The following is a 113,855-nucleotide window of genomic DNA, read 5'->3' on the forward strand; positions in this document are numbered from 1 at the left end:
GTTTTCACGCGGGCGTTCGCAAGGAGGGGCAGCGGAGCGCCGCGAGGCGCGGGGTATCGGGCCGCTTCCATTGAGCCAGGATGCGGCGCGGAAGGATTGAGCCACCTTCCGCACGCCCCGTGGCGCTCCGCTCATCGGCGTTCTCTCAGACTCCGGGCCGCGCTTCTACGGCTCTCCGGTTCCGGTCCTGCTCGCCTCGACGCCAGTTCGGCACGGAGCGCGCCGCGCTCCGCTTTGTCTCGTGCATCGGATGGTCCCGAAAAGCGGTTTCCGCTTGTCGGTCCGATGCCGGCCTTGTCGCGCCTCGGATGACAGGACCTTCCCCGTCGCGCCTCCCAGCGATGCTCCTCGCGCAGGGGCCGTAGTACCCCCAGGGCGGTGCCCCGAAGCCTCCCGGGACCGGCTTGTAAGACCGGCCGCAGGCGCCGACCTCACCCCGCCACTGGCATACCTCCGGATGGCCGCCCCTCGGGGATGAGGTGGCCCGAGCATAGGCATGGGCCGGGCGGGCGGGGATAAGTTTTCTCGACAGCGACCGTCAGGCGCGGGGAACCCCTCTCCCGRATGGGAGAGGGGCAGGGGTGAGGGACCGCCGTTGATCGCGGAAGCGAGTCCGTTCAACATCTGCCAATGTCCAGCGAACGGCGCCAATTCGCCCGGCAGCTTCGACAGTCCTCCACCCGGCAGGAAGACGCCCTATGGTCTTTACTGCGCAATCGGCAGCTCGATGGGCTGAAGTTCCGCCGTCAGGTTCCCCTGCTCGGCTATACGGTCGATTTCATCTGCATTGATCGAAAACTGATCGTCGAAATCGACGGGTGCCAGCACAGCTGGGAGCGCGATTATGATGCGGCAAGGACCGCGGAAATCGAGCGGCACGGGTTCAAGCTTGTGCGCTTCAGCAATGCCGAGGTCATGGATAGCCGAGACGATGTCCTCGCCACCATCCGCACAGCAGCAGGCGGATAGGCCGAGCCTTCATCGGCAGCGGCAGTCCCTCATCCCTGCCCTTCTCCCACACGGGAGAAGGGTTTCACGCGAGCCTTCACCCGCGCTCACGCCCCCTTGGCGACGGCCTGCTTCAGCCGCGCGACCGCCTCCGCCGCGCCGGACCTGACCGTGGCGTCCAGCGTCGGCGCCTCGCGCTCGATCATCTCGATCAGCGACTCGGGCGTGATCTCGGCCCGCGCCGCGGTGAGCTTCAGCACGGCATTGGCGATGATGTTGGGCCAGTACGCCGCCCCGCCCTTGGCCAGCCCCTTGGCCTTGCGGCCCTCGAATTCCTGGGCGAGCTGTTCGGGGGTTTTCTTGGCCATGGTCTCGTAACCTGTTTCGGGAGGAGCCGCTGCCTATCACGAAATGCCGGCCACTGCCTGCCCCCTTGGCCGCGCCCACCCGGCCGCACTGCCCTGCCCGCACAGCTGGGCCGCGACAATCGCATTTGCATGCGGCCGCGACGCAAGGCAGGAGCGCCGCTCAAGGCAGGCCTGTGATGCGGCTGCCCATTCAGGACCCGACCATGCCCCGCCTCGCCTTGCTCGCCACCTTCGCCGGCCTCCTCCTCGCCACCCCGACGGCCGCCCAGATCACCGACCGGGAGCTGAGCTGCGCCGACTGGCTGAAGTCCGGCGCGCACAAGAAGAGCGAGCACTCCGCCACTGTGGCGGAGAAGATCAGGGCTTTCTGCGCCGCCAATCCGAAGATGAAGGCTATCGACGCCGAGATGACGATGACGGGCGATTGAGGGGGCGCCCTCGCGCTTTCCTTCGTCATGGTCGCCCTTGTGGCGACCATCCACGTCTTCGCTGGTCGCGGGCCGTGTTCAAGACGTGGATGCTCGGGACAAGCCCGAGCATGACGGGATAGCGCGCCAAGGCGCCGCCCGCGCTGGGGCGCGGCGGGTTTGAACGAGGGGCAGCGGAGCGCCGCGAGGCGCGAGAATGATCCGCATCCGTTGAGCCAGGATGCGGCGCGGATGGATTGAGCCACCCTCCGCACGCCCCGTGGCGCTCCGCTCATCGGCGATTTTAAGACTCCGGGCCGCGCTTATAAGGTTAGGGGCTCTTCGGGTCCGACGCCTCGCGCCAACGGCATACCTCCGGATGGCTGCCCCTCGGGGACGAGGTGGGCCGAGGATAGGCGCAGCGTGTGAGGCGGGGATAAGTTTGCTTTGTGCCGCTGCTTTCTCATACATCAGCGCTGCTGCGCCGGAAGGCTGCCCCTAGCGGCTAGCAAAGCTCCCCGGTCAGCGCGTCACCCTAATAGCCATCCTAGGGGAAGCATGAGGCCGAGCCCCGCTTCAAAGATGCCGTAAGCTGCTTCGAAGCGACCCGTGCCATGCGCGCGTCACCGTAAAACATCTTGCGTGGCATCTCACGATCAGCTGAGGCTGGGCATTCGCCACAGCTCGGTCGTGCAGGGACATGTCTTACGTTTCATCGAATCTAACCGGAGACGATCTTCTGGTCCGTTCTCTGCTTGAACACGACCCATTGCCGGAGTCAGCCGTGATAACTCTCATGCAGCTTGCGCGAGCGGTGGACGCCGACTACGCAAGAGTGGCAGAATCTCTGGTTCTTGGGTCAGCAGAATTCCTCCGAGGGGAACATGCTTCGGCTTTAGCGCGCGCCGATATCAATGAAGAATACGCGAAGCGAGAGATTTCTGCGCAGAAGCTTTTCTTTAAACGTCTTGCTGCTCTCCTCCCTGGGCTGCTCCGCTACTTCAGATTTGATCAGCCTTCAGAAGTCCTCAAAGCTCTTGCGCGGATCGATGATTGCCATCGAGATTTCTCGATAATCAAGAAGAGTCAGCGTCGGGACAAAGTTCGTCGGCTCGCCATTCAAGAAATATCAGCCGCCCAGCGAGCACTCAGTAACGCCGCGATTGCTTTATCAAGGGTCGATTCTATCGCGAGCATAGAGGACGAGCAATTGCGATCAGCTCATCTTGGCGATCAAAACTCGCGAAGCATCTATGGGACCTCAGATTTGGTCCACGAAATGGAGATCTGCTCAGCTGCCATCGAAATTTGCGCCTTGCGAGCGGAACAAGAGGACGACTACCTGACCTTTTCGGGCTCCGGCACCAGCGCTCACGTGGTAGAGGCGGCATTTTCGTTGTCTGTTTGGTACAACGGCCCTCCACTAGTCACGACGCCGGGATCAGATTTCTCTGCTGTGTGTAGCATCATCTATGAGATCGCCAGCGGGTGCGCGGATGAGAGCCTAGCCGGAGCGATCAACCGCTTTGCAAGAAGCGAAGATAAGCAGCGGTTCCTAGCCGAAGAGGAGCAAACTCGCATTGAGAATGAAGACACGTCGGTGCCCGACAATTTCCGCGCCGTTACCTCCGACATTGCCCGTGCTCGCGAGGATATCGAACTGTACGGCCAGCTTGCTGCGATGCCGAGCCTTTCGCTAACGGCTGGAATGCTGGCCAACAGCATGGTCCGCGATGCCGAGGCTCGGATCGATGCTGCTCGCAGGAAGTACGGTCCGAACCTCCTCTGGGCTCATCAAATACCTCACGAGCATTGGGAGCGCGTAGAGACTGCTCATCAAACGCTGAAGCAAAAAGCCATCCTTCTAGGAGAACTCCGCAGGGCAGTCTTAGAAATTGATCGACCATAAGTCCGCGCTTGCAGCGAGTTCATGTCAACTATTGCCGCCTTTCGTGAGCTACGCCTGCCTCATCGTCGCAGTGTAGCTCAGTGGATAGAGCCCTCGCTTTCGACACGCCGTTGGCGTGGGCGAGGAGGTCGCAGGTTCGATTCCTGCCGCTGCGTCGATCGCTCTTATGTGGCTTTGGTTCGCTTCATCGATAGCTGCCCTCTTCGGGAAAGTTTTAGCCCAGGCCGGCGGGGTTTCGGGGAAGCGCGCGCCCCCATCTCTTGACTCCCGCCCCCCAGCGGCTCTACCCCCATCGACGGGACACGCCCCCCCAACGGGGCGCGCCCATCTGTAAGGATGGAGACATCGATGGCGAATACCGCACCGACCACGCGCCCGCGCGTGCCTAACTTCTCGTCCGGCCCCTGCGCCAAGCGCCCCGGCTGGACCCTCAAGGGCCTCTCCGACGCCCCGCTCGGCCGCTCGCACCGCGCCAAGATCGGCAAGGACAAGCTGAAGGCCGCGATCGACCTCACCCGCGAGGTGCTGCAGGTCCCCTCCGATTACCGCATCGGCATCGTGCCGGCCTCCGACACCGGCGCCGTCGAGATGGCGCTGTGGAGCCTGCTCGGCGCCCGCGGCGTCGACATGGTTAGCTGGGAAAGCTTCGGCGCCGGCTGGGTCACCGATGTCGTCAAGCAGCTCAAGCTTCCCGACGTCCGCACCTTCGACGCCCCCTATGGCGAACTGCCGAACCTCAGGAAGGTCGACACCAAGAACCGCGACGTCGTCTTCACCTGGAACGGCACCACGTCGGGCGTGCGCGTCGTCGATGCCAGCTGGATCGCGGATGACCGCGAGGGGCTGACCATCTGCGACGCCACCTCCGCCGCCTTCGCCCAGCGCCTCGACTGGCCCAAGCTCGATGTCGTCACCTTCTCCTGGCAGAAGGTGCTCGGCGGCGAGGCCGCGCATGGCATGATCGTGCTCTCGCCCCGCGCGGTCGAGCGGCTCCTGACCTACAAGCCGGCCTGGCCGCTGCCGAAGATCTTCCGCATGACCTCGGGCGGCAAGCTGATCGAGGGCATCTTCCAGGGTGAGACGATCAACACCCCCTCCATGCTCGCGGTCGAGGATTACATCGATGCGCTGAACTGGGCGAAGAAGGTCGGCGGATTGGACGGGCTGGTGAAGCGCGCCGACGGCAACGCCCGCGTCATCGCCAAGTTCGTGCGCGAGAACGACTGGATCGACTTCCTGGCCGTGAAGCCGAAGACGCGCTCCAACACCTCGGTGTGCCTGAAGTTCACCGACCCGGCCGTCACCGCGCTGGCGCCGGATGCTCAGGCGGCCTTCGCCAAGCAGGTCGTCTCGATCATCGAGAAGGCCGGCGCCGGCTACGACCTCGGCCATTACCGCGACGCCCCTCCCGGCCTGCGCATCTGGTGCGGCGCGACCGTGCAGTCGCGCGACGTCAAGGCGCTGCTGCCCTGGATCGAGTATGCCTTCGCCGAGGCCAAGGCGGGCCTGGGCAAGAAGGCGGCCTGACCGGGCCGTCATGGTCGGGCTTGACCCGACCATCTCTCTCAAGAAGAGGCGCTGCCCTGCGCCTCCGCGTCCCGAGATGGCCGGGTCAAGCCCGGCCATGACGCTCTTTCCCCCTTCAAGCGCCGAACGCTCCCCGTGCAGCGCGGCGCCAGCCGGAGCCTCCCATGCCCGCACCCAAAGTCCTGATTTCCGACGCCCTCTCCCCCGCCGCCGTGCAGATCTTCAAGGATCGCGGCATCGACGTGACCTTCGATCCCGCCCTCGGCAAGGACAAGGACAAGCTTGCCGCGATCATCGGCGAGTATGACGGCCTCGCCATCCGCTCGGCCACCAAGGTCACCGCCAAGCTGCTCGAGCAGGCCAAGAACCTGAAGGTCATCGGCCGCGCCGGCATCGGCGTCGACAATGTCGAGATCCCCGCCGCCACCTCGCGCGGCGTGATCGTGATGAACACGCCCTTCGGCAACTCGATCACCACCGCCGAGCACGCCATCGCCATGATGTTCGCGCTCGCCCGCCAGATCCCCTCGGCGGATGTCTCCACGCAAGGCGGCAAGTGGGAGAAGAACCGCTTCATGGGCGTCGAGATCACGGCCAAGACGCTGGGCCTGATCGGCGCCGGCAATATCGGCTCGATCGTCGCCGAGCGCGCCATCGGCCTGAAGATGCGCGTCATCGCCTATGACCCCTATCTCTCGCCGGAGCGCGCCGTGGCGCTGGGCGTCGAGAAGGTCGAGCTCGACGAGCTGCTGAAGCGCGCCGACTTCATCACGCTGCACGTCCCGATGACCGAGAAGACCAGGAACATCCTCTCGGCCGAGGCGCTGGCGAAGACGAAGAAGGGCGTGCGCATCATCAACTGCGCCCGCGGCGGCCTCGTCGACGAGCAGGCGCTGGCTGATCTCATCAAGTCCGGCCATGTCGCGGGTGCGGCCTTCGACGTCTTCTCGCAGGAGCCGGCCGAGACGAACCCGCTCTTCGGGCTGGAGAACGTCGTCTGCACGCCGCATCTCGGCGCCTCGACCAACGAGGCGCAGGAGAACGTCGCCCTGCAGGTCGCCGAGCAGATGAGCGACTATCTGCTCAAGGGCGCGATCACCAACGCGGTCAACTTCCCGTCGATCTCGGCCGAGGAAGCTCCCCGCATCAAGCCCTTCGTCGATCTGGCGGAGAAGCTCGGCTCCTTCCTCGGCCAGCTCACCGAGGCCGCCGTCAAGGGCATCCGCATCGAGTATGAGGGCGCGGTCGCGAGCCTCAACCTCAAGGCGATCTCGGCCGCCGCGATCACCGGCGTGCTCAGGCCCTTCCTGCCCGAGATCAACATGGTCAACGCCGCGCTGATCGCCAAGGAGAAGGGCATCGTTGTTGAGGAACTGACCCGCGACGTCGCCGGCAATCTCGAAAGCGTCATCCGCATCGTCGTCGAGGCCGAGGACATGCCGCGCCACGCCTCCGGCACGGTCTTCCATGACGGCAAGCCGCGCATCGTCGAGATCCGCGACATCGCCGTTGATGCCGAGTTCGCGCCGCACATGCTCTATGTCCGCAACGCCGACAAGCCGGGCTTCATCGGCCAGTTCGGCTCGCTGCTCGGCGGCGCCGGCGTCAACGTCGCGACCTTCTCGCTCGGCCGCGACAAGCCGGGCGGCGACGCGATCTGCTACGTCTCGGTCGACGAGCCGATCTCGGACGAGCTGCTCGCCAAGATCCACGAGATCCCGATGGTCAAGCGCGCGCGTCGGCTCAGGTTCTGATCGTGCTCAACCCCTTGCGCGCCATCGTCGCCTCCCGCCAGGAGGCGGCGCTGGCGCCGATCCGCTTCGAGGTTCGCCGCGACGAGGCGGCGGGCCTCTGGTACGCCATGGATACCGGCGAGCTCGGCATCGTCACCGAAGCGGACACGCTCGATGCCCTGCGCGAGCGCTTGAAGCAGCTCCTGCCGGAATGCTTCGGCATCGAGGACTGCCCGGTGGAGCTCGCGCTCTGCGCCGATGAGGCTCCCGTTCAGCCCGTCGACACCGCGATTTCGGCGCTCTCCAGCACATAGCGCGCGAACAGGAAATCCCGGATCGCGACGATCTGCTCGCCGCGCCATTCCAGCGTCACGAAATAGAGCGGCGGTCCCTCGCCGTCCTCAGCGTCGAGCATCAGCACGGCGGGTTTCCCGTCCACGATCCCGGGCGCGCAGCGCCAGTGCGTGGCGGTGTCGTAGCGCCCGAAATAGGGCGCCACCTCGTCGCGGCCGCGCAACTGCAGGCGGTTGACGAGATCCAGACGGACATCCTCGGCCAGCATCGCACGGACGGCGTCGAAATCATGCGCATTGAACCGCGCGACATAGGCCTCCAGCCGCCTGCGCTCGGCCGGTGCGAGCTGCGGCGCCCGCATGTCTCCCGGCTCTTGCGCGATCTCCGCGAGCCGTTGTCGCCCGCGTTGCAGCAGGCCTTTGACCGCGGGCGGGCTCAGCTCCAGAAGCTGCGCGATCTCGTCCACCGAGAAATCGAGCACGTCGCGTAGCGTGACGGCGCTGCGCTGCGCGACCGGCAGGCGCGCGAGCGTCTGCAGGCTGGCCCGGGTCGCGAGCGGATCGACACTGGCCAGCTGCGGCGCAACCATGTCTTCCTCATCCTCGCGCTCCAGCTTCGCGCGGCGGGCGCGGCGCCGGAGCGCATTGAGCGCGGCGTTATGCGCGATGCGGAACAGCCAGCCGTCCGGGTTGTCGACGGGGGCAACGTCGCTCCAGGCTTCGGCAGCCTTGAGGAGCGCGTCCTGCACGGCGTCCTCTCCTTCGACCGCCGAGCCCATCATCCGGGCGCAATAGCGGTGAAGGCGCGGCCGCAGCCGCGCGATCGCCTCGCTCAACACGCCCGGCGCGGCACTGCCCGCCACTCTCTCAGCCATGGGAGAATCCGACGTCGCATAGCATCGTCTCGACGGTGGCGAGGGAGCCGATCCGCGCGAGATACGCCTTGAAGTACTCGGTTTCCCGGAATGCCGCGATATCGTCGGCACTGCGCCAGCGCGAATAGTTCACCACCCGCCGGCCATCGCGGCCAACCAGAACGGAGGATGAGAGCGACCCCGGCTGCTTGCTGAAGAAGTCTTCCGTGCCTTCGCGCAAGATCTCCGCCAGCCGCGGCTGGTCGGCGGCCTGCACGGTGAAGACGTTCACGAGCGCGATGCTGCCGCCCGCTGCGGACATCTTGGTTTCCATGGCCGTTCCTTTGGTCCGGGCGCGAGAGGTACAGACGGGATGAGGTTGCCAGCGAAGCCCAGCGCCAACACCGCCCGGCGCGAGACGTCTGTCTTCGCCATATCGCAAACCTCCATGTGCCGGATGCGATGTCCGGGCCATCGAACGCGCCGGCATGGCATCCATCTTCAAAGACGACTGCCGCACGCGATCGGAACCGCGGCGGCATGTTTTTTTTCGAAACCCGCCGCTGGGGCGGATGGATTCGGCCAACCTGCCGCCGCAACGCCGCCGCAATGTCCCTCCCCTCTGATGGCCTCGCCATCAAGGGACCGCCCATGCCTGCCCGCCTCCGCCTCGCCGCCGCTGCCCTCGCCTGCCTCGCCGCCTTCCCCGCCCTCGCCGATTGGGACAGGGCCAGACTCGACAAGGAGATCGTCGCGATCGAAGGGCAGGCGCAGGGCCGGCTCGGCGTCGCGCTGCTCGACCTCAAGGACCGCAAGCAATGGTCCTATCGCGGCTCCGAGACCTTCCCGATGCAGAGCGTGTTCAAGCTGCCGCTCGCAGTCGCGGTGCTGCAGCAGGTCGAGGCCGGCAAGTTCAGGCTCGACCAGCCGATCACCGTTACACGCCAGGATTTCTCGCTGTTCCGCAGCCCGCTCGCCAAGGCCTTCAAGGGCGAGCGCAACGACTATCCGCTGAGCGAGCTCGTTCGCCTCGCCGCCGGCGAGAGCGACAACACCGCGGCCGACCTGCTGATGCGCGACATCGGCGGGCCGCAGGTGGTGACGAAGATGCTGCGCGACGGCGGCATCGCCGGCCTGTCGATCGACCGCTACGAGCGCCAGTTCCAGCCCGAGATCTACGGTCTGCGCGGCTTTGCCTGGGGGGAGACCGTCGACGAGAAGCGCTTCCGCGCCGAGCTCAAGGCGCTCAGGCCGGAAGTCCGCATCGCCGCGCTCTCGAATGCGCTGAAGGACAAGCGCGACGCCGCGACGCCCGAGGCGAGCGCGCTCTTCCTGGAGGGCTTCGCCAAGGGCACCTGGCTGCGCGACCCCGCCCATACCGCCTTCATCGAGAAGATCGCTGCCGAAATGAAGATCGGTGCCGAGAGGATCAAGGCGGGTCTGCCGGCGGGCTCGCGCCTCGCCCACCGCACCGGCCTCGGCCTGACCACGGACGGCATCAACCACGCCAGCAACGATATCGGCATCGCCACGCTGCCGGACGGGCGGCGCTTCGTCATCGTCGTCTATCTCGCCGGCTCGCGGGCCGATGCGAAGGAACGCGACGCAGCCCACGCCGCAGTCGCGCGGCTCGCCGTCTCGGCGCTGCGCTGAGAAGCCGTAAAAGGCGAGCCCTCATCCTGAGGAGCCGCGATGCGACGTCTCGAAGGATGCTCCAGACGGTTCCCGAGCCTCCTGAAACATCCTTCGAGACGCCATTCCCAACCGAATGGCTCCTCAGGATGAGGGCTCAGCGAGTTGTCCGCATCCTTCGCGAGGTGGCTCTTCTACCGCCCCAGCCGCTCCGCGATGAAAATGCCGCCGAGCACGAGGGCAAGCGCCAGGGCGTGATAGAGGCCGAAGGGCTCGCCGATGATCAGCACCGCGAGAATCGGCGCGAAAACCGGCACGAGATTGACGAAGACGCCGGCCCGGCCGGGCCCGATGATCTCGATGGCGCGCATGAAGAGGAGCTGCGACAGGATCGAGGGGCCGATCACGGTGAAGGCCAGGATCGCCCAGCCCTTCGCCGTCGGGATATAGAACTTGCCCAGCGCAATCTCGCCGGCGAGCAGCGGCAAGGAGAAAAGGCAGGCGACGCAAGCCACCGCCGTGAAGAAGACGAGGCCCGGAATCGCTGGCCGGTTGCGGATCGCCACGGTGTAGCTGGCGTAGAGCGCGCAGGCGAGGATCATCAGCAGGTCGCCTGCGGCGAAGCGAAAGCCCATCAGGACCTGAATGTCGCCGCGGCTTGCCGTGACGACGACGCCCAGCAGCGTCACCGCCACGCCGAGCGCCTGCATGCTGCCGATCGGCGTGCGATAGGCCAGGAGGGCGCCGATCAGCACGAAGACCGGGATCGAGCCCTGCAGAATGCCGATATTGATCGCCGAGGTCGAATAGGCAGCAAGATACATCAGCGTGTTGAAGGCGGTGAAGCCGAGCACGCCGAGCATCGCGACGTAGCGCCAGCGCGCGCGCAGCACCGGCCAGTGTTTCCTGAGCTGCTCGCGCAGCAGGAAGGGCATGATCAGGCAGACCGCGATCCAGCGGAACGACGTCAATGCCATCGGCGAGATGTTGCCGACGGCAAGCCGGCTCGCCACGGCATTGCCGCCCCACATCAGCGTCGTCAGGATCAGCAGCAGGTAGGCATTGGCCCAGGCGCGTTGCAGCCAAGTCGGGGAAGGGTGCACGATTCCGCCCTGTCACGAGAAAGGGCTCATGCAATAACCTTGCAGGAGACCCCTCTCATATGAGATCGGGCGCAAGCCTGCCCGTCGCCCTGCGCATTCCTGCGGAAGTTCCCCGATGATCCAGACCAGCTCCCGCCCGCTCCGCCTGCTCTTCGTCGACGGCAACACACATGAGCATCGCGAAGGGCTGCGCACGGCTTATGGCATGGCCTATGGCGAGGCCTACGCCGCCGAGATCGCCGCGATTGCACCCGGCATCGTCTCCGACATCTGCCTGCCGGCCGACGAGGGCGCCAACCTGCCGGACGCCGCCGGGCTCGAATCCTATGACGGCGTTTTCCTCACCGGCTCGGCCCTGCACATCTACAAGGCCGACCCGGCGGTGATGCGGCAGGTCGAGCTGATGCGGGCAATCTATGCCAGCGGCACGCCCTGCTTCGGCTCCTGCTGGGGCATCCAGATCGGCTCGGTTGCAGCGGGCGGCACCGTCACCGCCAATCCGAAGGGGCGCGAGGTCGGCTTCGCCCGCCGGATCACGCCGACCGAGGCGGGCCGGAACCACAAGCTGCTCGACAGCAGGCCGTCCTCCTTCGACGCCCCGGCGATCCATCTCGACACCATCGCCCTGCCCGCGCATGGCACGACCATCCTCGCCTCCAACGCCTACAGCCAGGTGCAGGCGGCCGAGATCAAGCACAATGGCGGCACCTTCTGGGGCGTGCAGTACCATCCGGAATTCCCGCTGAAGCAGGTCGCTTCGATCCTCGGGCGCATGGTGCCGCTGCTGATCGAGGAGGGCTTCCGCAAGGACGAGGCCTCGACGGAAGCCTGGCTCGACGACCTCCGCACGCTCGACGCGGAGCCTGTCGGCCGGCAGGATCTCGCCTGGGCGCATGGGCTCGACCGCGAGGTGCTCGACGCCGAGCGCCGCGTCACCGAACTCCGCAACTTCGTCGAGCACCGCATCAAGCCCCACGCCAGCACGCGCAGCCGCGCCTGAACGTTCGGCGCCAACATCCCGCGAGCCCTCATCCTGAGGAACCATGCCGGCAGGTATGGCGTCTCGACGGATGTTCCAGGAGGCTCCTGAGACATCCGGGCCATCCTTCGAGACGCTGCTGACGCGGCTCCTCAGGAGGAGGGCTCAGAATTCGCGCCCCCCTCTTCGGCAGCCCGGCGCGTCGGCAGTCAGCAACCTTGCCATCGCGAATAGCGCTGGCTAGGTAAGTGGCCGTGAGGCCACGACCTCCCCCAACCTGGGCAATGTGCTGGGACGACCCGGCAACTCATGGGGGACCGCTATGGCGTGGCTCTACCTGTTTTCTGCCGGCCTTCTCGAAGTCGTCTGGGCTTTCACCATGAAGCAGTCGGACGGGTTTTCCCGTCCGGGACCGACGGCGATCACCATCCTCACCATGGTCGGCAGCTTCGCCCTGCTCTCGCTGGCGATGCGCACCCTGCCGCTCGGCACGGCCTATACGATCTGGACCGGCATCGGCGCCGTCGGCGCCTTCATCGTCGGCGTCGCCGTGCTCGGCGAGGCGCTGACGCCGATGCGCATCGCCGCGGCCATGCTGATCGTCTCCGGCCTCGTCATGATGAAGCTGTCGGCGCACTGACCGCCGCACTTGCCAAAGCGCAACCGGCTTTTTAAGCAGGCCGGGCCTCGGGACGACCCGCGGCCTTCGCACACAGAGGGGACGGCCCCACGACGCGGAATGCTCCGCGCCGTCGCGCAACCCCGTGCAGCGGAGGCCCTCCCTTGGCCAATCCCAGCGACCAGTTCATCGTCAAGACCCTCATTCCGCTGCGCGTCGGCGAGCTCGATATCGGCTTCACCAATGCCGCGCTGATGATGACGCTCGCCACCGCGGCGATCGGCGGCGGGCTGATCTGGGCGACGCGCTCGCGCGCCCTCATCCCCGGCCGCGCCCAGTCGCTGGCCGAGATGCTCTACGAATTCGTCGCCAGGACCCTGACCGACGCGACCGGGCGCGAGGGCCTGCGCTTCCTGCCGCTGATCTTCTCGCTCTTCATGTTCGTGCTGGTGCTCAACCTGTTCGGCATGGTCCCCGGCGCCTTCACCGTCACCAGCCATATCGTCGTCACCTTCGCGCTGGCGATGCTGGTGATGGCGACGGTCATCGGCTACGGCGTGCTGCGCCACGGCTTCGGTTTCCTGCGGCTGTTCGTGCCGTCGGACGTGCCGAAATGGCTCCTCCCCTTCATCACGCTGATCGAGATCGTCTCCTTCCTGTCGCGGCCGATCTCGCTGAGCCTGCGCCTTTTCGCCAACCTGCTCGGCGGCCATATCGCGCTGAAGGTCTTCGGCAGCTTCGTCGCGGCGCTGCTCGCGGCCGGTTTCGGCTATTCGCTGCTGGCGCCGCTGCCGCTTCTCATGACCGTCGCGCTCACCGCCTTCGAGTTCATGGTCGCGGTGCTGCAGGCCTATGTCTTCACAGTGCTCGCCTGCATCTATCTCAACGACGCGCTGCACCCCGGCCACTAGCACCGGGCCAGACCGGGCCGGCCGCGCCGATCTTTCAGCTTCTCTCGACGGCAAGCGCCGCCGCGTCGAGGGCTGCGGCGATCGTTTCGGCCGCGCTTTCATCGAGCGACCCGCGCCGCAGCCTCAGCCGCAGGGCGACCTTCAGATTCTCCGTGGCGCGCGTGACGCGCTCGGGAATGCCGTCCCCGGGAGTTGCCGCGCCGGCCGCGCTCACGCGGGCCAGCAGGTTGTCGAGCGCCGCCTGGTTGGCGACGAGGAACGAAGCCCCTTCCGCGGTGACGAGGAAGTTCTTCCGGCTTCCGCTCTCATCCGCGACGCGGGCATAGCCCATGTCTTCGAGCCATTGCAGCGTCGGATAGATCACGCCGGGGCTCGGCGTGTAGCTGCCGCCCGTGCGCTCCTCGATCCCGCGCATCAGATCATATCCATGGCGGGGCTGCTCGGAGAGCATCGCGAGAATGAGCAGGCGAAGCTCGCCATAGTCGAACATCCTGCCGCCGTGCCGCCCCCGGCGTCCCCGGCGTTCATGTTCATGTCCACGTTCATGGTGGTGATGGTGGCCCCGACGGTGCTCGCGCCTATCGCGGAGGGGGTCAGGATGACGGTCGTGACCGTCTCTGTCTGTGTGCTTCATGCCGACGCAAACTATATCTCGATATATCTTAAATCAAGATATATCGAGATTACATTTTGGTAATCTGCGGCGGGAGACTGTCGCCTGCGGGCGGTCTTCAGGCGTTCGCCGCCCGGCCGACGCTCATGCGAATGCAGGACGCTCATTCTGCTCTCGCCTCCTATCCGCATTCCGGCCAAATTCGGCCTTGGGCGCGCCGGATTCGGCAGCGTTCATCGCGGTCGCGTGACTGTGATTCTGGGGGATGATGACGTGAAGAACTATATTGCCGCTGCCCTGATCCTCGCTCCGGGCCTCGCCAGCGCCGCCGAGACCGAGCTTGCCAGCCGGATCGACCGGGTCACGGTCTATCCCGACGGCGCCGTGGTGACGCGGCTCGGCAAGGCGGAGCTGCTGCAGGGCGCTTCTCAGCTCGTATTGCGCGGCCTGCCGGCGACGATCGACCCCGCCTCCATCCGCGTCGAAGGCAAGGGCAGCAGCGCCTTCTCGGTCGGCGCCGTCGATGTCCGCACCACGCCGGGCGATGCCAGGCCGGTGCTCGATACGGTGCTGGAGGGCAAGCTCAAGGCTTTGCGCGACGACAAGGACAGGTTCGAGAGCCAGATCGCCGCGATCGAGGCCAAGCGCGCCACCGTCGAGCGCTTCGCCCAGACCGGACCGGACAAGCTCGGCCCGGATGGCAAGGCTCTGCCCGTCGCCGATTGGCCGGCCGTGTTCGAGGCGATCGGCACCGCACTGGTCAAGGTCCAGGACGAGCTGCGCGGCGTGCGTGGCCGTCTCTCCGATGTCGAGGCCGAGATCGCCACGCTCGAGCGCGCCCGCCCGCAGGCTGGCCGCCCCGGCGCGCCGAAGCGCGATGTTGCCATCGCGGTCGAGGCGCCGCAGCCGGTCGCAGCCGAATTCACCGTGAGCTATCGCGTCACCGGTGCGAACTGGACGCCGAGCTATGAGGCACGGCTGACCACCGCGGCCGAGAAACCGGAGATCGCGCTGACGCGCCGCGCCGAGATCCGCCAGCGCAGCGGCGAGGCCTGGGACGATGTCGCGCTGACACTCTCGACCACGCGCTCGGCCGGCGGCACCCGCGCGCCCGATCTCGCCCCCGTGCAGGTCGCCTTCTTCGAGCCGCCCGCCATCTATGAAAGCCGCTCGCGCGCTCCCGCCGGAATGGCCGCCGCGCGCGCCAAGGCCGAGGCCGAGGCGCTGGCCGCACAGTCGCAGCGTGCGATTTCTCCGGCCCCCGCGCCTGCACGGCCGGCCGAGGTCGAGGTCGCGACGATCGAAGCCGGCGCCTATCAGGCGAATTTCCAGGTCCCCGGCCGCGCCTCGATTCCGCAGGACGGCTCGCCGAAGACCGTGGTCCTCACCCAGCGCAAGGCGGAGGCGACGCTTGCCGCCCGCACCGTGCCCGAGCTGGAGCAGAAGGCCTATCTGGAAGCCGGCTTCGTCCATGAGGAGGAAGCCCCGCTCCTGCCCGGCCGCGTCGCCCTGCATCGCGACGGCACCTATGTCGGCATGGGCCAGTTCGGGCTCGTGGCGCCGGGCGACAAGCTCGAGCTCGGCTTCGGCGCCGACGACCGGATCAAGGTCAGCTACGCCCCGGTGAAGCGCCGCGAGAACGAGCCCGGCTGGCTCGGCCAGAGCCGCACCGACCAGCGCGAGTTCCGCACCGTCGTGAAGAGCCTGCATGCCCGGCCGGTTAAGGTGACGGTGCTGGGGCGCATCCCCTTCTCGGAGAGCACCGCCATCGCGGTCGAGACCATTGCCGGCCAGACCACGCCGCCAACCGAGAAGCAGGTCGGCGACCGCCGCGGCGTCTCGTCCTGGAGCTTCGATCTCGCCCCCGGCGCCGAAAAGGAGCTCAAGCTCGCCTATCGCCTCAGATGGCCCGGTGACCGCGAGCTCTCCTATGACGAGCAGCCGCTGCCCGGTCGGTGAAGCCAGGAAGCGCGAGCCTTCGCGTCATTCTCGGGCGAAGCGAAGCGCAGACACGAGAATCTCCGTCAGAAGGAGGCTCTGGTGCCTCCCCGTCAGGAGATGCTCGGGTCAAGCCCGAGCATGACCGCGCCCCGCCCTGACGGCATCCTGTCTCAGACCGCCATCTCCACTTCCCGCCCGCGGCCGAGTTCGGCCATCCAGCTCCGGTACTTCGGCTGGATCTTGAGCTGGTGGGCATAATGCCGGCGGAGCGCCTCGGTCAGTCGCCCGTCGCGGCCGAGCTGCTCGTCGGCGAAACCGACCATCACCGAGTTCGGCCAGGCCTGCGGACGGATTTCGCGCAGCCTTTCGAACAGCGCATCCTCGCCCTCGGCCGGATCGGCCTGCGCCATCAGGGTCAGCATCGCCGCAGTCGAGCGCGAGACCCCCATATGGCAATGCACCAGCAGATGGCCCTTCACGCGCCCCGCGGCGGTTTCGCGCAGGCCCTCGCCGAAGCGCAGGACCTCGCCGACATGCTCCGGCGCCGGCATGATCTGGCCGGGGCGCGGATCGATGATGTCATGGAAGCGCAGCGTCACGCGATGGTGCTCGCCATAGGCGCCGAATGCCTCGATCTCGGCACGGTCGGGATCGAGCACCGAGAGCACATGCGTCACCTCGCGGGCGCTGTTGCCTGGCAGCTCCTCGATGCCGCAGATCGTCAGGGTCGAGATGGTCAGGGTCTTCATGGCACGCCTCCGCGATAGGACGGGCGCCATGCTCGGGCGCGGCCCGAACATCTCCTTCAAGAGATTCCCGGGTCTGCGCTCCGCTTCGCCCGAGAATGACGCCCTATCTGTCTTCGTTCACTCGGCCGCGATCGCCCGCAGGCCCTGGCCGAGCTCCTGGTCGACGAGGCCGACCCAGTAGCGCACGCCGTCCGGAATGATCGCATCGTTGAAGTCGTAGAGCGGCGTATGCAGGCCGACGAAGGAGCCGTCGGGATTGACACCGTTGCCGATGCGCATGAAGGCGCCCGGCCGCACCAGCATCATCTCGGCGAAGTCCTCGCCGCCGGTGCCCGGCCGCAGCTGGCCGTTGACATGCTCGGCCCCGACCGCGGCGCTCGCCGCCGCAACCGCGACCCGGACCTGCTCGGCCTCGTTGACCAGCGGGCTCGTGCCGCGATGGTAATGGGCTTCGGCCCTGCAGCCCCAGGCCTGCGCCGTCGCCGCCGCGAGTTCGGCGATGCGCCGCTCGACGGTGTCGCGCACCTCCTGCGAATAGGTCCGCGCCGTGCCGCCGATGACGAGTTCGGAAGGGATGACGTTCGAGGCGTTGACGTCACCGCCATGGATATAGCCGACGCTGATCACGGCCGTGTCGAGGGGCGCGACGTTTCGGCCGACGATGCCCTGCAGCCCGAGCACGAAATGCGCCTGCGCATAGGTGATGTCGGTGGAGCGATGCGGCTGCGAACCGCCATGGCCGCCGAGACCATGGAAGGTGACCTTCCATGAATCCGCCGCCGCGAGGAACGGGCCGACGGTGGTGCCGAAGCTGGAGGCCGGCATCCCCGGCGTGTTGTGCAGCCCGTAGATCGCATCGCAGGGGAAGCGATCGAACAGCCCATCCGCCAGCATGGCGTTGGCGCCACCGCGGCCTTCCTCGGCCGGCTGGAAGATCAGGTTGACGGTGCCGGCGAAATCCCGGTTCTCGGCGAGGTACTGCGCGGCCGCGAGCAGCATCGTGGTGTGACCGTCATGGCCGCAGGCATGCATCCGGCCGTGATTGCGCGAGGAATAGGGAAGGTTGGTGGTCTCCTCCAGCGCCAGGCAGTCCATGTCGGCGCGCAGGCCGATGGCCCGTTCGCCCGGCTGGGTGCCACGAATGACGCCGACGACACCGGTCTTGCCGACCGCCTCCGTGACCTCGACGCCCCATTCGCGCAGCTTGTCGGCGACGAGCTTGGCGGTGCGCACCTCTTCCAGGCCGAGTTCGGGATGGGCGTGAATGTCGCGGCGGATCGCGGTGAAGGCAGCGTGATGCTGGTCGAGCCAGGCGTCGAGCTTCGTCATGGTCGGTGAAATCCCCTCTCCTGCGGGCTGTGACGCCCGACCCAGCTATTACGCCCGATTGCGGCAGCATGACCGTGCAAATGCTACAGATCGACCATGCCGCAGCAGACTGGCCTGCGAATGAAACCGGCTCCGCAACCTCAATCCTTCTTCGCGGGTGCAGACTTCTCTCGTGATTCCCTGATCCGTCCCCCGGCGTGCTCGACAGCCTGCTCGGTCCGCGCGTCGATCATCGGCTGATCGGGATCATACGGGCAATCGCGGCCCGTCTGCAGGCAATCCGTCTGGATCAGCGGCTGCCGACGCTCGACCCTGTTGATCATCTGGCAGCGCCGGAAATTGTCTTCGAAATCAGTGTCGGCCAGCGTCCCGTCGACCATGATCGTGCCTGCCCTGACGACGGCCTTCGCGGTCCCTGCCCCGGTTTCGACGATCATGGATCGCAGCGCGATCCCGGCAAGCTGACAAGCATTGAGCCTGAGCGCGATGGTCTGGCCAAGAGGACCGGCGGCATCGCGCAGGAAGCGGTCTCTCAAGGCTGCGATATGGAGACCGTCCTCAGCGCGAATTCTGGCCGCCATTGCCTTCACCACGCCGGGCTTCGAACGGGTCACCGCCTCGGCGAACTCGACCTGCATCCGCATCGTCAGCACGTGATCGCCCATGCGCGCCAGGAAAGCCGGGTCGGGAATCTCCTCCGAACGCCCTGGCGAAACTCCAAGCACCGCGGCGAGGGCGAGTGGCAGGGACCAGGCCTTTGCCGGGCGGCCTCTGTCTTGGATCTGAACAGCCATCGCGGCCTTGTCGCAGAACGGTATTCCCGCAGCAAGGCCGGGTGGATCGGCACCGGTCCTACCCATTTCGCCCCGGCGGGCCTCATCGGGCACATGCCGAAAAACTTGACCTGCGCGCCCTATTGGCCCATGAGGGCTTGCAAGGACCTGCCCCGAAACCCCGGCCTTGCGCCGGGGTTTTGCATTTGCGCGGGCCGCTTGCACAGGCAACGCGGTACAACAGCAGGGACACATCGCTCATGGCGAATGTTGTGGTGGTCGGCGCCCAGTGGGGCGACGAGGGCAAGGGCAAGATCGTCGACTGGCTCTCGAGCCAAGCCGATGTCGTGGTCAGGTTCCAGGGCGGCCATAATGCCGGCCATACCCTCGTCATCGACGGGGTCACCTACAAGCTCTCGCTGCTGCCCTCCGGCATCGTCCGTCCGGGCAAGCTCTCGGTCATCGGCAACGGCGTCGTCGTCGATCCCTGGCACCTCGTCGAGGAGATCGGCCGGCTGCGCGCCCAGGGCGTCGCGATCTCGCCGGACAACCTTCGCATCGCCGACAACGCCACGCTGATCCTGCCGCTGCACCGCGAGCTCGACCATTTCCGCGAGACCTCGAATGCCGGCATGAAGATCGGCACGACCAAGCGCGGCATCGGCCCGGCCTATGAGGACAAGGTCGGCCGCCGCGCCATCCGCGTCATCGACCTCAAGGACCCTGCCCTGCTCGAAGCCAAGATCGAGCGGCTGCTGGCCCATCACAACGCGCTGCGCCGCGGGCTGGGCATCGGCGAGGTCGACGCCAAGGAGCTGCTGACCCAGCTCAAGGCGATCGCCACCGAGGTGCTGCCCTATGCCGACACGGTCTGGGCACTGCTCGATGCGCAGCGCCGCGCCGGCAAGCGCATCCTGTTCGAAGGCGCTCAGGGCGCGCTGCTCGACGTCGACCACGGCACCTATCCCTTCGTCACCTCCTCGAACATCGTCGCCGGCCAGGCCGCAACCGGCTCGGGTCTCGGCCCCTCCGCCGTCGGCTATGTGCTCGGCATCGCCAAGGCCTATACGACCCGCGTCGGCGAAGGCCCCTTCCCGACCGAGCTCTTCGACGAGATCGGCGAGCTGATCGGCCAGAAGGGCAAGGAGTTCGGCGTCGTCACCGGCCGCAAGCGCCGCTGCGGCTGGTTCGACGCCTGCCTGGTGCGCCAGACGGTCAAGACCTCCGGCATCGACGGCATCGCCCTGACCAAGCTCGACATTCTCGACGGCTTCAAGGAGATCAAGGTCTGCGTCGGCTACAAGCTCGACGGGCAGATCCTCGAACACCTGCCGGCCGGCCAGGCCGACCAGGCCCGCGTCGAACCGATCTACGAGACCATCGAAGGCTGGGACGGCTCGACCGCCAACGCCCGCTCCTGGGCCGATCTTCCGGCGCAGGCGATCAAATATGTCCGCCGCATCGAGGAGCTGATCGGCGCCACCGTCGCCGTGCTTTCGACCAGCCCGGAGCGCGACGACACGATCCTCGTCCACAATCCGTTCGAAGGGTGACCTTGCCCTTCGAGGGTTGACGCGGCCCGTCATCAGCGACAAGTGAGGCCAATGGCCGATTTCTACCCGATCCTGGCGCGTGCCGTCGCCGGGCTGCCCGACAACTCTGCCGAGACGCGCCGCTCCATCTACGACCGGGCGCGGACGGCCCTCGTCGCACAGCTGCGTGGTCTCGACCCGCCGCTGAGCGAGGCCGAGATCATGCGCGAGCGCCTGGCGCTCGACGAGGCGGTCGCGCGGATCGAGGCGGATTACGAGGTGGCACCGGCCGAGCAGCCGGTCACCGAAGGTCCGGTGATTCGCCCCATCGAGGCTCCCCCCCAGCCGCCGCGCCCGCCCGAGCCCAAGAAGCAGCCGGCATTCGCGCCGCTTCCCGCGGCCACTGGCGAGGACGAAGGCGAGCCGCTGCCCGAGCCGGCCGAGCCGCAGGTCGCCCGCCCACGCGTTCAGCCGCCGCGCGAATCGCGGGTGAAGCCCGGCCATATCCGCTCCGCTGTCGTCGGCGGCGTCGTCGCGATCGCGGTCGCAGCGATCGCGGCCACCGCGATCTATGTCCACAAGCTGAAGCCGCAGGACGCGGCCCGCCCGAACGGCGAGGCAGCGTCCCAGCAGGCACAACCGGCGCAGCCCGAGGGCAACGGCAAGATCGCCGACCGCGTCGGCGAGCCCGGCGCTCCGGCCCAGGGCCGGACCGGCGGCAATACCGCGAGCAATTCGCCGGGCGTCCCGGTGCCGCAGCCGGGCGGCGAGATCGCCGTCGCCCAGCGCGCCATCCTCTACACCGAGTCTCCCGAGAACCCGCAGCAGCCGCGCGCCGTCACCGGCCGCGTCTTCTGGCGCCTCGACAGCGAGAGCGCCGGCCAGGGCCGCCCGGTCGAGACGATCGTGCGCGCGACCGTCGAGATTCCCGATGCCGGGCTCAATCTTGACTTCACCATCCGCCGCAACACGGATTCCGCCTTCCCCGCCTCGCACATCATCGGGCTGCGCTTCACCGCGAGCGGCGACCCCGCGACGCAGGCGATCAAGGAAATCGGCGTGCCGCAGTTCAAGACCGAGGAAGGCGAGCGCGGCGCGCCGCTCTCGGCCATCAACTCGGCACTGGGCGACAACCTCTTCGTCGCCGCGCTGTCGAACGTGCCCGTCGAGGTCGAGCGCAACATCGACCTGATCCTGAACCGCAGCTGGATCGATATCCCCGTGCTGTTCACCTCCGGCCGGCGCGGCATCATCACCTTCGAGAAGGGCGTCTCCGGCAGCCAGACCCTCGCCGACGCCTTCGGCCGCTGGCGGTAGGCGAAGCACGAACCGCCGTCGGTCTCAGGGCAAGCCGGAGATCTGTCTCTGGGATCGGTGACTAGGACGCTTCCGTCATGGTCGGGCTTGTCCCGACCACGCATGCCTTCCTGAATCGAGCGCGGTGTTAGAGACGTGGATGCTCGCCATAAGGGCAAGCATCCCGGCGCTTTCTTCAGATTGCTGGGAGACGTTCAACTCTTCCGCTGCGCCGCGAATTGCGCGGCCGCGCGGAGCACATCCGCCTCCGGGCCAAAACCCGCCAGCGCGGCCACTGCCGCCTCGCTCAGCCGGTCGCGCTCGCGCTTGGCGCCGTCGAGGCCGAGCGCGCCGATCAGCGTCGCCTTGCCCTTGTCCTCGTCCTTCGCCGTCGCCTTGCCCATCTGGCCGGCGTCGGATTCGACATCGAGGATGTCGTCGGCGACCTGAAAAGTCGCGCCGAGCGCCCGGCCATATCGACCGAGCGCGGCGAGCGCCTCGGCATCGGCGCCGCCCAGCCGCGCACCGATCTCGACGCTTGCCGCCAGCAAGGCGCCGGTCTTCATCGCCTGGAGCTGGCGGATTGCCGCCTCCGAAAGCGAGCCACGCTGCGCCTCGAAACGCCCCTCGGCTGCGAGGTCGAGCATCTGGCCGCCGACCATGCCGCCGAGCCCGGAGGCACGCGCCAGCGTGCTCACCAGCGCGGCTCGCACGGCGCCGTCGGGATGGGTCGCCGCGTCGGCGAGAACCTCGAAGGCCAGCGTCAGCAGCGCGTCCCCTGCGAGGATCGCGGTCGCTTCGTCGAAGGCCTTGTGCACAGTCGGGCGGCCGCGGCGCAGATCGTCGTCGTCCATCGCCGGCAGGTCGTCATGGACCAGCGAATAGCAGTGCAGCAGCTCGACGGCCGCGCCCGCCCGCAATCCGTGCTCCGGCGCGGCGCCAAGGAGCCGTGCCGTCTCGACCGTCAGGAACGGCCGCAGCCGCTTGCCGCCGCCGAGCGCGCCGTGACGCATCGCCGCAACGAGGCGCTGCGGCCGGGCGATCTCGCCTTGGGCCGGCTCGGACGCGAGCAGCGCCGCGAGCAGCGTCTCGATGGCCTCGGCATTCTGCGCGAGGCGCCGGTCGAGATCGCCATGGCTGGCCGGAGTGGTGACGGAACTCATGCGCGGATCTCGCGTTCGCTGCCGGGACGGGGGCCTTGCCGGACGATGGCGGCATCGTCAAGCTGCGCCGCCATGACGCAGGACATCACGGATCGGCCAATCGACCGACGAGGAGGGCGAAGCAACGTGCTGGGCAGGTTCATCGGCCTCTGTGTCAGGCTCGCCTGCTGGCTGCTTCTCATCCTCGCCGTGACAATCCTGCTTTACCGGGTCGTGCCCGTGCCTTCGACGCTGATGCTCGCCCGCTGGCTGACGCTGCGCCCTGTCGAGCGTGAATGGGTGCCGCTGGCGCAGATCTCGCCCAATCTGATCCGCGCCGTCATCGCCGCTGAGGACCAGCGCTTCTGCAGCCATCGCGGCGTCGACTGGATTGAGCTCAACGCGGTGCTGGAGGACGAGGACGGCCCCAGCCGCGGCGCCTCGACGCTGACCATGCAGACCGCCAAGAACGTCTTCCTCTGGCCCGGCCGCTCCTATATCCGCAAGGGGCTGGAGATTCCGCTGGCGCTGGCGATCGACTTCGCCTGGGGCAAGCAGCGCGTGATCGAGGTCTATCTCAACGTCGCCGAGTGGGGCCACGGCCTGTTCGGCGCCGAGGCCGCCGCTCAGCACTATTTCGGCAAGTCCGCCGCGCGACTCAGTCCAGCCGAAGCTGCGCGGCTTGCGGCAGCGCTGCCGAATCCTTTGCTGCGCGATCCGGGGCGGCCGAACCGTGGACTGCAATCTGCCGCCGCGCGCACCCAGCGCCGGCTCGGGCAGCTCGGATCGCTCGGAGATTGCGCGCTTCCCGACTGATCTCGCCGTCATTCCGAAGAAATCCGGATTCCGCTCTAGCCATCGCCGCCACGACGGTGTATGGGCAACGCCTCACGAGATTGATCCGTCGCCGTGGCGGAGGCGTGGCCTTATGGCCTGCGTTCGAACGGCGGCACGATGGAGAGTACAATGGCCGTTCCGAAGAGAAAGACGTCGCCGTCGAAGCGTGGCATGCGCCGGTCGGCCGACGCGCTGAAGCAGCCCACCTATATCGAGGACAAGAACTCGGGCGAGCTGCGCCGTCCGCACCATGTCGACCTGAAGAGCGGCATGTATCGCGGCCGTCAGGTCCTCAAGGTCAAGACCGAAGCCTGAGCGGGATGCGGCAGCGATGCCGCTCCAGCGACGATAAATGTGAACCGGCCGCGAGGCCGGTTTTTCTTTGCGCGCTTTCCGTCAGGCCCGGGGGCGCGAGCGAGGCCGCGGCAGCCGGCCCCTCGGCAGAAGTTGCGCCGCCGCCCGGTAGCACCCCGCAGCCGATTGCGGCGTCGTGATCCCCTTCCGCGCGAAAGGGCCGATCTCGGCCCGGGCCGCCGCCGCCTGCAGCAGCAGCAGCGCAGATGCCTCGACGGGAGCGGCATCCCGCCCCGGCCAAACTCCTGCCTCCACCATGTCTCACTCCGGCACAAACTCGATGTGACGGCGTGCAGGCTGCAATCCGGTGGCCAGCCTTAACGGCGCGTTAATCAAAATTGCCGCATCGTTTCGAGGCACTTCCCACCATCCGGACGGGCGACGAAGCACCAGAACGGCGCTGCGTGGCCATCCCTCTGAGGCCGAGCGATGCCCACCCCTTCGATCTTCAGCTTCCAGAACGGCGGCCCGGTCGACCCCCGCAGCATCCTCTCCTCGATCGGCGAAGTGGTTTACGGCTGGGATGTCCAGAGCGACATGCTCACCTGGGGCCCGAATGTCGGCGAGGTGCTGGGCCCGCTCCCGGCACAGACCCTGGCGCGCGGCCTCGCCTTCGCCGGGCTCGTCGAACCCGGCAGCGGTCCGAGCCGCTACGATGCGATCTTCGGCTCGAGCGAGCGCGACCAGGGCGACGGCGTGATCTATCGGACCCGCTATGCCGTCGACCTCGCCGGCCGCAAGATGTGGGCCGAGGACACCGGCCGCTGGTTCGCCGGGACCGACGGCCGCCCGGCGMGCGCGCACGGCATCCTCAGGCTCGAGCGCGCCGCACGGGCAGACGAGCTTGAACGCCTCGGCAACGAACTCTGCGACCGCCCCGCCCTGCTGGAGCGCATCGACGCGGCGCTCAAGGAGCATCCGCCGGCCGAACGCCCCGTCGTGATCCTGGTGGCGGCGATCGACGAGCTCGCGCGCCTCAATGACGATTTCGGCCATGAGGCGACCGACGAGATCATCAGCACCGTGCATGAGCGGCTGCGCTCGGTCACGCGCCGTCGGGACCATCTCGTCCGCTATGCCGGCAACAGCTTCGCCATCCTGCTCGTGGGCTGCCCGCAGGACCAGATCGAATCGGCCGCGCGGCGCTTCATCAAGATCGTTGCCCAATCGGCGATCGAGACCGCGCGCGGCATTGCGCTCGTGCGTCTGCGCGTCGGCGCCGCCAGCGCGCCGGAGCTGGGAACCCATGCTGGCTCGCTGCTGACCGCAGCCGAGGGCGCTCTGGCCGCGGCCCGCGCCGGCGCCATCGACACCGCCGTCACCGCCAAGCCGCGCCCCCGCCGCGAAGCCGCATCCGATCAGGTCGGTTTCGACGTGCAGGCCATCGCGGCCTTGAACGAGAGGCGCGTGCAGCTCGCCCTGCAGCCTGTGGTCAGGGCCGGCTCGCGCGAGCCGGCCTTCCACGAGGCGCTGCTGCGGGTCGGTCAGGGCGAGACCGGGCTCTACTTCTCCTCGGCCGAGCTGATCCCCATGCTGGAGCGGCGCGGCCTCGTGCGGCTCTTCGACCATCGCGTGCTCGAGCTCGCCATGGAAATGCTGCGCGACGACCCCGCTCTCGTGCTGTCGGTCAACGTCTCTCCCCGCTCGCTGACCGATCCGGAATGGTTCGATGCCTTCGTGGCCCGCACGGCCGCCGCCAGCAGCGAGACCTCACGCCTGATCGTCGAGGTCACAGAAACCGCGACGATCGAGAACCCCATGCGGGTCGCGAAGCTGCTCGGGGGCATAAAGGCGCAAGGCGCGCGTATCGCGATCGACGATTTCGGCGCCGGCCACACCTCGCTGCGCCATCTGCGCGCCTTCCCGATCGACATCCTGAAGATCGACGGGGCCTTCACCCAGAATCTGCGCCGTTCGACCGACGACCGCTTCTATGTCCGCACGCTCATCGATCTCGCCGGCCATCTCGGCGTCGAGACGGTGGCGGAGTGGGTCGACGACGAGATGCAGGCCGCCATGCTGCGCGACTGGGGCGTCACCTATCTGCAGGGACATCTCGTCGGCCGCGCCGAGCTGCATGTGCCGGTTCAGCAGGCGCGCCGGAAGATCGCGGCGGGCTAAGGCGGCCGCCGGTTCGAGCACGCCTCCGGCGCGTCGCCGCTCGATGACCGCTTGCGACCCGATCTGCGCCGTCGGAATGTCCGCTTCTGCTAACTGAAGCGGCGCGGCTGCCTGGGCGCCTGTGGACACTTGGACGTTCGCCCTTGCAGCCGCCACGTCGGGGGCGGCGCCGGTCACCTGATCCACGGACAATTCCAGAAGAAACGCATTCAGCCGAGCCGCGTTTCAGATGCAGGAGCCTGCGCCAGCAGGTGTGTCGTTGCCGCTTTTCACAAAGCCGACCGCCGGGGATTCGTAACCGGTGGGGTTCGAGAAAAGCCGGTCGCGATTGTCGCGAAATGGCAAGACGGGCAGTCGCCTACGCTGGCAATGGTCGCAGAAGTTCGCCCACTGGTCGGAGACCGATCGCCGGGTGAAGAGACGGCTTTCTCGATCGCTCCGCCTCTCGGATTTTTGCTCAGGCTGTCGGGGCACGCGCCTTCGGGGGGGGGGGGCGCTGTGGGCGGGAAATTCTAAGGGGCAGCAGTGCGCTATCTCGTTGTTGGATTGGTTTCGGCATCATTGCACCTGCTTGCCCGGGCCTCCGGTCATCCGCTGCCCGCCGCGCCGCCGGCTCCCGCCCTCGCGTCCGAACCGAGCGCCTCGGTCGCCGGCGATGTCTGAGTGCAGCGAAGACCGAGAAAGCAGGCCCAGTCCCGGGTTACGCCGCCGAGGCCGCAGCTTCATCCGGGCAGAAACGGGCGCCCCTCCGGTGCATAGCGTCCAAAGCATTCTCCTTGCTGAACAACCGTTGAGCGCGGACAGACCAATGTCGTCCACTTCTACCCGAGACTGAGATCATGGCTGCCGATTCAAGGACTGACGAGCTCGAGGTTGCAACCGCGATGCTCCACCGTTTCTCCATGCTGATCGAGAACGGCCTGACGGCAAGACTGTCAGGCTGGTTCTCTTCTGGTGGCGCATGGCACGATTTCATCCAAGGACTCAAAGCCGCTGGTTATAGTCCCGCATTGCTGGCTCTCGGCATTACAGCGATTTGCCTGGTTGCCACTGTTGCAACGGCAGCGCTTGCCAACTCGATCATCAGTAGATTCAAGGCCAGGCCGCTTCTGTCTGCGGCCGCCTGGTTCGCGGCCGCCCTGCTGGTGATACTCACGTCCTGGGTCCTGCTGCTGAGTCTCATCAGCGATCCAGTGCTCCGCCGCGCCTTGCTGAACTGCGTCGTGATCTCGGCCCTGGCGACGATGATATGCTTGCCGTTGACCACTGGTCGCAGGTCGATCTTCTGGCGCTGGCGGCGCGATCTTGCGGTCGCGATCGGCATCGCGGCTGGCGGCTTGGTGGTCTTGGCCTGTCTGCGCATATGGAATGCGGCCGATCCGCTACGCGACCTCTTCGCGACCTTCGCCGTGTCTTTGCCGTTCACCGTTCTGGTCGCAGCGGCGTATCTTCGTCATCGCCGACTGGTGACGAGGGCCCTGTCCTTCGGCGGCAAGGCAGGATCCCTCCGCCGGAAGCTGGCCGCAATCTGGCCCTGGCTCGTGGTGGCGGTTGTCATACTCGCCTTCGTCTTCATCCAACTGGACTTGACGATCGGACGGCCGACGCGGGGCGGACTGCTGCTGCTTTCGCTTCTGCTCGTTCTCGCCGGGCCTCATCTCGACGTGGCCATCGAAAGACGAAGCTGGCAGGCGGTTCGATCGCAGGGAGGCGAACTGACAGGCGCGCTGTGGCGCACTTTCCGCATTGTGGTCGCCTCGTCGATTCTCGCGGTACTGGCGATCCTCTGGCTCCTGCCCATTCTGGATGTCGTCGGCATTTCGCGGGGCACTGTCTTGCTGAAGGCCGCCGAGATTCTCATGCTCGTGCTGGTCATTGCCTTCTGCTGGAACTGGGTGGCCATCATGGCCGCCCGCATCAGACCCCGTGCTCCGGGCGATCCGCAGGTCGCCACCGCGGTGGTCGGTACGCGGCTAACCACCGTCGGCCCGCTGCTCGTGGGTCTCACCAAGGCCGCGCTTCTGACGCTGGGGGCTCTGACCGTCTTGGTCATGCTGGGCGTCAATGTCTGGCCGCTGATCACCGGCCTTTCGATCTTCGGCCTGGCGATTGGCCTCGGCTCCCAGACACTGGTCAAGGATGTGGTGGCCGGTCTGTTCTTCCTCGTCGATGATGCCTTCCGCCACGGCGAATACATCGAGACCTCCGGAGCCAAGGGCACCGTCGAGCGAATCTCGTTGCGATCCGTCTCCTTGAGGCACCCGCGCGGTCCGGTTGCGACAATCCCCTTTGGGCAGATCGGGAAGATTCAGAACTTCAGCCGCGAATGGGTCATAGAGAAGATGCTGTTCCGGGTTGCTTTGGACACCGATGTCGAAGCCGTGCGAAAGCTGTTCAAGAAGATCGGGCAGGAGGTCGCGGCGGATCCGGAACTCAACGCCGATCTCCTTGAGCCGTTCAAGAGCCAGGGCATTGCCGCGCTCGAGGAAGGCACGCTGGTAATCCGCGGCAAGTACAAGGCCCGGGCCGGACGTCAATTCCAGATCCGCAAGGCGATCCTTTCCAAGGTCCGGATCACGCTGGCGGAGAACGATATCAAACTGGTGCCCAAGCCGCTTCACGTGCCGCAGATGGGTGGCTGACGTTCGGCTATCTCAAAGCGTCGAGCGGGTAGCAAATGTCCGCTCCCGACCCAACCGAGACACTCGCCGCATTCCCCACAACCCAATAAAAAGCCGCGCCCTCTCCAGCGAGGGCGCGGCTCAAAATCGTCAGGATCGGCTCAGCGCGTGCGGGACAGCTTGTCGAGGCGCTCGCGCATCTCATTGAGCTCGCGCTTGAGATCGGTGATCTCGTTCCCCCCGGGCTGGGCCGCCGGCTTGGCGCCTTCGGCCTCCTGGCGGGCCTGGGCCGCGGCGGTGAACGGGTTGAACAGCCGGAACGCCTCGGTGAAAATCTGCATGTTCGCGCGCGTCTGCGCCTGGATGGCGTCGAGCGCATTGCCGCCGAAGGCCGTGCCGCCGAAGGCCTTCGCCATCTGCTCGCGGTACTTGTTCTGCTCCTGGGTGAAATTCTCCATCGAGAATTCGAGGTAGCGCGGCACCAGCGCCTGCATGCTGTCGCCGTAGAAGCGGATGAGCTGCCGCAGGAAAGCGATCGGCAGCAGGTTCTGCCCGTCCTTGGCTTCCTCGTCGAAGATGATCTGCGCCAGCACCGATCGCGTAATGTCCTCCCCGGATTTGGCGTCGTAGACGGCGAAATCCTCGCCCGCACGCACCAGACCGGCAAGATCCTCCAAGGTGACGTAGGAGCTGGTACCCGTGTGGTAAAGACGCCGGTTGGCGTATTTCTTGATTACGGTCGGTTCTTTTTCGCTAGCCATCGGTCCTACTTGACGTTGTTCCGCGGCCACGGTTGATTCCGGCGTGCTCGGCGGAGCGGTCTCCCTGACTCGACGATAGCCTGTCGGTGCTGCACCGCAAGCTCTTTGAGCGCCCGCCGCAAAAATCTGTCGGAAGTGAGGCGCCGGCCGCCGCTTTCTCCCTTGCCCACACCGCGGCACGTCGGCCCTCTGTTTCGGATTCGCCCTTCGCCCGTCTTGACGGCGTCGCAGCAGGCTTCGAAGGTGGTGGGGAATGGTGCACCGGCGAGAGCGGTGCAGCAGCAACAACAAGTGAGGACCCTCTCATGGCAGATTCGGATATCGTGATCGTCGGCGCGGCCCGTACCGCCGTCGGCGCTTTCAACGGCGCTTTCGCCAACACGCCCGCCCATGAGCTCGGCGCCGCCGCGATCAAGGAGGCGCTGAGGCGCGCCAAGGTCGAGGGCGGCGAGGTCGACGAGGTCGTGCTGGGCCAGGTGCTCGCCGCCGGCCAGGGCCAGAACCCGGCGCGGCAGGCCGCGATGGCCGCCGGCATCCCGCAGGAAAAGACCGCCTGGGGCCTCAACCAGCTCTGCGGCTCGGGCCTGCGTACCGTCGCCATCGGCCTCCAGCAGATCGCCAACGGTGACGCGGACATCATCGTCGCGGGCGGCATGGAATCGATGTCGCTTGCCCCGCACGCCTCCCACCTGCGCAACGGCACCAAGATGGGCGACACCAAGTTCGTCGACACCATGATCAAGGACGGGCTCTGGGACGCCTTCCACGGCTACCACATGGGCACGACCGCCGAGAACGTCGCGACCAAGTACCAGATCAGCCGCGAGGAGCAGGACCGCTTCGCCGTCGGCTCGCAGAACAAGGCCGAGGCCGCGCAGAAGGCCGGCAGGTTCAAGGACGAGATCGTCCCGTTCACCATCTCGACGCGCAAGGGCGACATCATCGTGGACAGCGACGAGTATCCGCGCCACGGCGCCACGCTCGAGGCCATGGCCAAGCTGAAGCCCGCCTTCTCCAAGGACGGCACGGTGACCGCCGGCAACGCCTCCGGCATCAATGACGGCGCCGCCGCGCTCGTCATCATGACCGCCAAGGAAGCGGCCCGCCGCGGCCTCACCCCGCTTGCGCGCATCGCCTCCTGGGCGACCGCCGGCGTCGACCCGGCGATCATGGGCACCGGCCCGATCCCCTCGACGCGCAAGGCTCTGGAGAAGGCCGGCTGGAAGGTCGGCGACCTCGATCTCGTCGAGGCCAACGAGGCCTTCGCGGCGCAGGCCCTGGCGGTCAACAAGGACCTCGGCTGGAACCCGGACATCGTCAATGTCAATGGCGGCGCCATCGCGATCGGTCATCCGATCGGCGCCTCCGGCGCGCGCGTGCTGGTGACGCTGCTGCACGAGATGGCCAAGCGCGACGCCAAGAAGGGCCTCGCCACGCTCTGCATCGGCGGCGGCATGGGCGTCGCCATGGCCGTGGAGCGCTGAGGAAAGCGCCCGGCGATGGCGAAGCGCACGACGCTCTATCGCTATCTCACCGGCCCCGATGACGCCTCGTTCTGTCATCGGGTCAGCGAGGCGCTGAGCCTCGGCTGGTCGCTTTACGGCCAGCCTGCCCTGACCTTCGACGCGGTCCAGGGCCGTGTCGTCTGTGGTCAGGCCATCATCAAGGACGTGGACGTGCCCTACGCGCCCACGCTGAAACTGTCCGAACAATGACGGCAGCAAGCCGCGCAGGGTTTCACAAAGAGGGAGAATGGCTATGACGAAAGTAGCGCTGGTTACGGGGGGCTCGCGCGGCATCGGCGCTGCGATCTCGAAAGGCCTGAAGGCGGCCGGCTACCATGTGGCGGCGAGCTATGCCGGCAATGATGAGGCGGCGACCAAGTTCACCGCCGAGACCGGCATCAAGACCTATAAGTGGGACGTCTCGGACTATGATTCCTGCGTCGCCGGCATCGCCAAGGTCGAGGCCGAGCTCGGCCCGGTCGACGTGCTCGTCAACAATGCCGGCATTACGCGCGACGGCATGTTCCACAAGATGACCAAGGATCAGTGGGACGCCGTCATCAACACCAACCTCAACTCGCTCTTCAACATGACCCGCCCGGTCTGGGAGGGCATGCGCGCCCGCAAGTTCGGCCGCGTCATCTGCATCTCGTCGATCAACGGCCAGAAGGGCCAGATGGGCCAGGTCAACTATTCCGCCGCCAAGGCCGGCGACATCGGCTTCGTCAAGGCGCTGGCGCAGGAGGGCGCACGGGCCGGCATCACGGTGAACGCGATCTGCCCTGGCTACATCGCGACCGAGATGGTCAAGGCGATCGACCCGGCCGTGATCGAGAAGTCGATCCTGCCGCATATCCCGGTCGGGCGCCTCGGCGAGCCCGAGGAGATCGCGCGGGCGGTCGTGTTCCTGGCCAGCGACGATGCCGGCTTCATCACCGGCTCCACCATCTCGGCCAATGGCGGCCAGTACATGGCCTGAAGCTTGCGCCGCCGTCCCGCAACGGACGGCGGGCTGCCTTCCTCTGCTCAGGCCATGGCCGGGCGGGGCGTTCCGTCGATCTCGGTCGCCTCCGGCTCCTGCGCGATCGGCGGATTGAGCGGGTCGATGACCTCGAAGGGCCGCCCGACCTTGTCAGGCGCCTCCCGCATGCGGATGCGCAGGCCTGCGATCGCCGCCAGCAACAATGCGCACGCTGCCATGAAATAGAGCAGCCCGTTGATATCGAAGCGCGCCATGATGCCGGCCCCGACCAGCGGCCCGAGCGCCGAGCCGAAGCCGCTGACCAGGATCAGCCGCCCGCTCACCGCCACCACGCGGTCGGCCGGCATCCGGTCCAGCGCATGGGCGACGCAGACCGGATAGAGCGTCGACATGAAGCCGCCGAGCAGCGCCGCGACCGGAAGCACCGTGACGAGGGAGCGCGGCATCGCCAGCAGCAGCACGACGGCCCCTGCGTAGCCGACGGCAAGCCCCGCCAGCACGAGGCGGCGGTCGTGGCGATCAGAAAGCCGGCCGACCGGCACCTGCAGCGCCAGCCCGCCGAGTACCGCGACCAGCATGAACAGCGCGATGGTCTGCTGCGGGATGCCGTTGCTCAGCATCCAGGCCGGCACCAGCGCATAGAACGAGCTGGTGATGATGCCGCTGACGATGCAGCCGATGACGGAAATCGGCGCCTGCCGTGAGAGCTCGCCATAGCGCAGCGTCGCTTCCGGGGCGAGGCCCGGCGCCTCCGCCCGCATGGTGCTGACCATGACCAGCGCCAGCGCGAAGAGGGCGATGACGACCTGGAACGCCCCGGCAGAGTCGATCGAGAGGCCGACGATGGCGAGCTGGCCGATGGCCAGCGCCAGGAAGGTGCCGACCATATAGGTCGAGAAGACCCGCCCGCGCTGGTCCGGCAGAGCCTTCGCGTTGAGCCAGCTTTCCGTGGTCACGAAGAGCCCGACGCAGCCAAGGCCGATCACCATACGGCTGGCCGTCCAGACCAGCACCGAGGTCCAGAGCGGCATCAGTGCGGTCGCGACGACCACGATCCCGGCGAAGGCCGCATAGGCGCGGATATGGCCGACACGCTGGATCACCCCGCCGCTGGTCACGGCGCCGATGGTGAAGCCGACGAAATAGGCGCTGAGCACGATGCCGGTCGCGGTCGCGCCGAAATCCTCGAGCGTCACGCGCAGCGACAGGAAGGTGTTGAAGAAGCCGTTCGCGAGCTGCACCAGGCTCGTCGCGGCGATCAGTGTTCCGATCTGAAGCAGCATCGGCCAACCTCTCCGCAGCGGCCGTCGCATCGGCCGGACAGCCGTCAGCGCTAGCGAGGGAATGTGGGCTCAATGCGTCAAGGCCGCCGACGACTGCCGACGGCCTTGCGGAAAGCAGGGTGGCGCGGAGACCGCTCAGGCGTGGCGCTTGCCCTTGGGCAGCAGGAAGGTCAGCAGGCCCACGGCGGGCAGCCAGGCGCAGATCTTGAAGACCTGGATGATGCCGATCTGGTCGGCGAGTGCGCCGATCCCGGCCGCAGCGATGCCGCCGAGCCCGAACGACAGGCCGTAGAACAGCCCGCCGACGAGGCCGACGCGGTGCGGCACGAGGTCGATCGCGTAGATCAGGATCGCCGAGAAGGCGCTCGCCATGACGAAGCTGATGATGACGCTGAGCACGCCGGTCCAGAACAGGTCGGCATAGGGCAGCACCAGCGCGAAGGGCAGCGAGCCCAGGATCGACAGCCAGATCACCCGGTCGCGGCCGATGCGGTCGCCGATCATGCCGCCGAGGATGACGCCCGCCGCGCCGACGACGAGATAGAGGAACAGCATGATCTGCGAGACCTGCAGCGTGATGCCGAAGCGCTCGATCAGGTAGAAGGTGTAGTAGGAGGTGAAGGCGGCAGTATAGCCGTTCTTCGAGATCAGCAGCAGAACAAGGACGGCCATCGCCAGCAGCACGCGGCCATGCGGCAGGCCGTGATCCGCAATCTCCTCGGCATGCACCGGGGACGACTTCTGCTCGCGCCGCATCGCCGAATAGCGCGAGCCGAGCCAGCCCATCACCAGCATCGCCACCAGCACGACGCCCGAGAACCAGGACAGGCTCTCCTGCCCCCGCGGCACCACGATCATCGCCGCCAGCAGCGGGCCGATAGCGTAGCCGATATGGCCGCCAACCTGGAAGACGCCCTGCGCCAGCCCCTGCCGGCCGGCGGCCGCGTGGCGCGCCATGCGGGTCGCCTCGGGATGGAATACGGCCGAGCCCAGGCCGATCATCGCCGCGCCGATCAGCACGACGCCGTAGCTGTGAGCGAAGGAGAGCAGCAGCAGCCCCGATAGCGTCGCGCACATGCCGGCGACCATCGCATAGGGCCAGGGCCTGCGGTCGGTGACATAGCCGAGCAGCGGCTGCAGCAGCGAGGACGTGACCTGGAAGGCGAGCGTGATCAGGCCGATCTGCACGAAATCGAGCTGATAGGCGTCCTTGATCAGCGGGTAGAGCGCCGGGATCATCGACTGGACGAGGTCGTTCAGCAGATGTGCGACGCTCAGCGCGGCCAGAACCGGCATCAACGGACGACGGGCGACGGATTGCAGCGGGATCGAGGTCATTTTCGAGCCATGATCCTCCTTGCCGGCGCGGTCAACGCCCCGGCACGGCGCCGGAAGCATGGCGCCCATGGCGCCCGAGCTGTGCTGCGGCGCAGCATCCACCCGAAACTCCGAAACATCGACAGCAAGGGGAGCGTTCCCGGCGTTATCCGGCGCTTACTTCACCGCGCCCGGCACCCACCCATCGGCAAGCCCGGCAAAACCTGCTATCGCCGCAGAATTCCGACGCCCGCAGAGCCTCCATGACCTCCCGCACCGCCACCCTCATCGGCTTCTGCGCGATCCTGCTGTGGTCGACGCTTGCGCTCTTCACCGCGATGTCGGGGCGCGTTCCGCCCTTCCAGCTCGTGGCGATGACCTTCGCCATCGGCGGCGTGCTGATCCTCGCGATCACGGCGCTGCGCGGCGGCCTCTCGCGCATCAGGCCGACGCCGGCCTCCTTCGCGCTCGGCCTCTACGGCCCGTTCGGCGACACCGCGCTCTACTATGCGGCAGTGAAGAGCGCCCCGCCGGCCGAGGCGAACCTGATCCACTATCTCTGGCCACTCCTGATCGTGCTCTTCGCGGCGCTGCTGCCGGGCGGCGGCCTCAAGCCTCGCCACCTGATCGGCGCGCTGATTGGCCTCGTCGCAACCGGGCTTCTGGTCTCCCGCGGGCTCGGAACCGGCGGCGGGATCGCGCTCGGCCATGTGCTGGCGGCACTCGGCGCCTTCGTCTGGGCGAGCTATTCGGTGGCCTCGCGCCGCTTCGCCGACGTGCCCTCGGAGAGTCTGTGCGTCACCATGCTGGGCTGCGCCGTGCCCGCGCTGGCACTCCATTTCATGCTGGAGACCACGCTCTGGTCGCTGACGGCGGTGGAATGGGCCGGCGTGCTCGGCCTCGGGCTGGGCTCGATCGGGCTCGCCTTCGTCGTCTGGGATATCGGCATGAAGCAGGGCGACGTCGCGCTGCTCGGCGTCGCCTCCTATGCCGCGCCGGTACTCTCGACACTGATCCTCGTGCTCTTCGGTTATGCCCCCGCGAGCTGGCTGCTCGGGGCCTCCTGCGCCCTCATCGTCGTCGGCGCGCTGGTGGCGAGCGGCGGCGGCCGGAAGGCCTAGAGCGAGAGCGTCTTCTCGGGCTTGACCCGAGAATCTGATGACGAGAAGGCACCGGTTTCCGAGATGCTCGGGTCAAGCCCGAGCATGACGGCTGCAAAAATCGCTCAATTCCGCCTGAGCAGCCGCTCCAGATAATCCAGCTCCTCGGCCGGGCGCAGCGGATCGCCGAGGCGCTTGCGCAGCTCTTCGAGAATGCGCCGTGCACGCTGGGTCGCGCTCTCATCGGCACCGGGAACCTTGACCCGGCCATCGGCCCAGTCGAGCTGGCGCTGCGGCCGGCCGAGCGGGTCCTCGCTGCCGCGCTGCTGCGCCGAGGGCCGGCCGGCAGGGCGCCCGTCAGGCTCGCCATAGGCGTTGCCCTCGCCTTCGCCCTCGCCGGGCTGGCCCTGCATCTGCTGGGCGAGGTTCTGGCCGCCCCGGCGCAGCGCATCGAGGGCACGGCCCTGCGCATCGAGCGCGCCTTCACCCTGGCCCTGGCCGAGCTGCTGCTCCGCATCGCGCATCGCATCCTCGGCCTCGCCGAGCTCGCCATTCTGCGGCGCGCCCATGCCGCGCATCCGTCGCTGCAGATCCTGCAGCCGCTCGCGCAGGGCCTGCTGGCGCTGGGAGAGGCCCTGACCCTGGCCGTTCTGGCCTTGCATACCCTCGCCGCCTTCACCATCCTCCCCCTGCTCGCCCGGCTGCTGACCGGGCTGCTGGCCGCGCTGGCCCCGTTGTCCCTGCTGGCCTTGTTGCCCTTGCTGGCCCCGCTGACCGGGCCGCGCCTGCTGCTGGCCCGGGCGCTGGCCGCGCTGGGTCTGGCCCTGACCCTGCCGGCGCTGCTCGTTCTGATAGGTTTCGTCGCGCAGGTTCTGCTGGTCGCGCGTCATCCGGTCGAGATCGCCGAGCGCCTGGTTCATCTGGTTCTGGCGCGGATCGCGCTGGCCAGGGCGCGCCATCTGCAGATTGTTGAGCATCTGGTTGAGCTGCTCCATCAGGCGCTGCGCCTCGGCCATGTCGCCGCGCTTCGACAATTCCTCGATACGGTCGAGCATGTTCTGCAGGTCGCGCGGCGTCACCGTGCGGAAGTTCTCCGGGAGCTGCGCCTGGTTCTGATCGCCGTTCTGTTGCTGCTGGCGCATCATCTGTTCGGCGAGCTGGCGCATGAAATTATCCATGGCCCGGCGCATCTCGTCGGTGAGCTTCTTGATCTCCTCCTCGGAAGCGCCACGCTCCAGCGCCTGCTGCAGATTCTCCTGCGCCTGCCGGAGCGCCCGCTCGGCATCGGACATGTCGCCGTCCTCGAGCTGCAGCGCCATCGCCCACATCAGCTCGGAAACCTCGCGCAATTCATCGTCGCTGCCGGACCGGCGCAGCCGCTCGCTCAGCATGCGCATGCCGAGATAGACGCCGGTCTCCTTCATGAAGAGATCGGGCTCGATCATCAGCGCGTCCATGGCGAGCTGCACCTTGGAGCGGTCATCGACATTCATGACAAGCTTGCGCCGCTGCTCGACCAGCGCCTTGGCGAGCGGCTTGGTGAAGGTGCGCTGCGGCAGCACGACCTCGATCGGCTCGGTCCGCCCCTCCTGGCCGGCCTCGTCCTTGGCGATCAGCACCATGCGGACCTTCGCGCCGGCCCAGGGATGGGCCGAGAAATCGACCGTGCTCTTCATCTCCTCCTCAGCCGCGGAGGGAGGCGGCACGGCGAGGTTCTGCTTCGGCGGCTCGACCAGCGAGCGCCCGCCCACCGCAGGATCGGGGCGCGAGACCGTCGCCTCGATCGAGGCGATGCCATAGTCGTCCCTCGCCTTGTAGGTGATGCCGAGCCCGCCCGACTGAGCCCCCGTCACCGGCTTCGGCGGGTCGGTGAAGGCGATGGTCGGCGGCTGGTCGGCGATGGCGGTGATATGGAGCGTCGCGCCGGGCGCGCCGCTGCCGGTGAGCTTCAACGTGCCGTTGCCGGCAAGCGTGAAGCGCTTCTCCAGCACCGCCTGCTGCGAGCCCGCGGGCTTCGCCGGGGTCGCATCCTTCGCCTGCGAATCCTTGGGCTGCGAATCCTTGCCCTCCCCCTCCTTCGCCTCCGGCTTGAGGAGTTCGAGCCGCCCGGTCGTGGCAACGTCCATATTGGTCTTGCCGGCGATGCGCACGACGATGACCGACTTCTCGGGGGCGCTGAGATTGGGACTGGCGAGCTTGTTGAAATCGATCAGGATCGGCGGCAGGCGGGTATAGGCCGGCGGGTCGATCCAGGCATCGATGCGCGTCGAGGGCGCACTCCCGGGCGGGCCCTTCCAGTCGAAGGCGGCGGAGAGGCGCTGCGTCGCCTCGGGTCCGGCGACGAAGAAGGCCGTGATGGCGGCGAGCAGCGGCACGGCGCGCAGCGCCAACTTGTCGTGCCCGGCCATTCGCGGCTGCGGCGGCGCGACCTTGAGGGCGGCGACCTGCCGGCTCTGCCGCTCGACATGCAGCTTCCACAGGGCCTGCGACACGGGGTCGGCCGAGCCGACGGCGAGGTTGTCTTCCAGCGCCGAGGCCGGGCGATGCCCGCCGGCGAAGGAGCGGTCGAGCCGGGCGAGCGCATCGCGATGTGTCGGCAGGACGAGCCGCGCGACATGCCAGAAGCTGCCGATCAGCGCGCCCGCGAAGATCAGCACGCCGGCGATCCGCCCGTACCAGGGCAGATGCGTCCACAACCCGAACCAGGATACGGCGAGGAAGGCGAGAAGGATCCCGAGCGTCAGCCACAGCCGTGGCCACAGCCGCTCCCAGCCAAGCGAAACCCGCGAGGCGAGTGCGAGACGGCGAAGCCGCTGCCGGATGCCGTCGATCGTATCGGGCGCCTTGCGGCGCTCTGCCTCGCTCATGCCATCGCTCCGGGCGGCCCCCATTCCTGTCCGAACTTGCCTGTCCTTGTCAGGCTAACACGGGAATGTGGCATTGCCAGTGCCCGAACTGGCCTTTGCACCACGCTCGACGTTTCGTGAACGGAGCGCGTGCCGTCATGCCCGGGCTCGACCCGGGCATTGCTTCGACAGGATTCTCGGGTCTGCGCTTCGCTTCGCCCGAGAATGGCCCGGTGGATCAGCCGAACCAGCCCGGCAGCCGGTCCGTGCCGATCAGGTCCTCATAGCTCTGGCGCGGCCGCGTCACGGCATAGTCGTCACCCTTGACCATGACCTCGGCAACCAGCAGGCGCTGATTGTAGGTCGAGGACATCGAAGCGCCGTAGGCACCGGCCGTCATGAAGGCCATGAGATCGTTCGGCCGCAGCTGCGGCAGCACCCGGCCGGCAGTGAAGGTGTCGCCCGATTCGCAGATCGGCCCGACGACGTCATAGGCAACCTCGGGCCCGCCGATCACCGGCTCCGTCACCGGCCAGATCTCGTGATAGGCCTCGTACATCGCCGGCCTGACGAGGTCGTTCATCGCCGCATCGACGACGAGGAACTGCTTGGTCGGCCGCGGATTGAGATGCAGCACCCGCGTCAGCAGCACGCCGGCATTGCCGACGATGAGGCGGCCCGGCTCGAAGCCGAGCTCGACATCGAGCCCCTTCGTCACCTTGCCGACCATCTCGGCATAGGCATCGATCAGCCCCGGCCCGTAGTCGAAGGTCTTCGGGATATCATAGGGAATACCGAGCCCGCCGCCGAGGTCGAGCCGGTCGACGCGGTGCCCCTCGCCCTTCAGCGAGCCGACCAACGCGACCATCTTGGAATAGGCCGCCTCGAAGGCGTCGATCTCGCGGATCTGGCTGCCTATATGGACCGCGAGGCCCATGATCCGCACACCCGGCATGTTCGCCGCCCGCGCATAGAGCCGGCCGACCTCCTCGAAGGAGACGCCGAACTTGTTCTCGGAGGAACCGGTCGTGATCTTGGCGTGGCCGCCGGCGCCGATATCGGGATTGACCCGGAACACCGCCTCCTGCCGCTTGCCGAGCGAGGCCGCGACCTTGGACAGCAGGTCGAGCTCACTCTCGCTCTCGATATTGATCTGGTAGAGCCCAGCCTCGACCGCGAAACGCAGCTCCTGCTCGCTCTTGCCGACGCCCGAGAACACGATCTTCTCCGGCGCGATGCCGGCGGCCAGCGCCTTGCGCACCTCGCCCTCGGAGACCGTGTCGATACCGGCACCGAGCGCGCCCAGCGTCTTCAGCACGCCGAGATTGCCGTTCGCCTTCATGGCGTAGAAGACATGGGTCTTGCCGGCGGTCTTCTTCATCGCCGCGGCGAAGAGCTTGTAGTGCCGCTCGATCGTCGCGGTGGAATAGACATAGACCGGCGTGCCGACCTCGTCTGCGATGCGCTTGAGATCGACGCCCTCGGCATGAAGCGAGCCGTCGCGGTAGGCGAAATGATGCATGGGGTTAAAGCTCGCAAATGATAAACGCGTGGACCCCGCCGTCATTCTCGGGCGAAGCGAAGCGTAGACCCGAGAATCTCTTTCAGGAGATGCTCGGGTCAAGCCCGAGCATGACGCGCGAAACCGGCGCGGCAGCAACAATGATGGTCACATCAGCGGATCGAGGATGAACGGCTTGTTCGGAATGACGACCGCCTTGTTGGCCTTGACCGGCTTTGCCAGCACCGAGGCCGAACCATAGGAGGAGACGTCGCTTTCCTGGGCGCCGATCTGGTCGTCGGGCAGATCGATCGCGCCCGTCGCATTCGGCGGCGCCTCGAGCGGCCCCTTTCGCCCGCAGGCGGCAAGTGCAACGGCCAGCAGGCCGACGACCAGCAGGGCGCGGCCGAATTTCAGGCGGGAATCAAGCACGAAAGCGAACCCTCGGAACGAAGCGTGGCGGGACAGTAGCGGAGGATGCGGCGGAGCGCGAGGCTTCCGGAAGCGTCATTCTCGGGCAAGCGCAGCGCCGACCCGAGAATCTCGTGCAAGAGATGCTCGGGTCAAGCCCGAGCATGACGCACTACTTCGCGAGCTGCTTCAGCCAGCGCCGTGCCTGCTTGCGGACATTGGCGGGCGCCGTGCCGCCATAGCTGACGCGGCTCTTCACCGACTGGTCGACGCCGAGCACGGCGAAGACGGCCTCGGTGATCTTCGGCTCCACCGCCTGCATCTCGGCGAGCGAGAGCTTCTCCAGCCCGACCTTCTTCTCGGAAGCGATTCCGACGAGCCGGCCGGTGACATGATGCGCGTCGCGGAACGGCATCTTCAGTACGCGCACCAGCCAGTCGGCGAGATCGGTGGCGGTGGCGTAGCCGAAACCCGCCGCCTTCTTCATCGCCTTGAGGTCGGGCTGCATGTCGCGGACCATGCCGGCCATCGCGGCGAGGCAGAGCGAGAGTGTCTGGAGGGCGTCGAAAGTGCCTTCCTTGTCCTCCTGCATGTCCTTGGAATAGCTGAGCGGCAGGCCCTTCATCATGGTCAGCAGCGCCTGCAGCGCACCGAAGACGCGACCGGCCTTGCCGCGCACCAGCTCGGCCGCATCGGGATTGCGCTTCTGCGGCATGATCGAGGACCCCGTCGAGAAGGCGTCCGAGAGCTTGACGAAGCCGAATTGCGGCGTCGCCCAGAGCACGATCTCCTCGGCCAGCCGCGAGAGGTGCATGGCGCAGATCGAGGCGGCCGACAGCGTCTCCAGCACGAAATCGCGGTCCGAGACCGAGTCGAGCGAATTCGCGGTCGGGCGGTCGAAGCCGAGCGCCTTCGCCGTCATGTGCCGGTCGATCGGGAAGGAGGTGCCGGCGAGAGCGGCCGCACCAAGCGGGCACTCGTTGAGGCGCGCGCGGGCGTCGCGGACGCGGCCGCGGTCGCGGCCCAGCATCTCGACATAGGCGAGGAGGTGATGGCCGAAGGTGACCGGCTGCGCCGACTGGAGATGGGTGAAGCCCGGCATCACCGCGCCGGCATAGGTGTCGGCCTTCTCGGCAAGCGCCTGCTGCAGATCGGCCATCTGGCCGTCGATCTCCTCAAGCGTGTCGCGCACCCACAGCCGCATATCGGTCGCGACCTGGTCGTTGCGCGAGCGGGCGGTGTGCAGCCGGCCGGCAGCGGCGCCGATCTTGTCCTTGAGGTTGGACTCGACGTTCATATGGACGTCTTCGAGCGCACGCGAAAACGTGAAGGCGCCGCTCTCGATCTCGCCTTCGACCTGCTTGAGGCCGGCCGTGATCGTCGCGACATCCTCCTTCGTCAGGATGCCGGTCTCGGCCAGCATGGCCGCATGGGCGAGCGAACCGCGGATATCCTGGCGCCAGAGCTTCTTGTCGAAATCGATGGAAGCGTTGATCTCCTCCATGATGGCGCCGGGACCTGTGGCGAAACGCCCACCCCACATGCGATTGCTCACGACGGTCTTTCCTGCTTCTAGGGCGCGATGAGGTCTCGAACGAAAATTCTGGCCGCAACCGGGGCTCTGGCCCTCCTCGCACTCGGCGGCGGCGCCGCCTTCTACTCCGTCACGGGCGATGCCGGCAACGGATCATGCAGCGCAGCGCGCACCGCAGCCGAGCGCATGAAGCCGCTGGTGAAGGGTGAGGTCGCGGCCGTAGAGCTGCGCCCCCGCCCGCAGCCCGCGCCGGAACTCGCCTTCACCGGGCCGGACGGCCAGCCGATGACGCTCGCGGCGCTGAAGGGCAAGACGCTGCTGGTCAACCTCTGGGCGACCTGGTGCGCGCCCTGCCTGAAGGAGATGCCGGCTCTCGACACGCTCCAGAAGGAGATGGGCGGGCCCGATTTCGCCGTCGTCGCCATCAACATCGACACGCGCAACCTCGACAAGCCGAAGACCTGGCTCGCCGAGAACAAGGTCACCACCCTGCCCTTCTACGGCGATCCGCAAGCGACAACCTTCCAGGCGCTGCGCGCCGCTCACAAGGTCGAGGGCATGCCGGTCAGCATCATCGTCGACAAATCCGGCTGCGAGCTCGGCATCATCCAGGGCCCGGCCGACTGGGCGAGCGCCGATTCGAAGGCGCTGATGACGGCCGCGATCGGCAAGCCCTGACCGCAACGTCGCGGCAATGGCGGCGTGTTGACGAACTCTCGTCGCATTGCGGCGTTCTGCTGAATGGCAAGCGGCAGCGGCCGAAAGGATCGAGCATGACACTCCTGCGCAAGCGGAAGCAGGGTTTTCACCGGGTGGGAGCGATCATGCTCGCGGTGGCGCTGAGCCTTGCCGCGGGATCGGCCGTTGCGCAGGAGCGCAAACCCATTCCCGGCACCAGCGTCTCGCTGGTGCCGCCGAAGGGCTTCGAACCGGCAGCCGGCTTCGCCGGTCTCTCCAACCAGAAGACGAAGGCCAGCGTCCTGATCGTCGAGATGCCCGCGGAAGCCTACCCGCAGGTCGCGACGCTGTTCAACGACAGCGAGAGCGCCAGGACCAATTTCGCCCGGCAGAAGGTCAACATCACCAAGGTCGAGCAGGTCGACGGCACAGGCGGCGAGAAGGTGCCGTTGCTGAGCGGCACGCAGGAGGCCGGCGGCACCAAGCTCGACAAATGGATCGCCCTGTTCAGAGGGCCCAAGACGGTGATGATGACCGTGCAGGCGCCGCCGGCTGCCAAGATGCAGCCGGCCGAGGTCAAGGCGCTCATCGCCTCGGTCTCGCTCGGCAAGGAAGCGACGCTCGACGAGAAGCTCGCAGCCCTGCCCTTCGCCTTCAAGGCCGCAGCCCCCTTCCGCGTCATCGACACCATCGGCGGCGCCGGCGTGCTGATGACCGCTGGCGAACGCAACGTCGATCCGTCGGGCACGCAGCCGCTGATGATCGTCGCCTACCAGATGTCGGCCCCCATCAAGCCCGGCCAGGAGGAGAAGCTCTCCGAGACGATGCTGAGGAGCACGCGCGACATGCAGACGGCCGACATCAAGGAACGCAAGCGCGTCCCCTTCGCCGGCCAGGACGGCGTCTTGATCTCGGGCTCCTTCAAGCACCCCAACGGCAGCGACAAAAGCTTCGCGCAATATCTCGCCATCGGCTCGGGCGGCCGCTTCGTCCGCCTCATCGTCATGGCCGATGAAGCCGAGATGCCGAAGCTGCAGCCGGCGGTCGAGCAGACCGCTTCCAGCATCGCATTCGCGGCCCAGTAGAGCCCTTTCCCCCACCACCCGCGCATTTGAGCGATTGGCGTCGCATGCGCGGGAGGCTATTGGCTGCCCCATGAGCTATACGATCGGCCTCGCGACCACCTTCCACGATCCCGCCATCGCGATCATCGGCCCCGGCGGCGAGGTGCTCTTCGCCGAGGCGACCGAGCGCTACCTGCAATACAAGCGCGCGCCGAACTGCGAGCCGGATTCGGCGCCGCGCATGGAAGGGCTGCTGAAGCGCTACATTCCGAAGGACGCCGAGGTCACCATCGCCACCAGCTGGGGCGAGGACTTCACCGGCTTCCTCGACCAGATGGCACGCGCCGGCTCCTTCACCCTCGACGCGCTACTCAAGCTCTCGCCCGAGCTCAACCGCTCGCTGGTGCCCGAACGCACCGAGCGCGCCCTGATCGCCTCGCTTCATTCGGCGCAACAACGCGCCGGCATGGGCGTGCTGCTCGGGCTCGACCGCGCTCATGGCAAGGCCAACGTCACCGGCCTCAAGCGCTACGGCCACCATCTCAGCCATGCGGCCTATGCCTGCTGGTCATCGCCCTCCGACAACGCCACCTGCCTCGTCGTCGACGGCATGGGCGAGACCGGCGCCTCCGCCATCTTCGCCTTGGAGGACGGCCGGCTTCGTGAGGTCAAGCGCCATCGCGGGCGTGAATCGATCGGCTTCTATTTCGGCCTCGTCACCGACCTCGCCGGCTTCGACCAGGCCAAGGGCGAAGAATGGAAGATCATGGGGCTCGCCCCCTACGGCACGACCGATCCTGAACTGATGGCGCTGCTGCGCAAGCTCTATCAGATCGACGGCGACAAGCTCTCCTTTGCCAAGGCCGATGTCGTGCAGGCCGTCGCCGCCGAGATCCTCGCCCGACGCCCGGCCGATGCGCTCGACCAGGGCTGGGCCGACCTCGCCCGCTGCGGGCAGGACGTCTTCGCCGAGATGATGGAGGCGCTGCTCGCCGAGGCCGCAGCGCTCGTTCCGAGCGAGAACCTCGTCATGGCCGGCGGCTGCGCACTCAACTCCTCCTTCAACGGCAAGATCGCCGGCCGCCACGGCTTCAGCACGGTGTTCGTGCCCTCCGCCCCGGCCGATGACGGCAACGCCATCGGCGCGGCATGGCTGGCCCATGCCGAGGCGAACCCGGACTGGCGCGCACCCAAGGGGCCGCTCACGCCCTATCTCGGCTCGCACGTCTCGACCGAACCCTTCGAGCGCATGCAGCTATGGGAGAAGCGGCTTCGCAAGCTCGCGCCCGACGAGATCGCGCCGGTCACCGCCAAGCTCCTCACCGAGGGCAAGCTGATCGGCTGGGTGCAGGGCCGTGCCGAATTCGGCCCGCGCGCCCTCGGCAACCGCTCGATCATCGCCGATCCGCGCCCGGCCGACGCCAAGGATATCCTCAACGCCAAGGTAAAGTACCGCGAGGCCTTCCGGCCCTTCGCGCCCTCGATCCTCGCCGAGCACGCCGCCGACTGGTTCGAGAACTATCAGGACGCGCCCTATATGGAGCGCACGCTCGTTTGGAAGGAAGCGGTGCGCCAACGTGTGCCGGCCGTGGTCCATGAGGATGCGACCGGTCGCCTCCAGAGCGTCACGTCAGAGCGCAATCCGCGCTACCACGCGTTGATCTCGGCCTTCCACGATCTGACGGGCGTGCCGGTGATCCTCAACACCTCCTTCAACATCATGGGCAAGCCGATCCTGCACACTGCGGAGGATGCGATCCTGATGTTCTATACCAGCGGGCTCGACGCGCTGGTGATCGAGGACTGGCTGCTGGTGAAGTAAGCAGCGGGGTAAAATTCCCCACCCGGCAGAAGGCCGGACCTGCGTAGACGCGACTGGCCGTCATGCTCGGGCTTGACCCGAGCATCTCGGAAACCAGAGCTTTCTTCGGCAAGAGATTCTCGGGTCTGCGCTTCGCTTCGCCCGAGAATGACGGCCCGCCTCAGACCGATCCGCGCCGTTGATCGGTCGGATCACGCGAAATCGCTGGTCTCAGTCCGGTTTGAGGTCATTCTTCCGGCCCATCGGAAGGAGACGATGCCATGCTGCAATTGCGCCCGAACTGCGAATGCTGCGACCGCGATCTGCCGCCGCAGTCGCGCGACGCCCTGATCTGCACCTTCGAATGCACCTTCTGCAGCGACTGCGCCGAGACGCGCTTCGCCGGCGCCTGCCCGAACTGCGGCGGCGAGTTGGTGCGCCGGCCGATCAGGCCGGAGCGGATGCTGGAGAAACACCCGGCGTCTGCCGAGCGTATCCGCAAGCCGCATCCGCAATGCGCCGCGGCCTGAAAAGGCCGTCCGATCGCAGGCTTTGACGGGTTGGGCGAGCCTCAGCTCGCCTGCTTCACCGCGATGCCCTTCTCCTCGAAGAGCTGCTGCAACTCGCCTGCCTGGAACATCTCGCGGGTGATGTCGCAGCCGCCGACGAACTCGCCCTTGACGTAGAGCTGCGGAATCGTCGGCCAGTTCGAATAGGCCTTGATGCCCTCGCGGATTTCCGCGTCCTCGAGCACGTTGACGCCCTTGAAGGGCACGCCGACATAGCTGAGGATCTGCACGACCTGGCCGGAGAAGCCGCACATCGGGAATTGCGGCGTGCCCTTCATGAAGAGCACCACGTCGTTGTTCTTCACTTCCGCTTCGATGCGGGCGTTGACGTCGGACATCATCTGTCTCCTGAAGCGGGTTCAAGGCCCGCCGGATGGTTTCGTTCTAATCTTGGGGAACGGCCGTCGTCAGCGCAAGGGCGTGCAGCACGCCGCCCATATTCCCCTGGAGCGCGGCATAGACCATCTGGTGCTGCTGCACCCGGGTCTTGCCCTTGAAGGCGGCCGAGGTGACGGTCGCGGCATAGTGGTCGCCGTCCCCCGCCAGATCCTTGATCTCGATCGCCGCATCCGGCAGCGCCGCCTTGATCATGCGCTCGATCTCGTGCGCGTCCATTGCCATGGGTCGAACTCCTCAGGCCGCCTTGCCGGCCATGTAGGACGGCAGCCAGTCTTCATGGATCTTGCTGAGATCGGCGATCGCCAGCGCCGGCTCACCCGGCAGGGCAAGCGCCGCGCCGCCCGTGCGGCCGATCGCGAGCGCCGGCACGCCGGCAGCCTTCGCCGCCGCGATCACGGCATCCGCCTCGGCAGCGGGAACTGTCAGGACATAGCGCGCCTGATCCTCGCCGAAGAGCGCGGCATGGGCCGGGCCGGCCGGCAGCGCCTCGACGGTGGCGCCGATACCCTTGGCCATCGCCATCTCGGCGAGTGCAACGGCGAGGCCGCCATCCGAGAGGTCGTGGCAGGCGGTAACCTTGCCGGCCGTGATCAGCCCGCGCACGAAATCGCCGTTGCGACGCTCGATGGCGAGATCGACCGGCGGCGGGGCGCCCTCTTCGCGGCCGCAGACCGTCGCGAGATAGGAACTCTGGCCGAGCCAGCCCTGCGTTTCGCCGATCAGCAGGATCGCCTCGCCCTCGGCCTTGAAGGCGACGGTCGCGTGCTTGGTGACATCCGCCAGCACACCGACGCCGCCGATGGTCGGGGTCGGCAGGATCGAGACGCCGTTGGTCTCGTTGTAGAGCGAGACGTTGCCGGAGACGACCGGGAAATCGAGCCCCTTGCAGGCCTCGCCGATGCCGCGGATGCAGCCAACGAGCTGGCCCATCACTTCCGGCTTCTCGGGATTGCCGAAATTGAGGTTGTCGGTGATCGCGAGCGGGGTCGCGCCGACGGCGGTGAGATTGCGCCAGGCTTCCGCCACAGCCTGCTTGCCGCCCTCGAACGGGTCGGCCTCGCAATAGCGCGGCGTCACGTCGGCGGTCATGGCGAGGCCCTTGGGCCCGTCCTCGATGCGGATCAGGCCGGCATCCCCGCCCGGCGTCACCACCGAATTGCCGAGGATCAGCGTGTCGTACTGTTCCCAGATCCAGCGCTTGGAGGAGAGGTCCGGCGAGCCGATCAACTTCTTCAGCGCCTCGACATTGCCGCAGGGCGGCGTCACGCTCTCCGCCGCGATGCGCTGCTGCGGCGCGGTCTCGATCCAGGGCCGGTCGTATTCGGGGGCCTCGTCGCCGAGCTCCTTGATCGGCAGGTCCGCCATGACCTCGCCCTTGTGCTTGATGACGAAGCGCAGCGTGTCGGTGGTGTGGCCGATGACGGCGAAGTCGAGCCCCCACTTCTTGAAGATCGCCTCGGCGGCGTCCTCGTGGCCCGGCTTGATCACCATGAGCATGCGCTCCTGGCTCTCCGACAGCATCATCTCATAGGCGCTCATGCCCTCCTCGCGGCACGGCACCTTGTCGAGGTCGAGCTCGACGCCGAGATCGCCCTTGGCGCCCATCTCGACGGCCGAGCAGGTCAGGCCCGCCGCGCCCATGTCCTGGATCGCGTCGACATGGCCGGCGGCCATGATCTCGAGGCAGGCTTCAAGCAGGAGCTTCTCCGCGAAGGGGTCGCCAACCTGCACGGTCGGGCGCTTCTCCTCCGACTTGTCGTCGAATTCGGCCGAGGCCATCGTCGCGCCGTGGATGCCGTCACGGCCGGTCTTGGAACCGAGATAGACGATCGCCTTACCGACGCCGCTGGCCTTGGCGTAGAAGATCTCGTCGGCCTTGGCGATGCCGACCGCCATGGCGTTGACGAGGATGTTGCCGTCATAGCGCGTGTGGAAGCCGGTGGCGCCGCCGACGTTCGGCACGCCGAAGGAGTTGCCGTAGCCGCCGATGCCGGCGACGACGCCCGAGACGAGATGATGGGTCTTGGGATGATCCGGATCGCCGAAGCGCAGCGCATCCAGCACCGCGATCGGCCGGGCGCCCATCGTAAAGACGTCGCGCAGGATGCCGCCGACGCCCGTCGTCGCGCCCTGATAGGGCTCGATGAAGGACGGGTGGTTGTGGCTCTCCATCTTGAAGACGATGGCTAGCCCGTCGCCGATATCGATGACGCCGGCATTCTCGCCCGGCCCCTGGATCACCCAGGGCGCCTTGGTCGGCAGCGTCTTCAGATGGATCTTCGAGGACTTGTAGGAGCAGTGCTCGTTCCACATCGCCGAGACGATGCCGAGCTCGGTGATCGTCGGCTCACGGCCGATCAGATGCAGGAAGCGCTGATACTCGTCAGGCTTCAGGCCGTGCTCGGCGACGAGCTGCGGGGTGATCTTGGTGTCGTTCGGAATCACGGGCTCAGGGTTCCTGGCGGTCCGGCGAGGGGATTTGGCAGGGGCATAACCTGCCTGCGCCCGCGAGACAACGCATTCCGGCCGCAGGCGCGGCTTTCAGCTCTGGATCGCGGTCAGCGCGGCCCTGAGAGGCGCCGGAATCGGCACCGGCTTCTGGCCGGCGCGCTGCACATAGACATGGGTGAAGCGCCCCTGCGCCGCCGCCTCTGCGCCGCCCTGCCGGAAGATGCCGATCCGATAGGTGACCGAGCTGTTGCCGAGCCGTTCGACGGCGATCCCCGCCTCCACCGTCTCCGGAAAGGCCACGCTCTCGAAATAGGTGCAGGCGGTCTCGGCCACGAGGCCCACGATCTCGCTGCCGCCGAGGTCGAGGAAGCCGCCTTCGATCAGCCAGGCGTTCACCGCGGTGTCGAACCAGCCGTAGTAGACGACATTGTTGACGTGGCCATAGGCGTCATTGTCGTGCCAGCGCGTTGGGATGGCGCGGAAAACGCGGAAATCTGAGCGCGAGAGACGCGGCTGACGCTCACTCATGGCCTGGAAGCCTCTCCACCGTCACGCTCGCCCTTGCGGCGAGCATCCACGTCTTGAACACGGCTGTCACCGCGGGAAGACGTGGAAGGCCGGGACAAGCCCGACCATGACGGCACCGGCACGCCCACGGTCATTCGCCTCCCGGTTTCTCGCCGGCCTTGATCTCCGGCACGCCGAGCGCATCGGCCAGCCTCGCCTTGGCCGAGCCCGGCCGCAGTGGCTTCTGCTGGCTCTCATGCGGCGCCCAGCCGGAGAGCCAGACGAATTCGAAGGTCGCCGGCAGACGCCCGTCGGCATCGGCGAAACGCTCGGCATAAAGCGCCGCGGCGCGCAGCAGCGTCTCGCGCCGCAGCGGCGTCTTGCGCCGGGCGATCAGGCTATTGGCCCAGCCCATCGCGCGCAAATCGCGGAAGAGCCCGAAGGCGTCGCGATAGCGCACCGTGACGATCTCGCTGTCGATGACGGGCAGCGCGAAACCGGCCCGCTGCAAGAGACCTCCGAGATCGCGCAGATCGGCGAAGGGCGCCACGCGCGGGCTGACTCCCCCCATGGTCTCGCTCTCGGCTTCGAGCAGCGCCTGCCTGAGTTCTTGCAGCGTCCGCCCGCCGAGCAGGCAGCCCATGAACAGCCCGTCCGGCCCGAGGGCTCGCTTGATCTGGATGAGCGCGCCGGGCAGGTCATTGACGCCCTGCAGCGCCAGCAGCGAGACCGCGAGGTTGAGCGAGCCGGCAGCGAAGGGCAGGCTTTCGAGGTCGCCGACGAGGTCGGCCGGCGCCCCCTCGGCCTCCGCCATGCGCAGCAACCGCCCCGCCTTGCCGGCAAGGACGGGGGTGACGACCGGCAGCGGCGTGCCGAGATCGGCCGCGACCGCGAATTCCCGCAGCACGGCCCCGAGCCGCTCCTGCAGATCGCCCGCCGCGCGTTGCAGCAGGAAATCCGGATAGTCCTTCGCAAGCGCGCGTCTCAGCCGCGAACGGCCGAGCGTGCGGTCGAAGACGAGGCTGTGGTCACTCAACTTTGCACCGTCAGCAAGGATACAGGCCCTCATCCTGAGGAGCAGCCTTGAGGCTGCGTCTCGAAGGATGCTCCAGCGTTCTCAGTAGCCAGGAGCCACCTGGATCGCCCTTCGAGACGCCATTCCTAACCGGAATGGCTCCTCAGGACGAGGGCCGGGATCACCGGACAGAGCGCGCTCAGCGATCGAGCAGCTTCGCGATCTCGGCGCGCAGCTGCGGGCCGAGATCGCCGCGATCAAGCGCATAAGCCACGTTCGCCGCGAGGAAACCGATCTTGGAGCCGGCGTCGTAGATCTCGCCGTCGAAGCGCACGGCGTAGAACGGCTCCTGCCGGGACAGCGCGATCATCGAATCGGTGAGCTGGATCTCGCCGCCCGCCCCCTTTTCCTGGTTGGCGAGCAGGTTGAAGATCGTCGGCTGCAGGATGTAGCGGCCGGAGATGTGCAGGTTCGACGGTGCCGTGCCTTTGGCCGGCTTCTCGATCATGCCGGTGATCTTGGAGACCTTGGCCTTGGCATCCTCGACGCCGACGATGCCATATTGATGCGTCTGGTCGTCCGGCACCGGCGCAACGGCGATGTGGTTGCCGCCATGCTGTTCATAGGCATCGATCATCTCGGCAAGGCAGCCCTTTCCCTGGCTGTAATGCAGCATGTCCGGTAGCAGCAGCGCGAAAGGCTCGTCGCCGACGATCTCGCGGGCGCACCAGACGGCATGGCCGAGGCCGAGCGGCGCCTGCTGACGGGTGAAGCTGGTGGCGCCGGCAGCCGGCAGGTCGTGCTTCAGCGCCTCCAGCTCCTTGACCTTGTTGCGCTTGGCCAGCGTGTCGTCGAGCTCATAGGCCATGTCGAAATGGTCCTCGATCACTGCCTTGTTGCGGCCGGTGACGAAGATGAAGTGCTCGATTCCGGCCGCCCGCGCCTCGTCCACCACATGCTGCACGACCGGACGGTCGACGATGGTGAGCATCTCCTTGGGAATCGCCTTGGTGGCGGGCAGGAAACGGGTGCCGAGACCGGCGACGGGAAGAACGGCCTTGCGGATGCGTTTCGTCATGAAAAATCCATTGGGCACGGCGGCCTTTGCCAAAGGCAGGGCAGTGATCGGAACAGCCGCACAACTGTCATTGTTGGCAGCCATCTGTGCTTATAGCTGACAGGCCTTGAGAACCCGTCAACGGTTTTTCGATAGTGCCGGGTCATGACAAAGATGAGGCAAGAGACGCAATGGCGATATTGGTTTCCGGCGGCGCTGGCTACATTGGCAGCCACATGGTCCTCGAACTTCTGGATCGCGGCGAGCGAGTGGTCGTGCTCGACAACCTGTCCACCGGCTTTTGGTGGGCCGTTCCGCCGGAAGCGACCTTCGTTCAAGGCGATATCGGCGATCAGGAGCTGGTCGAGAAACTGATCGCCGAGCATGGCGTGACGGCGCTGGCGCATTTCGCGGCGCGCATCGTCGTCCCTGAATCGGTCAGCGATCCGCTTGGTTATTATTTCAATAATACTGTGAAAACCCGAGCATTGATCGAGAGCGCCGTCCGCGGCGGCGTCAAGCACGTCATCTTCTCCTCCACGGCTGCGGTCTATGGCGAGCCGCCGGTCTCGCCGGTGCCGGAGGAGATCGCGCTCAACCCGATCAACCCCTATGGCCGCTCCAAGCTGATGAGCGAGTGGATGCTGCAGGATGCGGCGAAGGCGCACGGCTTCTCCTACGTCGCGCTGCGCTACTTCAACGTCGCGGGCGCCGATCCGAAGCTCCGCTCCGGCCAGTCCTCGCCGAATGCGACGCATCTCATCAAGGTCGCCAGCCAGGCCGCGCTCGGCCAGCGCGATGGCCTCACCGTCTTCGGCACCGACTATGCGACGCCGGACGGCACCTGCGTGCGCGACTACATCCACGTCACCGATCTCGCCCGCGCCCATCTTGCCGCGCTCGACCATCTGCGTGCCGGCAGGGAAAGCCTGACCCTGAACTGCGGCTACGGCCGGGGCTATTCGGTGAAGGAGGTCGTCGAAGTCGTGAAGAAGGTCTCAGGGATCGATTTCCCCGTGACCCTCGCGGATCGCCGCGCCGGGGACCCCGCCTCGCTGGTCGCCCGCGCCGACCGCATCCAGGCCGAACTCGGCTGGCGGCCGAAGCATGACAACCTCGAGGAGATCGTCGGCCAGGCGCTGGCCTGGGAGGAGAAGCTCAGGACGCGGAACGCCTCGACCTGAACGCCCCTTCTCTAGTACGCCCGAGCCCTCATCCCGAGGAGCCATTCCCTCGGGAATGGCGTCCCGGAGGGTGCTCCAAGAGGCTCCAGGGACATCTGGAACATCCTTCGAGACGCGCTTCCGCGAAGCGCTCCTCGGGATGAGGGCTGCCGGATTCCGGACAGCCGCCAATCCGGTGCCCTCAGGCGGGGTCTTCCTCGGCCGGCTCGCGCACTTCGAGCACGGTCAGGCGCTTCACATCGCCCGAGCGCGTCGTCCAGTCGATCGAGCGCTCGGCGGCCATGCCGATCAGCGCGACGCCGATCGGCGTCATCACCGAGATGCGATTCTTCTCGATATCGGCGTCCTGCGGCCAGACCAGCGTGATGGTGCTTTCCCGCTTGGTGCTCTCGTCGCGATAGACGATCACGCTGCCGATCCGGGCGTGATCGGCAGAAACCCGACCCTCCGGCAGTATGCGGGCGCGGTCGAGCTCGTGGCTCAGCTCGGCGGCGAGCTCCGGCATGGTGTTGGCGGCGCCGGCCGCAATACGGCTCAGCATGGCATGGTCCGCTGCCGTAACGGTGATGGCGGGACGCTTGGCGGTCATAGGATTGGATCTTTCGTCGAAAAGGCGAGCGCCTGCCGGCGGACACAAAGCCGCGCGGCATCGCAGGTCGAACTCGCAGGTGAACGGATGCAGAGGAAGCGCCCCCCGAGCCGGAGGCGCCAAGCGCGACAGACTCGGGGCTAGAAGCCCGCGATGACGTTGCCCGAGCGGTGCAGACCGCGGCGGAAAGGGGAGGCGCTATACATCCCGCCAGAATCGGCCAATCGCCCGGGCTTGTCAAATTGCCGCGCTGGCGCTCCGGTGACGCTCCGCTTAACCTACGATTAATCTTGTTCAGGCGCTGTGATGGTGTTTCCATCCAGCATCCGCAGGGAGTGTCCATGCGCCTGTCCGTCATCGCAGCTTCGGCCTTGATCAGCCTGGCGCCTGCGCTGGCGCAGACGACCGGGTCGATCAACGTCTCGGGCGCCCATGCCCGCAATGCGCAGGCGACGCCGGCCAGCGCCTCCCTCGACATCTTCCTGCAGCGGCTCTGGCCGCAGGCTCAAGCGCGCGGCGTCTCGCGCGCGACCTTCGACCTCGCCTTCCGCGACGTGACGCCAGATGCCTCCATCATCGCCCTGACCAAGAAGCAGGCCGAGTTCAGCGCTCCGATCTGGAGCTATCTGGAGAATGCCGTCGGCGGCGCCCGCATCCAGCGCGGTCGCGACGCCGCCGCCGAGAACGCGACCGTTCTCGCGCAGGTCGAAGCCCGCTACGGCGTGCCCAAGGAGGTCGTCCTCGGCGTCTGGGGCATGGAGACCAATTACGGCTCCTTCAAGGGCAGCAAGGACGTCATCCGCTCGCTCGCCACCCTCGCCTCGATCCGCTATCGCGGCGACTTCTTCCGCGACGAGTTGCTCACCGCGCTGGAGCTGATCGAGAAGGGCTATGCCGAGCGCAGCGAGCTGCGCGGCTCCTGGGCGGGCGCCATGGGTCACACCCAGTTCATGCCGTCGAGCTACATGAAATATGCGGTCGACTGGACCGGCAACGGCCATGCCGACATCTGGAACTCGTCGAGCGACGCCATCGCCTCCACCGCCAATTACCTCAAGGGCTATGGCTGGGTGCCGGGCCTGCCCTGGGGCATGGAAGTGACGCTGCCTGATGGCTTCGACCATCGCCTCAACAAGGCGAGCTTCTCCGCCTTCGCCTCGGCCGGCCTGCGCCGCGTCGACGGCGGTCGCTTGCCCTCTTCCGGCGAAGGCCGGCTGTTCTACCCGGCCGGGCACAGCGGCCCGGTGATGCTGCTCACCGCCAATTTCGACGTCATCAAGAAGTACAATTCCTCGGACGCCTATGCGCTCGCCGTCGGCCATCTCGGCGATCGCATCATGGGTCGCCCCGCGATCCAGGCCGACTGGCCGGTCAAGGCCGCCCGGCTCGACATGGCCGGCACCAAGGACCTGCAGCACCGGCTGAAGGCGCTCGGCTTCTACAACCACGATGCCGACGGGCGCATCGGCACCGGCACGCGGGAGGCCGTGCGCCAGTACCAGATCAGCGCCGGCGAGATCCCGGACGGCTATCCGACACCGGCCCTGCTGGCGCGGATGCGTGGCAAGCGCTGACTTTCGGGCCGCTCCGTCCTATAGTGCCCGGCATAGGCGCCGCTGGATCGGATAGGCAGATGCGTCTGCGTTCGTTCGCCCTGGTTCTGACTGCCGCCTGCCTGCTCCTCGTTACGGGCGGGCCAGTTTCCCTTGCCCAGCAGCAACAGCGCAACCTCTTTCAGCTCTTCTGGCAATTGCCGGCTGCTCCGCAGCGTGCGGCGCCGCAGCCACGCCAGCGTGTCGCCCCCGTCATCCGCCGCCGCGAGGCCCCCGTCGTCGTCCGCGACGACCCGGTCATTCCCAAGGTCGATGTCAGCAGCCACATCGTGGTGATGGGCGATTCGCTCGCAAATCTCCTCGCCAACGGCCTCGACGAGGCCCTCAACGACCGCCCCGACGTCGAGGTGATCCACAAGTCCAAGCCGGATTCGGGCCTCGTCCGGACCGACTTCTACGACTGGCCGAAGGCGGTCGACGGGATCCTGGCCGGCGACCAGAAGATCACCCTCGGCGTCATGCTGGTCGGGCTCAACGACCGGCAGCCCATCCGCGAGGGCGAGGCCGTTCTCGATCCCTTAAGTCCGCGCTGGCTCGAACTCTATCGCGACCGCGTCGACCTCATCGCAAACGCCTTCGCGGCCCGTCGCATCCCGCTGATCTGGGTCGGTGCACCACCGGTGCAGAACGGCCGGCTCTCGGCCGATTTCGTCTCGTTCAACGAACTCTACCGCCAGCGCGTCGAGAAGGCCGGCGGGCAATATGTCGATCTGTGGGGCGGCTTCGTCGATGCCGAGAACCGCTACACCGCGACAGGTCCGGACGTGTCCGGCCAGCCGACACGGCTGCGCCTCGGCGACGGCATCCATTTCACCGCCGCCGGCGCCCGCAAGGCCGCCCATTTCGTCGATCTCGTCATCCGCCGCATCATCGAGGCGGCGCCGCAGAACAGCGTGATCGCCCTGCCCGTCTCGCCCGAGACCGGCGCACCCTCCACCCCCGAGCTGCAACCCGGCGGCGTCGAGCGCCTGATCGATCAGATGGTCGCCGGCGTGCCGACGATCGGCCTGCCCCCGGCCCTGCAGGCGCGCCCGCTGGCGGGGCCTATCCAGCCGCTGACCGGGCAGACCCCGATATCCGGGCAGCCGCTGCTGGCCTCGATCACCGAGGCACGCGGGCGCGGCGACGCTGAGCTGCAGCTCGAGCGCGTCTTCGGCCAGGGCATCGCGCCCGATCCCGTCCCCGGCCGGCTCGATGATTATCGCTGGCCGCGCTGAGCTCAGCCCGCCATCAGCCGGTCGAACACGGGATCGGGATCATCGACCTCGACCAGCTTCTTGCCCGTGATGACCCAGACCCGCGTCGCCACGGCGCGGACGAAGGCGCGGTCATGGCTGACCAGCAGGCAGGCCGCGCCATGCTCGGTGAGCTCGCGCTCCAGCATATCCTGGCCTTCGATGTCGAGATGGTTGGTCGGCTCGTCCAGCAGGTAGAAATTCGGCTGGGCAAGGCGCAGCAGCAGCATGGCGAGCCGTGCCCTCTGCCCTCCCGACAGCCGGGCGAGCGGCGCACCCGGCGCCTCGCTGGCGATGCCGGCACCCGCGAGCAGCGTGCGCGCCAGCTGGTCGCCGACATCGCTCGCGCCCTTGACGGCCGCCCAGGGCGTCGGCCAGGCATCGAGCTGCGAGAGCGCCTGGTCGGAGAAGCCGGCCTTGAGGCTCGCAGCGGCGCGGATATCCGCATCGGACCCGTCAAACGCCGCCCGCAGCCGCGTGACGAAGCGCGTCTTGCCGCTGCCGTTCGCACCGAGCAGCGCGATCCGGTCTCCGTTCTCGATCCAGAGCTGTCCGGTGCGGAAGAGCGGCCGCCCATCCGGCACGGCGATCGCCGTATCCTTGATCGCGACCAGCGCCTTGGCATGGGTGCCGCTGTTGACGAGCCGGATCGCCCCGGCCGAGCGCTCCTTATGGGCCGGCCGCGCACTCTCCTCCAGCCTGTCGGCTCGCTCGGACAATTGCTTCGTCTTGACCACCAGCAGATCGGAGCCGGAGTTGATGCCGATGTTCTTGAGCTTGGCCGCCTGCTGCCTGAGCGCCCGGACCTTGCGCATGTCATTTTCGAACTGCCGGCCGCGCGCCGCGTCGCGCTCCTCCAGCGCCTGCAGTGCCCGCGAATAGGGCAAGGCGAAATCGGCGCTTTCCGCCGGACGCAGGAACAGGGTGCGCGTGCTGGCATCGTCGAGGAAGGCGCGGTCATGGCTCGCGGCGACAACGGCGCAATCGCGCGGCAGGGCGGCAAGGAAGCGCTGCAGCAGGCCGATCCGTTCGAGGTCGAGATGGTTGGTCGGCTCGTCCAGCAACAGCAGATCCGGTTCGACGACCGCAGCCCGGGCCAGCAGCATCGTCCGCTGCCAGCCGCCCGACAGGCTGTGGACGGCACGGCCGCGCAGCCCCTCGTCAACCATGAGGTCATCCAGCAGCACGTCGACCCGCCAGCCCTCGATTTCGGCGGCCTCGGCGTCGAGCGCGTCGCGTACCGCCTCGTAGAAGCTCATCGGCAGGAGGCGCTCGGGCGGGTCTTGCGGCGCGAAGGCGCTGACGAGCCCGCGGGCCCGGGTCAGCGTCCCGCCGGTGGCCTCGTCCTGATCGGCGAGGATGCGCAGGAGCGAGGATTTGCCGCGGCCATTGGCGGCGACGAGACCGAGGCGGTCGCCCTTGGCGATGGAAAGGTTGAGCCCGGCGAAAAGCGGCGCGCTGCGGACGAGCGAAAGGTCTTTGATGGCGATCAGGGACATCGGAATCTCATGAAGTCAGGCAGGCGCGAACGAGCGCGCCGAAAAGGGCTGACGATGAGACGGCGATGCGCTCCCGGTCAGCCCCGCGAGGTTAAGCGCGGGGCGGAAACAGGTCCTCGGGTGCGGAAATGGAAGCCCTAGCTCAGCGCCAGCTTCCCCCTCTGTTTCGATTCCATGGTCGCCACCATAGCGGCGCCGGCCCGGATGAACAGTGCGTCCACGGCATGACCGTCGCCATCGTCGCGCCGGCCATCTCGCGGAGCGCCCGGTGCGGAGCCGACGGAACCGCCGCATCTTCGATGGATTGCAGCCCGGACACGTAGCCCCCGCCGCGCCTCTCCGCCTGGCAAAAGGGGGCACGCATCCTACCGTAACCTACTCCCCGCGGGCCGCCTGATCGGCAATTCTCGTTCGTCGCAGGCATCTCTCTGCAGCATCGCATCGGGGTGCCCCAGTGCTCGGCAGATGATCACTCCGGAAATCCCGCAGATCGACATTCGGGTGCGATCGACGGCGAGCCTGTCACGGGGTCCCCATCCGCGCTCAACTTCAATCGAATGTTCGATCGACGTCTGAAACGCACTTACATCGAGGGAGGATAAAATGCCGGAGCCTATTACCCGTCGAAATCTGGCTCTTGGTGGTGTCAGCCTGTTGGCCGGGTCCTCGCTTGGCTCGCCGAGCCGGGCAGAGTTCGACAAGTTTCTCGGAATCGGCGAAGGCATGGAGGATTTCTGGCTCGCCACCGACGCCTATATCTACGGCTATCCGCTGGTCACCATGGAGATGACCCGCAAGATCGTCACCAATGTCGCGGCGCCGGTGGGAACGCGCGCGCCGATGGGCACGATCATCAGGTTGCGCGAGTACCCGAACGCTTCCTTCAGGGATGTCACGGCGCCCAACGCAGACACACTCTACACCACCGCGTTCTTCGATGTCGGCAAAGAGCCATGGGTGCTGAGCATCCCGGACATGAACGGCCGCTATTTTCTCATGCCGATGCTCGACGGCTGGACGAACGTCTTCCAGGTCCCGGGCAAGCGCACGACGGGAACCGGCGCGCAGACCTACGCGATTACCGGCCCCGGATGGAAAGGGACCCTTCCGTCGGGGGTCAAGGAGTACAAATCTCAGACGAGCATCGTCTGGTTGCTGGGGCGCATCTATTGCACGGGCACTCCGGAGGACTATGCCGAGGTGCATAAGCTCCAAGACGCCTTCAAGCTCGTCCCGCTGAGTTCCTATGGCAAGCCCTATACGCCGCCGCCCGGGACCGTCGATCCCTCGGTCGATATGAAAATGGCGGTTCGCGAGCAGGTAAACCGCATGGACGCGGTGTCTTATTTCACGCTGCTGAGCAAGCTGATGAAGGACAATCCGCCGGCCGCTGCGGATGCCCTGCAGATCGCGAAATTCGCGCGGATCGGGATCGTTCCCGGGCAGGATTTCGATGCGAGCAAGCTCAAGGCCGATTTCCTCAAGCGCGTTCCAGAGGTCGCCTTCGACCGGATCATGATCCAGTTCAAGATCAACAAGGAGGTCAGGGACGAGAAAGGCTGGGGCTTCACGACGAAGACCGGGATCTATGGCACAGACTACCTGATGCGGGCGCTGGTCACGGCGATCGGGCTCGGCGCCAACCGGCCTCAAGACGCAATTTATCCGACCTCGCTGAAAGATTCCGAGGGGCGGAAGTACAGTGGCGCGAACAAATATGTCATGCGCTTCCCGAAGGGTCAGTTGCCGCCCGTCAACGGGTTCTGGTCCCTGACGATGTATGACGCCGACTATTTCTTCGTCGACAACCCGATCAATCGCTATTCGATCAGCGCCCGGCAAAATCTGAAGTCCAATCCGGACGGCTCGACCGATCTCTACATCCAGAATGAATCCCCCGGGAAAGACAGGGAATCCAATTGGCTCCCGGCTCCGAAAGGCGATTTCATTCTGATGCTGAGAATGTACTGGCCCAACGAAAAGAGCCCCTCGATCATCAATGGGACGTGGAAAATCCCGCCGGTGAGCAAAGCCATGGCGTGAGGCCGAAATGTGAGGCTCCCGGCTTCGGCTTGGCTCGTCGTCTCGGCTATGCGATCGTCGCTCCATCGCGAGCAAAAATGCGAGGACGCTATGGATACGGACCAGGCGGCCAAGGACCGCGTTACGCAAACCTTGATGAAGCACCTGGAACTCGCACAGGAGCAGCTCGACATGGCCGAGCGAGGTATCCTTTTGTCGATCGACGGGGCGCCGGAAGGGGTCAATCTGACCAAGGAAGCGCTGGCCATCCGCGTCGAGCAACTGCAGGGGGCCCTCGACCGGCAGCGAGGACGCGGCTGACGCCCGCCCTTCGCCCATCCCGGAACAGGCTCCTTCTCAAAGCGGGAGATGGATTGGCCCATCCGGTCGGTTCAACCTGATGGGTCCGGGCTCTAGCCTCGCGCGATCTGCGCCAGAAGGTCGCGCAGGTTCAGTTCGGCATCGGGCGGGGTCCCATAGGCGGCGTTCGCGGGAATCCCCGACAGCGTCGCATGCATCACGTCCTTCGGCGTCAGGCCGAACTCCTTCTTGAAGGAGCGGCTGAAGCTGGACGGATCGGGAAAACCCAGCCCCTCGGCGATGGCTGCAATCGAGCCGAAATTGGCGCCGTTCGACAGCTCCGCGAAGCACTGCTTGAGGCGTCGCCGCTGGATGTAGTTCCTCACGCCTCCCTCGCTTTCGAGCAGGCGATAGAGCTGGGAGCGGGACATGCCCGCCTCCCGGCAAAGGAGATCCGGCCCGAGAGCGTTGCTCTGCAGGTTGCGGTCGACGATGCGCCGGACGATCTCCTTGCGGGTCACCGCGACCGGCGCGGCACCGAGGGAATTGTGATCCGACGATGGCGCGATGCAGGCGAGCAGCATGCCGCGCACGGCGGTCTGCAGGCCGGGCAAATCCGCCTCGGAGAAGCTTGAAACGTTACGCGACAGCAGGACAATGAACTCGGCCAGAAGCTTGCCCATCGCGTCACTGAGCGGCCGGCCCTCCGCCCCTTCCAGGATGGCGGTCACTTCAGGAAAGGTGTCGCGCGGCAGATAGAGCTGCAGCCGGTCGTCGGCCTCGCGGAAACTGACGAGCTCGCGCCCCAGCGACGCCACGAAGGGCGTATCGGCGGGCACGTCGATCGAGCGCTGCCGCCCCGCCTCTCCGAACGTCCGCTTGTGGCCGATCGTGATGTTCCAGTGGTCGATGGGGTTGCGCCGGACGAGGTCGGCCGTGCGGGACGCGCGCAATTTCGGCGCCTGCACGCGGCTCAGGCCGAAACCACCGAAATTCCAGATCTCGCTGGTCGCGGAAAAGCCGGCCTGAGGATCGTCGACCTCGACATCGAAGACCGCGTCGAACCAACCGCGCCAAGCATCCAGCTGCTTCGCTTTGGGGAGGCCGACCGTTGTGAAAATAACCGGCGTCATCTGACCAAGCGACAGGGGAAGGACACAAGCGCGCTTGCACTCCACCACGGCGCTCAGGTCAAGTATTTATTCCGGGCAACGACAAAACCTGCCGATTTCCTAGGCAGATATCGCTCTCATCGATGAATTCGCAACAATTCGGTGCTCCGAGCGGCCGCATCTGCGGCTGATCGGGTATCACTGCGCCGTCTTAAGATTACTTGTAAAACGCAGAGCGCCCGGACCGGCACATCGGCCGATCCGGGCTGCTGGGAAGAGATTGAACTGCGATCGCTCCGGGACGGCGGCGACCTCACACCGGCAGGATCGTCGCGCCCATCAGCTCCTTGTCGATGGCGTGCGCCGCCTGTCGCCCCTCGCGGATCGCCCAGACCACGAGCGACTGGCCGCGGCGCATGTCTCCGGCGACAAAGACCTTGTCGGTGCTGGTCTTGTAGTCGCGGTCGTTGGCGACGACGTTGGCGCGCTTGTCCACCGCCGCGCCCGACTGCGCGATCATGCCCTCGATCAGCGAACCGGCAAAGCCGATGGCAAGGAAGCAGAGATCGGCCTGCAGCACGAATTCGGTGCCGGGGATCGGCTTGCGCTTCTCGTCGACGCGCGCGCATCTCACGCCGGTCAGCCGGCCGTTGCGGCCTTCCAGTCCGAGCGTCGCCGCCTGGAACTCGCGCTCGGCGCCCTCGGCCTGCGAGGACGAGGTGCGGAACTTCGTCGGCCAGTACGGCCAGACGGTGAGCTTGTCCTCGATCTCCGGCGCCATCGGCCGGATGTCGAGCTGCGTCACCGAGAGCGCGCCTTGCCGGAAGGCGGTGCCGACGCAGTCCGAGGCCGTATCGCCGCCGCCGACCACCACGACATGCTTGCCGGCGGCCAGGATCGGTGCCTCGTTCGATACGTCCTCGCCGCCGACCCGCTTGTTCTGCTGGGTGAGGTACGGCATCGCGTAATGCACGCCCGCCAGATTGGTGTCCGGCAGGCCGGGATCGCGCGGCGCTTCCGCACCGCCCGTCATCAGCACCGCATCATGCTCGGCGACGAGCGTGGCGAAGGGCAGGGTGACGCCGACATTGGCGTTGTAGTGGAAGGTGACGCCCTCCGCTTCCATCTGCTTCACGCGGCGATCGATATGCCCCTTCTCCATCTTGAAGTCGGGGATGCCGTAGCGCAGCAGCCCGCCGGCCTTGGCCTCGCGCTCATAGACATGGACGTCATGGCCGACGCGGGCGAGCTGCTGCGCCGCGGCCATTCCGGCCGGACCGGAGCCGACGATGGCGATGCGCTTGCCCGTGCGCTTGGCCGGGATCTCAGGCGCGATCCAGCCTTCCTGCCAGCCCTTGTCGGCGATCGCCTGCTCGATCGTCTTGATCGTCACCGGCATGTTCTCGAGGTTGAGCGTGCAGGCTTCCTCGCAAGGCGCAGGGCAGATGCGGCCGGTGAACTCCGGGAAATTATTGGTGGAGTGGAGGTTGCGCAGCGCATCCTCCCAGCCGCCGGAATAGACCAGCTCGTTCCAGTCCGGGATCTGGTTGTGCACCGGGCAGCCCGTCGGCCCATGGCAGAAGGGGATGCCGCAATCCATGCAGCGCGCCGCCTGCTTCTTGATGTCGCGCTCCTCCAGCGGGAGCGTGAACTCACGGAAATGCCGGATGCGGTCGCCGGCGAGCTGATACTTCTGCTCCTGCCGGTCGAATTCGAGAAAGCCTGTGACCTTGCCCATGCCGTTTCTCTCGCCGTGTGCCCGGGTCGTCCCCGCGCGCGTGCCTGTCTGATCGCGTGACCGGGGGCCGTTCGGGCCCCGGCGGGTGGCGCGTTTCGCTTATTCCGCGGCCTGCAAGGTGCGGGCCTGTTCCATCTCGCGCAGCGCGCGGCGGTATTCGACCGGCATCACCTTGACGAACCTGGTGCGGTAATCCGCCCAGTTGTCGAGGATCGTGCGAGCGCGCTCCGAGCCGGTGTAGTTTGCGTGGTTCGTCAGCATCTGCATCAGGCGCTCCTCGTCATGGCCGGACATGTTGGTCATGTCGATGCGACCCTTGTGCTCGAGATCGCCGCCGTGATGGTGCAGCCGCTCCATCAGCTCCTCTTCCTCCTCGACCGGCTCGAGATCGACCATCGAGAGGTTGCAGCGCGACTTGAAGGTGCCGTCCTCGTCCAGCACATAGGCGATGCCGCCCGACATGCCCGCGGCGAAGTTGCGCCCGGTCTGGCCGATGACCGCGACGACGCCGCCGGTCATGTACTCGCAGCCATGGTCGCCCGTGCCTTCCACCACCGCGATGGCGCCGGAGTTGCGCACCGCGAAGCGCTCGCCCGCCACGCCGCGGAAATAGGCCTCGCCCGCGATCGCGCCGTAGAGCACGGTGTTGCCGACGATGATCGAGCGCTCCGGCACCGCCTTGGCGGCGGGGTCCGGCTTCACGATGATCTTCCCGCCCGACAGGCCCTTGCCGACATAGTCGTTGGCCTGGCCGGTGAGCTCGACGGTGACGCCCGCCGCGAGGAAGGCCGCGAAGCTCTGGCCCGAGGTGCCCTTGAGCTTCACGGTGATGGTGTCGTCCGGCAGGCCGGCATGGCCGTACCTCTTCGCGACGGCGCCCGAGAGCATCGCACCGGTGGAGCGATCGACGTTGCAGATGCGCTCCTCGATCACGACCGGGGCGCCGGTCTCGATCGCGCCTTCCGCCGCCTTGATCAGCCTGCGGTCCAGCACCGTGTCGATCGGGTGCTTCTGCAGCTCGACATGGCGGATCGCCACCTCCGGCAGATCGACCTTGTGGAAGAGCTTGGTGAAGTCGAGGCCCTTCGCCTTCCAGTGCTCGATCGCCTCCCGCTTGTCGAGCAGGTCCGCGCGACCGACGATCTCCTCGATCTTGGTGAAGCCCATCTCCGCCATGATCTGGCGGACATCCTCGGCCACGAAGAAGAAGTAGTTCACCACATGCTCGGGCAGGCCCTTGAAGCGCTTGCGCAGCACCGGGTCCTGCGTCGCGACGCCGACCGGGCAGGTGTTGAGGTGGCACTTGCGCATCATGATGCAGCCGGCGGCGATCAGCGGCGCGGTCGAGAAGCCGAACTCGTCGGCCCCGAGCAGCGCGCCGATGATGACGTCGCGGCCGGTGCGCAGGCCACCATCGACCTGCAGGGCTACGCGGCCGCGCAGCTGGTTCAGCACCAGCGTCTGCTGCGTCTCGGCAAGGCCGATCTCCCAGGGCGAGCCGGCATGCTTCAGCGAGGTCAGGGGGCTTGCGCCCGTGCCGCCCTCGAAGCCGGAAATGGTGATGTGGTCGGCGCGCGACTTGGCGACGCCAGCCGCGACCGTGCCGACACCGATCTCGGAGACGAGCTTCACCGAGACATCGGCCGCCGGGTTGACGTTCTTCAGGTCGAAGATCAGCTGCGCCAGGTCTTCGATCGAATAGATGTCATGGTGCGGCGGCGGCGAGATCAGGCCGACACCCGGCGTCGAATGCCGGGTCCGCGCGATCTTGGCATCGACCTTGTGGCCGGGGAGCTGACCGCCCTCGCCGGGCTTGGCGCCCTGCGCGACCTTGATCTGCATGACGTCGGAATTGACGAGATATTCGGTGGTGACGCCGAAGCGGCCGGACGCGATCTGCTTGATCGCCGAGCGCTTGGAGCGACCGTCCGGCATCGGCTTGAAGCGGATCGACTCCTCGCCGCCCTCGCCGGTGTTCGACTTGCCGCCGATCTGGTTCATCGCGATGGCGAGCGTCTCGTGGGCCTCGCGCGAGATCGAGCCGAACGACATCGCCCCGGTGGCGAAGCGCTTGACGATATCGGCCGCGGACTCGACGCTCTCCAGCGGCACGGGCGCCCGCCCGTCGTCACTGGCCATCTTGACCTTGAACAGGCCGCGGATGGTGCTGAGCCGTTGCGCGTCGTCATTCACCTGCCTGGCGAAATCCTCGTAGCGCTCGCGTGCATTGAGGCGCACCGCATGCTGCAGCGAGGCGACGACATCCGGCTTCCAGACATGGTCCTCGCCGCGGACGCGGTACATGTACTCGCCGCCGATATCGAGGCTGTTGCGATAGAGCGGGGAGTCGCCGAAGGCGTCGCGGTGGCGGCGCAGGCTCTCCTCGGCGATCTCGTCGAGACCGACGCCCTCGATCGCCGTGCCGGTACCGAAGAAGAACTTGTCGACGAAGGCGCTCTTCAGGCCGACGGCATCGAAGATCTGCGCGCCGCAATAGGACTGGTAGGTCGAGATGCCCATCTTGGACATCACCTTCAGCACGCCCTTGCCGACCGACTTGATATAGCGCTTCACCACCTCGTCGGCGTCGACCTCCTCGGGGAAGGCGCCCTGCGCATGCTGGTCGAGCAGGGTGTCGAAGGCGAGATAGGGGTTGATCGCCTCGGCGCCGTAGCCGGCGAGGCAGCAGAAGTGATGGATCTCGCGCGGCTCGCCGGATTCGACGACGAGGCCGACCGAGGTGCGCAGGCCCTTGCGGATCAGGTGATGGTGCACCGCCGCCGTCGCCAGCAGCGCCGGGATCGGGATGCGGTCCGGTCCGACCTGCCGGTCGGACAGGATGATGATGTTGTAGCCGCCATGGACCGCAGCCTCCGCGCGCTCGCAGAGCCGCGCCAGCGCGCCTTCCATGCCAGCCGCGCCCTCGCGCGCCGGGTAGGTGAAGTCGATGGTCTTGGTGTCGAAGCGGTCCTCGTAATGACCGATGCAGCGGATCTTCTCGAGATCGTCATTGGTCAGGATCGGGGTGCGCACCTCCAGCCGCTTGCGCCGCGAGGTGCCCTCGAGATCGAGGATGTTCGGACGCGGCCCGATGAAGGAGAGCAGGCTCATCACCAGCTCCTCGCGGATCGGATCGATCGGCGGGTTCGTCACCTGCGCGAAGTTCTGCTTGAAATAGGTGTAGAGCAGCTTCGACTTGAGCGAGAGCGCCGAGATCGGCGTGTCCGTGCCCATCGAGCCGACGGCTTCCTGTCCGGTCACCGCCATCGGCGCCATCAGCAGCCGGACATCTTCCGTGGTGTAGCCGAACGACTGCTGGCGATCGAGCAGCGGCACGTCGGTGCGCGACGCGCGCGCCTCGACCGGGGGCAGGTCCTCCAGCACGATCTGGGTGCGCTTCAGCCAGTCCTTGTAGGGGTTGGCGAGGCACAAGGACGTCTTGATCTCGTCGTCGCCGATGATGCGGCCCTGCTCCAGGTCGATCAGCAGCATCTTGCCGGGCTGCAGGCGCCACTTCTCGACGATCTTCTCCTCCGGGATCGGCAGCACGCCGAACTCGGAGGCGAGGACGACGAGCCCGTCATCGGTGACGAGATAGCGCGCGGGGCGCAACCCGTTGCGGTCGAGCGTCGCGCCGATCTGGCGCCCGTCGGTGAAGGCGATCGCCGCGGGCCCGTCCCAGGGCTCCATCAGCGCGGCATGGTACTCGTAGAAGGCGCGCCGCTCCTCGTTCATCAGCGGGTTGCCGTTCCACGCCTCCGGCACCAGCATCATCATGGCGTGGGCGAGCGAGTAGCCGCCCTGAACCAGGAATTCGAGCGCGTTGTCGAAGCAGGCAGTGTCGGACTGGCCTTCATAGGAGATCGGCCAGAGCTTCGAGATGTCCGAGCCGAAGAGGTCGGAATCGACGCTCGCCTGCCGGGCCGCCATCCAGTTGACGTTGCCACGCAGCGTGTTGATCTCGCCGTTATGGGCGACCATCCGGTAGGGGTGCGCGAGGCGCCAGGACGGGAAGGTGTTGGTGGCGAAGCGCTGGTGCACGAGGGCGATCGCGCTGTCGAAGCGCTCGTCCTGCAAATCTTTGAAGTAGGAGCCGAGCTGGTTCACCAGCACCATGCCCTTGTAGACGATGGTGCGGCAGGACATCGAGACGGGGTAATACTCCGCCGTCTTGCGCTCCTGGTGCTTGTAGACCTTGTTCGAGACCGACTTTCTGAGAACGTAGACCTGCCGCTCGAACTCGTCCTCGCTGGTGATGTCGTCGGGGCGGCCGACGAAGAGCTGGCGATGCACCGGCTCGGTTTCCAGCACCGCCTTGCCGAGATCGGCATTGTCGACCGGCACGTCGCGCCAGCCGAGGAAGTTCAGCCCTTCCTCCTCGACGGTCTGGGAGATGATCTCCTCGCAGAGCGCGCGGATCGCCGGGTCGCGCGGCATGAAGAACTGGCCGATGGCATAGAAGCCGGGCTCGGGCAGCTCGATGCCGAGCTTGCCCGTCTCTTCCTTGAAGAAGCGATGCGGGATCTGGACGAGGATGCCGCAGCCGTCGCCAAGCTTCGGGTCGGCCCCGACCGCGCCGCGATGATCGAGATTGTGCAGGATCTGCAGGCCCTGCTGGACGATGGCGTGGCTCTTGCGGTTCTTCATGTCGGCGATGAAGCCGACGCCGCAGGAGTCTTTCTCGTTGCGGGGATGGTACAAGCCCTGATGCGTCGGCATCGCCGGGTCGCGCACGGCCGGAAAACGCTCGAAGCCCTCTGCGCCGCTCGACTTGCTGGTCACGCTCATCGTCAAACCCCGCTTCCCAGAACCCGCTGGCGCGCCGCCGGCGGGTAGACCCGTCAGTCCACAATCCTCGCCGCTCCGGCCCTCAGTGCCGACGTTGCGTCAGCAGCAAGGTGGGGCCAAGGCGGCTCGGCCGTCGTCTTGTCAGAGGCTTGCTTGCGCTTTGTTTCCACCGCGCCCGCGTCCTCCGCAGGCGCCCCGGGCGTTCTCTCGCCCGCTCGCGCCTGTCTTCAGCCCGTCGTTTTACGGGCGGTGCACGTACGGTTGGCTTTGGCGTGTTTAGCCCGGCCCCTCGTCATGCTCCGCTCCATGCGACGGCGCGACCTCCAGCCTGCATCGGCTTTCGGTCGGCGCGGTGAAAAATGGGACAGCAACACTGTCCTATTGAGATGAACTTGCCAGAATTCCAATCTGCGCACAAGCGTCGATTTTGCACCGCGGCGAAATTTTATTGCAAAATTGAATCCACGCCAGACATTTCCGAGACGAAAGCCTAACTCCGGCAGCACGCTTCTTGTTTTTGGGCATGCAGCGAGGTTTCAGCCCGGCGCGCCGCGCAGGCCCCCCTTTCCCAGCGTCCGCTTGGCAGCAGACCGCCATCCGCCTAACCCTCGGTCATGCATTTCTTCAGCGACAACACCGCCGCCGCCAGCCCTCGCGTCATGGCCGCGCTCGCCGCCGCCAATGAGGGCAACGCCTCTCCCTATGGCAAGGACGACTGGACGCGCCGCGTCGAGGAGCGCTTCGCCGCGATCTTCGAGCGCGAGGTCTCGGTCTTCCTTGTCCTCACGGGCACGGCGGCGAATGCGCTGGCACTGGCCAGCATCGTGCGGCCCTGGGGCGCCGTCCTCACCCATGAGGAAGCCCATATCGTCGAGGACGAGTGCGGTGCCCCGGAATTCTTCAGCAATGGCGCCAAGCTCGTCGACCTGCCCGGCACCGGCGCCAAGCTGCAGCCGCAGACCGTGGCGAAGGCGCTCTCGCATCTGCGCGACGGCGATTTCCATCAGGTCCAGGCCCAGGCGCTGTCGATCACCCAGGCCACCGAATGCGGCACCGTCTATACGCCTGACGAGGTACGGGCGCTGAAGGACGCCGTCACCCCGCGCGGCCTCAAGCTGCATATGGACGGCGCGCGCTTCGCCAACGCTCTGGTCACGCTCGGCTGCACGCCCGCGGAGGTCACCTGGAAGGCCGGCGTTGACGTGCTCTCCTTCGGCGGCACCAAGAATGGCGCGCTCGCGGCCGAGGCCGTGATCTTCTTCGATCCCGGCCATGCCGAGGAGATGAAGTGGCGCCGCAAGCGCGCCGGCCAGACCCTGTCGAAGGGCCGTTTCCTTGGCGCCCAGTTCGAGGGGCTCCTCGCCGACGATCATTGGCTCGACCTCGCCCGCCATGCCAACGCCCGAGCCAGGCGCCTGGCGGATTCGGTCGCGCAAGGCAGCGAGGCGCGCCTGGCCTGGCCCTGCCAGGCGAACGAGGTCTTCATCGTGCTGCCGCCCGCCGTCCAGGAGCGGCTGAAGGCGGCCGACGTCGGCTATTATGACTGGTCGGCCCGCTCGCTGCCGCCGGAAGCGCCGCTTCGGGACGGCGAGATCGTCGGCCGCTTCGTCATGTCCTTTGCGACCGAGCCGGAGCATGTCGAGCGCCTGATCGCCGCCATCGCAGGCTGAAGAGGCGCATTTCAGCCCCGTTTCCAGCCCCATGCCTGCCGCATTCCCTAACAAGACTGCCCGCCACGAAAGCAGTCGTTAAGGAAGGTGGCATGGCAAATCGTTCGACCGCACCGGGGCGCATCGCGCTGATGGGCCTGGTCGTGGCCAGCGCCCTGGCCGGCACGGCGGGAACCGCCGGAGCCCAGTATTACTATTATGACGACGGGTACGCCCCGTATCCCGCCTATGGCTACGGCTATCGCTATGACTACCGTTACGCACCCCGCCCGCCGGCGTTGGTCCCGCGCACACCGGCGCCGGTCTCGCCTTATGCGGTCAACCGCATAGCGGCCCGCGACTACGGCCTCGTCAGGATCGACCGCTCGATCCGCCGCGACGACACCTATATCGTCGATGGCGTCACGGCTGGCGGCCAGCGCCTGCGCCTGATCCTCGATGCTTATGCCGGCGATCTGATCCGCCGCATCCCGCTGCGCGGACAGGGCGTGCCCGCGCCGGATGTCGCTCGCATCGACCCGCATCAGGGGCAGGCACCGCGCCCGCGCCTCGTGCCCCAGCCCCCCGAACGGCCGGCCGAGCTGAAGCCGCCGGCAGAAGCCAGCGCGCCCGCGACGTCCGTTCCCCCATCACCGGCGGCGCCGGCCGCACCCGAACCTGCCAAGCCCGCCGAGGCCGCCCCGGCCGAGGCCAGCGCTCCGGCCACGGCCTCGCCCCCCTCGCCCGCCGCACCGCCTGCGCCGGAGCCTGCGAAGCCCGCGGAGAGAGCGCCCGCCGAGGCCAGCGCGCCTGCGACCATCACTCCGCCGCAGCCGGCGAAGCCGGCAGAGCCTTCACCGGGCGCGACCAACCCGGAGACCGGCGCCGACAAGCCCAAGCTCGTCAACCCGGGCGATGTGCGCGGGACGGACGCGGCGGAACGCAGGCCGCCGCTGTCGACCGCAGCGCCCGCAAACCAAACGCCGTTGATCCCGCCCGTGCAGCAGATTGATCCATCGCCGTCCACGCCCAAGCCGGAGACGCCGATCGCTCCGGTCGCCCCGATGAACTGAGGGTAGCTCCCCCGAGGGGGGCGCCGTCATTCTGGACAGGCCGCGATAGCGGCGCCGATCCGGAATCCATTGGAGGGCGCCGCAGTTCTACGATGGTTTCCGGGTCTGCGCTTCGCTCCGCCGGGAAATGACGACGTGTCGTTGTCGCCTTGCTCAGCGCACCAACAAAAAAGGCTCCCGTTTCCGGGAGCCTTTCTCGTCAGCCCGTGCGGCCTTTCGCGTTACGCCGCCTTGGCGGTCTCGATCTTGGCTTCGAGAACCTTGGCGGAAGCGGCGGCGATCGGAATCTGGCGCGGCTTCTTGGCCTCGGGAATCTCGCGCACGAGATCGATATGGAGCAGGCCGTTCTCGAGGCTGGCTCCGGTCACCTGCACATAGTCGGCGAGCTGGAAGCGGCGCTCGAAGGCGCGGGCGGCGATGCCCTGATGCAGGACTTCGCGCTTCTCGGCGCTGCCGGCAATCTGCTTCTCGCCCTTGACGGTCAAGGCATTTTCCTTGGCCTCGATGGAGAGGTCAGCCTCGCCGAAACCCGCAACCGCAATCGTGATGCGGTAGCCGTTCTCGGCGGTTCGCTCGATATTGTAGGGGGGATAGCCCGGCGCGGCGTCGTTGCTCGTCGCCTGATCGAGGAGAGAGAAGAGGCGGTCGAAGCCGACGGTCGAGCGATAGAGAGGGGAAAGATCGAATTGACGCATGATATGTCCTCCGAAGAAGCGACAGTTTGGCCAGCCCGCCTCGCCTGAGCACGGGCCTGTTTCGGTTTGCGCACCCGGTTCCGGCCTGCGCATCCATGATCTGGGATGGCTTTCCCGCTTTTCAAGAGCCCCCACCAACGGGCATAAACGAAGCCCGAAAGCAGTTCGGCGACCGGCGGGGGCATGCGGTCGCGATCCGGAGTGAGCCGATGGCCGAGGCCGTTCTTTTTGCCCATCCCGGCTATCCCGTGCCGGGCCATGGCAAGGTCTGGCACGCAGCGACGCGCGACGGCGCCTCCCTGCGCTTCGCGAGCTGGCGCCCGACGGTGAAGCCGGCGCGCGGCACCGTCGTGCTCGTGCAAGGCCGCGCCGAATTCATCGAGCGCTACAGCGAAACCGCCGCCGAACTGCGCCGACGCGGCTTCCATGTGCTGACCTTCGACTGGCGCGGCCAGGGCGGCTCGCAGCGCTTCGTCCGGCGCGAGCGCAAGGGCCATGTCGGCCGCCTCAAGCATTACGAAGCCGATCTCGCTCTTGTGATGGCGGAAATGCAGGCGAAGCTTCCGCCGCCCTATTTCGTCCTCGCTCATTCGATGGGCGCGGCACTCTGCCTCGACGCCGCCCGCCATGACGCCCTGCCGGTGTCGCGCATGGTGGCGCTTGCCCCGATGCTCGGCCTCACCATGATCGCGCACCCGGCCAGGGCCAGCCGCCTGGCCAGCCTGCTCTATTGGCTCGGCTTCGGCCGCGCCTTCGTCCCGGGCGGCGGCGACACGGCCATCGCGACGAAACCCTTCGAAGGCAACCGGCTGACGAGCGACGCCGTCCGCTACGCCCGCAACAGCGCGCTCTCGTCCGAGGCTCGCCATCTCAGCATCGGCGACCCGACCATCGCCTGGGTCAGGACGGCCTTTCGCCTGATGGCACGCCTCGGCGCCCCGTCCGCCGCGCTGGAGGTGAAGGTGCCGACACTGATCATCGCCGCCGGACAGGACCCGGTGGTCTCGACGCCGGCGATCGAACGCTTCGCCGCACGTCTCAAGACCGGCTCCGCGCTGGTGCTACCGACGGCGCGACACGAGATCCTGATGGAGAACGACGCGATCCGCGCCCAGTTCTGGGCCGCCTTCGACGCCTTCATTCCCGGCGAGGGTCAGGCCGCGTCCGCGTCAGCCGGCGAGTCGCGCGAGAGCAGCCTCATGCAGCGCCTTGTTGCCGGCAGCGAGGATTCGCCCCCCGCCGGCAGCGCTGCCGCCGTCCCATGAAGTCACGATACCGCCGGCTCCCTCGATGATCGGGATCAGCGCGACGATGTCATAGGGCTTGAGGCCGCTCTCGATGACGAGATCGACATGGCCGGCCGCCAGCATGCAATAGGCGTAGCAGTCGCAGCCATAGCGCGAGAGCCGAACCTGCTTCTCGACGCGCCCGAAAGCCTTTGACTCCTCGCCCTCGAACAGCGCCGGCGAAGTCGTCATCAGCGTCGCGGCGGCGAGATCGGTGACCGGCCGCGTACGCAGCTTCCGCGGCCCGCCCGGCCCCTCATAGCGCGCCTCGCGCCCGTCGCCGGAATAGCGCTCGCCGGAGAAGGGCTGGTGCATCATGCCGTAGACCGGCACGCCCTTGCGTGTCAGGCCGATCAGCGTGCCCCAGACCGGGATGCCGGAGATGAAGGCGCGCGTGCCGTCGATCGGATCGAGGACCCAGACATAGTCGGCCTCGGTGTTTTCGCTGCCGAATTCCTCGCCGAGCACGCCATGGGCCGGAAACTGCCCCTTGATCATGTTGCGCATCACCGATTCGCCCGCGCGGTCGGCCTCCGTCACCGGGTCGAACACGCCGCCCTGCGACTTGTCCTCGGTCTGATGATGCGCCCGGAAGAACGGCAGGATCGCCCGCCCCGACTGGGTGGCCAGATCCGCGACGAAAGCGCCGAAATCGACTGCGCTCATGAAAGCTCTCCCCTTTGCTGCTCCGCAGCATCAATCTCGTAAGGCACCGGGCCACAAACTCGCATAGGTGACAAGAATCGCAAAAACACCGGCAAAAACCGCCCCCGCCATGCGCAATGCGCATGACCCCTGCGAGTTGCGTAATTTCGCTTGCGTTTTGCAGCGCACTCTCATATTGTGCACTGCGAAGGGGAGATGACATCAAACCTTCGTTGCCCTCCTTGGGCGTTTCCTCCCTAGACTTGGGCCGCCACACCAGTGTGCGGCCCTTTTTTTCTTGTCCGGCGTCGCTGTCTCGGCTGGGCCACCCTCCGGCTTTACCGCCTATTCGGCCGCCTCGCGCCAATCGTCGAGCCAACCGCTCCAGCGCGCGAAGCAATCCGCCATCGCGCTGGCGATCGCCTGCTCGATCGCGACAAAGCCCGCATGCGGCTCCAGCGTGGCCTCGTTCATGTAGAGCGCCCGGTTGACCTCGATCTGCAGGGCGTGGACCCCGGAGGCCGGCGCACCGTAGTGCTCGGTGATGAATCCGCCGGCATAAGGCCGGTTGCGGGTGACGCTGAAGCCGAGCCGGGTGAAGGCCTGCTCGGCAATGTCGGTGATGTAGCCGCCAGCGCTGGTGCCGAAGCGATCGCCCAGGATGATATCGGACTTCGACAGCCCGTCCCGGTCGAGCCCTGCGGACGGCATCGAATGCGCGTCGACCAGGATGCAGGTGCCGAACACCCCTTGGGTACGCTGGACGAGCCCGCGCAAGCCGGCATGGTAGGGCCGATAAAGGCCGTCGATCCGGGCGAGCCCCTCCGAGATCGGGATTCGCCCGAAATAGATCTCCTGCGCGTCGCCGACGATTCGGGGAATGGTGCCGAGCCCGCCTGCGACCCGCATCGAGCGCGTATTGGCGAAGGGCGGCACCCGGCCCTCGAACATACGCGGATCGAGCTCATAGGGCTCGCGGTTCACGTCGAGATAGGCGCGGGGAAACTCCGCCACCAGCAGCGGCGCGCCCAGCGCGACGCTCTGTCCGAACAGGCGGTCGACGAAAGCATCCTCCGAGCGCCTCAGGCTGCGCAGAGGCAGCCGCGCCGCATCGACGAAGCCACGCGGATAGCGCCTTCCCGCATGCGGCACATCGACCACGACCGGCACGACCTGAAGCGCCGGCTGATACAGGCTGAAAGGCCGCTCGATCTCGGTGACGACATCGTCGGGACCTGGCGGAAACGGGGCGGAGAACGCGCTCATGCCCTGTAACTGAAGCACACAAACCCGGCCGGTTGAAGCGACGTTGTGAAACCGTGGAAATCCACGATGGGATTCACCCGTTGTTTACCATGATACTGCCTTATAGAAGCGCATGGTTCCAACTGCGTGGACGGGTGAGTACCCAGCCGTTCCAGGCCCGGCGGTGGCACCGGCGCCAGACGCATCGAAACACAGGCCTCAGGGACGGACACAACAGGCCCATGACGAAGATACTGCTCGCGGAAGACGACAACGACATGCGTCGCTTCCTGGTCAAGGCCCTGCAGAATGCGGGCTACGACGTCGCTTCCTTCGACAACGGCCTGTCGGCCTATAATCGACTCCGCGAGGAGCCGTTCGAGCTGCTTTTGACCGACATCGTCATGCCGGAGATGGACGGAATCGAGCTGGCGCGCCGCGCCACCGAGCTCGATCCCGACATCAAGGTGATGTTCATCACCGGCTTCGCCGCCGTCGCGCTCAACCCCGATTCGCAGACGCCGAAGGATGCGAAGGTGCTCTCCAAGCCCTTCCATCTGCGCGAGCTCGTCAACGAAGTTGAGAAGCTGTTGGCGGCTTGAGAATTTATGCGGCAAACGCCTTGCAAGCTACGAGGCGAGCCGCTATAGCCCCCTCACCTCGCAGCGTGATCGCGGCCAACACGGCCCGGACACGCTACCGGAAGCCGCTTCTGGCGGCGACGGGCGCGTAGCTCAGCGGGAGAGCACTACGTTGACATCGTAGGGGTCACAGGTTCGATCCCTGTCGCGCCCACCATTTGATGCCCTTGTGATACAGGGACGAAAGGCCGCCTCACCGGGCGGCCTTTTTGCTTTTGCCGCTTGCGGCGCGTGGCACTCAATCCGCCTCGCTCGGCGCCAGCTGACGCACGAAGCGTCGCAGCAGCGTCTCAAAGGCTGCGAGCGCCGGTGAGACCGAACGCCCGCTCGGCCGAATCATGACGATGTCGCGTGCGATCGAAGGTTCTGCCAGAGGGCGAGCGAGCACGCCCACCGGCGCAACGGCACGCGCATAGGTCGGCAGCACCGCGATGCCGAGCCCGGCCTCGACCAGCGCCAGGGCGGTGGTGATCTGCGCCACCTCATAGGCCGGCCGCAGCGTGATCTCGGCACTCTCGTAGCCGACCTCGACCAGCAGGCGGATACCGCTGTCGCGCGTGAGCGTGATCAGTTGCTCCTCGGCCAGGTCGCGCCAGCGCACGCTCTCCTGCCCGGCGAATCGGCTGTCGCGCCCGCAGAACAGCATCAGGCTGTCGCGGGCGAGCGGCGTGCGCTCGATATTGTCCTCCAGCGCCGAGAAGGTGCCGACCCCGCAATCGGCCCGGCCGAAGCGGACGGCTTCGACGACGAGGTCGTTGCGCGCATCGATGATCGCGACCTGGAGGCCGGGATGCTTCTCGCGCAGCGCCGCGATGGTCGGAGGCATGATCACGGTCGCAAGCAGCGGTGGCACCGCCACGACGATGCGCCCGCGACGGCGCTCCGCCAGCCCGTTGGCGTTCTGCACCGCCGTGTCGAGGTCCTGCACGACCTTCAGCGCCGCGCCGTGGAACTCGCGCCCGCCCTCGGTCAGTTCGACGCGGCGTGTCGTCCGGTCGAGCACCCGGATGCCGAGCTCGCGCTCCAGCTCTCGCACCAATTGCGAGAGCGCCGGCTGCGCCATGTGCAGCCGCTCGGCCGCCTTGGTGAAGGTGCCCTGCTCGGTCACTGCGAGGAAGGCCTGGATCTGGCGCAGCGTGATCGCCATGGGTTTTCCGATTTATAAGGACAGCTTCCGAATTCATACGAATGTTACGAGTTGCCGTATACCCCGCCCCTCATGCCATCATTCCTCATCGCCCCACGGATGCGGGGCGACGCCTGGCAGGGATGTGGAAGGCGGCAGAGCGGATCGGCGGTCAAGGCCAGTCCTCGCTATCGCAGACCATCTGCCGGACCGTGCGGGAATGCGAGGGTTAGGCTTCATGAAATACGCCAAGAAGGACGCCAAGGCCTATGCCCGCGCCCATATGAAGGGCATCTGGGCGGCCGCGCTCACCCCCTTCACCGACACGCTCGCGATCGATGAGGACAGCTTCCGCCAGAACATCCGCCACTGGCTCGACGATCTCAAAATCGACGGGCTGTTCATCGCCGGCAAGCAGGGCGAGTTCTTCTCGATGTCGATCGAGGAGCGCAAGCGCAGCTTCAAGCTGGCGGTCGAGGCCAGTGCGGGGCGCGGCCAGACGATCATGTCCTGCTCCGACCAGAACATGGATGTCGTCATCGATCTGGCGAAGCATGCCCAGAAGGTTGGCGCCGATTACATCGTCGTCCACGCCCCAATCCTGCACTTCTTCAAGGCGCAGGACGAGACGGTCTACGAGTACTACCGGACCATCGCCGAGAAGGTCGATATCGGCATCGCACTCTGGAGCCACCCGGATTCGGGCTATCTGATGAGCCCGCGGCTCTGCAACCGGCTCGCCGACATCGAGAACGTCGTCGCGATCAAGTACAGCGTGCCGCGGCCGATGTATGCAGAGCTCACGCGGCTCGCCGGCGACCGCATCCTGGTCAGCACGGCGTCCGAGGAGGAATGGCTCGACAACATCCTCGAGCTCGGCTGGCAGCTCTATCTCTGTTCCTCTCCGCCCTACCTGATCCAGACGGCGAACGACCGGCGCATGCGCGACTACACCGACCTCGCCTTCCGCGGCGAGGCCGAGAAGGCCCGCGCCATCCGCGACAGCCTGAACCCGGTGCGCGAGGCGCTGCGCGGCACGCGGCCGGCCGAGAAGCCGCACGCCCACCAGAAGTACTGGCAGGAACTGCTCGGCCAGGTCGGCGGGCGCGTCAGGCCACCGATGCTGGAGCTGACCGAGGCCGAGAAGGCCGCGACGCGCGCCGCCTTCGAGAGTTCCGGCCTGGGCAAGGCCCAACTCGCGAAGGCTGGCTGATAGACATCACGAACGAGGACGGGAGTGGGAACCATGGCGACCGAAGGACGGCTCAAGGCCTTCAACTTCAAGAAATGGATCGAAGAGCATGAGCACCTGCTCAAGCCGCCGGTCGGCAACAAGAAGGTGTTCGACGACGGCCAGATGACCGTGATGGTCGTCGGCGGCCCAAACCAGCGCGCTGACTACCATGACGACCCGGTGGAAGAGTTCTTCTACCAGCTCAAGGGCGACATGATGCTGAAGCTGGTCGATAACGGGAAGCACTACGACGTGACGATCCGCGAGGGCGACGTCTTCCTGCTCCCGCCGCATGTGCGCCACTCGCCGCAGCGCCCGCAGGAAGGCTCGATCGGTCTCGTGGTTGAGCCGGCCCGTAGCCCCGACCAGGTCGACGGCTTCGAATGGTACTGCTTCGAGTGCCAGGGCCTCGTGCACCGCATCGAGCTCAAGGTGAAGGACCTCGTGAAGGACCTGCCGCCGCTCTACGAAGCCTTCTTCTCCGACGAGAAGGCGCGCACCTGCAAGCATTGCGGCGCGCTCCATCCCGGCCGCAAGCCGCCGGCCGGCTGGGTCGCGCTCTAAGAGTGCCGCACCGAAAGGCGGGCTCCCTCTCCCAGAGGAGTCCGTGCTTGGATAACGGGCAGCAGCGCCTTGCGCCCCGACTGGGGCGCGGTGATGGTGCACGAGAACACGCATAAAGCGCGGCGGCGCAGAAACGCCGCGTCGAACCATCTCAGAGGCAGAACGGAACGACTGGAGTCCATGATGAAACTGCGCGGATTGCTCTTCGGCATCGCCGCCACGCTGGCGGCGTCCACCGCACTTGCCCAGCAGCCGGTCAAGATCGGCATGATCACCACGCTTTCGGGTCCCGGCGGCTATCTCGGCCAGGACATCCGCGACGCCTTCAAGCTTGCCATCGACATGGAGGGCGGCAAGCTCGGCGGCGTGCCGGTCGAGCTCGTCGTCGAGGATGACGCGCTCAAGCCCGGCCAGGGCAAGCAGATCGCCGAGAAGATGCTGAAGACCGACGGCATCAAGATCATGACCGGCATCGTCTTCTCGAACGTCGCCGGCGCCACCGTGCCGGATATCGTCGATTCCGGCGCGCTCTATGTCAGCCCCAACGCCGCGCCGTCGAACTTCGCCGGCAAGGAGTGCAACGAGAACTACTTCGTCGTCGCCTGGCAGAACGACAGCCTGCACGAGAGCGCCGGGCAATACGCCACCAATCTCGGCTACAAGAAGGCCTTCATCCTCGCCCCGAACTACCAGGCCGGCAAGGACGCGCTCACCGGCTTCAAGCGCCTGTTCAAGGGCGATGTCGTCGGCGAGGTCTATACCCGCCTCGACCAGACCGACTTCGCCCCCGAGATGGCGCAGATCCGCTCCGCCAATCCCGACGTCGTCTTCCAGTTCCATCCGGGCGGCCTCGGCATCGCCTTCCTGCGCCAGTACCAGCAGGCCGGCCTGCTCGGAAAGGTGCCGATGGTGCTCGCCGAGCCCTCGCTCGACGCCACCACGTTGAAGGCCGTCGGCGACGCCGCGCTCGGCCTCAGCGTCACCGCGCACTGGAACACGGACTTCGACAACGCCGCCAACAAGAAGTTCGTGGAGGCCTGGACCAAGGCCTACAACCGGGTGCCGACCTACTATGCCAGCCAGGGTTACGACACCGCGCTCGCCATCGCCTCCGCCCTGAAGGCGACCGGCGGCAAGGCCGATGTGCCCGCGCTGCGCAAGGCGCTCGCCAAGGCGGATTTCCAGTCGGTGCGTGGGTCGTTCAAGTTCGGCCCGAACCAGCACCCGGTGCAGGATTGGTATTCGCTCAGGGTCGAGAAGGCCGCCGACGGCACGCCGGTGTTGAAGACGACCGGCAAGGTGCTGAGCAACCACAGCGACGTCTACGCCAAGGACTGCAAGCTCTAAGCCGGCTTGCATCTGTTCGCAGTCAAGCGCGCTACGCTCCCGTCATGGTCGGGCTTGTCCCGACCATCCACGTCTTCCGTCATCGAGACCGGTGTTCAAGACATGGATGCTCGCCACAAGGGCGAGCATGACGAAACTGGAATGACGCCGGCCGTCCTGGGCTTCTGGTTCTTCGCCGACGCGAAGCTCCGAAGTGATGGCAGCGTTTCGATCCGCCCCAGAGGATTCCGGCTTCAGTCACAATGACGCTCGTTCTCGAACAATTGCTCAACGGCCTGCAGTTCGGCGTGATGCTGTTCCTGCTCGCGGCAGGGCTGACGCTGATCTTCGGCATCATGGGCGTGATCAACCTCGCCCATGGCTCGCTCTACATGGTCGGCGCCTATGCCGCCGCCTTCGCAGCCGCGCAGACCGGCTCCTTCCTGCTCGCGGTGATCGCGGGGCTCGCCGCCGCCGCTATCGTGGGCATGGTGATGGAGGTGGTGGTGCTGCGAAGGCTCTATGCGCGGGACCATCTCGACCAGGTGCTGGCCACCTTCGCGCTGATTCTGATCTTCAACCAGAGCGTGACGATCCTGTTCGGGCGCCAGCCGCTCTTCGTCTCGGTACCATCAGCGCTGAACGGCTCGGTGCAACTCCTGCCCGGCCTGACCTATCCCGTCTACCGCCTCGCCATCATCGCTGTCGGCCTGCTCGTCGCGCTCGGCCTCTACCTCCTGATCAACCGCACGCGCATCGGCATGCTCGTGCGCGCCGGCGCCACCCATCGCGAGATGGTCCGCGCGCTCGGCGTCGATATCCGCCTGCTCTACACCGCCGTCTTCGGGCTCGGCGCCCTGCTCGCGGGCCTCGCCGGCCTGATGGCAGGGCCGATCCTCGCCGTGCAGGTCGGCATGGGCGAGCAGATCCTGATCATGACCTTCGTCGTGGTGGTGATCGGCGGCGTCGGCTCGATCCGCGGCGCCTTCTTCGGCGCGCTGATCGTCGGCCTCGTCGATACATCCTTGCGCGCCTTCGCGCCCGGCCTGCTGCGCCATGTCATGACGGGGTCCGAGGCCGATGCGCTCGGCGCCGGCCTCGCCTCGATGGGCATCTACCTGTTGATGGCGATCGTGCTGCTGGTGCGGCCCAAGGGACTGTTCCCCGCCCATGTCTGAGAACGCCATCATCCGCACCGATGCCGCGACGCCCGCGCTGGGCCGCACCATCGCCCTGCTGGCGCTCGCCGTCGCGCTGATCGCTCTGCCCTTCCTCGTCAAGGCGATTGGCCAGCCCGCTCTGGTGCCCTTGGCAACCCGCGTCCTGATCTACGCCATCGCCGCCGCCAGCCTCAATCTTGCGCTCGGTTTCGGAGGGATGGTCTCGTTCGGCCACGCCGCCTTCTTCGGTATCGGGGGCTATGCGGTCGGCATCCTCTACCGGACGATGATGGACGACGCGCTCTTCCTCGGCTTTATCCCTGGCACCGACCAGTTGCTGATCACGCTACCGGCCGCGATCCTCGTCGCCGGCCTGTTCGCCTGCGTCATCGGCGCACTCTCGCTGCGCACCAGCGGCGTGCAGTTCATCATGATCACCCTCGCCTTCGCGCAGATGCTGTTCTTCCTCTTCGTCTCGCTCAAGGCCTATGGCGGCGACGACGGCATGACGATCCGCCGCCGCAACGCGCTGTTCGACCTCAACACCCGCGACGACGTGACCTTCTATTTCATCTGCCTCGCCATCGCCGCGCTGGTCTTCCTGGCGCTCTGGCGCATCGTCGGCTCGCGCTTCGGCATGGTGCTGGCCGGCATCCGCCAGAACGAGCGGCGCATGGCGGCGATCGGCATCGCGCCCTATCGCTACAAGCTCGCCGCCTTCGTCATTTCCGGCATGGGCGCCGGGCTCGCGGGCGCGCTGATGGCGAACTACCTGCGCTTCGTCAGCCCGGACATGCTGCACTGGACCAAATCCGGCGAGCTGATGATCATGGTCATCCTCGGCGGCGTCGGCACCTTGCTCGGCCCGCTCTTGGGCGCCGCCGCGCTCGTCATCCTCGAGACCGTGCTGACCGGCTGGACCGAGCATTGGCAGCTCGTGCTGGGACCGATCCTGCTCCTTGTCGTGCTCTTCACGCAGGGCGGGCTCAATGGGCTGCTCTCACGCCTCGGCTTCGGCAGGAGCGCGCCATGACCGAACTCGCCACGACGCAACCGCTCCTTTCCGTTCGCGGCCTGCGCAAGCGCTTCGGGGGGCTCATTGCGACCGACGGCGTCGATCTCGATGTCCGCGACGGCGAGATCCATGCGCTGATCGGCCCCAACGGCGCCGGCAAGACGACGCTGTTGACCCAGCTCTTCGGCGAACTGACACATGACGAGGGCGCGATCAGGCTGTCCGGCGACGAGATCGGCGCCCTGTCGACGCCGCAGCGCGTCGAGCGCGGCCTCGCCCGCACCTTCCAGATCAACCAGCTGCTGCCGGATTTCACGATGCTCGACAATGTCGCGCTCGCCGTGCAGGCGCATGAGGGCCACAGCTTTCGCTTCTTCGGCAATGCCAGGCGCGACGAAACCCTGCGCAGCCGCGCGCGGCAGTACCTCGCGACCGCAGGCCTGAGCCACCGCGCCGAGGTCAAGGTCGCCGATCTCTCCCATGGCGAGCAGAAGCAATTGGAATTCGCGATCGCGCTCGCCTGCGAGCCGCGCCTTCTGCTGCTCGACGAGCCGATGGCGGGACTAGGCCATGCAGAGAGCGAACAGATGGTCGCGATGCTCTCCGCCTTGAAGGGCCGCGTCACCATGCTGCTGGTCGAGCACGACATGGATGCCGTCTTCGCGCTGGCCGACCGCATCTCCGTCCTCGTCTATGGCCGCGTCATCGCCACCGGCACGGCAGATGAAATCCGCAACAATCCGGAGGTGCGCACCGCCTATCTCGGCGAGGGAGACGCCTGATGCTGAGCGTGCGCAACCTGCAATCGGCCTATGGCAGGAGCCAGGTGCTGTTCGATGTCGCGCTCGATATCGCCGAGGGCGAGGTCGTGACGCTGCTAGGCCGCAACGGCATGGGCAAGACCACGACGATCCGCTCGATCATGGGGCTGCTCGCGCCCAAGGCCGGCGACATTCGCTTCGAGAGCCGGGACGTCCGCGGCATCGCGCCCGAGAAGATCGCGCGCTGCGGCATCGGCCTCGTGCCCGAGGGCCGGCAGGTCTTTCCGACGCTCTCCGTCCGCGAAAACCTCGTCGCCACCGCCTCGAACCGGCTGAAGCGCTCTTCGCCCTGGACGCTGGAACGGGTCTATGCCCTCTTCCCGCGCCTGCAGGAACGCGCCGGCCAATCGGCCCGCACCCTCTCGGGCGGCGAGCAGCAGATGCTCGCGGTCGGCCGCGCGCTGATGACCAATCCGAAGCTCCTGATCCTCGACGAGGCGACCGAAGGCCTGGCGCCGGTGATCCGCGCCGAGATCTGGAGCTGCATCGAGGCGCTGAAGGCGCAAGGGCAGTCGATCCTGCTGATCGACAAGAACATCAACGTGCTCAAGCGCATCGCCGACCGGCACTACATCATCGAGAAGGGCCGCACGGTCTGGTCGGGCTCCAGCACCGACCTCGCGGCCAATGCGGAACTGGTGCATCGCTATGTCGGCGTCTGAAACGGACCTCCCCGAAATCACCGCGCATAGCAGCGAGCGCTATCCGGTCGAGGCCCTGCGGGACGCGCTGAGCGATATCCTCGCCGGTCTCGTCGCGGCCGGTTGCGGCCCGCATCATCTCAAGGAGATGATCTGGGAAACCGATCGGCCCGAAGCCTTCCACCTCACCCGTCATAGCGTCGAACTGGCCTATCGCGAGGTCTTCGCCGGCTTCCATCCGCCGATCCGCCTCGCGCCGAGGAGCGAAGCCGGCCTGACCATCCGCGCCCGTCATGCGGCAGCGCAGCCACTGCCCGATAAGCTGGTCGACGGCTACAGCTTGCGCGAGCTCGGCAGGCAGTACAGCCCGCGCCTGCAGGCCGACATGAAGGCGCTATTCCGGCAATGGAGCCGCGACGGCGAGGCCTTCCGCGCCCGCCATGCTGGCTTCGATCTCGCCTATGGTCCCGGCCGCTTCGAGAAGCTCGACCTCTACCGCCCGGCAGGCGCCGGACGCGCGCCGATTTTCGTCTTCATCCATGGCGGCTACTGGCAGGCTTCCGACAAGGTCCAGCACGCCCAGTTCGCCCAAGGCCTGCTCGACGCAGGCTATGCCGTCGCCATGCCGAACTACGGGTTGGCGCCGGATACGCCATTGGAAACCAGCATCGCCCAGAGTGTCGCGGCCCTGAACTTCCTCGTCCGCGAAGCCGATGCGCTCGGCCTCGATGCCAGCAGCCTGCACATCTCCGGCCATTCCGCCGGCGGGCACCTGGCGGCGATGGCGCTCCTCGCCCAGGACGCACCGCCCATCGCCTCGGCACTGCTGCTCTCCGGCCTCTACGACCTGAAGCCGCTCGGCCACCTGCCGCTCGGTCGCCTGCTCGGCCTCGACGATGGGGCACGTGCGACCCGGCTCAGCCCGATTGTCCGGCCCCGACCGCAGTCGACACGGCTCGCTTTCGCGGTCGGCGAAGGCGAGAGCGACGCCTTCAAGGCGCAATCCACCGCGCTCGCTGCGACATGGCAGGCGCCGGCACCGCTGATCTGCCCCGGCCATCATTTCAGCATGCTGGAAGGGCTGACCGGGAGCGCCCTGCTCGATCTCGCCTTGCGAACGGCTGAAGGCTCATGACCAAGCATCCCGCCAGGCCGCTGCGCCTCGCCCTGATCGGCTGGGGCGCCATCAACCGCCGTGTCGCGGAATTGCTCTCGGAACGGGCCAGCGCCGATATCGCCATCGTCGCCATCGGCGTCCGCAACGCCATTGCAGCCAGCGACATCCCGGCCGGCGCGACGCTGATCACGGCACCCGATGAACTGGCCGGGCTCGACCTCGATCTCGTCGTCGAAGCCGCCGGGCGCGAGGCGGTCGGCATCTGGGGCGAGGCGGCGCTCGGCCATGCGCCCGCCTTCGCGGTCGCCTCGACCAGCGCCTTCTGCGACACCGCCCTGCTCGACCGGCTCGTCGCCACGGCTGAAAGCCATGGCAGCCAGATCCTGATCCCGCCCGGCGCGCTCGCCGGCATCGACGGCATCGCCGCCGCCTCGCTCCTGCCGCTCGACGAGGTCGTCCATCGCATCGTCAAGCCACCGTCCGCCTGGCGCGGCACCGCTGCCGAGAGCCTAGTGGCGCTCGATACACTGACAGAGGCCACCGCCTTCTTCGCTGGCACCGCCCGCGAGGCGGCCTCACGCTTCCCGCAGAACGCCAATGTCGCGGTGATTTCCGCTCTCGCCGGCATCGGGCTCGACCGCACCCGCGTCGAGCTCGTCGCCGACCCCGCAGCCGGCGGCAACGGCCACCAGCTCAGCGCGCGCGGCGCCTTCGGCAAGCTCGACATCGCCATCGAGAACCGCCCGCTCGCCACGAACCCGAAATCCTCGGAGATGACGGCGCTCGGGCTTGTGAGGTTGATCGAGAACCGTGTGCGGACGCTGGTGCGCTGAACGACCCCCTACACGTCATGCCCGGGCTTGACCCGGGCATCTCGGAAACCAGCGGCTTCTCGTCATGAGATTCTCGGGTCTGCGCTGCGCTTCGCCCGAGAATGACGCTCGCTAGCAAGCGCGCACCATTCATAATCAGATCGATCTGAATTTATCTGATTTAGCCGACTGGATCACAGAATGACCCGCCACCTATGGTCCTTCTGAAGCCGGCGGAACCGCCGCGCAGAGACCGCTGAACGCATCGCCAGCCGAGGCTTCCATGACGACCTATCCCGATCTCAAGCTCTATATCGGCGGCGCCTGGCGGAAGACGGCGGAGGAGCAGCCCGTGCTCAACCCGGCCGACGAAAGCGTCATCGGCGCGGTGCCGCTCGCCTCGCAGGCCGATCTCGACGATGCGCTTGCCGCCGCCGCCGAGGGCTTCAAGGTCTGGAGCCGCATGGCCCCGCGCATCCGCGGCGAGATCATGCTCAAGGCCGCAGCGCTGATGCGCGAGCGCGTCGAGGAGATCGCCCATTCGATCACGCTGGAGCACGGCAAGCCGCTGGCGCAGGCGCGGCTCGAAGTGGTCAGAGGCTGCGAGTTCTTCGAGTGGGACGCGGCGGAGGGCCAGCGCGCCTATGGCCGCGTCGTGCCCAGCGAACCCGGCATCCGATATGTCGTGATCCACCAGCCGGTCGGGACGGTCGCGGCCTTCTCGCCCTGGAACTTCCCGATGAGCCAGCCCTGCCGCAAGATCGCGGGCGCGCTCGCGGCCGGCTGCTCGATCATCATCAAGGCCGCCGAGGAAACCCCCGCCGGCGCCCTCCATATCGCGCGTGCCCTGCATGATGCCGGCGTCCCCCCCGGCGTGTTCAATCTCGTCTTCGGCGTGCCCGCCAAAATCTCGAGCTATCTCATCCCGCAGGCACAGACGCGCCTCGTCGCCTTCACCGGCTCGACGGCCGTCGGAAAGCACCTGTCCGAGCTGGCGGCGCGGCATATGACGCCGGTCCTGATGGAACTCGGCGGCCACGCCCCGGTCATCGTCTGCGACGATGTCGATCCCGTCGCCGCAGCTCATCTCTCCGCCACCCGCAAGGTCCGCAACGCCGGACAGGTCTGCACCTCGCCGACCCGCTTCTTCGTGCAGCAGGACATCTACGAGCGCTTCACCAAGGCTTTCGTCGAAAAGGCCAAGGCCGTGGCGGTCGGCAACGGCCTCGACGCGGGGACCGAGATGGGCCCCGTCGCCAATCATCGCCGCATCGAGGCGCTGGAAGCATTGGCCGCCGATGCGCGGGCCCGTGGCGGGCGCGTGCTGACGGGCGGAGAGCGCCTCGGCAATCGCGGCTATTTCTTCCCGCCCACCGTCCTCACCGAATTGCCGGACGACGCCCGCGCCATGCGCGAGGAACCCTTCGGTCCGATGGCGATCATCAACCCCGTCCGCACGGTCGAGGAAGCCATCGAGAAGGCCAATTCCCTGCCCTTCGGCCTCGCTGCCTACGGCTTCACGCACTCAGCGGCGCGGGCCGACCAGCTCGCGGACGGCATCGAGGCCGGCAATGTCTCGATCAACACGCTGGAGGCCTCCGTCGCCGAGGTGCCCTTCGGCGGCGTCAAGGACAGCGGCTATGGCCGCGAGGGCGGCGCCGAGGGGCTGGCCCACTACATGACGGTCAAGACATTGTCGCACCGCATCGTCATCTAGCCGCGATGCTGCGGGCGGCCCAAACGGCAACCCTGTGGGCAGGATTGCCATAGGGACGAAATATTGCGCATGGGCGGGGTGAATGGGTGGCGGCCTCGGGTTTTCCCGTCATTCTGGCCGCAATGATTCGCTCCGCTGCACCGTTGATACTGGCGCTGGCTCTCGGTGCCTGTGCCGTGGGGCCGGACTACACGCCGCCCGCACTCGAGCTGCCACAACGCTGGAGCGCGGCGAATGGCGGGCCGAAGGCGGCGAAGCCGAGCGAATGGTGGCGCACCCTGCGCGATCCGACGCTAAATGCGCTGGTCGAGCAGGCCATTGCCGGCAATCTCGACGTTGCCCAGGCCAAGGCCCGCATCCGCGAAGCCCGCGCCACGCGCGAGCAGGCGGTCGGCGCGCTCTTTCCGCAAGTCGACGGCAACGCCTCGGCCACGCGCTCGCGTGTGGCCGGCGTAACGCGCAACGGCTTCCGCGCCGGCTTCGATGCCTCCTGGGAGATCGACCTCTTCGGCGCGCAGAGCCGCGCCGTCGAGGCCGCGACCTATGGCACGGACGCAGCCTTCGACGATCTCGACGCAGCGATGCTGACGCTGATCGGCGATGTCGCGTCGACCTATGTCGAGGCACGCGGCCTGCAGGCGCGCATCGCGCTGGCCCGCAGCACGGCAAGGACGCAGCGCGAGACGGAGGCGCTGACCCGCACCCGCTTCCGCGCCGGCGATATCTCTGCCATCGACACCGCCCGCGCCACCGCGCAGGCCGCAAGCACGGAATCGCAGATCCCCTTGCTCGAAACCGCGCTCGCCCAGAACCAACATCGTCTCGCCGTGTTAATTGGCCGCCCGCCGGCAGCGACAGCGCCCTATTTTGCGCGCGCAGCCGCAGTCCCCGCGACACCCGCCCCGCCGCGCACCGGCATCCCCGCCGACGTCCTGCGCCGCCGCCCCGACGTTCGCTCGGCCGAGCGCCTGCTCGCCCAGGCGACGGCGCGGATCGGCCAGGCGGAGGCCAACCGCTATCCCTCGGTCTCGCTGACCGGCACCATCTCGACCGCAGCGCTCAAGCTCGGCGACCTTGCCAAGAACAGCGCGATCGGCTGGTCGATCGGGCCCAGCCTCAGCGTGCCGATCTTCAACGGCGGCGAGCTGGCGGCGGCCGTCGATGCGGCCAGAGCCCAGCGTGACAGAAATGACGCGGCGTTCAGGCTGACGGTGCTGACCGCGCTGCAGGACGTCGAGGACAGCCTGGTGGGCTTGCGGCAGGAGCGGATCAGGCTCGGAAGTCTCTCGGAAGCCGCGCAGGCCTCGACCCAGGCCGCGCAGCTCTCGCGCGCGCTCTACACCTCCGGCAATGCGAGCTTCCTCGACGTGCTCGAGGCGCAGCGCACGCAGTTCGGCGCCGAGGAGGCGCTGATTCAGAGCCGGGTCACGCTCGCGACACAGTTCATCGCTCTCAACAAGGCGCTCGGCGGCGGCTGGCTCAGGCCCGTCGAGGTCTCGGCGCCGGCGGTGATCGACGGCGAGACCGGGCCGCGCCTGCGCCTCGTTCCCATAGAGGAGCCGCAACCATGAGGCTGCGCCGCCTCCTTCTCCCCACGCTGATCGTCGCGGCTGTCGGCGGCTACTATCTCTGGCAGGCGCGGCAGCCTGCGCCGGCGGAGACCGTCAACTTGCCGAGCGTCGAGGCGACGATGGGCAATGTCGAGGAAGCCGTGCTCGCCTCCGGCGCGCTCGAGCCGGTCCGGCAGGTCAGCGTCGGCGCGCAGACCACCGGCCGCGTGATTTCGCTCAAGGCCAGGCTCGGCGACAGCGTGAAAGCGGGCGATCTCATCGCCGAGATCGACAGCATCACCCAGCAGAATGCGCTGCGTTCGGCCGAAGCCGATCTTGCGGCGCTCAAGGCCCAGCGCGCCGAGCGCCTCGCCAGCCTTGCCTATGCCGAGGCCGTGCTCGCCCGCCAGAAGCAGATGGTCGGCCAGAACGCCGTATCGCGCGACGCCTACGAGAATGCGCAGATGACCGTCTCGACCACGCAGGCGCAGATCGAGGCACTCGATGCCCAGATCATGTCGAGCCAGGTCAAGGTCGAGACCGCCCGCGCCAATCTCGGCTACACCCGCATCACCGCGCCCAGCGCCGGCACCGTGCTCGCCGTGATCGCGCAGGAAGGCCAGACGGTGAATGCCGTCCAGTCGGCCCCGACCATCGTCGTGCTCGGCGACGTCTCGACCATGACGGTCAAGGCCAAGATCTCGGAAGCGGACGTGCTCCGGGTGAAGACCGGACAGGAGGTCTATTTCAGCGTGCTCGGCGCGCCCGAACAACGTTTCCCCGGCAAGATCTCCTTCGTCGAGCCCGCACCCGACACGCTGAAGACGCAGAACATGACCAGCTCGGCCACCACGAGCAGCAGTTCCTCGGCCTCCAGCACCAGCGCGGTCTACTACAACGCCTGGTTCGAGGTGCCGAATCCCGAGGGCCGCCTGCTGACCTCGATGACCGCGCAGGTCACGGTGATCGTCGGCCGCGCCCAGAACGTCGTCACCGTGCCCTCGACCGCGATCCGCCGCCGCGGCCCCAACGCCTCCGTCGAGGTGCTCGGCGACGACGGCAAGGTGGAGCAGCGCAAGGTCACGGTCGGTCTCGACAACAAGATCGTCGCCGAGATCACCTCGGGCCTGAAGGCAGGCGAACGCGTCGTCACCACCCGCAGCGGCGGCGGCGCGGACGCGACCCGACCGACGCGCCGGTCCCGCTCTCCGTTCGGTTTCTGACCGTGGGCGTGCCGCTCATCCGTCTGGCGGGTGTCCGACGCGATTTCGGCACGGGCGAGGCGACCGTCGCCGCGCTCGACGGGGCCGATCTCGTGATCGAGGCCGGCGAGATGGTCGCGATCGTCGGCCAGTCCGGTTCCGGCAAGTCGACCCTGATGAACATCATCGGCTGCCTCGACCGGCCGACCGGCGGCAGCTACGAGATCGACGGCCGCCCGACGCGCGACCTGGACCCGGACGAACTCGCCCGGCTCCGGCGCGAATATTTCGGCTTCGTCTTTCAGCGCTATCACCTGCTCTCCGAGCTGACGGCGCTCGCCAATGTCGAGGTCCCCGCGATCTATGCCGGCATTCCGCCGGCACCGCGCGAGAGCCGCGCCACGATGCTGCTGGACCGGCTCGGCCTCGGCAGCCGCAAGACGCACCGGCCGTCCGAGCTTTCCGGCGGTCAGCAGCAGCGCGTCTCCGTCGCACGCGCCCTGATGAACGGCGCCCGCGTCCTCCTCGCCGACGAGCCGACCGGCGCGCTCGACCGCAAGAGCGGAGAGGAAATGCTCGCGCTGATCGAGGAGCTCAACCGCGAAGGCCACACCGTCATTCTCGTCACCCACGACATGAATGTCGCGAACCGCGCCCATCGCATCATCGAGCTCAGCGATGGCAGGATTGTCGCCGACCGGCGCACCGCGCCGCGCTCGGAAAAGGTGCCCCCGCCCTCTCCCGTTCCGCCGCCGGCAGGACGGCTGCGCGCCGGCTTCGGCCGGCTGAGGGAGGCGTTCGGCATGGCGGTCCGCGCCATGGCCGCCCACAAGCTGCGCACCACCTTGACCATGCTCGGCATCGTCATCGGCATCGCCGCCGTGGTCAGCGTCGTCGCGCTCGGCGAGGGCGCCAAGCGCAACGTGCTGCAGAACATCTCCGGCCTCGGCACCAACACGCTTGAGATCTTTCCCGGCACCGGCTTCGGCGATCTGCGCTCGGGCCGGGTGAAGACGCTGACCGTGCTCGACGCGCAGGTCCTGGCCGGCCAACCCTATGCGGCGAGCGTGACGCCGACGGTGACGACGAGCGCGACGATTCGCTTCGGCAATGTCGAGGCGACGGCGCAGGTCAACGGCGTCAGCGAGCGCTATTTCGACGTGCGCGGCAGCGTGCTGACGCGCGGCTCCTTCTTCGACGCCTCCGACGTCCGCACGCTGGCGCAGGACGTCGTGATCGACGAGAATGCGCTGGGCGTGCTCTTCCCGCAGGGGCAGGCGAACCCGATCGGCACGGTGATCCTGGTCGGTTCGGTGCCCTGCCGCATCGTCGGCGTGATCCGCCAGCAGCAGGGCGGCTTCGGCGGCAGCCAGAACCCGCAGGTCTTCCTGCCCTATACCACCGTGCAGGGCCGCTTTCTCGGCGATCTCTCGCTGCGCAGCATCACGCTGCGCGTCGACGACGAGACGCCGATGGCCGCGGCGCAGGAAGCCGTGACCGAGCTGCTGACCCATCGCCACCGGGCCAAGGACTTCTTCATCCTGAACCAGGACGAGATCCGCAACACCATCACCAGCGCCACCGCGACGATGACGCTGATGATCTCCTCGATCGCGGTGATCTCGCTTCTCGTCGGTGGCATCGGCGTGATGAACATCATGCTGGTCTCGGTAATCGAGCGCACCAGCGAGATCGGCCTGCGCATGGCGGTCGGCGCGCGCCGCAGCGACATTCTGCAGCAATTCCTGATCGAGGCCTCGCTCGTCTGCTTCATCGGCGGCGCGCTCGGCATCGGGATGGCGCTCGCCATCGGCTTCGCCTTCGAGGCTTCTGGCTCGCAGGTCAGCTTCATCTATTCGGGCGAGGCCTTCGCCGCAGCGATCGCCTGCTCGACGCTGATCGGCCTGACCTTCGGCTTCCTGCCGGCCCGCAACGCCGCGAGCCTCGACCCGGTGGTGGCGCTGGCGCGAGACTGAGCACGCTGATTTTTGGACGGGAGCACCCGTCATTGCGAGCAAAGCGAAGCAATCCAGGGCGGCAGGGCTCCACGTCCCCCTGGATTGCTTCGTCGCTGACGCTCTTCGCAATGACGGACCGACGGCTCAGCCAGATCAAAAACTGCCCTAGGCCTTCCGCCCGCGCCGCGCGGGAATCTCCGGCAACAGGCGGCTCGTACCGGACAGGATGCTGGCAGAGAGCGCCCGTGCCGCCTCCTGATGCGACTGCCCGCCGATGACGACGAACTCGATCGTCCCGAGCTTGGGCAGCGCCTCGCGCGGCTCGACCTCGGCAAGGCCGGACGGGATCAACCGGGCCGAATGGGCGGTGATGCCGAGCCCCGCCACCGTCGCGGCACGCAATCCGGCAAGGCTGCCGCTGGTGCAGGCGACGCGCCAGCGCCGTCCCGCCTGCTCCAGCGTCTCGATCGCATGGACGCGCGTGATGCTCGGCGGCGGATAGAGCACGAGCGGCACCTCCCGCTGTTCCGCCAGCCGCGCTCCCGGGCGCCCGACCCAGACAAGCCGCTCCTGCCAGGCGACCTCGCCGCGCTCGTCCCCCTTGCGGCGCTTGGCGAAGATCAGGTCGAGATCGCCGGCATCATACTGCTCATAGAGCAGGCCGCTGAGCCCGACCGTCAGTTCCAGGTCGACCGCGTGATGCTGCATGGCGAAGTCGGCCAGGATGTCCGGCAGCGCCGTGTAGGCGAAATCCTCCGAGACCCCGAGCCTGAGCCGCCCACGCAAGGTCGAACCCTCGAGGTAGCGCTCGATCCGCCGACCAGCGTCGAGCGCCTCCCGCGCGAAGGGCAGGATGGCGTCGCCGTCCGGTGTCGGGCGCACCTCATGCGTGTCGCGCTCCAGCAAGCGTCGCCCGACACGCTTCTCCAGCCGCGCGACATGCTGGCTGACCGAGGACTGGCGCAGGCCGAGCTGGCGCGCGGCTTCGGTGAAGCTCAGCGTCTCGCAGACCTTGAGGAAGCTCTGCAGGAGGACGGGATCGAGCGGCTTCTTGTCCAGTTCCATGCCAATCACGATCCATGATGAGCGATATCATGTCCAGTCCGGATCAAAATGAGCCCGAAAGGGATTACAAGGTGGCATCGCATCGGAAGGACCGCAGATGATCCGCCGCACGCTCGCCCGCTTCGGCATCGACCCCTATCTCATCGCGCTCATGACGACGGTCGCGGTCGCAGCCGTGCTGCCGGCACGCGGCGTCGGCGCGGAAGTCGCCAATGACGCCGTTTCGGTGGCGGTCGCCTTGCTGTTCTTCCTCTACGGCGCGCGGCTGTCGCCGCTGGCGGTTTGGGAAGGCCTGCTGCACTGGCGCCTGCAATCGCTGGTCTTCGCCAGCACCTATGTGCTTTTCCCGCTTCTCGGCCTCCTGCTGACGCGCGTCTTCGGTGGCTGGTTGCCCTCGGAGCTGGTCGCGGGGCTGATCTTCGTCTGCATCCTGCCCTCGACCGTGCAGTCGTCGATTGCCTTCACCTCGATCGCACGCGGGAATGTCGCGGCGGCGCTGTGCAGCGCCTCGGTCTCCAACCTCTTCGGCATCGTGCTGACCCCGCTGCTCGTCGTCGCGCTGCTCGACTCGCATGGCGGCGGCTTCAGCACGAAGGCGGTCGAGAGCATCGCGCTGCAGATCCTCCTGCCCTTCATTGTCGGCCAGTTGCTGCGCCGCTGGGTCGGGCCCTTCCTGCAGCGCCACAAGGCGCCGATCTCCATCGTCGACCGCGGCTCGATCCTGCTCGTCGTCTACGCCGCCTTCAGCGAGGGCATGGTCGCCGGCATCTGGTCCCAGGTCACGCTCGCCGACCTCGGCCTCGTCATCATCATCGACATCGTCCTGCTCGCCGCCGTGCTGACGATCACGACCTTCGCCAGCCGCCGTCTCGGTTTCTCCAAGGAGGACGAGATCGCCATCGTCTTCTGCGGCTCGAAGAAGAGCATGGCGAGCGGCATCCCCATGGCGAACATTCTTTTCCACGGCCAGGCGCTCGGCCTGATCGTGCTGCCGCTGATGTTGTTCCACCAGGCTCAGCTCTTCGCCTGCGCCGTGCTGGCGCAGCGCTATGCGCGCCGCCCGGCAAAACCGGAGGCGAAAACACCTGGCGAGCCGGCGCTTGCTGCCGCGAAGGCCTGAATGCCGCTTCCCGCGAGATCTTTCGACCCAGCAAGGGAACAGCGCGTACTGAGCGTCGTTGATCCCCTGCACGGCTGAGCCGTTGCCCGCTCCGAAGCCAGGATTCCCCAATGCGCATCGGGGAGCCATCATGGAGGCGAGACATGCAGCAGGACGAGAAATCCCAGCACGAAATCCGGAAGATCGCCTACGACTTGTGGATCAGGGACGGCCAGCCGGAAGGTCGCGACCGCGAGCACTGGGACGCGGCCAAGGAGATATGGGCCTATCGCAGCCACAACCACGTGCTCGAGGATGACGGGGTTTCGTGGCCGGCAGGCCAACAGGCCGCCGACACGCCGTCAAGGCGGCAAGCTTCGGCCGAAAAGACCTCGCGGCGGCAGGCCACCTGAGACGGCGCGGCTGCCCGTCGACATCAGCCAATGACCTCCTTGCACGACCGGGCCGGCTGATCGGCCCGGAAAGAGGCTGTCGCGATCAGGGGCAGAGATAGCCGCCCTGATCCGGCAGGCAGCGCGCGCCTGTCGGCAGAATGAGCGCACCGCCGGGATCGCGTTTGACGTAGTCGCCATTGGGCAGCTCGAAGCCGCCGCTCGAGTCCGGGTTCACCCGCGTGCCATCCGGAAGGATGAGCTGTGCGCTGTCGCGGACGATCCGCTTGGCGGAGCCAGCCGAAGCAGCCGGAACCCCACGGGGCTGGGATGACACGCAGCCCGCCACGAGGATGGCGACCACGCTTGCAGCTATCGATATCCTGATCATCGGCCATTGTTGCCGCGACCGGAGTGGCGGCGCAAGCCCGTTCGGACCTGTGGCACGATGTGGTGGCGATATCCCGCCGCTTCCAGGATTCGCTTAGCCCGACATCTCTGTTCTCCACAGGTGTTTTCGTGTTGATTCGGCCGCAGGAGCGCAACGCCGGGCACGGCTTTCCCCTGCGTCGGAAAGAAGAAGGCGAGCTACCCCGAATCATCTTCGCCGGCGGCGAGCCGATCTGTGTTCATCAGTCGACTCGCGAGCGTTCTTTCAACCGCCGCCATCGAAAGCGATCCACAGTTGGAATGGGCCCGCGAATCATCTGTATTGCAGAGGGGGGTTCCAGGCTGATCGCCGGCTTGCAGGCGTGCGGCCACAGTTAACCGCGCGTTAACTGTGTTAACCAATGGTCTCGACCATGACGATGCCGAGCAGACATCGACGGGCACGCCGATGAGTGTTGCGAGGCCGCTTTCGCCCGCGCACCACGCGCCACGTCGTGCGCCCCTCAAGCGTGTAGCGATGTCCCTCGCGGCGGCGGGGCTGACGATAGCGATCGCGGGCTGCGGCGAGCAGAAACTCTCCGATTCGGAGCTGCTGATGGCGTCGCGGTCCATCACGGTCGATGTCGGCCGGGCGCTGGTATTGCCCCCACCCGGCAGCCTTCCCGTGACCGGGATCACCCAACGCAACTACGACAATGCCATCTCACAGGTCATTTCGCTGGCGACGCGCGGCCGCACGCCAGGCGAGAATGCCATCCACGCCGCCTTCTTCACGCTCACCGATCTCCCCGACAGGCTTGGCGTCGAGGGCAACCTGCTGCGGGAACCGGGCATCGACGATTTTTCCATCGCCCAGGAGATGGAAGAGCGGCTGCCGGGAATCGCCATGGCTCCCGCAGCCGTCTTCGTCCAGAACAAATACGGCCCCTTCGGCTATGCATTCGGGCGCGGGGTGGGCGGCGAAGGCTGCCTCTACGCCTGGCAGCGTATCGCGAGCGGCGACAGCCTCTTCATGCCGAGATCGGGAGTGATTTCGGTCCGCATCAGGGTCTGCGACCCCGCCGCCACGGAAGCGGGGCTGCTGCGCCTCGCCTACAGCTATTCGATCAACGCCTCGCTGCGGCGTTCGGGCTGGGGCCCGATCGTCGATGCGCCGTCGCCTGCGCCGGAACTCGGCAAGGCCGGAGCGCCGATCTACCCGGTGCCGCAGGCCTCGGCTCTCGACGCCTTCGAGCAGGCGCCCGCCGCCCGGCCGCGCCCGGTGCGGGCGCCGCGAAACGAGCGCCGGGTGCAGGAAGCCCCCGAGCCGATCCCGGACAAGCCTCTCGAAGGATATCCGACCGTCCCACCGCCTCCTGCGCCCTGAGCCCAACCCGGATTGCCGAACGCCCGATGCGAACAGCGTGCTACGTCATCTTCTGGGCCATCACGGCGATCGTGGTCGTCGCGCTCATCACGCTGCCGATCAGTTTGCAGGCGCATCTGATCGCCGGCGCGATCGTGGTGAGCGCGATGATCATCCTCAAATTCCTGCGCCCCTACGGCGTCTGGCGGCTGATCGCGCTGGGCCTGGGGACCGCGATCGTGCTGCGCTATATCTACTGGCGCACGACGAGCACGCTGCCGCCGGTCAACCAGCTCGAGGACTTCATCCCGGGCCTGATCGTCTATCTCGCCGAGCTCTACAACATCGGCATGCTCTTCCTCAGCCTCTTCGTCGTGGCCATGCCGCTGCCGCGGCGCAAGACCCCGCCGATCGACCCGGAGAACGCGCCGACGGTCGATGTCTTCGTGCCCTCCTACAATGAAGATGCGGAACTGCTGGCGACCACCCTCTCGGCGGCGCTGGCGATGGACTATCCGGCCGGCCGCCTGAAAGTGTACCTGCTCGACGACGGCGGCACCGACGAGAAGTGCAACGCCGACAATTTCGTCGCGGCCAGCGCCGCCCAGGAGCGCCGTGCGACGCTGCAGAAGCTCTGCGACGGGCTTGGCGTCTCCTATCTGACGCGCGAGCGCAACATCAGCGCCAAGGCCGGCAACCTCAACAACGGCATCGCCCATTCCGAGGGCGAACTGATCGTCGTCTTCGACGCGGACCACGCCCCGGCGCGCAGCTTCCTGACCGAGACAGTCGGCTATTTCGGCCAGGACCCGAAGCTGTTCCTGGTCCAGACCCCGCACTTCTTCATCAATCCCGATCCGCTGGAGCGCAACCTCAAGACGTTCAAGACGATGCCGTCCGAGAACGAGATGTTCTACGGCATCATCCAGCGCGGCCTCGACAAGTGGGACGCCTCCTTCTTCTGCGGTTCGGCCGCGGTCTTACGGCGCACGGCCCTGCAGACGACGAACGGCTTCTCGGGAAGGAGCATCACGGAGGACGCCGAAACGGCGATCACGCTGCACGCCACCGGCTGGCACAGCGTCTATGTCGACAAGCCGCTGATCGCAGGGCTGCAGCCGGCGACGTTCACGAGCTTTATCGGCCAGCGCTCGCGCTGGGCCCAGGGCATGATGCAGATCCTTCTGTTCCACCGCCCGATGTTCAAGCGCGGCCTCTCCCTGCCGCAGCGCCTCTGCTATTCGTCCTCCGCCTTGTTCTGGCTCTTCCCCTTCGCGCGGCTGACCTTCCTGATCGCGCCGTTGTTCTACCTGTTCTTCGGCCTGGAGATCTTCACTGCCTCGGGCGCCGAGTTCATCGCCTATGTGCTCAGCTACATGGCAGTGAACCTGATGATGCAAAACTATCTCTATGGCCGCTATCGCTGGCCATGGATCTCCGAGCTCTACGAATTCATCCAGTCGGTCTATCTGCTGCCGGCCGTGATCTCGGTGCTGCTCAGGCCGACCAAGCCGACCTTCAAGGTGACGGCCAAGAACGAATCCCTGGAGCAGCGGCGCGTCTCGGAGCTCGGCAAGCCGTTCTTCATCATCTTCGCCGTGCTGTTCCTCGGCGTCATCGCGACCTACTGGCGGATGATCGCCGAACCCTACAATGCCGACACGACCCTGGTCGTGGGGTTGTGGAACGTCCTCAACCTGCTGATGGCGGGCTGCGCGCTCGGCGTCGTCTCGGAGCGGCCGGAAGGGCGCGCCGCACGACGCTTCGCGGTGAAGCGGCGGGGTGAGATCACGATCGACGGACGCACCGCCCCGGTCGTGACGGAGAACGTATCCGTCGACGGCATCGCCATCCGGGTGCTGTCCAGGGACTTCGACAAGGTGCCGATCGGCAGCGTGGGGCAGGTGTCGTTCGAAACGACCATCGACATGCCGCGCGGGTCCCTGCCCCTGCGGATCATGCGCGTAGCCCCCGACGACAAGGGGCTTCTGCTCGGCTGCAGCTACAAGCCGAGCGAGCCGCTGCACAGCCGCATCATCGCCGATCTCGCTTTCTCCGACGCCGAGAACTGGAGCCAGTTCCAGAAGTCGCGGCGGCAGAACATGGGGGTGATCTACGGCACGATCCGCTTCCTGCGGATGGCGGCCTTTCAGACGAGCCGCGGCCTGTCCTACTTCTTCGGCCTCTACCGGTTTTCACGGTCGTCCACGCGCACCGGGGCGGCGGAATGAGACGGCTCCCGCTCACCCTCCTCACAGTCGCGATTGCCACACTGGCGCAGGGCTCCCTCCCGCGGCTCTCCGCACAGGAGGCGCCAGCGACTGCGCCCGGCCCGGCCCCCTTCATGATCGCGCCGCCGAGCCCGCAGCTGGCAGAACCGCCGCCCGCAGGCAGCCCTGCCCCGCCTCCGGCGCGGGAGCCGGTGGCGCCATCGCAGGCTCCCGCCTTCGCCTTCAAGCCGCTGCTGCCGGCCCCGCGCGTCATGCTCGAAGGCGAGAGCGATGCACGCAATTGGGCCTTCTACCTGACGCAGGACGAAGCGGCTGCCGATCCCAATCTCGACATCGCTTTCCAGAATGCGCTGGTCGTGATGCCGGAGGTTTCCCGGCTGGCGGTCCGCCTCAATGGCGAACGGGTGATCGAGATGCCGATCGCATCGTCCGATCGCCTGAAGCAGACCTCGGTCGCGGTTCGCAAAGGCCTGCTCAGGCCGGGCCGGAATACGATCGGCTTCGAGGCTTTGCAGCGCCATCGGACGGATTGCACGGTGGCCTCGACCTATGAGCTGTGGACCCGCATCGACGGCGCGGGCACCAGGCTGACGTTCAAGGGACCGGGCGCGCAGCAGTTCCGGCTGCGCAGCCTCGACGACCTGCCGGCGGTGGGCGCCGACGAGGGCGGCCAGACCACGATCGTTATCGTCGCTCCCGGCGCAGCGAGCGCCATTGCCGCGAACAGCATTTTCGCCGTGGCCCAGGCGCTCGCCCTGCGCGGACGATATGGCCAGGTCGCGGTGAAGGTGTCCGAGCGTCTGCCCGACCGCGCGCGGCCGGGCACGTTGACCGTCGCGCTCGGCACCAACGAAGAGGTGCGCGCCTTGCTCGGCGCACTGCCGGCCGAAGCCGGCGGCCGCAGCTTCCTCGGCTTCGTGCCGAGCCCGAAGAAGAGTGCCGACATGCTGCTCGTGACCGGCGAGAACTGGTCGGACATCGACACGATCGTCGGCAAGCTTCTGACCGCACCCGTCTCCAGGCCGGCCAACATCAATCGCAAGATCATGGATACGGCGAGCTGGCACGTGCCGGATGCGCCCTTCATTGCGGACCGTCAGGTGGTACGGTTCTCCGAGCTCGGCATCTCCACGCAGGAATCGTCCGGCCGGCGCATGCGGGTGCGCGCCGTCGTCGCGATGCCCGGCGATTTCTACGCCAACGCCTATGGCGAGGCGACACTCTATCTGGACGGCGCCTATTCGGACGAAGTCCTTCCGGGCGACAGCCATATCGAGATCTTCGTCAACGGCAACGTCGCGGCGACCCTGCAGCTCAATGCGGTGACCGGCGGCCTCTTCCAGCAATTCCCCATCACCGTGCCGCTTCGGCACTTCCGGCCCGGCGTCAACGAGATCTGGTTCGAGGCCGTCACCGTGGCCAAGTCGGACCTGAGCTGCGGGCCTGGCGCGACGTTGCCCGGCAAAAGCCGCTTCGCGCTGTTCGACACCACCGTGCTGGCCGTGCCGAACTTCGCGAAGATCGGCGTCAGCCCCAATCTCGCGGCGGCTGCCGGCACCGGCTTTCCCTACTCGGTCGCATCGCAGGTCGCCCTGATCATGGGCCGGCAGGACGCCACCAACCTCAGCGCCGCGACGACGCTGCTGGCGCGCATCGCCCAGCGGGCCAGCAGGCCGCTCACCGTCGATGTGCTGTCGGGGCCTGCTGCAGTCGGGGACCGGCCGGTGCTCATCGTCGGCGCCGCCGGCCAAATGCCGGCCGGGCTGCTCCCGCGTGTCGGGATCGCCGACAATGTCCGCGCGACCTGGCCGCTGCGCTCGGACGCCGTGGTGGTGACACCGGACGCGGAGGGCGCCGCCGTCTTCGACGCCGTGATCAACCGGTTGCAAGGCCGGCAGGCGACGCCCGAAGCCTCGGGCGGTGCGGCTCCGACAACGGAGGCCGTCCGCGACCGCTGGCGCGGCTCGCTGGGCGGCCCTCTTGCCCGCTATTTCATCGCCGTCGACCAATGGCTCCAGCGAACCTTCGATCTGTCCTTCGCACAGCTGCGCGCGCCCTCGCGCGCACCGACGCTCTATGAGCCCGCCGAAGGTACCGATCTGATTGCCGCGCAGGTGGCCGATCCGGAGACCAGGCAGGTCTGGACCGCGTTCATCGCCCGCCGCGAAGAGGCGCTGGAAAGCACGGTGGACAGGGTCGTCTCGCCCGGAAACTGGGCGGGCATGGCCGGCAAAATCACCGCTTTCCGCGGCGCCCAGGAGGCGCACATCATCTCTGCCGACAGCACCTCCTTCGTGATGACGCGGCCTTTCAGCCTCACGAACATGCGCCTGGTCTTCGCCAACTGGATGTCGAGCAACATCGGGGTCTATGCATTGGCGCTGCTCACGGCCTGCATAGGCCTTGGCATCGGAACCTCGCTGATGCTCCGGCGGTTGGGGCGTCGATCATGATCCGCGTTCTCGCCATGCTGGCTGCAGCTCTCCTCGGCTTTCTTCCGAATGCGCAGGCGGCCGTGCCCGCCGATGCCTGGGCGCTGTACCGGCAGAAATTCGTCACCGCCGAGGGCCGCGTCGTCGACGACGCGAATGGCGGGATCAGCCATAGCGAGAGCCAAGGCTACGGGCTCCTGCTGGCCTGCCTGGCAGGCGACCGCAGCACCTTCGCGAGCATCTTCGCCTTCACGCGCACGGAACTGCTCATCCGCGACGACGGGCTTGCGGCCTGGCGTTGGGATCCCAAGGCGAGCCCCCGCGTCACCGACATCAACAACGCCAGCGACGGCGATCTCCTGATCGCCCACGCCCTCGCCTGCGCCGGCAGCCGCTGGAACATGCCGGCCTATACCGCCGCCGCCCGCCAGATCGCTCGCTCCCTTGCGAAGATCGCGCTCCTGAAGCGCGGAAGCGAGGTCTGGCTGATGCCGGCCGCGGTCGGCTTCTCCGAGAAGGAACGAGCCGACGGCCCGGTGATCAACCCGTCCTACTGGGTGTTCGAAGCCTTCCCCGTCATGACCCAGCTGACCGGCGACCCGGTCTGGACGCATGTCCAGGCCAGCGGGCTCAAGCTGCTCGACGAGCTGGCGAAGCGGAAGATGCTTGCGCCGGAATGGCTGTCGATCAAGGCAGAGCCGAGGCCGGCCGAAGGCTTCCCGGCCCAGTTCGGCTACAATGCGCTCCGCATCCCCCTCTATCTGCTGCGCGCCGGGCTCGGCGAGAAGGCGCGGCTTGAGCCCTTCCGCCAGGCCTGGGCCGGCGGCACGGCGGTTGTCGACGTCCGCAGCGGCAAGCCCGTCGAGCCTCTGCCCGATGCGGGTTATCGCATCCTGGCCGCAGCGATGGCCTGCGCGCTCGATAAAACGCCCATTCCGGCGGAGCTGAAGGCCTTCCAGCCAACGCTGTACTACCCGTCGACGCTTCATCTTCTGTCCCTCTCGATGCTGAGCGAGAGGTATCCGCAATGCATGTGAGATCGGTCCTTATCGTCGCCGCGGCCTCGAGCGCCGCCTTCTATGCCCTTGGCCGCTACGGTGGTCAGGACGCCAAATGGCCGGGATCGCAACCCGTGATCCGGCCGGCGCTGGCTCAGGGCGAGGCGCAGCAGGCCACGCCGGGCAACGAGGCGGCGCTCGAATTGGCGCAGGCCACGAACGCGCCCGCGCGCCCCGGGACACCCTCGTCAGCGGCTCAGCCCCAAACGCAGCAGCCTCCGCAGAAGGTCGATGAAACCGCGCTGCGCTATTTCGCGGCGCAAGGGGACGTTCGCCGCTTCGAAGCCGAACTCGGGCGGCTGCGGGCGCTCTACCCCGAGTGGAAGCCGCCGACCGATCTGACCTCGCAGGGGCAGGTCGGCGACCCCGAGCTCGAGCGGATGTKGAAGCTCTTCGCCGAGGGCAAGTACGGCGAGGCGCGCGCCGCGATCGCCCAGCGCGGCAGCGCCGATCCGAACTGGCGCGCACCTACGGATCTCGTGGCGCAGCTCGACACGGCCGAGGCGCGCCAGCGCCTCGTCAACGCCTCGAACGCCCGGCAATGGGAGCAGGTCATCCGCCTGGGCACCGAGACGCCGGCCATGCTGACCTGCGCCAATGTCGATGCGCTCTGGCGCGTCGCCGAGGCTTTCGTCCAGACTGGCAAGCCGGATCGTGCGCGTGACGCCTTCGCCTATGTGCTGACCAACTGCACCAACCCGGCCGAGCGGGTCGGCACGATGCAGAAGGCGCTCGCGACATTGCCGGAAAATCTGGTCGAGCCGCTGCTGGCGCAGGAGCGGCAGACCGAGTTTGCCAGCATTCACGACGAGCTCGCACGGCGTCGCATCGGCAAGGCTGCCGACGATCCGGCGCAGACGGCCACGCCCGAGGATCTCCGGCGCATCGAAGCCCTCGCCAACGCGGCCACCACGGCCGACGACCCCATCCTTCTCGGTTTCTACGCGCTCCACCACAACGACCCCGCCAAGGCCGTGACCTGGTTCCAGACCGCGCTCGCGCGCAAGGGCGGGGCGAAGGCGGCGGAAGGCGCGGTGCTCGCACTCGGTGCGACGCGGAAATATCAGGAGGCCGAAACGCTCGGCGCGCAGTGGCTGGAAGCTGGCGCAGCCAATCGCAAGGCCTATCTCGACGTGATCACGGCGCTGCTCACCCAGGAGCCGCCGCCGCGCCTCGACCGTGCCGTGATCGAGCGCATCGCCAAGACGGTGGGCACGGACCGGTACGCCCCCGGTGCCGGGGCCCTCGGCTGGTACGCCTACAACTCAGGGCAAACTGCGCCGGCCGCCACCTGGTTCGAGACCGCGCTGTCCTGGGATCGCGGCTATGAGCCGGCAGCCTATGGGCTGGCGCTCGTGCGCCAGCGTCTGCGCGACCAAGCTGGGCTGCGCGCGTTGATGTCCGAATGGGGGGGCCGTTCCCAGCGGATCGCCGATATTCTCAACCCAGCGCGCAGGCGGCCGCAGTCCCCGACCCAAGCCCGTGCCGATCAGCCTCTCATTGCCGAGACGCGCCAGAGCACGCGGGTGGAACCTTCCTTGGAACCGCTGGAGCGCGCGCCTCGGCCCGCGATAGCCGCGCTGCGCTCTCGCCCCGTCGAACGTGACGACGCGATAGTCGCCGCGGCACCGCCCCGGTCGAGCACCGTCCGCCCGAGCGACGGCAGCTGCGGCGCCGGCTCATCCGGCGCTGCGGCCCTGCAGCGCGGCTGGTGCCTTCTCAATCTCAAGCGCCCGGTCGCGGCAGCGGAAGCCTTCGAAGCGGCGCGGCGCACCGGCAACGCCCAGGTCGTGTCGGATGCTTCTGCCGGCCTGGCCTATGCCAAGATCCAGCAGGGCCTGACGACGGAAGCCAGCGTCGCGGCCGGCAGTGCGGCTCTGCCTCCCGCGCGGCGCAACGAGCTTTCGGCCCTGCTCATGTCCGAGCGCTTCTTCGCGCAATACGATGCCAAGGATTACAACGGCGCACTCGTCACGCTATCCGCACGGGCACGCTACGCTCCCGAGACGACCGACCTGATGCTGATGCGCGGCTGGTCCTATTTCAATCTCGGCCGCTATGACGACGCGAGCCAGGTCTTCCAGGCCCTCTACAAGGCGAACAAGTCACCCGACGCGCTGTCGGGACTGACCGCGATCCGCGACGTGACCCAGCGCAACAGATACTAGCGGTTCAGATGCCCTCGCCGGCCTTCAAACGGGGCGGGCCGGCATATCCGATGTCTCTACGAATGCAGGCGTGATGGCGGCCCGGAGCACCGCGCAAGATCGGTGCTCCGGGCTTGGCAGCTTGGCTTATTCGGCCGGGACCGACAGAACCTCGCCGTCGACCACCAGCGGGGAATGACCGCTCAGCGCGGCCTGCAACTGGTCCTGATCGAGCTCGCCTTCCCAGCGCGCCACCACGATCGTCGCCACCGCATTGCCGATGAAGTTGGTCACCGCGCGGCATTCCGACATGAAGCGGTCGATGCCCAGGATCAACGCCATGCCGGCGACCGGGACGGCGGGAACGACCGAGAGCGTTGCAGCCAGCGTGATGAAGCCCGCCCCCGTGATGCCGGCCGCGCCCTTCGAACTCAGCATGGCGACGAGCAGCAGCAGGATCTGGTCGCCGAGCGGCAGGTGGATGTCCATGGCCTGCCCGATGAACAGCGCCGCCAGCGTCATGTAGATGTTGGTGCCGTCGAGATTGAAGGAATAGCCGGTCGGGATGACCAGCCCGACGACGGAGCGCTTGCAGCCGGCAGCCTCCATCTTCTCCATCAGGCTCGGCAACGCCGCCTCCGAAGAGCTGGTGCCGATGACGAGGAGGATCTCCTCCTTGATGTAGCGGATGAGGGCGAAGATCGAGAAGCCGTTGTAGCGGGCGACCGCCCCGAGCACGACCAGCACGAAGATCCCCGCCGTCAGGTAGAAGGTCAGGATCAGCATCGCGAGATTGGCGACCGAGCCGATACCGTAGCGGCCGATGGTGAAGGCCATCGCGCCGAAGGCGCCGAGCGGGGCGGCCTTCATCAGGATCGCCACCAGCTTGAAGATCGGGGCCGAGAGCGCCTGCAGGAAGTCGAGAACCGGCTTGCCGCGCTCGCCCACCATCGAGAGCGAAAGGCCGAACAGCACCGAGAAGAACAGCACCTGCAGGATGTCGCCGGAGGCGAAGGCGCCGACGATCGTGTCCGGAATGATGTTCTGCAGGAAGCCGACGACGCTGGAATCATGCGCCTTGGCCGCATAGCTCTGCACGGCCTTGGCATCGAGGCTGGCCGGGTTGATGTGCAGCCCGGTGCCGGGCTGGATGACGTTGCCGACGATGAGGCCGACGATCAGCGCCAGGGTCGAGAAGACGAGAAAATAGATCATCGCCTTGCCGGCGACGCGACCGACCTTCTGCATGTCGGTCATGCCCGCGATCCCCGTCGAGACCGTCAGGAAGATCACCGGCGCGATGATCATCTTCACCAGCTTGATGAAGGCGTCGCCGAGCGGCTTCATCGCCGCGCCCTGCTCGGGCCAGAAATGGCCGAGCAGGATGCCCGCCGCAATGGCGAACAGAACCTGGACATAGAGGTGCTGGTAGAACTTCTTCGGACGCGCCGGCTGAGCGGACGCGAGGTCGAGCGTGGTCGCCATGATGTGCTCCTTGGGTCGGCGGTGTTCTTGCTCTTGTTCGAAACCGCTACGCCCCTCGCGCAATCGGCGTGCCAACCACGAAAAAACGACAAAGACCTTATAAAACAGATGATTAGAAAGACGCAGAGCGGCTTCGATCGATGTCATCTGGCGATAAGCCGCACACAACCCTCTTGATTTGTGCGGAAATCCGCACGACGACAGAACATGAGCCATCCCTTGCTCGATCCGCGGAAAGGCAGGGCCAAGCTGCGCTGGCTGGTCTTCGGGCTGGTCGTCGCGGCGATTGCCATCGCCTCGCTCTTCGCCGCCGGAGAATTCGGCCGCAGCCGGGCCATCGCCGGCACGCAATCGCGCGCCGAGGATGCCGGAACGCTGGCGCTCGCGATCCTGCGCGGCGAGCTCGAGAAGCAGCGTGCGCTGCCGGTCATCCTGGCCCGCGACCCCGATGTGCGGCTGGCATTGACGGGCGGCAGCCGCCACGGGCTCGACCTCAAGCTGGAAGCCATCGCGCGCGAGGCCCGCACCGCCGTGATCTATCTGCTCGGCCTGGACGGCGTCGCAATCGMAGCCAGCAACTGGAACGAGCCGACGAGCTTCGTCGGCAGCGACTACAGCTTCCGCGACTATTTCAGGGGTGCCATCGCATCCGGCGGCGCCGAGCAATTCGCGCTCGGCACGGTCAGCCAGCGGCCCGGCCTCTATATCACCCGGCGGATCGAGGAGGCCGGCCAGAGCCTCGGCGTGATCGTCGTCAAGGTCGAATTCGACCGGGTCGAGGCCGACTGGCGGGCGCTGGGGGGCCAGAGCTATGTCGTCGACCAACGTGGCGTCGTGCTGCTCGCGACGGTCGAGGACTGGCGCTTCCGGGTCGAGGCACCGCTTGACCAGGCGACGGCCGCGGCGATCCGGGACTCGCTCCAGTTCGGCGCCGCCCCTCTGACTTCTCTGCCGCTGGTGCAGCAGGGGGAGCTCGTCCAGGGGACGAGCCCGCTCATCGGCCGCTATGTCCAGATACGCCAGCCCGTGCCGACGACGGACTGGGCGCTGGAGGTGCTTCTGCCTGTCGATGCCGCAATCACCGCGGGCCGTTCGCAATCCCAGGCGCTGGTCGCGCTCGTGCTGATGCCGGGCACCGCTCTCGCCGCCTTCGCCCTGCGCCGGCGCCAGCACCATCTCGCCCGGCGCGACGCAGACGCGCGCGCGAAGGCCGAGCTCGAGGACCGCGTCGCCGAGCGCACCGCCGAGCTGGCCGGCGCCAATCAGATGCTCGTCGCCGAAATGGCGAAGCGGACCCTGGCCCAGGAACGGCTGTCCAATCTCCGGGAAGAGCTCGCCAAGGCCAACCGCCTGGCCACGCTCGGGCAGGTCACCGCCGGCGTCGCCCATGAGGTCAATCAGCCGCTCGCGGCGCTGCGCACCTATGCCGAGAACGCCCGCGCCTTCCTCAAGCGGTCCGACGCGCTCGAAGCCGACAGCGCACTGGCGAGGATCATCTCGCTGACCGATCGGATCGGCGCGATCACCGAGGCTCTGCGCGGCTTCGCGCGCCGCGGCAAGGGGCCGCCCGTGCCCGTCCCGGTGGCGACCGTCATCGAAGGCGCCCTGACCTTGCTTGAAGGGCCGTTGCGTCAGGCCGGCGTGACGCCCGTCGTCACCGCTCCGCCGGAGCCGGTCCTCGTCACCGCCCGCCCTATCGAACTCGAGCAGGTTCTGGTCAATCTCCTGCGCAACGCGATCGAGGCCCTGCTCGACGGCGGCGATGGGGGAGAGCCGGCGCTCGCCATCACGGTCACGCCGCATGGCGACCGCGTCGCGATCGCGATTGCGGATCGCGGTCCGGGCCTGTCCGCCGACGCGCTGGCGCAGCTCTTCACGCCGTTCAGCACGACCAAGCCCAAGGGGCTCGGCCTTGGCTTGGTCATTTCGCAGGACATGATCACTTCCTTCGGGGGCACGCTGACCGCGACGAGCCGGCCGGGCGAAGGCGCCAGCTTCATCATCGATCTGGAGAGGGCAGCCGCATGAGCAATTCCGGCGCTTCCATCGCTGCGATCGAGGTCGCCTTCGTCGACGACGACCTCGATCTGCGCGACGCGAATGTTCAGGCACTGCGCCTGGCCGGCTTCCCGGCGGTGGCATTGCCCTCCGGCCAGGCCGCGCTCCAGCGGATCGGGCCGGACTATGCCGGCATCGTCGTCACCGATATCCGCATGCCCGGCATGGACGGCATCGAATTGTTCCGGCGGCTGCGGGCGCTCGATCCCGACATTCCGGTGATCATGATTTCGGGCCATGCTGATATCGAGACGGCGGTGGGGGCGATGAGCGAAGGCGCCTACGACTTCATCGCCAAGCCCTATTCCGGTGAGCGCCTCGTCGAGACCTTGCATCGAGCCGCCGAGAAGCGCGCGCTCGTCCTCGAGAATCGCCGCCTGCGGGCATTGGCGACGCGCGGCGAGGAGGAAACCACCCTGATCGGCGAGACACCCGCGATCATGCGCCTGCGCCAGACCATCCGCGAACTCGCCGATGTCGATGTCGACGTGATGGTTCAGGGTGAGACGGGAACGGGCAAGGAGGTCGTCGCGAACCTGCTGCATCGCCTCGGGCGGCGGCGCGACAAGCCCTTCGTCGCGCTGAATTGCGGCGCTCTGCCGGACAGCGTCATCGAGAGCGAGCTCTTCGGTTACGAGCCCGGGGCCTTCACCGGTGCGCAGAAGCGCCGGATCGGCCGTATCGAGCATTCGAGCGGCGGCACGCTCTTCCTCGACGAACTCGAGAGCATGCCGCTTGCCGCGCAGGTCAAGCTGCTGCGCGTCCTCGAAATGCGTGAGATCGCGCCACTCGGCTCGAACGACCTGCGCCGCGTCGACCTCCGGGTCGTGGCCGCGACCAAGGCCGACCTGGGCGACTCGGTGCGGCGGCGCGATTTTCGCGAGGATCTCTATTACCGCCTCAATGTGGTGACGCTGCACATTCCGCCGCTGCGCGAACGCCGCCGCGATATCCCGCTGCTGTTTTCGCGCTTCCTGGCGCGGGCTGCGGAAAAGTACCGCCGGGAGGTGCCCCCCCTCGACCGCGCCGTCGAACGGCACCTCGTCGATAGCGACTGGCCGGGCAATGTACGGGAACTCGTCCATTTCGCAGAGCGTGTCGCACTCGGGCTGCCGGAGAACCTGCTGCCGGTCCGAAAAGCGGAGGACGCCGAGCTGCTGAGTCTGCCCGAACGGCTCAACGCGGTCGAAGCGACGCTGATCAGGGAGACGTTGGAAGAAGCGCACGGCGATGTCCGCGCCGCGCTGGAGAAGCTGCGCATCCCGCGCAAGACCTTCTACGACAAGCTCGCAAGGCACGGCATCGATCGCGCGGCCTATGAGCCTGGAGCGGGGCGAGAACCCAAGACCCCTGCGCGCTGAACATCCCGGCGCCAGCGGCACTCCGGATCGGCGTGTTCAGCAGCGCGGCCCTGCCTACCTCAGCTGGCTGTCCTTGCTGCCGCGCCGGTTATAGGCGGAGGACGCCGCCGACCGATCATGGCCCGACTGGCAGTGCACGCACAGACGCGCGCCCGGCATGGCGCGACGGCGCGCCTCGGGAATTTCCTCGCCGCATTCCTGGCAATGAATCTCGCCCGGCCCCGCCGGCAGCCGTGACCGCGCCAGCCGGACCGCATCATTGATGGAATCGTCGATCTGATCCTGAACGGCTCCGTCGGGAGCCCAACCGCTGGCCATCCTGACACCTCCCTGCCAAGAGGATATGGGGCGCGCCGGGCGAAAATCCAACGCTGGCGCGCCTCCGCCGCCGCGGCCTTCCGCGTCAGGCGCCGCTGGTCGGTTCTGTGGCGGCCCTTTCGAGCGTGCTCACCACCTCGTCGAGGCTCTCCTTCACACCGAGCAGAAAATCCTTGCGGAAGGCGATGATCGTATCCGGCGGCTCGCCCTTGAAGGTGTAGACCACGCTGACCTGATCGGGATTGACGTAGACGGGCTCGCCGTCCTTCGGCGAGGTGAACTTGCAGAGCTTGGGCATGGTGCGATCTCCATCGGGTGCCCGAACGCTGACATTGCCGGACCTGCCCATGCAACGACATCGTTATCGGGGAAGCTTTCGCTACAGGCTCGCATCGCGTCAGTCCACGGCCTGCACGGACGAAGCCCGCGGCAAGGCCAGACGCCTTGCCGCCGATGAAGACCCCGATGGAGACCTCGACCGGCTCGACGTACTCGGAACGCTGCACAAGTTCTCGCAGGCGCGGCTCTCGGCCGAGGCCTTCGTCGAGGCGCTCGATCCGCTCTGGCCGCGGCTCTACTCGATCTCCTCGTCGCACAACGCCACGCCCGGCCGCATCACGCTGACCGTCGATACTGTCCGTTACAAGGTCGGCTCGCGGCCGCGCTGGGGCGTCGCTTCGACCTTCCTCGCCGAACGCGTGCTGCCCGGCGACGAGGTGCCGGTCTATGTCCAGCGCGCCCATGGCTTCGGCCTGCCGGCCGATCCGGCAACGCCAGTGATCATGTGCGGCCCGGGCACGGGCGTCGCACCCTTCCGCGCCTTCCTGCACGACCGGCTGGCGACGAAGGCGCCGGGCCGGAACTGGCTGTTCTTCGGCCACCAGCGCCGCGCTTGCGATTTCTTCTACGAAGACGAGCTGCAGGCGATGAAGGATTCGGGCTTCCTCACCAATCTGACGCTGGCCTGGTCCCGTGATGGCGAGAAAGTCTATGTGCAGGACCGCATGCGCGAGCGCGGCAGCGAGCTCTGGGCCTGGCTCGAACAAGGCGCACATTTCTACGTCTGCGGCGATGCCAAGCGGATGGCCAAGGATGTCGAGCGCGCTCTGGTCGATGTCGTCGCCGAACATGGCGCTCGCTCCAGCGAGGAAGCCATCTCCTATGTCGCGTCTTTGCGCAAAGCGGGGCGCTACCAGACCGACGTCTACTAGGGATCGCCGGTTCGCAAGCGGTCCGGAGACACCTTGCCCGGCAATGTTGCGGCAAGCATGGGGGGCGATATCGGCCAAAGCCCAACCCCGCCCAAAGCCCCCATCATGCTGCAGCCGTCAGCGTCTTCCACCGCCCGCGAGCCAAACGCGGGCACCACGCTCATGCACGGCCACTGAGTATCCGGCATGCGCATTCTTCTGGTCGAAGACGAACCGGAGATGGCCAGCGCATTGCGCACGGCGCTCGGGCAACGCGACATGGTCGTCGACCATGTCACCACGCTGGCCGAAGGCGAGGAAGCGATCGCGGCCGGCGTTCATGGCGCGGTGCTGCTCGATCGCAATCTGCCGGATGGTGACGGGCTCGATCTGCTTCCCCGCATACGCGCCCGGAAGCTGCTCGCTCCCGTCATCGTGCTGACCGCCCGTGGCGACATCGAAGAGCGGGTCGAGGGGCTCGATACGGGCGCCGACGACTACCTTGCCAAGCCTTTCGTGATCGATGAGCTCCTCGCGCGGCTGCGCGCCGTGCTGCGCCGATCGGCGGAGCTGGCACCGGACCTCCTGCGCATCGGCCGTTTCGAATTCGACTGGCGCAATCGCAGCGCGAGCGTGGATGGGCAGGCCCTCGATCTGCCGCGGCGAGAGCTGCTGGTGCTGGAGAGCCTGCTGCGCCGTCATGGCCGCGCCGTCCAGCGCACGACATTGGAAGAAGCGGTCTACGGCTTCGACGACGAAATCCAGTCGAACGCGCTCGACATGCATGTCTCTCGCCTGCGCCGGAGGTTGAGCCATGCCGGGGCGGAGCTCGAAATTCACGGAATCCGGGGTATCGGCTATCTGCTGAAGCGGGCGGCATGACCTTCCAAGCACCGCGTACCCATTCGCTGAAGTGGCGGCTGGTGCGCCGGCTGCTCGCGCTGCAAGCTGCGCTGCTCTCGCTGCTGGTCGTGTCGATCATCGCCGCGCTCTATCTCGGTGGCCATCTCCTCAACTTCGAATCCGAAGACATTACGATCGACGCACTGAAGGACGCAGTGTTGCGCGACGCCACTGGCAGCCTGACGATCCGCGAGACGCCGGAACTGATCAAGCTGCGCGCCGAGGTGCCCGACCTCTGGTACATCGTGCGAGACCGGCAGGGGCGCCAGCTCGTCGAGGGATCTCCGCCGTCTCATTTCGCGCACATCGGCGATGCGCTGGATGACATCGGCAATGCCCGCCTGGGTTGGAACCTGGGGGACCCGCCGCGCGCGAACGCCCAGATGCGCTGGGTCGGGAGCGCAGCCGGCGACATCCAGGTCGTGACCGGTCCAGGAGGCGAGGCGCCGCTCCGCTGGCTGATCCAGGGTATTCTCGTCGTCTTCGCGAGCTTCGTGTTGCCCACGCTGGTCGTCATGGCGCTGGCGACCCTGATCGCAACGCCCATGGTGGTCAGTCGGGCACTAGGCGGGCTTGGAACCGTTGCTGCGGAGGCGGAGCGGATCGACATCGACCGCCAAGGCACCCGCCTGCCGACGGTGCTGACGCCGACTGAAGTCACGCCGCTCGTCGATGCGGTCAATCGTGCCCTGCAACGGCTGGACGAGGGGCATTCCCGGCGAAAACGCTTCCTCGCCGACGCTGCTCACGAGCTGCGGACGCCGATCGCGATCCTGCAGACCCGGCTGGAGACGTTGCCGGGCTCGGCCCAGCGCGGCCGGCTGCTTGAGGATATCGCCCGGCTCGCCGTGATGGCCGAGCAGTTGCTCGACCTGCAGCGGTTGGAACGCGCTCCCAACGCCTTCGTCAGGCTGGACCTCGTCGCGATCGGCCGGCGCGTCGCCAGCGATCTTGCGCCGCTCGCCATCAACGCCGGCTACGCGCTCGCCTTCGATACCGAGGCCGAGCGGGTTGACGTCATCGGAGACGCTGCGGGGCTCGAGCGGGCGCTCGTCAATTTGGTGCAGAACGCCATTCAGCATGGCGGCCGGCGCGGCACGATCACCATCTCGGTCGGAAGCGAGCGGATCGTCGATGTGATCGATGAAGGCCCCGGGATCGCGGCCGAACAGCGCGAGCGGGTGTTCGAGCCCTTCTCCCGCATCGCCCATCAGGATCGAGGGGCTGGCCTGGGGCTTCATCTCGTGCGGGAAATTGTCCGGCTGCACGGCGGCGCAATCGCAATTCTGGATCGAGCGCACGGAGCCTGCTTTCGCCTGAGCTTGCCGATGCCGACCTGAACGCCTCGGGTTCATCGCGGGCATAATGCTGAGATAATCGACCGAAGCGACATCTCCCGCGGCCTGGGCGTCCCAACAAGAGAAGACGGCGGGCGGTGGAGATAGCGCCCGCATGGTTCTCAAGCCGACAAGCCAGCCGACTGCCGGCTGCTGGAAGAAGGCACTGAAGGTTCTGGGAATGGCGGCACTGTCCGTCGGCATGGCAGCTTGCGCCAGCCCCTCAAATCCTCCCTCGAACCTGCCCTTGACGGAGATCGCGGCGTCGGCGGGCCCACGCTCATCGCCCGCGCGTTCAGGGACCACTGCAGTCCTGCTGGCTCTGTCAGGCGGAGGGGCTCGTTCTGCCGCCTTCGGATACGGCGTTCTGTCGGCGCTTGCCGATCAACGGGCCCCCGAGGAAACGGGCCGGACGCTCGCGGACGATATTGCGGTGGTCGCCGGCGTTTCAGGCGGTGGCATGCTGGCGGCCTATGTCGCCTTGCATGGCCCGTCGGGTATACCGGCCTTCAGGCGCGATTACCTCGATCAGGATCCCGAAGCGTCGCTGCGGACCGCCTTCACGCCGGACAATCTGCTGCGCGGCTATCGCGGCGGCGTCAATGACCTCACCGGCCTCGGCGCCTGGCTCGATGCTCATCTCTATCATGGCGCAACCTTCGGCGACCTCGAGCGCACGGGAGGGCCGCGCCTCCTGCTGCACGCGACGGACCTCTATAATCGTGCGCCCTTCTCCTTCGATCGCGAGAGTTTCCGCACGATCTGCAGCGACTACGCCACCTTTCCCCTATCCCATGCCGTCGCAGCCTCGGCAGCCGTGCCGGTCTTGTTTGCGCCGGTTGTCCTGGAAAACTTCAACGCAGCCTGTCCGCTCGTTCCAGGCGTCCCTGTGGCGCCGGCTGCGAGCTCCACGGTCGTGTCCCATCTTCGGGAAACGCAGGCTCGTTACGCGACGGCTACCGACCTGCGCTACCTCAAGCTGCTCGATGGTGGACTCGTCGACAATCTGGCCACCCAAAACCTCATGAGGTCGATGCGCGGACCGGCGCCGTCGCCACTCCCGGAGGCGACAGCGCGGGAGGTGAGGCGCATCGTCGTGATCGTAGCCGACGCCTCGCTGCGCGTCGGCGGCGACATGTCGACATCGACGGACGGCCCGGGAGCGCTGGACACCATCACGGCCTCGATCGATACGATGATCGACAATTCAAGCCGGGCCAGTCTCGACGGGCTGGAGGAGGAGACCAGGCGCTGGCGGAAAAGCCTGGTCCGCTGGCGCTGCGATGCCATGCAAACGCGGGATTGCGACAAGCTCGAGATCAAGTTCGTGAGGCTGTCCTTGGCAGACATACGCGCGCCCGAGACGAGAGCCCGCATTCTCGAGCTCCGCTACAAGCTCTCGCTCAAGGCCGACGAGGTCGATTTCCTCTCCGGTCTCGGGCAGCGCCTTCTCGTCGCCGGTCTCCGGAACGGTCGGATCATCGCCGCGCGGTGATCCAGATCGCAGAGCGCACCCGAATCGGGCCCCAAGCTGCGGGAGTCTCAACAGCTTGAGACCGGCCGCTTCTCGCGCAGAACGCATGGCCAACTCGGATCGACGGGGGAACGACGGCTCCCGACGCAGGCGCCGACTATGCGTCGAGCGGGAAGATCGGGCGCCGCACGCGGCGATAGGGCAGCTTGGTGAGATCGGGTGTGCAGAGCGCGCCGCTGTCGCAGACGATGACCTTGCCTGCAATCGGCTCGAAGGCGGCACGGAAATGCTGCATCGACTTCAGCGCCACCACCCGCTTGGCGGCGGGATCGATGCCGAAGGCACGGAACTGCTGGAGGTCGTTCATCTGGGCGCGGATCGTGGTGACGAGGATCTCGATATCACCGACACGCAGCACGGCGCACGGCCCCCAGCTCGCGTGCAAGCCGCCCATCATCGGGCCGTCTCCGACATAGGCACCATCGCTGACGCTGACGAGCGTGCCGGTGAGCGCAAGCGGCCCGCCGCCGATCTCAGGGTCGACCTTGCCGCCGAGCCGGACGGAGACTATCGAGCCCGGCCTGGACCGGTGCAGCTCGGCCGCAGCCTCAGGGTCGACGATCGGCCCGAAGCAGGCATCC

Annotated in this window: 98 protein-coding genes and 2 tRNA genes (1 of these 100 running past the window's edge); 63 read left to right on the forward strand and 37 right to left on the reverse strand. The window is 67.1% G+C overall.

Going from position 1 to position 113,855, the window contains the following annotated elements:
• The first annotated feature begins 630 nt into the window (after positions 1-630).
• Positions 631-969, forward strand: coding sequence for an endonuclease domain-containing protein (locus tag AC1DIN_RS23710; protein WP_476811536.1), 339 nt, complete (start codon positions 631-633; stop codon positions 967-969).
• 86 nt (positions 970-1,055) lie between these two features.
• Here AC1DIN_RS23710 and AC1DIN_RS23715 read toward each other — a convergent pair whose 3' ends face one another.
• The gene (locus AC1DIN_RS23715; RefSeq protein ID WP_476811537.1) at positions 1,056-1,316 is read right to left on the reverse strand and encodes a hypothetical protein; all 261 of its coding nucleotides are present in this window, start codon (positions 1,314-1,316) and stop codon (positions 1,056-1,058) included.
• Positions 1,317-1,492: 176 nt separating this feature from the next.
• Here AC1DIN_RS23715 and AC1DIN_RS23720 point away from each other — a divergent pair, with 176 nt between their 5' ends.
• From AC1DIN_RS23720 to AC1DIN_RS23745, 6 genes are all read left to right on the forward strand, one after another.
• Positions 1,493-1,744 carry a hypothetical protein gene (locus AC1DIN_RS23720; RefSeq protein WP_476811538.1) on the forward strand — a complete coding sequence of 84 codons (252 nt, stop codon included), beginning with the start codon at positions 1,493-1,495 and terminating at the stop codon, positions 1,742-1,744.
• 763 nt (positions 1,745-2,507) lie between these two features.
• Positions 2,508-3,632 (forward strand): hypothetical protein, encoded by a 1,125-nt coding sequence (locus tag AC1DIN_RS23725; RefSeq protein WP_476811539.1) that lies wholly within the window; start codon positions 2,508-2,510, stop codon positions 3,630-3,632.
• A gap of 66 nt (positions 3,633-3,698) precedes the next feature.
• A tRNA-Glu gene (locus AC1DIN_RS23730) sits at positions 3,699-3,787 on the forward strand.
• A 193-nt stretch (positions 3,788-3,980) separates the two neighbouring features.
• On the forward strand, positions 3,981-5,159 hold the full coding sequence (locus AC1DIN_RS23735) for a phosphoserine transaminase (protein ID WP_476811540.1): 1,179 nt from the start codon (positions 3,981-3,983) through the stop codon (positions 5,157-5,159).
• A gap of 164 nt (positions 5,160-5,323) precedes the next feature.
• On the forward strand, positions 5,324-6,913 hold the full coding sequence (gene serA, locus AC1DIN_RS23740; RefSeq protein ID WP_441472664.1) for a phosphoglycerate dehydrogenase: 1,590 nt from the start codon (positions 5,324-5,326) through the stop codon (positions 6,911-6,913).
• A 2-nt stretch (positions 6,914-6,915) separates the two neighbouring features.
• Positions 6,916-7,206, forward strand: a complete 291-nt coding sequence (locus AC1DIN_RS23745; RefSeq protein ID WP_476811541.1) for a DUF1902 domain-containing protein — start codon at positions 6,916-6,918, stop codon at positions 7,204-7,206.
• Here the strand turns inward: AC1DIN_RS23745 and AC1DIN_RS23750 are convergent.
• Both AC1DIN_RS23750 and AC1DIN_RS23755 read right to left on the reverse strand, forming a co-directional pair.
• Positions 7,164-8,048 carry a sigma-70 family RNA polymerase sigma factor gene (locus AC1DIN_RS23750; RefSeq protein ID WP_476811542.1) on the reverse strand — a complete coding sequence of 295 codons (885 nt, stop codon included), beginning with the start codon at positions 8,046-8,048 and terminating at the stop codon, positions 7,164-7,166. The genes AC1DIN_RS23745 and AC1DIN_RS23750 overlap by 43 nt on opposite strands.
• Positions 8,049-8,052: 4 nt before the next feature.
• Complete coding sequence (locus tag AC1DIN_RS23755; protein WP_476811543.1) at positions 8,053-8,625, reverse strand: antibiotic biosynthesis monooxygenase family protein; 573 nt, start codon at positions 8,623-8,625, stop codon at positions 8,053-8,055.
• Between the two features lie 65 nt (positions 8,626-8,690).
• Here AC1DIN_RS23755 and bla point away from each other — a divergent pair, with 65 nt between their 5' ends.
• Positions 8,691-9,692 (forward strand): class A beta-lactamase, encoded by a 1,002-nt coding sequence (bla, locus tag AC1DIN_RS23760; protein WP_476811544.1) that lies wholly within the window; start codon positions 8,691-8,693, stop codon positions 9,690-9,692.
• Between the two features lie 173 nt (positions 9,693-9,865).
• Here bla and AC1DIN_RS23765 read toward each other — a convergent pair whose 3' ends face one another.
• Positions 9,866-10,774: a DMT family transporter gene (locus AC1DIN_RS23765; RefSeq protein ID WP_441472659.1), complete on the reverse strand. Its 909-nt coding sequence runs from the start codon at positions 10,772-10,774 to the stop codon at positions 9,866-9,868.
• Positions 10,775-10,889: 115 nt separating this feature from the next.
• Between AC1DIN_RS23765 and AC1DIN_RS23770 the strand changes: the two genes are divergently transcribed.
• From AC1DIN_RS23770 to AC1DIN_RS23780, 3 genes are all read left to right on the forward strand, one after another.
• Entirely contained in the window at positions 10,890-11,774 is an 885-nt protein-coding gene (locus AC1DIN_RS23770; RefSeq protein WP_441472658.1) for a type 1 glutamine amidotransferase, read from the forward strand.
• Positions 11,775-12,075: 301 nt separating this feature from the next.
• Entirely contained in the window at positions 12,076-12,393 is a 318-nt protein-coding gene (locus tag AC1DIN_RS23775) for a DMT family transporter (RefSeq protein WP_476811545.1), read from the forward strand.
• Positions 12,394-12,536: 143 nt separating this feature from the next.
• Complete coding sequence (locus AC1DIN_RS23780; RefSeq protein WP_476811546.1) at positions 12,537-13,283, forward strand: F0F1 ATP synthase subunit A; 747 nt, start codon at positions 12,537-12,539, stop codon at positions 13,281-13,283.
• Between the two features lie 34 nt (positions 13,284-13,317).
• On the opposite strand, the gene AC1DIN_RS23785 is transcribed toward AC1DIN_RS23780, so the two are convergent.
• A complete protein-coding gene (locus AC1DIN_RS23785) occupies positions 13,318-13,698 on the reverse strand; it encodes a PadR family transcriptional regulator (RefSeq protein ID WP_476811547.1) in 381 nt (126 codons plus the stop codon).
• A gap of 12 nt (positions 13,699-13,710) precedes the next feature.
• On the opposite strand from AC1DIN_RS23785, the gene AC1DIN_RS23790 reads away from it, so the two are divergent.
• Both AC1DIN_RS23790 and AC1DIN_RS23795 read left to right on the forward strand, forming a co-directional pair.
• Positions 13,711-13,980 (forward strand): hypothetical protein, encoded by a 270-nt coding sequence (locus AC1DIN_RS23790; RefSeq protein WP_476811548.1) that lies wholly within the window; start codon positions 13,711-13,713, stop codon positions 13,978-13,980.
• Positions 13,981-14,169: 189 nt separating this feature from the next.
• Positions 14,170-15,855 (forward strand): mucoidy inhibitor MuiA family protein, encoded by a 1,686-nt coding sequence (locus AC1DIN_RS23795; RefSeq protein WP_476811549.1) that lies wholly within the window; start codon positions 14,170-14,172, stop codon positions 15,853-15,855.
• A gap of 152 nt (positions 15,856-16,007) precedes the next feature.
• Here the strand turns inward: AC1DIN_RS23795 and AC1DIN_RS23800 are convergent, their stop codons facing one another.
• The 3 genes from AC1DIN_RS23800 to AC1DIN_RS23810 form a co-directional block, all read right to left on the reverse strand.
• The gene (locus AC1DIN_RS23800) at positions 16,008-16,586 is read right to left on the reverse strand and encodes a tyrosine phosphatase family protein (protein ID WP_441472652.1); all 579 of its coding nucleotides are present in this window, start codon (positions 16,584-16,586) and stop codon (positions 16,008-16,010) included.
• Positions 16,587-16,703: 117 nt separating this feature from the next.
• Entirely contained in the window at positions 16,704-17,915 is a 1,212-nt protein-coding gene (locus tag AC1DIN_RS23805; RefSeq protein ID WP_476811550.1) for an amidohydrolase, read from the reverse strand.
• Between the two features lie 140 nt (positions 17,916-18,055).
• Complete coding sequence (locus tag AC1DIN_RS23810) at positions 18,056-18,709, reverse strand: hypothetical protein (RefSeq protein WP_476811551.1); 654 nt, start codon at positions 18,707-18,709, stop codon at positions 18,056-18,058.
• A 239-nt stretch (positions 18,710-18,948) separates the two neighbouring features.
• Here AC1DIN_RS23810 and AC1DIN_RS23815 point away from each other — a divergent pair, with 239 nt between their 5' ends.
• Positions 18,949-20,241: an adenylosuccinate synthase gene (locus AC1DIN_RS23815; protein ID WP_441472649.1), complete on the forward strand. Its 1,293-nt coding sequence runs from the start codon at positions 18,949-18,951 to the stop codon at positions 20,239-20,241.
• Positions 20,242-20,292: 51 nt separating this feature from the next.
• A complete protein-coding gene (locus AC1DIN_RS23820) occupies positions 20,293-21,537 on the forward strand; it encodes a histidine kinase (RefSeq protein ID WP_476811552.1) in 1,245 nt (414 codons plus the stop codon).
• A gap of 194 nt (positions 21,538-21,731) precedes the next feature.
• Here the strand turns inward: AC1DIN_RS23820 and AC1DIN_RS23825 are convergent, their stop codons facing one another.
• Positions 21,732-22,679: a polyprenyl synthetase family protein gene (locus tag AC1DIN_RS23825; RefSeq protein WP_476811553.1), complete on the reverse strand. Its 948-nt coding sequence runs from the start codon at positions 22,677-22,679 to the stop codon at positions 21,732-21,734.
• 126 nt (positions 22,680-22,805) lie between these two features.
• Between AC1DIN_RS23825 and mtgA the strand changes: the two genes are divergently transcribed.
• The 4 genes from mtgA (at position 22,806) to AC1DIN_RS23845 (ending at position 28,612) form a co-directional block, all read left to right on the forward strand.
• Positions 22,806-23,474, forward strand: coding sequence for a monofunctional biosynthetic peptidoglycan transglycosylase (mtgA, locus tag AC1DIN_RS23830; RefSeq protein WP_476811554.1), 669 nt, complete (start codon positions 22,806-22,808; stop codon positions 23,472-23,474).
• Between the two features lie 150 nt (positions 23,475-23,624).
• Positions 23,625-23,810 carry a 50S ribosomal protein L32 gene (rpmF, locus tag AC1DIN_RS23835; RefSeq protein WP_054143317.1) on the forward strand — a complete coding sequence of 62 codons (186 nt, stop codon included), beginning with the start codon at positions 23,625-23,627 and terminating at the stop codon, positions 23,808-23,810.
• A gap of 468 nt (positions 23,811-24,278) precedes the next feature.
• Positions 24,279-25,970, forward strand: a complete 1,692-nt coding sequence (locus tag AC1DIN_RS23840) for an EAL domain-containing protein (RefSeq protein ID WP_476811555.1) — start codon at positions 24,279-24,281, stop codon at positions 25,968-25,970.
• A gap of 839 nt (positions 25,971-26,809) precedes the next feature.
• On the forward strand, positions 26,810-28,612 hold the full coding sequence (locus tag AC1DIN_RS23845; RefSeq protein ID WP_476811556.1) for a mechanosensitive ion channel family protein: 1,803 nt from the start codon (positions 26,810-26,812) through the stop codon (positions 28,610-28,612).
• 140 nt (positions 28,613-28,752) lie between these two features.
• Here AC1DIN_RS23845 and phaR read toward each other — a convergent pair whose 3' ends face one another.
• A complete protein-coding gene (phaR, locus tag AC1DIN_RS23850; RefSeq protein WP_441472643.1) occupies positions 28,753-29,352 on the reverse strand; it encodes a polyhydroxyalkanoate synthesis repressor PhaR in 600 nt (199 codons plus the stop codon).
• Between the two features lie 305 nt (positions 29,353-29,657).
• Between phaR and AC1DIN_RS23855 the strand changes: the two genes are divergently transcribed.
• Genes AC1DIN_RS23855 through phbB form a run of 3 tightly spaced genes read left to right on the forward strand, consistent with a single transcriptional unit; the run spans position 29,658 to position 31,836 of the window.
• Positions 29,658-30,836: an acetyl-CoA C-acetyltransferase gene (locus tag AC1DIN_RS23855; protein WP_476811557.1), complete on the forward strand. Its 1,179-nt coding sequence runs from the start codon at positions 29,658-29,660 to the stop codon at positions 30,834-30,836.
• Positions 30,837-30,851: 15 nt separating this feature from the next.
• Entirely contained in the window at positions 30,852-31,067 is a 216-nt protein-coding gene (locus AC1DIN_RS23860; protein ID WP_441472641.1) for a DUF1737 domain-containing protein, read from the forward strand.
• Positions 31,068-31,110: 43 nt separating this feature from the next.
• Positions 31,111-31,836: an acetoacetyl-CoA reductase gene (phbB, locus tag AC1DIN_RS23865; RefSeq protein ID WP_476767143.1), complete on the forward strand. Its 726-nt coding sequence runs from the start codon at positions 31,111-31,113 to the stop codon at positions 31,834-31,836.
• Positions 31,837-31,883: 47 nt separating this feature from the next.
• Here the strand turns inward: phbB and AC1DIN_RS23870 are convergent, their stop codons facing one another.
• Together AC1DIN_RS23870 and AC1DIN_RS23875 are read right to left on the reverse strand one after the other, a co-directional pair.
• Positions 31,884-33,122 (reverse strand): MFS transporter, encoded by a 1,239-nt coding sequence (locus AC1DIN_RS23870; RefSeq protein ID WP_476811558.1) that lies wholly within the window; start codon positions 33,120-33,122, stop codon positions 31,884-31,886.
• Positions 33,123-33,257: 135 nt separating this feature from the next.
• Positions 33,258-34,460, reverse strand: coding sequence for an MFS transporter (locus tag AC1DIN_RS23875; protein WP_441472677.1), 1,203 nt, complete (start codon positions 34,458-34,460; stop codon positions 33,258-33,260).
• A gap of 242 nt (positions 34,461-34,702) precedes the next feature.
• On the opposite strand from AC1DIN_RS23875, the gene yddG reads away from it, so the two are divergent.
• Positions 34,703-35,560, forward strand: coding sequence for an aromatic amino acid exporter YddG (gene yddG / locus AC1DIN_RS23880; protein WP_476811559.1), 858 nt, complete (start codon positions 34,703-34,705; stop codon positions 35,558-35,560).
• Between the two features lie 104 nt (positions 35,561-35,664).
• Here the strand turns inward: yddG and AC1DIN_RS23885 are convergent, their stop codons facing one another.
• From AC1DIN_RS23885 to argH, 4 genes are all read right to left on the reverse strand, one after another.
• A complete protein-coding gene (locus AC1DIN_RS23885; RefSeq protein WP_476811560.1) occupies positions 35,665-38,406 on the reverse strand; it encodes a TIGR02302 family protein in 2,742 nt (913 codons plus the stop codon).
• 217 nt (positions 38,407-38,623) lie between these two features.
• On the reverse strand, positions 38,624-39,907 hold the full coding sequence (lysA, locus tag AC1DIN_RS23890) for a diaminopimelate decarboxylase (protein ID WP_476811561.1): 1,284 nt from the start codon (positions 39,905-39,907) through the stop codon (positions 38,624-38,626).
• 147 nt (positions 39,908-40,054) lie between these two features.
• Positions 40,055-40,318, reverse strand: a complete 264-nt coding sequence (gene lptM, locus AC1DIN_RS23895; protein ID WP_441472636.1) for an LPS translocon maturation chaperone LptM — start codon at positions 40,316-40,318, stop codon at positions 40,055-40,057.
• Positions 40,319-40,469: 151 nt separating this feature from the next.
• On the reverse strand, positions 40,470-41,852 hold the full coding sequence (argH, locus tag AC1DIN_RS23900) for an argininosuccinate lyase (protein ID WP_441472635.1): 1,383 nt from the start codon (positions 41,850-41,852) through the stop codon (positions 40,470-40,472).
• A 27-nt stretch (positions 41,853-41,879) separates the two neighbouring features.
• Between argH and tlpA the strand changes: the two genes are divergently transcribed.
• From tlpA to AC1DIN_RS23920, 4 genes are all read left to right on the forward strand, one after another.
• Positions 41,880-42,509 carry a thiol:disulfide interchange protein TlpA gene (tlpA, locus tag AC1DIN_RS23905; protein ID WP_476811562.1) on the forward strand — a complete coding sequence of 210 codons (630 nt, stop codon included), beginning with the start codon at positions 41,880-41,882 and terminating at the stop codon, positions 42,507-42,509.
• 95 nt (positions 42,510-42,604) lie between these two features.
• Positions 42,605-43,594 carry a hypothetical protein gene (locus AC1DIN_RS23910; protein ID WP_476811563.1) on the forward strand — a complete coding sequence of 330 codons (990 nt, stop codon included), beginning with the start codon at positions 42,605-42,607 and terminating at the stop codon, positions 43,592-43,594.
• A 70-nt stretch (positions 43,595-43,664) separates the two neighbouring features.
• Positions 43,665-45,395 (forward strand): carbamoyltransferase family protein, encoded by a 1,731-nt coding sequence (locus AC1DIN_RS23915; RefSeq protein WP_476811564.1) that lies wholly within the window; start codon positions 43,665-43,667, stop codon positions 45,393-45,395.
• A 260-nt stretch (positions 45,396-45,655) separates the two neighbouring features.
• Positions 45,656-45,904, forward strand: a complete 249-nt coding sequence (locus AC1DIN_RS23920) for a DUF1272 domain-containing protein (protein ID WP_441472631.1) — start codon at positions 45,656-45,658, stop codon at positions 45,902-45,904.
• 41 nt (positions 45,905-45,945) lie between these two features.
• On the opposite strand, the gene grxD is transcribed toward AC1DIN_RS23920, so the two are convergent.
• From grxD to galU, 6 genes are all read right to left on the reverse strand, one after another.
• Complete coding sequence (grxD, locus tag AC1DIN_RS23925; RefSeq protein ID WP_441472630.1) at positions 45,946-46,281, reverse strand: Grx4 family monothiol glutaredoxin; 336 nt, start codon at positions 46,279-46,281, stop codon at positions 45,946-45,948.
• A gap of 46 nt (positions 46,282-46,327) precedes the next feature.
• Positions 46,328-46,564: a BolA/IbaG family iron-sulfur metabolism protein gene (locus AC1DIN_RS23930; protein ID WP_441472629.1), complete on the reverse strand. Its 237-nt coding sequence runs from the start codon at positions 46,562-46,564 to the stop codon at positions 46,328-46,330.
• Positions 46,565-46,576: 12 nt separating this feature from the next.
• Complete coding sequence (gene purL / locus AC1DIN_RS23935; RefSeq protein ID WP_476811565.1) at positions 46,577-48,787, reverse strand: phosphoribosylformylglycinamidine synthase subunit PurL; 2,211 nt, start codon at positions 48,785-48,787, stop codon at positions 46,577-46,579.
• 96 nt (positions 48,788-48,883) lie between these two features.
• Entirely contained in the window at positions 48,884-49,321 is a 438-nt protein-coding gene (locus AC1DIN_RS23940) for an acyl-CoA thioesterase (RefSeq protein ID WP_476811566.1), read from the reverse strand.
• A gap of 130 nt (positions 49,322-49,451) precedes the next feature.
• Positions 49,452-50,336, reverse strand: a complete 885-nt coding sequence (locus AC1DIN_RS23945) for a methyltransferase domain-containing protein (RefSeq protein WP_476811567.1) — start codon at positions 50,334-50,336, stop codon at positions 49,452-49,454.
• Between the two features lie 178 nt (positions 50,337-50,514).
• Positions 50,515-51,393, reverse strand: coding sequence for a UTP--glucose-1-phosphate uridylyltransferase GalU (galU, locus tag AC1DIN_RS23950; protein WP_476811568.1), 879 nt, complete (start codon positions 51,391-51,393; stop codon positions 50,515-50,517).
• A gap of 170 nt (positions 51,394-51,563) precedes the next feature.
• Between galU and galE the strand changes: the two genes are divergently transcribed.
• Positions 51,564-52,556, forward strand: coding sequence for a UDP-glucose 4-epimerase GalE (gene galE / locus AC1DIN_RS23955; protein ID WP_441472624.1), 993 nt, complete (start codon positions 51,564-51,566; stop codon positions 52,554-52,556).
• A gap of 181 nt (positions 52,557-52,737) precedes the next feature.
• Here galE and rnk read toward each other — a convergent pair whose 3' ends face one another.
• Positions 52,738-53,145, reverse strand: a complete 408-nt coding sequence (gene rnk / locus AC1DIN_RS23960) for a nucleoside diphosphate kinase regulator (protein ID WP_476811569.1) — start codon at positions 53,143-53,145, stop codon at positions 52,738-52,740.
• 341 nt (positions 53,146-53,486) lie between these two features.
• On the opposite strand from rnk, the gene AC1DIN_RS23965 reads away from it, so the two are divergent.
• Both AC1DIN_RS23965 and AC1DIN_RS23970 read left to right on the forward strand, forming a co-directional pair.
• Positions 53,487-54,719 (forward strand): lytic murein transglycosylase, encoded by a 1,233-nt coding sequence (locus AC1DIN_RS23965; RefSeq protein WP_476811570.1) that lies wholly within the window; start codon positions 53,487-53,489, stop codon positions 54,717-54,719.
• Between the two features lie 59 nt (positions 54,720-54,778).
• Positions 54,779-55,975 (forward strand): SGNH/GDSL hydrolase family protein, encoded by a 1,197-nt coding sequence (locus AC1DIN_RS23970; protein ID WP_476811571.1) that lies wholly within the window; start codon positions 54,779-54,781, stop codon positions 55,973-55,975.
• A gap of 2 nt (positions 55,976-55,977) precedes the next feature.
• Here the strand turns inward: AC1DIN_RS23970 and AC1DIN_RS23975 are convergent, their stop codons facing one another.
• Positions 55,978-57,492 carry an ATP-binding cassette domain-containing protein gene (locus tag AC1DIN_RS23975; RefSeq protein WP_476811572.1) on the reverse strand — a complete coding sequence of 505 codons (1,515 nt, stop codon included), beginning with the start codon at positions 57,490-57,492 and terminating at the stop codon, positions 55,978-55,980.
• A gap of 603 nt (positions 57,493-58,095) precedes the next feature.
• On the opposite strand from AC1DIN_RS23975, the gene AC1DIN_RS23980 reads away from it, so the two are divergent.
• Complete coding sequence (locus tag AC1DIN_RS23980; protein ID WP_476811573.1) at positions 58,096-59,535, forward strand: DUF1254 domain-containing protein; 1,440 nt, start codon at positions 58,096-58,098, stop codon at positions 59,533-59,535.
• A gap of 90 nt (positions 59,536-59,625) precedes the next feature.
• Complete coding sequence (locus AC1DIN_RS23985) at positions 59,626-59,835, forward strand: hypothetical protein (protein WP_476811574.1); 210 nt, start codon at positions 59,626-59,628, stop codon at positions 59,833-59,835.
• Positions 59,836-59,927: 92 nt separating this feature from the next.
• Here AC1DIN_RS23985 and AC1DIN_RS23990 read toward each other — a convergent pair whose 3' ends face one another.
• The 3 genes from AC1DIN_RS23990 to gltB all read right to left on the reverse strand — a co-directional run bounded on the left by AC1DIN_RS23990 (position 59,928) and on the right by gltB (position 67,452).
• Entirely contained in the window at positions 59,928-60,947 is a 1,020-nt protein-coding gene (locus AC1DIN_RS23990; protein ID WP_476811575.1) for a helix-turn-helix domain-containing protein, read from the reverse strand.
• 292 nt (positions 60,948-61,239) lie between these two features.
• Positions 61,240-62,664: a glutamate synthase subunit beta gene (locus AC1DIN_RS23995; protein ID WP_476811576.1), complete on the reverse strand. Its 1,425-nt coding sequence runs from the start codon at positions 62,662-62,664 to the stop codon at positions 61,240-61,242.
• A gap of 99 nt (positions 62,665-62,763) precedes the next feature.
• Positions 62,764-67,452 (reverse strand): glutamate synthase large subunit, encoded by a 4,689-nt coding sequence (gltB, locus tag AC1DIN_RS24000; protein WP_476811577.1) that lies wholly within the window; start codon positions 67,450-67,452, stop codon positions 62,764-62,766.
• A 614-nt stretch (positions 67,453-68,066) separates the two neighbouring features.
• Between gltB and AC1DIN_RS24005 the strand changes: the two genes are divergently transcribed.
• Together AC1DIN_RS24005 and AC1DIN_RS24010 are read left to right on the forward strand one after the other, a co-directional pair.
• Positions 68,067-69,122 (forward strand): threonine aldolase family protein, encoded by a 1,056-nt coding sequence (locus AC1DIN_RS24005; protein WP_476811578.1) that lies wholly within the window; start codon positions 68,067-68,069, stop codon positions 69,120-69,122.
• Between the two features lie 92 nt (positions 69,123-69,214).
• Complete coding sequence (locus AC1DIN_RS24010) at positions 69,215-70,174, forward strand: hypothetical protein (protein ID WP_476811579.1); 960 nt, start codon at positions 69,215-69,217, stop codon at positions 70,172-70,174.
• A gap of 221 nt (positions 70,175-70,395) precedes the next feature.
• Here AC1DIN_RS24010 and AC1DIN_RS24015 read toward each other — a convergent pair whose 3' ends face one another.
• On the reverse strand, positions 70,396-70,869 hold the full coding sequence (locus tag AC1DIN_RS24015) for an Hsp20 family protein (RefSeq protein ID WP_441472612.1): 474 nt from the start codon (positions 70,867-70,869) through the stop codon (positions 70,396-70,398).
• Between the two features lie 209 nt (positions 70,870-71,078).
• Here AC1DIN_RS24015 and AC1DIN_RS24020 point away from each other — a divergent pair, with 209 nt between their 5' ends.
• Complete coding sequence (locus tag AC1DIN_RS24020) at positions 71,079-72,134, forward strand: alpha/beta hydrolase (protein ID WP_476811580.1); 1,056 nt, start codon at positions 71,079-71,081, stop codon at positions 72,132-72,134.
• On the opposite strand, the gene hisN is transcribed toward AC1DIN_RS24020, so the two are convergent.
• Together hisN and AC1DIN_RS24030 are read right to left on the reverse strand one after the other, a co-directional pair.
• The gene (hisN, locus tag AC1DIN_RS24025; protein ID WP_476811581.1) at positions 72,039-72,821 is read right to left on the reverse strand and encodes a histidinol-phosphatase; all 783 of its coding nucleotides are present in this window, start codon (positions 72,819-72,821) and stop codon (positions 72,039-72,041) included. The two genes, AC1DIN_RS24020 and hisN, sit on opposite strands and share 96 nt — an antisense overlap.
• A 324-nt stretch (positions 72,822-73,145) precedes the next feature.
• Entirely contained in the window at positions 73,146-74,066 is a 921-nt protein-coding gene (locus AC1DIN_RS24030; RefSeq protein ID WP_476811582.1) for an N-formylglutamate amidohydrolase, read from the reverse strand.
• A 221-nt stretch (positions 74,067-74,287) separates the two neighbouring features.
• On the opposite strand from AC1DIN_RS24030, the gene cpdR reads away from it, so the two are divergent.
• Together cpdR and AC1DIN_RS24040 are read left to right on the forward strand one after the other, a co-directional pair.
• Positions 74,288-74,647 (forward strand): cell cycle two-component system response regulator CpdR, encoded by a 360-nt coding sequence (gene cpdR, locus AC1DIN_RS24035; protein ID WP_038363805.1) that lies wholly within the window; start codon positions 74,288-74,290, stop codon positions 74,645-74,647.
• 121 nt (positions 74,648-74,768) lie between these two features.
• Positions 74,769-74,843 (forward strand) — tRNA-Val (locus tag AC1DIN_RS24040).
• Between the two features lie 81 nt (positions 74,844-74,924).
• Here the strand turns inward: AC1DIN_RS24040 and AC1DIN_RS24045 are convergent.
• The gene (locus tag AC1DIN_RS24045) at positions 74,925-75,833 is read right to left on the reverse strand and encodes a LysR family transcriptional regulator (RefSeq protein ID WP_476811583.1); all 909 of its coding nucleotides are present in this window, start codon (positions 75,831-75,833) and stop codon (positions 74,925-74,927) included.
• Positions 75,834-76,050: 217 nt separating this feature from the next.
• Here AC1DIN_RS24045 and AC1DIN_RS24050 point away from each other — a divergent pair, with 217 nt between their 5' ends.
• The 13 genes from AC1DIN_RS24050 (at position 76,051) to AC1DIN_RS24110 (ending at position 90,947) form a co-directional block, all read left to right on the forward strand.
• A complete protein-coding gene (locus AC1DIN_RS24050) occupies positions 76,051-77,025 on the forward strand; it encodes a dihydrodipicolinate synthase family protein (RefSeq protein ID WP_476811584.1) in 975 nt (324 codons plus the stop codon).
• A 33-nt stretch (positions 77,026-77,058) separates the two neighbouring features.
• Positions 77,059-77,610, forward strand: a complete 552-nt coding sequence (locus AC1DIN_RS24055) for a 3-hydroxyanthranilate 3,4-dioxygenase (protein WP_441472606.1) — start codon at positions 77,059-77,061, stop codon at positions 77,608-77,610.
• Between the two features lie 183 nt (positions 77,611-77,793).
• Positions 77,794-78,957, forward strand: coding sequence for an ABC transporter substrate-binding protein (locus AC1DIN_RS24060; protein ID WP_476811620.1), 1,164 nt, complete (start codon positions 77,794-77,796; stop codon positions 78,955-78,957).
• Between the two features lie 242 nt (positions 78,958-79,199).
• Entirely contained in the window at positions 79,200-80,114 is a 915-nt protein-coding gene (locus AC1DIN_RS24065; protein WP_441472604.1) for a branched-chain amino acid ABC transporter permease, read from the forward strand.
• Positions 80,107-81,129 (forward strand): branched-chain amino acid ABC transporter permease, encoded by a 1,023-nt coding sequence (locus tag AC1DIN_RS24070; protein ID WP_476811585.1) that lies wholly within the window; start codon positions 80,107-80,109, stop codon positions 81,127-81,129. The genes AC1DIN_RS24065 and AC1DIN_RS24070 overlap by 8 nt, the downstream gene beginning before the upstream one ends.
• Positions 81,126-81,893: an ABC transporter ATP-binding protein gene (locus AC1DIN_RS24075; protein ID WP_476811586.1), complete on the forward strand. Its 768-nt coding sequence runs from the start codon at positions 81,126-81,128 to the stop codon at positions 81,891-81,893. The genes AC1DIN_RS24070 and AC1DIN_RS24075 overlap by 4 nt, the downstream gene beginning before the upstream one ends.
• Positions 81,893-82,594, forward strand: a complete 702-nt coding sequence (locus tag AC1DIN_RS24080; protein WP_476811587.1) for an ABC transporter ATP-binding protein — start codon at positions 81,893-81,895, stop codon at positions 82,592-82,594. The genes AC1DIN_RS24075 and AC1DIN_RS24080 overlap by 1 nt, the downstream gene beginning before the upstream one ends.
• Positions 82,581-83,708, forward strand: a complete 1,128-nt coding sequence (locus AC1DIN_RS24085; protein WP_476811588.1) for an alpha/beta hydrolase — start codon at positions 82,581-82,583, stop codon at positions 83,706-83,708. Before AC1DIN_RS24080 ends, AC1DIN_RS24085 begins: the two co-directional genes overlap by 14 nt.
• Positions 83,705-84,523, forward strand: coding sequence for an aspartate dehydrogenase (locus tag AC1DIN_RS24090; RefSeq protein WP_476811589.1), 819 nt, complete (start codon positions 83,705-83,707; stop codon positions 84,521-84,523). Before AC1DIN_RS24085 ends, AC1DIN_RS24090 begins: the two co-directional genes overlap by 4 nt.
• A 262-nt stretch (positions 84,524-84,785) precedes the next feature.
• Positions 84,786-86,219, forward strand: a complete 1,434-nt coding sequence (locus tag AC1DIN_RS24095; protein ID WP_441472598.1) for an NAD-dependent succinate-semialdehyde dehydrogenase — start codon at positions 84,786-84,788, stop codon at positions 86,217-86,219.
• Positions 86,220-86,341: 122 nt separating this feature from the next.
• Positions 86,342-87,790, forward strand: coding sequence for an efflux transporter outer membrane subunit (locus AC1DIN_RS24100; RefSeq protein WP_476766915.1), 1,449 nt, complete (start codon positions 86,342-86,344; stop codon positions 87,788-87,790).
• Positions 87,787-88,992 carry an efflux RND transporter periplasmic adaptor subunit gene (locus AC1DIN_RS24105; RefSeq protein WP_476811590.1) on the forward strand — a complete coding sequence of 402 codons (1,206 nt, stop codon included), beginning with the start codon at positions 87,787-87,789 and terminating at the stop codon, positions 88,990-88,992. The genes AC1DIN_RS24100 and AC1DIN_RS24105 overlap by 4 nt, the downstream gene beginning before the upstream one ends.
• 2 nt (positions 88,993-88,994) lie before the next feature.
• The gene (locus tag AC1DIN_RS24110) at positions 88,995-90,947 is read left to right on the forward strand and encodes a MacB family efflux pump subunit (protein ID WP_476811591.1); all 1,953 of its coding nucleotides are present in this window, start codon (positions 88,995-88,997) and stop codon (positions 90,945-90,947) included.
• A gap of 147 nt (positions 90,948-91,094) precedes the next feature.
• Here the strand turns inward: AC1DIN_RS24110 and AC1DIN_RS24115 are convergent, their stop codons facing one another.
• Complete coding sequence (locus tag AC1DIN_RS24115) at positions 91,095-91,994, reverse strand: LysR family transcriptional regulator (protein WP_476811592.1); 900 nt, start codon at positions 91,992-91,994, stop codon at positions 91,095-91,097.
• A 97-nt stretch (positions 91,995-92,091) separates the two neighbouring features.
• On the opposite strand from AC1DIN_RS24115, the gene AC1DIN_RS24120 reads away from it, so the two are divergent.
• Both AC1DIN_RS24120 and AC1DIN_RS24125 read left to right on the forward strand, forming a co-directional pair.
• Positions 92,092-93,114 carry a bile acid:sodium symporter family protein gene (locus AC1DIN_RS24120; protein ID WP_476811593.1) on the forward strand — a complete coding sequence of 341 codons (1,023 nt, stop codon included), beginning with the start codon at positions 92,092-92,094 and terminating at the stop codon, positions 93,112-93,114.
• Between the two features lie 143 nt (positions 93,115-93,257).
• The gene (locus AC1DIN_RS24125; protein ID WP_476811594.1) at positions 93,258-93,506 is read left to right on the forward strand and encodes a DUF2934 domain-containing protein; all 249 of its coding nucleotides are present in this window, start codon (positions 93,258-93,260) and stop codon (positions 93,504-93,506) included.
• Positions 93,507-93,591: 85 nt separating this feature from the next.
• On the opposite strand, the gene AC1DIN_RS24130 is transcribed toward AC1DIN_RS24125, so the two are convergent.
• On the reverse strand, positions 93,592-93,822 hold the full coding sequence (locus tag AC1DIN_RS24130; RefSeq protein ID WP_476811595.1) for a hypothetical protein: 231 nt from the start codon (positions 93,820-93,822) through the stop codon (positions 93,592-93,594).
• A 648-nt stretch (positions 93,823-94,470) separates the two neighbouring features.
• Here AC1DIN_RS24130 and bcsN point away from each other — a divergent pair.
• Genes bcsN through AC1DIN_RS24155 form a run of 5 tightly spaced genes read left to right on the forward strand, consistent with a single transcriptional unit; the run spans position 94,471 to position 103,109 of the window.
• Positions 94,471-95,241, forward strand: coding sequence for a cellulose biosynthesis protein BcsN (bcsN, locus tag AC1DIN_RS24135; protein WP_476811596.1), 771 nt, complete (start codon positions 94,471-94,473; stop codon positions 95,239-95,241).
• A 26-nt stretch (positions 95,242-95,267) separates the two neighbouring features.
• Positions 95,268-97,451 carry a UDP-forming cellulose synthase catalytic subunit gene (gene bcsA / locus AC1DIN_RS24140; RefSeq protein ID WP_441472589.1) on the forward strand — a complete coding sequence of 728 codons (2,184 nt, stop codon included), beginning with the start codon at positions 95,268-95,270 and terminating at the stop codon, positions 97,449-97,451.
• The gene (locus AC1DIN_RS24145; protein WP_476811597.1) at positions 97,448-99,904 is read left to right on the forward strand and encodes a cellulose biosynthesis cyclic di-GMP-binding regulatory protein BcsB; all 2,457 of its coding nucleotides are present in this window, start codon (positions 97,448-97,450) and stop codon (positions 99,902-99,904) included. The genes bcsA and AC1DIN_RS24145 overlap by 4 nt, the downstream gene beginning before the upstream one ends.
• The gene (locus tag AC1DIN_RS24150) at positions 99,901-100,920 is read left to right on the forward strand and encodes a family 8 glycosyl hydrolase (RefSeq protein ID WP_476811598.1); all 1,020 of its coding nucleotides are present in this window, start codon (positions 99,901-99,903) and stop codon (positions 100,918-100,920) included. Before AC1DIN_RS24145 ends, AC1DIN_RS24150 begins: the two co-directional genes overlap by 4 nt.
• The gene (locus AC1DIN_RS24155) at positions 100,917-103,109 is read left to right on the forward strand and encodes a hypothetical protein (protein WP_476811599.1); all 2,193 of its coding nucleotides are present in this window, start codon (positions 100,917-100,919) and stop codon (positions 103,107-103,109) included. Before AC1DIN_RS24150 ends, AC1DIN_RS24155 begins: the two co-directional genes overlap by 4 nt.
• Before the next feature lie 126 nt (positions 103,110-103,235).
• Here the strand turns inward: AC1DIN_RS24155 and AC1DIN_RS24160 are convergent, their stop codons facing one another.
• A complete protein-coding gene (locus AC1DIN_RS24160; protein ID WP_441472585.1) occupies positions 103,236-104,573 on the reverse strand; it encodes a dicarboxylate/amino acid:cation symporter in 1,338 nt (445 codons plus the stop codon).
• Between the two features lie 207 nt (positions 104,574-104,780).
• Here AC1DIN_RS24160 and AC1DIN_RS24165 point away from each other — a divergent pair, with 207 nt between their 5' ends.
• Entirely contained in the window at positions 104,781-106,601 is a 1,821-nt protein-coding gene (locus tag AC1DIN_RS24165; protein ID WP_476811600.1) for a sensor histidine kinase, read from the forward strand.
• On the forward strand, positions 106,598-107,992 hold the full coding sequence (locus tag AC1DIN_RS24170; RefSeq protein WP_476811601.1) for a sigma-54-dependent transcriptional regulator: 1,395 nt from the start codon (positions 106,598-106,600) through the stop codon (positions 107,990-107,992). Before AC1DIN_RS24165 ends, AC1DIN_RS24170 begins: the two co-directional genes overlap by 4 nt.
• A 54-nt stretch (positions 107,993-108,046) precedes the next feature.
• Here AC1DIN_RS24170 and AC1DIN_RS24175 read toward each other — a convergent pair whose 3' ends face one another.
• Together AC1DIN_RS24175 and AC1DIN_RS24180 are read right to left on the reverse strand one after the other, a co-directional pair.
• Positions 108,047-108,310, reverse strand: a complete 264-nt coding sequence (locus AC1DIN_RS24175) for a DksA/TraR family C4-type zinc finger protein (RefSeq protein WP_476766909.1) — start codon at positions 108,308-108,310, stop codon at positions 108,047-108,049.
• An 85-nt stretch (positions 108,311-108,395) separates the two neighbouring features.
• Complete coding sequence (locus tag AC1DIN_RS24180; protein ID WP_476766908.1) at positions 108,396-108,608, reverse strand: hypothetical protein; 213 nt, start codon at positions 108,606-108,608, stop codon at positions 108,396-108,398.
• A 49-nt stretch (positions 108,609-108,657) separates the two neighbouring features.
• Between AC1DIN_RS24180 and AC1DIN_RS24185 the strand changes: the two genes are divergently transcribed.
• From AC1DIN_RS24185 to AC1DIN_RS24200, 4 genes are all read left to right on the forward strand, one after another.
• The gene (locus AC1DIN_RS24185) at positions 108,658-109,521 is read left to right on the forward strand and encodes a sulfite reductase subunit alpha (protein WP_476811602.1); all 864 of its coding nucleotides are present in this window, start codon (positions 108,658-108,660) and stop codon (positions 109,519-109,521) included.
• Between the two features lie 186 nt (positions 109,522-109,707).
• Positions 109,708-110,382: a response regulator transcription factor gene (locus AC1DIN_RS24190; RefSeq protein WP_476811603.1), complete on the forward strand. Its 675-nt coding sequence runs from the start codon at positions 109,708-109,710 to the stop codon at positions 110,380-110,382.
• Positions 110,379-111,743 (forward strand): sensor histidine kinase, encoded by a 1,365-nt coding sequence (locus AC1DIN_RS24195; protein WP_476811604.1) that lies wholly within the window; start codon positions 110,379-110,381, stop codon positions 111,741-111,743. The genes AC1DIN_RS24190 and AC1DIN_RS24195 overlap by 4 nt, the downstream gene beginning before the upstream one ends.
• Positions 111,744-111,942: 199 nt before the next feature.
• Positions 111,943-113,235, forward strand: a complete 1,293-nt coding sequence (locus AC1DIN_RS24200) for a patatin-like phospholipase family protein (RefSeq protein WP_476811621.1) — start codon at positions 111,943-111,945, stop codon at positions 113,233-113,235.
• 136 nt (positions 113,236-113,371) lie between these two features.
• On the opposite strand, the gene AC1DIN_RS24205 is transcribed toward AC1DIN_RS24200, so the two are convergent.
• Positions 113,372-113,855: the 3' portion of a M81 family metallopeptidase gene (locus AC1DIN_RS24205; RefSeq protein WP_476811605.1), read on the reverse strand. Its footprint extends 998 nt past the window's final position; the window shows 484 of its 1,482 coding nt (coding positions 999-1,482); its start codon lies off the right edge, out of view — the gene reads right to left on this strand; the stop codon is at positions 113,372-113,374.

Source organism: Allobosea sp. 05T438 (assembly GCF_056396025.1).

Bases quoted from the DNA above. Each gene is read 5' to 3' on its own strand.
- AC1DIN_RS24005 (WP_476811578.1), top strand. From the start codon at position 68,067: ATGCATTTCTTCAGCGACAACACCGCCGCCGCCAGCCCTCGCGTCATG.
- AC1DIN_RS24070 (WP_476811585.1), top strand. From the start codon at position 80,107: ATGTCTGAGAACGCCATCATCCGCACCGATGCCGCGACGCCCGCGCTG.
- AC1DIN_RS24085 (WP_476811588.1), top strand. From the start codon at position 82,581: ATGTCGGCGTCTGAAACGGACCTCCCCGAAATCACCGCGCATAGCAGC.
- grxD (WP_441472630.1), bottom strand. From the start codon at position 46,281: ATGTCCGACGTCAACGCCCGCATCGAAGCGGAAGTGAAGAACAACGAC.
- AC1DIN_RS23855 (WP_476811557.1), top strand. From the start codon at position 29,658: ATGGCAGATTCGGATATCGTGATCGTCGGCGCGGCCCGTACCGCCGTC.
- AC1DIN_RS24095 (WP_441472598.1), top strand. From the start codon at position 84,786: ATGACGACCTATCCCGATCTCAAGCTCTATATCGGCGGCGCCTGGCGG.
- phbB (WP_476767143.1), top strand. From the start codon at position 31,111: ATGACGAAAGTAGCGCTGGTTACGGGGGGCTCGCGCGGCATCGGCGCT.
- AC1DIN_RS23885 (WP_476811560.1), bottom strand. From the start codon at position 38,406: ATGAGCGAGGCAGAGCGCCGCAAGGCGCCCGATACGATCGACGGCATC.
- AC1DIN_RS23810 (WP_476811551.1), bottom strand. From the start codon at position 18,709: ATGGCTGTTCAGATCCAAGACAGAGGCCGCCCGGCAAAGGCCTGGTCC.
- AC1DIN_RS24185 (WP_476811602.1), top strand. From the start codon at position 108,658: ATGCAACGACATCGTTATCGGGGAAGCTTTCGCTACAGGCTCGCATCG.
- AC1DIN_RS23965 (WP_476811570.1), top strand. From the start codon at position 53,487: ATGCGCCTGTCCGTCATCGCAGCTTCGGCCTTGATCAGCCTGGCGCCT.
- AC1DIN_RS24055 (WP_441472606.1), top strand. From the start codon at position 77,059: ATGGCGACCGAAGGACGGCTCAAGGCCTTCAACTTCAAGAAATGGATC.
- AC1DIN_RS23805 (WP_476811550.1), bottom strand. From the start codon at position 17,915: ATGACGAAGCTCGACGCCTGGCTCGACCAGCATCACGCTGCCTTCACC.
- AC1DIN_RS24100 (WP_476766915.1), top strand. From the start codon at position 86,342: ATGATTCGCTCCGCTGCACCGTTGATACTGGCGCTGGCTCTCGGTGCC.
- AC1DIN_RS23970 (WP_476811571.1), top strand. From the start codon at position 54,779: ATGCGTCTGCGTTCGTTCGCCCTGGTTCTGACTGCCGCCTGCCTGCTC.
- AC1DIN_RS23930 (WP_441472629.1), bottom strand. From the start codon at position 46,564: ATGGCAATGGACGCGCACGAGATCGAGCGCATGATCAAGGCGGCGCTG.
- galU (WP_476811568.1), bottom strand. From the start codon at position 51,393: ATGACGAAACGCATCCGCAAGGCCGTTCTTCCCGTCGCCGGTCTCGGC.
- hisN (WP_476811581.1), bottom strand. From the start codon at position 72,821: ATGAGCGCAGTCGATTTCGGCGCTTTCGTCGCGGATCTGGCCACCCAG.
- AC1DIN_RS24200 (WP_476811621.1), top strand. From the start codon at position 111,943: ATGGCAGCTTGCGCCAGCCCCTCAAATCCTCCCTCGAACCTGCCCTTG.
- phaR (WP_441472643.1), bottom strand. From the start codon at position 29,352: ATGGCTAGCGAAAAAGAACCGACCGTAATCAAGAAATACGCCAACCGG.
- tlpA (WP_476811562.1), top strand. From the start codon at position 41,880: ATGAGGTCTCGAACGAAAATTCTGGCCGCAACCGGGGCTCTGGCCCTC.
- AC1DIN_RS23775 (WP_476811545.1), top strand. From the start codon at position 12,076: ATGGCGTGGCTCTACCTGTTTTCTGCCGGCCTTCTCGAAGTCGTCTGG.
- AC1DIN_RS24090 (WP_476811589.1), top strand. From the start codon at position 83,705: ATGACCAAGCATCCCGCCAGGCCGCTGCGCCTCGCCCTGATCGGCTGG.
- AC1DIN_RS24015 (WP_441472612.1), bottom strand. From the start codon at position 70,869: ATGCGTCAATTCGATCTTTCCCCTCTCTATCGCTCGACCGTCGGCTTC.
- AC1DIN_RS24080 (WP_476811587.1), top strand. From the start codon at position 81,893: ATGCTGAGCGTGCGCAACCTGCAATCGGCCTATGGCAGGAGCCAGGTG.
- AC1DIN_RS23790 (WP_476811548.1), top strand. From the start codon at position 13,711: ATGGCGGGGCTGCTCGGAGAGCATCGCGAGAATGAGCAGGCGAAGCTC.
- AC1DIN_RS23720 (WP_476811538.1), top strand. From the start codon at position 1,493: ATGCGGCTGCCCATTCAGGACCCGACCATGCCCCGCCTCGCCTTGCTC.
- gltB (WP_476811577.1), bottom strand. From the start codon at position 67,452: ATGAGCGTGACCAGCAAGTCGAGCGGCGCAGAGGGCTTCGAGCGTTTT.
- AC1DIN_RS24010 (WP_476811579.1), top strand. From the start codon at position 69,215: ATGGCAAATCGTTCGACCGCACCGGGGCGCATCGCGCTGATGGGCCTG.
- AC1DIN_RS24120 (WP_476811593.1), top strand. From the start codon at position 92,092: ATGATCCGCCGCACGCTCGCCCGCTTCGGCATCGACCCCTATCTCATC.
- AC1DIN_RS23910 (WP_476811563.1), top strand. From the start codon at position 42,605: ATGACACTCCTGCGCAAGCGGAAGCAGGGTTTTCACCGGGTGGGAGCG.
- AC1DIN_RS23785 (WP_476811547.1), bottom strand. From the start codon at position 13,698: ATGCGCGGGATCGAGGAGCGCACGGGCGGCAGCTACACGCCGAGCCCC.
- AC1DIN_RS24175 (WP_476766909.1), bottom strand. From the start codon at position 108,310: ATGGCCAGCGGTTGGGCTCCCGACGGAGCCGTTCAGGATCAGATCGAC.
- AC1DIN_RS23710 (WP_476811536.1), top strand. From the start codon at position 631: ATGTCCAGCGAACGGCGCCAATTCGCCCGGCAGCTTCGACAGTCCTCC.
- AC1DIN_RS24030 (WP_476811582.1), bottom strand. From the start codon at position 74,066: ATGAGCGCGTTCTCCGCCCCGTTTCCGCCAGGTCCCGACGATGTCGTC.
- AC1DIN_RS24170 (WP_476811601.1), top strand. From the start codon at position 106,598: ATGAGCAATTCCGGCGCTTCCATCGCTGCGATCGAGGTCGCCTTCGTC.
- AC1DIN_RS23985 (WP_476811574.1), top strand. From the start codon at position 59,626: ATGGATACGGACCAGGCGGCCAAGGACCGCGTTACGCAAACCTTGATG.
- bla (WP_476811544.1), top strand. From the start codon at position 8,691: ATGCCTGCCCGCCTCCGCCTCGCCGCCGCTGCCCTCGCCTGCCTCGCC.
- rnk (WP_476811569.1), bottom strand. From the start codon at position 53,145: ATGACCGCCAAGCGTCCCGCCATCACCGTTACGGCAGCGGACCATGCC.
- AC1DIN_RS23715 (WP_476811537.1), bottom strand. From the start codon at position 1,316: ATGGCCAAGAAAACCCCCGAACAGCTCGCCCAGGAATTCGAGGGCCGC.
- AC1DIN_RS23975 (WP_476811572.1), bottom strand. From the start codon at position 57,492: ATGTCCCTGATCGCCATCAAAGACCTTTCGCTCGTCCGCAGCGCGCCG.
- AC1DIN_RS23875 (WP_441472677.1), bottom strand. From the start codon at position 34,460: ATGACCTCGATCCCGCTGCAATCCGTCGCCCGTCGTCCGTTGATGCCG.
- serA (WP_441472664.1), top strand. From the start codon at position 5,324: ATGCCCGCACCCAAAGTCCTGATTTCCGACGCCCTCTCCCCCGCCGCC.
- galE (WP_441472624.1), top strand. From the start codon at position 51,564: ATGGCGATATTGGTTTCCGGCGGCGCTGGCTACATTGGCAGCCACATG.
- rpmF (WP_054143317.1), top strand. From the start codon at position 23,625: ATGGCCGTTCCGAAGAGAAAGACGTCGCCGTCGAAGCGTGGCATGCGC.
- AC1DIN_RS23860 (WP_441472641.1), top strand. From the start codon at position 30,852: ATGGCGAAGCGCACGACGCTCTATCGCTATCTCACCGGCCCCGATGAC.
- AC1DIN_RS24075 (WP_476811586.1), top strand. From the start codon at position 81,126: ATGACCGAACTCGCCACGACGCAACCGCTCCTTTCCGTTCGCGGCCTG.
- AC1DIN_RS23845 (WP_476811556.1), top strand. From the start codon at position 26,810: ATGGCTGCCGATTCAAGGACTGACGAGCTCGAGGTTGCAACCGCGATG.
- AC1DIN_RS23800 (WP_441472652.1), bottom strand. From the start codon at position 16,586: ATGAAGACCCTGACCATCTCGACCCTGACGATCTGCGGCATCGAGGAG.
- AC1DIN_RS23920 (WP_441472631.1), top strand. From the start codon at position 45,656: ATGCTGCAATTGCGCCCGAACTGCGAATGCTGCGACCGCGATCTGCCG.
- bcsN (WP_476811596.1), top strand. From the start codon at position 94,471: ATGGCGTCGCGGTCCATCACGGTCGATGTCGGCCGGGCGCTGGTATTG.
- AC1DIN_RS24060 (WP_476811620.1), top strand. From the start codon at position 77,794: ATGAAACTGCGCGGATTGCTCTTCGGCATCGCCGCCACGCTGGCGGCG.
- AC1DIN_RS24160 (WP_441472585.1), bottom strand. From the start codon at position 104,573: ATGGCGACCACGCTCGACCTCGCGTCCGCTCAGCCGGCGCGTCCGAAG.
- cpdR (WP_038363805.1), top strand. From the start codon at position 74,288: ATGACGAAGATACTGCTCGCGGAAGACGACAACGACATGCGTCGCTTC.
- AC1DIN_RS24190 (WP_476811603.1), top strand. From the start codon at position 109,708: ATGCGCATTCTTCTGGTCGAAGACGAACCGGAGATGGCCAGCGCATTG.
- AC1DIN_RS23915 (WP_476811564.1), top strand. From the start codon at position 43,665: ATGAGCTATACGATCGGCCTCGCGACCACCTTCCACGATCCCGCCATC.
- AC1DIN_RS24125 (WP_476811594.1), top strand. From the start codon at position 93,258: ATGCAGCAGGACGAGAAATCCCAGCACGAAATCCGGAAGATCGCCTAC.
- lysA (WP_476811561.1), bottom strand. From the start codon at position 39,907: ATGCATCATTTCGCCTACCGCGACGGCTCGCTTCATGCCGAGGGCGTC.
- yddG (WP_476811559.1), top strand. From the start codon at position 34,703: ATGACCTCCCGCACCGCCACCCTCATCGGCTTCTGCGCGATCCTGCTG.
- AC1DIN_RS23815 (WP_441472649.1), top strand. From the start codon at position 18,949: ATGGCGAATGTTGTGGTGGTCGGCGCCCAGTGGGGCGACGAGGGCAAG.
- AC1DIN_RS24150 (WP_476811598.1), top strand. From the start codon at position 99,901: ATGATCCGCGTTCTCGCCATGCTGGCTGCAGCTCTCCTCGGCTTTCTT.
- AC1DIN_RS23995 (WP_476811576.1), bottom strand. From the start codon at position 62,664: ATGGGCAAGGTCACAGGCTTTCTCGAATTCGACCGGCAGGAGCAGAAG.
- AC1DIN_RS24180 (WP_476766908.1), bottom strand. From the start codon at position 108,608: ATGCCCAAGCTCTGCAAGTTCACCTCGCCGAAGGACGGCGAGCCCGTC.
- AC1DIN_RS23825 (WP_476811553.1), bottom strand. From the start codon at position 22,679: ATGAGTTCCGTCACCACTCCGGCCAGCCATGGCGATCTCGACCGGCGC.
- AC1DIN_RS23990 (WP_476811575.1), bottom strand. From the start codon at position 60,947: ATGACGCCGGTTATTTTCACAACGGTCGGCCTCCCCAAAGCGAAGCAG.
- AC1DIN_RS24115 (WP_476811592.1), bottom strand. From the start codon at position 91,994: ATGGAACTGGACAAGAAGCCGCTCGATCCCGTCCTCCTGCAGAGCTTC.
- AC1DIN_RS24195 (WP_476811604.1), top strand. From the start codon at position 110,379: ATGACCTTCCAAGCACCGCGTACCCATTCGCTGAAGTGGCGGCTGGTG.
- AC1DIN_RS23870 (WP_476811558.1), bottom strand. From the start codon at position 33,122: ATGCTGCTTCAGATCGGAACACTGATCGCCGCGACGAGCCTGGTGCAG.
- bcsA (WP_441472589.1), top strand. From the start codon at position 95,268: ATGCGAACAGCGTGCTACGTCATCTTCTGGGCCATCACGGCGATCGTG.
- AC1DIN_RS23940 (WP_476811566.1), bottom strand. From the start codon at position 49,321: ATGAGTGAGCGTCAGCCGCGTCTCTCGCGCTCAGATTTCCGCGTTTTC.
- AC1DIN_RS24105 (WP_476811590.1), top strand. From the start codon at position 87,787: ATGAGGCTGCGCCGCCTCCTTCTCCCCACGCTGATCGTCGCGGCTGTC.
- AC1DIN_RS24045 (WP_476811583.1), bottom strand. From the start codon at position 75,833: ATGGCGATCACGCTGCGCCAGATCCAGGCCTTCCTCGCAGTGACCGAG.
- AC1DIN_RS23820 (WP_476811552.1), top strand. From the start codon at position 20,293: ATGGCCGATTTCTACCCGATCCTGGCGCGTGCCGTCGCCGGGCTGCCC.
- AC1DIN_RS24065 (WP_441472604.1), top strand. From the start codon at position 79,200: ATGACGCTCGTTCTCGAACAATTGCTCAACGGCCTGCAGTTCGGCGTG.
- AC1DIN_RS24020 (WP_476811580.1), top strand. From the start codon at position 71,079: ATGGCCGAGGCCGTTCTTTTTGCCCATCCCGGCTATCCCGTGCCGGGC.
- AC1DIN_RS23980 (WP_476811573.1), top strand. From the start codon at position 58,096: ATGCCGGAGCCTATTACCCGTCGAAATCTGGCTCTTGGTGGTGTCAGC.
- AC1DIN_RS24050 (WP_476811584.1), top strand. From the start codon at position 76,051: ATGAAATACGCCAAGAAGGACGCCAAGGCCTATGCCCGCGCCCATATG.
- AC1DIN_RS23770 (WP_441472658.1), top strand. From the start codon at position 10,890: ATGATCCAGACCAGCTCCCGCCCGCTCCGCCTGCTCTTCGTCGACGGC.
- AC1DIN_RS24145 (WP_476811597.1), top strand. From the start codon at position 97,448: ATGAGACGGCTCCCGCTCACCCTCCTCACAGTCGCGATTGCCACACTG.
- AC1DIN_RS23735 (WP_476811540.1), top strand. From the start codon at position 3,981: ATGGCGAATACCGCACCGACCACGCGCCCGCGCGTGCCTAACTTCTCG.